Origin of the sequence: Actinoplanes sp. NPDC048967 (assembly GCF_040649415.1) — a bacterium.
Taxonomy (GTDB): domain Bacteria; phylum Actinomycetota; class Actinomycetes; order Mycobacteriales; family Micromonosporaceae; genus Actinoplanes.
On record NZ_JBEZFL010000006.1, the window covers coordinates 1 to 110,741 of the forward strand.

The 110,741-nt window shown below is 72.7% G+C and carries 116 protein-coding genes, 2 pseudogenes and 2 riboswitches (1 of these 120 running past the window's edge); of the genes and pseudogenes, 65 read left to right on the top strand and 53 right to left on the bottom strand.

Annotation, left to right across the window (positions count from 1 at the left end):
* Window positions 1-117: 117 nt before the first annotated feature.
* Window positions 118-1,029, bottom strand: a complete 912-nt coding sequence (locus AB0C12_RS25485) for a 5'-3' exonuclease (protein WP_360551999.1) — start codon at window positions 1,027-1,029, stop codon at window positions 118-120.
* A gap of 92 nt (window positions 1,030-1,121) precedes the next feature.
* Here AB0C12_RS25485 and AB0C12_RS25490 point away from each other — a divergent pair, with 92 nt between their 5' ends.
* Window positions 1,122-2,264, top strand: a complete 1,143-nt coding sequence (locus tag AB0C12_RS25490) for an acyl-CoA dehydrogenase family protein (protein ID WP_360552001.1) — start codon at window positions 1,122-1,124, stop codon at window positions 2,262-2,264.
* Window positions 2,265-2,307: 43 nt separating this feature from the next.
* Window positions 2,308-2,772: an Lrp/AsnC family transcriptional regulator gene (locus AB0C12_RS25495; RefSeq protein WP_360552003.1), complete on the top strand. Its 465-nt coding sequence runs from the start codon at window positions 2,308-2,310 to the stop codon at window positions 2,770-2,772.
* Window positions 2,773-2,800: 28 nt separating this feature from the next.
* Here the strand turns inward: AB0C12_RS25495 and AB0C12_RS25500 are convergent, their stop codons facing one another.
* Genes AB0C12_RS25500 through AB0C12_RS25510 form a run of 3 tightly spaced genes read right to left on the bottom strand, consistent with a single transcriptional unit; the run spans window position 2,801 to window position 4,552 of the window.
* Complete coding sequence (locus AB0C12_RS25500; protein ID WP_360552005.1) at window positions 2,801-3,253, bottom strand: SRPBCC family protein; 453 nt, start codon at window positions 3,251-3,253, stop codon at window positions 2,801-2,803.
* Window positions 3,250-3,753: a hypothetical protein gene (locus AB0C12_RS25505; protein WP_360552007.1), complete on the bottom strand. Its 504-nt coding sequence runs from the start codon at window positions 3,751-3,753 to the stop codon at window positions 3,250-3,252. Before AB0C12_RS25505 ends, AB0C12_RS25500 begins: the two co-directional genes overlap by 4 nt.
* A gap of 4 nt (window positions 3,754-3,757) precedes the next feature.
* The gene (locus AB0C12_RS25510) at window positions 3,758-4,552 is read right to left on the bottom strand and encodes a metalloregulator ArsR/SmtB family transcription factor (RefSeq protein ID WP_360552009.1); all 795 of its coding nucleotides are present in this window, start codon (window positions 4,550-4,552) and stop codon (window positions 3,758-3,760) included.
* 179 nt (window positions 4,553-4,731) lie between these two features.
* Here AB0C12_RS25510 and AB0C12_RS25515 point away from each other — a divergent pair, with 179 nt between their 5' ends.
* Together AB0C12_RS25515 and AB0C12_RS25520 are read left to right on the top strand one after the other, a co-directional pair.
* Entirely contained in the window at window positions 4,732-4,899 is a 168-nt protein-coding gene (locus tag AB0C12_RS25515) for a hypothetical protein (protein WP_360552011.1), read from the top strand.
* Window positions 4,869-5,651 (top strand): phosphotransferase, encoded by a 783-nt coding sequence (locus tag AB0C12_RS25520; RefSeq protein WP_360552013.1) that lies wholly within the window; start codon window positions 4,869-4,871, stop codon window positions 5,649-5,651. The genes AB0C12_RS25515 and AB0C12_RS25520 overlap by 31 nt, the downstream gene beginning before the upstream one ends.
* On the opposite strand, the gene AB0C12_RS25525 is transcribed toward AB0C12_RS25520, so the two are convergent.
* Window positions 5,637-6,362, bottom strand: coding sequence for a class I SAM-dependent methyltransferase (locus tag AB0C12_RS25525; RefSeq protein WP_360552015.1), 726 nt, complete (start codon window positions 6,360-6,362; stop codon window positions 5,637-5,639). The two genes, AB0C12_RS25520 and AB0C12_RS25525, sit on opposite strands and share 15 nt — an antisense overlap.
* A 133-nt stretch (window positions 6,363-6,495) precedes the next feature.
* Here AB0C12_RS25525 and AB0C12_RS25530 point away from each other — a divergent pair, with 133 nt between their 5' ends.
* Window positions 6,496-6,687, top strand: coding sequence for a CsbD family protein (locus tag AB0C12_RS25530; protein ID WP_212990512.1), 192 nt, complete (start codon window positions 6,496-6,498; stop codon window positions 6,685-6,687).
* A 61-nt stretch (window positions 6,688-6,748) separates the two neighbouring features.
* On the opposite strand, the gene AB0C12_RS25535 is transcribed toward AB0C12_RS25530, so the two are convergent.
* Window positions 6,749-8,125, bottom strand: a complete 1,377-nt coding sequence (locus AB0C12_RS25535; protein ID WP_360552017.1) for a lysine 2,3-aminomutase — start codon at window positions 8,123-8,125, stop codon at window positions 6,749-6,751.
* 130 nt (window positions 8,126-8,255) lie between these two features.
* Between AB0C12_RS25535 and AB0C12_RS25540 the strand changes: the two genes are divergently transcribed.
* From AB0C12_RS25540 to AB0C12_RS25580, 9 genes are all read left to right on the top strand, one after another.
* Window positions 8,256-9,293, top strand: coding sequence for an L-erythro-3,5-diaminohexanoate dehydrogenase (locus tag AB0C12_RS25540; RefSeq protein WP_360552019.1), 1,038 nt, complete (start codon window positions 8,256-8,258; stop codon window positions 9,291-9,293).
* Window positions 9,294-9,298: 5 nt separating this feature from the next.
* Window positions 9,299-10,843, top strand: coding sequence for an amidohydrolase family protein (locus AB0C12_RS25545; RefSeq protein ID WP_360552021.1), 1,545 nt, complete (start codon window positions 9,299-9,301; stop codon window positions 10,841-10,843).
* Between the two features lies 1 nt (window position 10,844).
* On the top strand, window positions 10,845-12,404 hold the full coding sequence (locus tag AB0C12_RS25550; protein ID WP_360552023.1) for a lysine 5,6-aminomutase subunit alpha: 1,560 nt from the start codon (window positions 10,845-10,847) through the stop codon (window positions 12,402-12,404).
* A complete protein-coding gene (locus tag AB0C12_RS25555) occupies window positions 12,401-13,135 on the top strand; it encodes an OAM dimerization domain-containing protein (RefSeq protein WP_360552025.1) in 735 nt (244 codons plus the stop codon). The genes AB0C12_RS25550 and AB0C12_RS25555 overlap by 4 nt, the downstream gene beginning before the upstream one ends.
* Entirely contained in the window at window positions 13,132-13,497 is a 366-nt protein-coding gene (locus AB0C12_RS25560) for a hotdog domain-containing protein (RefSeq protein WP_360552027.1), read from the top strand. The genes AB0C12_RS25555 and AB0C12_RS25560 overlap by 4 nt, the downstream gene beginning before the upstream one ends.
* The gene (locus AB0C12_RS25565) at window positions 13,494-14,759 is read left to right on the top strand and encodes a glutamate mutase L (protein WP_360552029.1); all 1,266 of its coding nucleotides are present in this window, start codon (window positions 13,494-13,496) and stop codon (window positions 14,757-14,759) included. The genes AB0C12_RS25560 and AB0C12_RS25565 overlap by 4 nt, the downstream gene beginning before the upstream one ends.
* Before the next feature lie 645 nt (window positions 14,760-15,404).
* A complete protein-coding gene (gene lnt / locus AB0C12_RS25570) occupies window positions 15,405-17,024 on the top strand; it encodes an apolipoprotein N-acyltransferase (protein WP_360552031.1) in 1,620 nt (539 codons plus the stop codon).
* Window positions 17,021-17,830, top strand: coding sequence for a polyprenol monophosphomannose synthase (locus AB0C12_RS25575; RefSeq protein ID WP_360552033.1), 810 nt, complete (start codon window positions 17,021-17,023; stop codon window positions 17,828-17,830). The genes lnt and AB0C12_RS25575 overlap by 4 nt, the downstream gene beginning before the upstream one ends.
* A 61-nt stretch (window positions 17,831-17,891) precedes the next feature.
* Window positions 17,892-18,425 (top strand): FxsA family protein, encoded by a 534-nt coding sequence (locus AB0C12_RS25580; protein ID WP_360552846.1) that lies wholly within the window; start codon window positions 17,892-17,894, stop codon window positions 18,423-18,425.
* Window positions 18,426-18,492: 67 nt separating this feature from the next.
* On the opposite strand, the gene AB0C12_RS25585 is transcribed toward AB0C12_RS25580, so the two are convergent.
* Window positions 18,493-18,831, bottom strand: a complete 339-nt coding sequence (locus tag AB0C12_RS25585; protein ID WP_015622005.1) for an RNA polymerase-binding protein RbpA — start codon at window positions 18,829-18,831, stop codon at window positions 18,493-18,495.
* Between the two features lie 211 nt (window positions 18,832-19,042).
* Window positions 19,043-20,134: a serine/threonine protein kinase gene (locus AB0C12_RS25590; protein WP_360552035.1), complete on the bottom strand. Its 1,092-nt coding sequence runs from the start codon at window positions 20,132-20,134 to the stop codon at window positions 19,043-19,045.
* Window positions 20,135-20,801: 667 nt separating this feature from the next.
* Here AB0C12_RS25590 and AB0C12_RS25595 point away from each other — a divergent pair.
* Window positions 20,802-21,505: pseudogene (locus AB0C12_RS25595) on the top strand (VOC family protein).
* Here AB0C12_RS25595 and AB0C12_RS25600 read toward each other — a convergent pair.
* Genes AB0C12_RS25600 through AB0C12_RS25610 form a run of 3 tightly spaced genes read right to left on the bottom strand, consistent with a single transcriptional unit; the run spans window position 21,502 to window position 23,618 of the window.
* A complete protein-coding gene (locus AB0C12_RS25600) occupies window positions 21,502-22,293 on the bottom strand; it encodes an alpha/beta hydrolase (protein WP_360552037.1) in 792 nt (263 codons plus the stop codon). The pseudogene AB0C12_RS25595 and the gene AB0C12_RS25600 sit on opposite strands and share 4 nt — an antisense overlap.
* Before the next feature lie 12 nt (window positions 22,294-22,305).
* The gene (locus AB0C12_RS25605; RefSeq protein WP_360552039.1) at window positions 22,306-23,031 is read right to left on the bottom strand and encodes an SRPBCC domain-containing protein; all 726 of its coding nucleotides are present in this window, start codon (window positions 23,029-23,031) and stop codon (window positions 22,306-22,308) included.
* Entirely contained in the window at window positions 23,031-23,618 is a 588-nt protein-coding gene (locus tag AB0C12_RS25610) for a helix-turn-helix domain-containing protein (protein ID WP_360552041.1), read from the bottom strand. The genes AB0C12_RS25605 and AB0C12_RS25610 overlap by 1 nt, the downstream gene beginning before the upstream one ends.
* 53 nt (window positions 23,619-23,671) lie before the next feature.
* Here AB0C12_RS25610 and AB0C12_RS25615 point away from each other — a divergent pair, with 53 nt between their 5' ends.
* Window positions 23,672-24,700, top strand: a complete 1,029-nt coding sequence (locus AB0C12_RS25615) for a phosphotransferase (protein WP_360552043.1) — start codon at window positions 23,672-23,674, stop codon at window positions 24,698-24,700.
* 155 nt (window positions 24,701-24,855) lie between these two features.
* On the opposite strand, the gene AB0C12_RS25620 is transcribed toward AB0C12_RS25615, so the two are convergent.
* Genes AB0C12_RS25620 through AB0C12_RS25630 form a run of 3 tightly spaced genes read right to left on the bottom strand, consistent with a single transcriptional unit; the run spans window position 24,856 to window position 26,413 of the window.
* Window positions 24,856-25,434, bottom strand: a complete 579-nt coding sequence (locus AB0C12_RS25620) for a histidine phosphatase family protein (RefSeq protein ID WP_360552045.1) — start codon at window positions 25,432-25,434, stop codon at window positions 24,856-24,858.
* Window positions 25,431-26,216, bottom strand: coding sequence for a CbtA family protein (locus tag AB0C12_RS25625; protein ID WP_360552047.1), 786 nt, complete (start codon window positions 26,214-26,216; stop codon window positions 25,431-25,433). The genes AB0C12_RS25620 and AB0C12_RS25625 overlap by 4 nt, the downstream gene beginning before the upstream one ends.
* Entirely contained in the window at window positions 26,207-26,413 is a 207-nt protein-coding gene (locus AB0C12_RS25630; RefSeq protein WP_360552049.1) for a CbtB domain-containing protein, read from the bottom strand. The genes AB0C12_RS25625 and AB0C12_RS25630 overlap by 10 nt, the downstream gene beginning before the upstream one ends.
* Before the next feature lie 61 nt (window positions 26,414-26,474).
* Window positions 26,475-26,547, bottom strand: a riboswitch (cobalamin riboswitch).
* A gap of 142 nt (window positions 26,548-26,689) precedes the next feature.
* On the opposite strand from AB0C12_RS25630, the gene mycP reads away from it, so the two are divergent.
* The 6 genes from mycP to AB0C12_RS25660 all read left to right on the top strand — a co-directional run bounded on the left by mycP (window position 26,690) and on the right by AB0C12_RS25660 (window position 32,172).
* Window positions 26,690-27,904 (top strand): type VII secretion-associated serine protease mycosin, encoded by a 1,215-nt coding sequence (gene mycP / locus AB0C12_RS25635; RefSeq protein WP_360552051.1) that lies wholly within the window; start codon window positions 26,690-26,692, stop codon window positions 27,902-27,904.
* A 19-nt stretch (window positions 27,905-27,923) separates the two neighbouring features.
* Complete coding sequence (locus tag AB0C12_RS25640; RefSeq protein WP_360552053.1) at window positions 27,924-28,811, top strand: virginiamycin B lyase; 888 nt, start codon at window positions 27,924-27,926, stop codon at window positions 28,809-28,811.
* Window positions 28,808-29,338, top strand: coding sequence for a DUF6817 domain-containing protein (locus AB0C12_RS25645; RefSeq protein ID WP_360552055.1), 531 nt, complete (start codon window positions 28,808-28,810; stop codon window positions 29,336-29,338). Before AB0C12_RS25640 ends, AB0C12_RS25645 begins: the two co-directional genes overlap by 4 nt.
* Before the next feature lie 72 nt (window positions 29,339-29,410).
* Window positions 29,411-30,361 (top strand): DJ-1/PfpI family protein, encoded by a 951-nt coding sequence (locus tag AB0C12_RS25650; RefSeq protein ID WP_360552057.1) that lies wholly within the window; start codon window positions 29,411-29,413, stop codon window positions 30,359-30,361.
* 3 nt (window positions 30,362-30,364) lie between these two features.
* Window positions 30,365-30,982: a DJ-1/PfpI family protein gene (locus AB0C12_RS25655; protein ID WP_360552059.1), complete on the top strand. Its 618-nt coding sequence runs from the start codon at window positions 30,365-30,367 to the stop codon at window positions 30,980-30,982.
* A 53-nt stretch (window positions 30,983-31,035) separates the two neighbouring features.
* Window positions 31,036-32,172 (top strand): serine hydrolase domain-containing protein, encoded by a 1,137-nt coding sequence (locus tag AB0C12_RS25660; protein WP_360552061.1) that lies wholly within the window; start codon window positions 31,036-31,038, stop codon window positions 32,170-32,172.
* Here the strand turns inward: AB0C12_RS25660 and AB0C12_RS25665 are convergent.
* Entirely contained in the window at window positions 32,169-33,023 is an 855-nt protein-coding gene (locus AB0C12_RS25665) for a dihydrodipicolinate synthase family protein (RefSeq protein WP_360552063.1), read from the bottom strand. The genes AB0C12_RS25660 and AB0C12_RS25665 overlap by 4 nt on opposite strands.
* A 71-nt stretch (window positions 33,024-33,094) precedes the next feature.
* Here AB0C12_RS25665 and AB0C12_RS25670 point away from each other — a divergent pair, with 71 nt between their 5' ends.
* The 3 genes from AB0C12_RS25670 to AB0C12_RS25680 all read left to right on the top strand — a co-directional run bounded on the left by AB0C12_RS25670 (window position 33,095) and on the right by AB0C12_RS25680 (window position 35,458).
* A complete protein-coding gene (locus AB0C12_RS25670) occupies window positions 33,095-33,982 on the top strand; it encodes a LysR family transcriptional regulator (protein WP_360552065.1) in 888 nt (295 codons plus the stop codon).
* An 83-nt stretch (window positions 33,983-34,065) separates the two neighbouring features.
* Window positions 34,066-34,581, top strand: a complete 516-nt coding sequence (locus AB0C12_RS25675) for a SigE family RNA polymerase sigma factor (protein WP_360552067.1) — start codon at window positions 34,066-34,068, stop codon at window positions 34,579-34,581.
* Complete coding sequence (locus tag AB0C12_RS25680; protein ID WP_360552069.1) at window positions 34,574-35,458, top strand: hypothetical protein; 885 nt, start codon at window positions 34,574-34,576, stop codon at window positions 35,456-35,458. Before AB0C12_RS25675 ends, AB0C12_RS25680 begins: the two co-directional genes overlap by 8 nt.
* On the opposite strand, the gene AB0C12_RS25685 is transcribed toward AB0C12_RS25680, so the two are convergent.
* From AB0C12_RS25685 to AB0C12_RS25695, 3 genes are read right to left on the bottom strand one after another with little or no spacing between them, the layout of a single operon-like run.
* The gene (locus tag AB0C12_RS25685) at window positions 35,439-36,602 is read right to left on the bottom strand and encodes a DUF6596 domain-containing protein (RefSeq protein WP_360552071.1); all 1,164 of its coding nucleotides are present in this window, start codon (window positions 36,600-36,602) and stop codon (window positions 35,439-35,441) included. The genes AB0C12_RS25680 and AB0C12_RS25685 overlap by 20 nt on opposite strands.
* 3 nt (window positions 36,603-36,605) lie before the next feature.
* On the bottom strand, window positions 36,606-37,013 hold the full coding sequence (locus AB0C12_RS25690; RefSeq protein ID WP_360552073.1) for a YciI family protein: 408 nt from the start codon (window positions 37,011-37,013) through the stop codon (window positions 36,606-36,608).
* Window positions 37,014-37,050: 37 nt separating this feature from the next.
* Window positions 37,051-37,548 (bottom strand): pyridoxamine 5'-phosphate oxidase family protein, encoded by a 498-nt coding sequence (locus tag AB0C12_RS25695; RefSeq protein WP_360552075.1) that lies wholly within the window; start codon window positions 37,546-37,548, stop codon window positions 37,051-37,053.
* 156 nt (window positions 37,549-37,704) lie between these two features.
* Between AB0C12_RS25695 and AB0C12_RS25700 the strand changes: the two genes are divergently transcribed.
* Window positions 37,705-38,127 carry a hypothetical protein gene (locus AB0C12_RS25700; protein ID WP_360552077.1) on the top strand — a complete coding sequence of 141 codons (423 nt, stop codon included), beginning with the start codon at window positions 37,705-37,707 and terminating at the stop codon, window positions 38,125-38,127.
* Here AB0C12_RS25700 and AB0C12_RS25705 read toward each other — a convergent pair.
* Window positions 38,102-39,610, bottom strand: coding sequence for an FAD-dependent monooxygenase (locus tag AB0C12_RS25705; RefSeq protein WP_360552079.1), 1,509 nt, complete (start codon window positions 39,608-39,610; stop codon window positions 38,102-38,104). The two genes, AB0C12_RS25700 and AB0C12_RS25705, sit on opposite strands and share 26 nt — an antisense overlap.
* Window positions 39,611-39,867: 257 nt before the next feature.
* Between AB0C12_RS25705 and rox the strand changes: the two genes are divergently transcribed.
* Both rox and AB0C12_RS25715 read left to right on the top strand, forming a co-directional pair.
* A complete protein-coding gene (rox, locus tag AB0C12_RS25710) occupies window positions 39,868-41,298 on the top strand; it encodes a rifampin monooxygenase (protein ID WP_360552081.1) in 1,431 nt (476 codons plus the stop codon).
* Between the two features lie 290 nt (window positions 41,299-41,588).
* Window positions 41,589-42,170 (top strand): GNAT family N-acetyltransferase, encoded by a 582-nt coding sequence (locus AB0C12_RS25715; protein ID WP_360552083.1) that lies wholly within the window; start codon window positions 41,589-41,591, stop codon window positions 42,168-42,170.
* Between the two features lie 24 nt (window positions 42,171-42,194).
* On the opposite strand, the gene thrS is transcribed toward AB0C12_RS25715, so the two are convergent.
* Window positions 42,195-43,412 (bottom strand): threonine--tRNA ligase, encoded by a 1,218-nt coding sequence (gene thrS / locus AB0C12_RS25720; protein ID WP_360552085.1) that lies wholly within the window; start codon window positions 43,410-43,412, stop codon window positions 42,195-42,197.
* Between the two features lie 311 nt (window positions 43,413-43,723).
* Here thrS and AB0C12_RS25725 point away from each other — a divergent pair, with 311 nt between their 5' ends.
* The 4 genes from AB0C12_RS25725 to AB0C12_RS25740 all read left to right on the top strand — a co-directional run bounded on the left by AB0C12_RS25725 (window position 43,724) and on the right by AB0C12_RS25740 (window position 46,685).
* Complete coding sequence (locus AB0C12_RS25725; protein ID WP_360552087.1) at window positions 43,724-44,149, top strand: Hsp20/alpha crystallin family protein; 426 nt, start codon at window positions 43,724-43,726, stop codon at window positions 44,147-44,149.
* A 5-nt stretch (window positions 44,150-44,154) separates the two neighbouring features.
* The gene (locus tag AB0C12_RS25730; RefSeq protein ID WP_360552089.1) at window positions 44,155-44,475 is read left to right on the top strand and encodes an STAS domain-containing protein; all 321 of its coding nucleotides are present in this window, start codon (window positions 44,155-44,157) and stop codon (window positions 44,473-44,475) included.
* A gap of 124 nt (window positions 44,476-44,599) precedes the next feature.
* Entirely contained in the window at window positions 44,600-46,288 is a 1,689-nt protein-coding gene (locus tag AB0C12_RS25735; protein WP_360552091.1) for a sulfatase, read from the top strand.
* 40 nt (window positions 46,289-46,328) lie between these two features.
* Window positions 46,329-46,685 (top strand): DUF6204 family protein, encoded by a 357-nt coding sequence (locus AB0C12_RS25740; protein WP_360552093.1) that lies wholly within the window; start codon window positions 46,329-46,331, stop codon window positions 46,683-46,685.
* Here AB0C12_RS25740 and AB0C12_RS25745 read toward each other — a convergent pair.
* From AB0C12_RS25745 to AB0C12_RS25765, 5 genes are all read right to left on the bottom strand, one after another.
* A complete protein-coding gene (locus AB0C12_RS25745) occupies window positions 46,682-47,557 on the bottom strand; it encodes an aldo/keto reductase (RefSeq protein ID WP_360552095.1) in 876 nt (291 codons plus the stop codon). The genes AB0C12_RS25740 and AB0C12_RS25745 overlap by 4 nt on opposite strands.
* Before the next feature lie 17 nt (window positions 47,558-47,574).
* Window positions 47,575-48,591, bottom strand: coding sequence for a beta-ketoacyl-ACP synthase 3 (locus AB0C12_RS25750; protein ID WP_360552097.1), 1,017 nt, complete (start codon window positions 48,589-48,591; stop codon window positions 47,575-47,577).
* A 220-nt stretch (window positions 48,592-48,811) separates the two neighbouring features.
* Window positions 48,812-49,351: a GNAT family N-acetyltransferase gene (locus AB0C12_RS25755; RefSeq protein WP_360552099.1), complete on the bottom strand. Its 540-nt coding sequence runs from the start codon at window positions 49,349-49,351 to the stop codon at window positions 48,812-48,814.
* Window positions 49,348-49,737, bottom strand: coding sequence for a VOC family protein (locus tag AB0C12_RS25760; protein WP_360552101.1), 390 nt, complete (start codon window positions 49,735-49,737; stop codon window positions 49,348-49,350). Before AB0C12_RS25760 ends, AB0C12_RS25755 begins: the two co-directional genes overlap by 4 nt.
* A gap of 3 nt (window positions 49,738-49,740) precedes the next feature.
* Entirely contained in the window at window positions 49,741-50,211 is a 471-nt protein-coding gene (locus AB0C12_RS25765; RefSeq protein ID WP_360552103.1) for a heme-degrading domain-containing protein, read from the bottom strand.
* 166 nt (window positions 50,212-50,377) lie between these two features.
* On the opposite strand from AB0C12_RS25765, the gene AB0C12_RS25770 reads away from it, so the two are divergent.
* The 6 genes and pseudogenes from AB0C12_RS25770 to AB0C12_RS25795 all read left to right on the top strand — a co-directional run bounded on the left by AB0C12_RS25770 (window position 50,378) and on the right by AB0C12_RS25795 (window position 54,365).
* Window positions 50,378-51,169, top strand: a complete 792-nt coding sequence (locus tag AB0C12_RS25770) for an endonuclease/exonuclease/phosphatase family protein (protein WP_360552105.1) — start codon at window positions 50,378-50,380, stop codon at window positions 51,167-51,169.
* Between the two features lie 75 nt (window positions 51,170-51,244).
* Window positions 51,245-51,823, top strand: a pseudogene (locus AB0C12_RS25775) (FAD-dependent oxidoreductase); the annotation flags it as partial.
* Window positions 51,824-51,829: 6 nt separating this feature from the next.
* Window positions 51,830-52,642: a sigma-70 family RNA polymerase sigma factor gene (locus tag AB0C12_RS25780; protein ID WP_360552847.1), complete on the top strand. Its 813-nt coding sequence runs from the start codon at window positions 51,830-51,832 to the stop codon at window positions 52,640-52,642.
* A gap of 22 nt (window positions 52,643-52,664) precedes the next feature.
* Window positions 52,665-53,105 (top strand): MarR family transcriptional regulator, encoded by a 441-nt coding sequence (locus AB0C12_RS25785; protein ID WP_360552107.1) that lies wholly within the window; start codon window positions 52,665-52,667, stop codon window positions 53,103-53,105.
* Between the two features lie 17 nt (window positions 53,106-53,122).
* The gene (locus AB0C12_RS25790) at window positions 53,123-53,542 is read left to right on the top strand and encodes an organic hydroperoxide resistance protein (RefSeq protein WP_360552109.1); all 420 of its coding nucleotides are present in this window, start codon (window positions 53,123-53,125) and stop codon (window positions 53,540-53,542) included.
* A 1-nt stretch (window position 53,543) separates the two neighbouring features.
* Window positions 53,544-54,365, top strand: a complete 822-nt coding sequence (locus AB0C12_RS25795; protein WP_360552111.1) for an alpha/beta hydrolase — start codon at window positions 53,544-53,546, stop codon at window positions 54,363-54,365.
* On the opposite strand, the gene AB0C12_RS25800 is transcribed toward AB0C12_RS25795, so the two are convergent.
* Together AB0C12_RS25800 and AB0C12_RS25805 are read right to left on the bottom strand one after the other, a co-directional pair.
* Window positions 54,362-55,318, bottom strand: coding sequence for a tyrosine-type recombinase/integrase (locus AB0C12_RS25800; RefSeq protein ID WP_360552113.1), 957 nt, complete (start codon window positions 55,316-55,318; stop codon window positions 54,362-54,364). The genes AB0C12_RS25795 and AB0C12_RS25800 overlap by 4 nt on opposite strands.
* 44 nt (window positions 55,319-55,362) lie before the next feature.
* On the bottom strand, window positions 55,363-55,506 hold the full coding sequence (locus AB0C12_RS25805; protein ID WP_360552115.1) for a hypothetical protein: 144 nt from the start codon (window positions 55,504-55,506) through the stop codon (window positions 55,363-55,365).
* A 608-nt stretch (window positions 55,507-56,114) separates the two neighbouring features.
* Here AB0C12_RS25805 and AB0C12_RS25810 point away from each other — a divergent pair.
* The gene (locus AB0C12_RS25810) at window positions 56,115-56,450 is read left to right on the top strand and encodes a GNAT family N-acetyltransferase (protein WP_360552117.1); all 336 of its coding nucleotides are present in this window, start codon (window positions 56,115-56,117) and stop codon (window positions 56,448-56,450) included.
* Here AB0C12_RS25810 and AB0C12_RS25815 read toward each other — a convergent pair.
* Genes AB0C12_RS25815 through AB0C12_RS25825 form a run of 3 tightly spaced genes read right to left on the bottom strand, consistent with a single transcriptional unit; the run spans window position 56,406 to window position 59,678 of the window.
* On the bottom strand, window positions 56,406-58,763 hold the full coding sequence (locus AB0C12_RS25815; protein WP_360552119.1) for an excinuclease ABC subunit UvrA: 2,358 nt from the start codon (window positions 58,761-58,763) through the stop codon (window positions 56,406-56,408). The two genes, AB0C12_RS25810 and AB0C12_RS25815, sit on opposite strands and share 45 nt — an antisense overlap.
* A 49-nt stretch (window positions 58,764-58,812) precedes the next feature.
* Window positions 58,813-59,223, bottom strand: coding sequence for a VOC family protein (locus AB0C12_RS25820; RefSeq protein ID WP_360552121.1), 411 nt, complete (start codon window positions 59,221-59,223; stop codon window positions 58,813-58,815).
* 5 nt (window positions 59,224-59,228) lie between these two features.
* On the bottom strand, window positions 59,229-59,678 hold the full coding sequence (locus tag AB0C12_RS25825) for a helix-turn-helix transcriptional regulator (protein WP_360552123.1): 450 nt from the start codon (window positions 59,676-59,678) through the stop codon (window positions 59,229-59,231).
* A 61-nt stretch (window positions 59,679-59,739) separates the two neighbouring features.
* Here AB0C12_RS25825 and AB0C12_RS25830 point away from each other — a divergent pair, with 61 nt between their 5' ends.
* The 4 genes from AB0C12_RS25830 to AB0C12_RS25845 are packed head-to-tail and all read left to right on the top strand — an operon-like array spanning window position 59,740 to window position 63,973.
* Window positions 59,740-60,465 carry a phosphotransferase gene (locus tag AB0C12_RS25830; RefSeq protein WP_360552125.1) on the top strand — a complete coding sequence of 242 codons (726 nt, stop codon included), beginning with the start codon at window positions 59,740-59,742 and terminating at the stop codon, window positions 60,463-60,465.
* A gap of 9 nt (window positions 60,466-60,474) precedes the next feature.
* Entirely contained in the window at window positions 60,475-60,897 is a 423-nt protein-coding gene (locus AB0C12_RS25835; RefSeq protein ID WP_360552127.1) for a MarR family winged helix-turn-helix transcriptional regulator, read from the top strand.
* A 32-nt stretch (window positions 60,898-60,929) separates the two neighbouring features.
* Window positions 60,930-63,278, top strand: coding sequence for an NB-ARC domain-containing protein (locus AB0C12_RS25840; protein WP_360552129.1), 2,349 nt, complete (start codon window positions 60,930-60,932; stop codon window positions 63,276-63,278).
* A gap of 14 nt (window positions 63,279-63,292) precedes the next feature.
* Window positions 63,293-63,973 carry a VOC family protein gene (locus tag AB0C12_RS25845; RefSeq protein WP_360552131.1) on the top strand — a complete coding sequence of 227 codons (681 nt, stop codon included), beginning with the start codon at window positions 63,293-63,295 and terminating at the stop codon, window positions 63,971-63,973.
* Between the two features lie 5 nt (window positions 63,974-63,978).
* On the opposite strand, the gene AB0C12_RS25850 is transcribed toward AB0C12_RS25845, so the two are convergent.
* On the bottom strand, window positions 63,979-64,500 hold the full coding sequence (locus tag AB0C12_RS25850; RefSeq protein ID WP_360552133.1) for a SigE family RNA polymerase sigma factor: 522 nt from the start codon (window positions 64,498-64,500) through the stop codon (window positions 63,979-63,981).
* Complete coding sequence (locus tag AB0C12_RS25855) at window positions 64,497-65,090, bottom strand: permease-like cell division protein FtsX (protein WP_360552135.1); 594 nt, start codon at window positions 65,088-65,090, stop codon at window positions 64,497-64,499. Before AB0C12_RS25855 ends, AB0C12_RS25850 begins: the two co-directional genes overlap by 4 nt.
* 206 nt (window positions 65,091-65,296) lie before the next feature.
* On the opposite strand from AB0C12_RS25855, the gene AB0C12_RS25860 reads away from it, so the two are divergent.
* The gene (locus tag AB0C12_RS25860; RefSeq protein WP_360552137.1) at window positions 65,297-66,010 is read left to right on the top strand and encodes a hypothetical protein; all 714 of its coding nucleotides are present in this window, start codon (window positions 65,297-65,299) and stop codon (window positions 66,008-66,010) included.
* 24 nt (window positions 66,011-66,034) lie between these two features.
* Complete coding sequence (locus AB0C12_RS25865; RefSeq protein WP_360552139.1) at window positions 66,035-66,814, top strand: lysophospholipid acyltransferase family protein; 780 nt, start codon at window positions 66,035-66,037, stop codon at window positions 66,812-66,814.
* A 37-nt stretch (window positions 66,815-66,851) separates the two neighbouring features.
* Here the strand turns inward: AB0C12_RS25865 and AB0C12_RS25870 are convergent, their stop codons facing one another.
* The 3 genes from AB0C12_RS25870 to AB0C12_RS25880 all read right to left on the bottom strand — a co-directional run bounded on the left by AB0C12_RS25870 (window position 66,852) and on the right by AB0C12_RS25880 (window position 71,245).
* Window positions 66,852-67,679 (bottom strand): M55 family metallopeptidase, encoded by an 828-nt coding sequence (locus tag AB0C12_RS25870; protein ID WP_360552141.1) that lies wholly within the window; start codon window positions 67,677-67,679, stop codon window positions 66,852-66,854.
* Window positions 67,680-67,955: 276 nt separating this feature from the next.
* Window positions 67,956-68,501 (bottom strand): LuxR family transcriptional regulator, encoded by a 546-nt coding sequence (locus AB0C12_RS25875; RefSeq protein ID WP_360552143.1) that lies wholly within the window; start codon window positions 68,499-68,501, stop codon window positions 67,956-67,958.
* Window positions 68,498-71,245 (bottom strand): LuxR C-terminal-related transcriptional regulator, encoded by a 2,748-nt coding sequence (locus tag AB0C12_RS25880; RefSeq protein WP_360552145.1) that lies wholly within the window; start codon window positions 71,243-71,245, stop codon window positions 68,498-68,500. The genes AB0C12_RS25875 and AB0C12_RS25880 overlap by 4 nt, the downstream gene beginning before the upstream one ends.
* Window positions 71,246-71,440: 195 nt before the next feature.
* Here AB0C12_RS25880 and AB0C12_RS25885 point away from each other — a divergent pair, with 195 nt between their 5' ends.
* From AB0C12_RS25885 to AB0C12_RS25910, 6 genes are all read left to right on the top strand, one after another.
* Window positions 71,441-73,015 (top strand): dynamin family protein, encoded by a 1,575-nt coding sequence (locus AB0C12_RS25885; protein WP_360552147.1) that lies wholly within the window; start codon window positions 71,441-71,443, stop codon window positions 73,013-73,015.
* Window positions 73,012-74,844 carry a dynamin family protein gene (locus AB0C12_RS25890; protein WP_360552149.1) on the top strand — a complete coding sequence of 611 codons (1,833 nt, stop codon included), beginning with the start codon at window positions 73,012-73,014 and terminating at the stop codon, window positions 74,842-74,844. Before AB0C12_RS25885 ends, AB0C12_RS25890 begins: the two co-directional genes overlap by 4 nt.
* Entirely contained in the window at window positions 74,841-75,464 is a 624-nt protein-coding gene (locus tag AB0C12_RS25895; RefSeq protein ID WP_360552151.1) for a hypothetical protein, read from the top strand. Before AB0C12_RS25890 ends, AB0C12_RS25895 begins: the two co-directional genes overlap by 4 nt.
* Before the next feature lie 84 nt (window positions 75,465-75,548).
* Complete coding sequence (locus tag AB0C12_RS25900) at window positions 75,549-76,913, top strand: MFS transporter (RefSeq protein WP_360552153.1); 1,365 nt, start codon at window positions 75,549-75,551, stop codon at window positions 76,911-76,913.
* Between the two features lie 19 nt (window positions 76,914-76,932).
* A complete protein-coding gene (locus tag AB0C12_RS25905; protein ID WP_360552155.1) occupies window positions 76,933-77,289 on the top strand; it encodes a GntR family transcriptional regulator in 357 nt (118 codons plus the stop codon).
* Between the two features lie 40 nt (window positions 77,290-77,329).
* Window positions 77,330-78,115, top strand: coding sequence for a maleylpyruvate isomerase N-terminal domain-containing protein (locus AB0C12_RS25910; protein WP_360552157.1), 786 nt, complete (start codon window positions 77,330-77,332; stop codon window positions 78,113-78,115).
* A 94-nt stretch (window positions 78,116-78,209) separates the two neighbouring features.
* Here the strand turns inward: AB0C12_RS25910 and AB0C12_RS25915 are convergent, their stop codons facing one another.
* From AB0C12_RS25915 to AB0C12_RS25970, 12 genes are all read right to left on the bottom strand, one after another.
* On the bottom strand, window positions 78,210-78,794 hold the full coding sequence (locus tag AB0C12_RS25915; protein WP_360552159.1) for a transglutaminase family protein: 585 nt from the start codon (window positions 78,792-78,794) through the stop codon (window positions 78,210-78,212).
* Between the two features lie 147 nt (window positions 78,795-78,941).
* Window positions 78,942-79,439, bottom strand: coding sequence for a hypothetical protein (locus AB0C12_RS25920; protein WP_360552161.1), 498 nt, complete (start codon window positions 79,437-79,439; stop codon window positions 78,942-78,944).
* A gap of 116 nt (window positions 79,440-79,555) precedes the next feature.
* On the bottom strand, window positions 79,556-80,329 hold the full coding sequence (locus tag AB0C12_RS25925) for a maleylpyruvate isomerase family mycothiol-dependent enzyme (RefSeq protein WP_360552163.1): 774 nt from the start codon (window positions 80,327-80,329) through the stop codon (window positions 79,556-79,558).
* 45 nt (window positions 80,330-80,374) lie between these two features.
* The gene (locus AB0C12_RS25930) at window positions 80,375-81,298 is read right to left on the bottom strand and encodes a DUF3626 domain-containing protein (protein WP_360552166.1); all 924 of its coding nucleotides are present in this window, start codon (window positions 81,296-81,298) and stop codon (window positions 80,375-80,377) included.
* Window positions 81,295-82,140, bottom strand: coding sequence for an undecaprenyl-diphosphate phosphatase (locus AB0C12_RS25935; protein WP_360552168.1), 846 nt, complete (start codon window positions 82,138-82,140; stop codon window positions 81,295-81,297). The genes AB0C12_RS25930 and AB0C12_RS25935 overlap by 4 nt, the downstream gene beginning before the upstream one ends.
* Window positions 82,141-82,193: 53 nt before the next feature.
* Window positions 82,194-83,174, bottom strand: a complete 981-nt coding sequence (locus AB0C12_RS25940; protein WP_360552170.1) for a tyrosine-type recombinase/integrase — start codon at window positions 83,172-83,174, stop codon at window positions 82,194-82,196.
* Between the two features lie 4 nt (window positions 83,175-83,178).
* Entirely contained in the window at window positions 83,179-84,771 is a 1,593-nt protein-coding gene (locus AB0C12_RS25945; RefSeq protein ID WP_360552172.1) for an ABC-F family ATP-binding cassette domain-containing protein, read from the bottom strand.
* Window positions 84,772-84,946: 175 nt separating this feature from the next.
* Window positions 84,947-85,810 (bottom strand): sigma-70 family RNA polymerase sigma factor, encoded by an 864-nt coding sequence (locus AB0C12_RS25950; RefSeq protein WP_360552174.1) that lies wholly within the window; start codon window positions 85,808-85,810, stop codon window positions 84,947-84,949.
* Between the two features lie 158 nt (window positions 85,811-85,968).
* Entirely contained in the window at window positions 85,969-86,580 is a 612-nt protein-coding gene (locus AB0C12_RS25955) for a response regulator transcription factor (RefSeq protein ID WP_360552176.1), read from the bottom strand.
* Window positions 86,577-87,701, bottom strand: coding sequence for a sensor histidine kinase (locus AB0C12_RS25960; RefSeq protein ID WP_360552178.1), 1,125 nt, complete (start codon window positions 87,699-87,701; stop codon window positions 86,577-86,579). The genes AB0C12_RS25955 and AB0C12_RS25960 overlap by 4 nt, the downstream gene beginning before the upstream one ends.
* Before the next feature lie 21 nt (window positions 87,702-87,722).
* Entirely contained in the window at window positions 87,723-88,499 is a 777-nt protein-coding gene (locus tag AB0C12_RS25965; protein WP_360552180.1) for an ABC transporter permease, read from the bottom strand.
* The gene (locus tag AB0C12_RS25970; RefSeq protein WP_360552182.1) at window positions 88,496-89,443 is read right to left on the bottom strand and encodes an ABC transporter ATP-binding protein; all 948 of its coding nucleotides are present in this window, start codon (window positions 89,441-89,443) and stop codon (window positions 88,496-88,498) included. Before AB0C12_RS25970 ends, AB0C12_RS25965 begins: the two co-directional genes overlap by 4 nt.
* A gap of 158 nt (window positions 89,444-89,601) precedes the next feature.
* Between AB0C12_RS25970 and AB0C12_RS25975 the strand changes: the two genes are divergently transcribed.
* The gene (locus AB0C12_RS25975; RefSeq protein WP_360552184.1) at window positions 89,602-90,561 is read left to right on the top strand and encodes a hypothetical protein; all 960 of its coding nucleotides are present in this window, start codon (window positions 89,602-89,604) and stop codon (window positions 90,559-90,561) included.
* 818 nt (window positions 90,562-91,379) lie between these two features.
* Window positions 91,380-91,907, top strand: a complete 528-nt coding sequence (locus AB0C12_RS25980) for a 2'-5' RNA ligase family protein (protein WP_360552186.1) — start codon at window positions 91,380-91,382, stop codon at window positions 91,905-91,907.
* A 44-nt stretch (window positions 91,908-91,951) separates the two neighbouring features.
* Here AB0C12_RS25980 and AB0C12_RS25985 read toward each other — a convergent pair whose 3' ends face one another.
* A complete protein-coding gene (locus AB0C12_RS25985) occupies window positions 91,952-92,374 on the bottom strand; it encodes a VOC family protein (RefSeq protein ID WP_360552188.1) in 423 nt (140 codons plus the stop codon).
* A 72-nt stretch (window positions 92,375-92,446) separates the two neighbouring features.
* On the opposite strand from AB0C12_RS25985, the gene AB0C12_RS25990 reads away from it, so the two are divergent.
* The 5 genes from AB0C12_RS25990 to AB0C12_RS26010 all read left to right on the top strand — a co-directional run bounded on the left by AB0C12_RS25990 (window position 92,447) and on the right by AB0C12_RS26010 (window position 98,522).
* Window positions 92,447-93,442 (top strand): NAD-dependent epimerase/dehydratase family protein, encoded by a 996-nt coding sequence (locus tag AB0C12_RS25990; RefSeq protein ID WP_360552190.1) that lies wholly within the window; start codon window positions 92,447-92,449, stop codon window positions 93,440-93,442.
* A gap of 264 nt (window positions 93,443-93,706) precedes the next feature.
* The gene (locus AB0C12_RS25995) at window positions 93,707-95,302 is read left to right on the top strand and encodes an IucA/IucC family protein (protein WP_360552192.1); all 1,596 of its coding nucleotides are present in this window, start codon (window positions 93,707-93,709) and stop codon (window positions 95,300-95,302) included.
* Complete coding sequence (locus tag AB0C12_RS26000; RefSeq protein ID WP_360552194.1) at window positions 95,299-96,918, top strand: IucA/IucC family protein; 1,620 nt, start codon at window positions 95,299-95,301, stop codon at window positions 96,916-96,918. The genes AB0C12_RS25995 and AB0C12_RS26000 overlap by 4 nt, the downstream gene beginning before the upstream one ends.
* The gene (locus AB0C12_RS26005) at window positions 96,905-98,062 is read left to right on the top strand and encodes an alanine racemase (protein ID WP_360552196.1); all 1,158 of its coding nucleotides are present in this window, start codon (window positions 96,905-96,907) and stop codon (window positions 98,060-98,062) included. Before AB0C12_RS26000 ends, AB0C12_RS26005 begins: the two co-directional genes overlap by 14 nt.
* Window position 98,063: 1 nt before the next feature.
* Window positions 98,064-98,522 (top strand): NUDIX domain-containing protein, encoded by a 459-nt coding sequence (locus tag AB0C12_RS26010; RefSeq protein WP_360552198.1) that lies wholly within the window; start codon window positions 98,064-98,066, stop codon window positions 98,520-98,522.
* Here the strand turns inward: AB0C12_RS26010 and AB0C12_RS26015 are convergent.
* The 3 genes from AB0C12_RS26015 to AB0C12_RS26025 are packed head-to-tail and all read right to left on the bottom strand — an operon-like array spanning window position 98,485 to window position 100,932.
* Window positions 98,485-99,135, bottom strand: coding sequence for a class I SAM-dependent methyltransferase (locus AB0C12_RS26015; protein ID WP_360552200.1), 651 nt, complete (start codon window positions 99,133-99,135; stop codon window positions 98,485-98,487). The genes AB0C12_RS26010 and AB0C12_RS26015 overlap by 38 nt on opposite strands.
* A gap of 11 nt (window positions 99,136-99,146) precedes the next feature.
* Window positions 99,147-99,644 carry a peptide deformylase gene (locus tag AB0C12_RS26020; RefSeq protein WP_360552202.1) on the bottom strand — a complete coding sequence of 166 codons (498 nt, stop codon included), beginning with the start codon at window positions 99,642-99,644 and terminating at the stop codon, window positions 99,147-99,149.
* Window positions 99,645-99,675: 31 nt separating this feature from the next.
* Window positions 99,676-100,932 carry a chorismate-binding protein gene (locus AB0C12_RS26025; protein WP_360552204.1) on the bottom strand — a complete coding sequence of 419 codons (1,257 nt, stop codon included), beginning with the start codon at window positions 100,930-100,932 and terminating at the stop codon, window positions 99,676-99,678.
* A gap of 121 nt (window positions 100,933-101,053) precedes the next feature.
* Between AB0C12_RS26025 and AB0C12_RS26030 the strand changes: the two genes are divergently transcribed.
* Window positions 101,054-101,254, top strand: coding sequence for a DUF5999 family protein (locus tag AB0C12_RS26030; protein ID WP_212986528.1), 201 nt, complete (start codon window positions 101,054-101,056; stop codon window positions 101,252-101,254).
* A 44-nt stretch (window positions 101,255-101,298) separates the two neighbouring features.
* Here the strand turns inward: AB0C12_RS26030 and gcvP are convergent, their stop codons facing one another.
* On the bottom strand, window positions 101,299-104,106 hold the full coding sequence (gene gcvP, locus AB0C12_RS26035) for an aminomethyl-transferring glycine dehydrogenase (RefSeq protein WP_360552206.1): 2,808 nt from the start codon (window positions 104,104-104,106) through the stop codon (window positions 101,299-101,301).
* 77 nt (window positions 104,107-104,183) lie between these two features.
* Window positions 104,184-104,271: riboswitch (glycine riboswitch) on the bottom strand.
* A gap of 58 nt (window positions 104,272-104,329) precedes the next feature.
* On the opposite strand from gcvP, the gene mgrA reads away from it, so the two are divergent.
* The 5 genes from mgrA to AB0C12_RS26060 all read left to right on the top strand — a co-directional run bounded on the left by mgrA (window position 104,330) and on the right by AB0C12_RS26060 (window position 109,484).
* Entirely contained in the window at window positions 104,330-105,325 is a 996-nt protein-coding gene (gene mgrA / locus AB0C12_RS26040) for an L-glyceraldehyde 3-phosphate reductase (RefSeq protein WP_360552208.1), read from the top strand.
* Window positions 105,322-105,996, top strand: coding sequence for a nucleotidyltransferase domain-containing protein (locus AB0C12_RS26045; RefSeq protein WP_360552210.1), 675 nt, complete (start codon window positions 105,322-105,324; stop codon window positions 105,994-105,996). Before mgrA ends, AB0C12_RS26045 begins: the two co-directional genes overlap by 4 nt.
* On the top strand, window positions 105,993-106,739 hold the full coding sequence (locus AB0C12_RS26050; RefSeq protein WP_360552212.1) for a nucleotidyltransferase domain-containing protein: 747 nt from the start codon (window positions 105,993-105,995) through the stop codon (window positions 106,737-106,739). Before AB0C12_RS26045 ends, AB0C12_RS26050 begins: the two co-directional genes overlap by 4 nt.
* Window positions 106,740-106,862: 123 nt before the next feature.
* Window positions 106,863-107,210 (top strand): hypothetical protein, encoded by a 348-nt coding sequence (locus tag AB0C12_RS26055; protein ID WP_360552214.1) that lies wholly within the window; start codon window positions 106,863-106,865, stop codon window positions 107,208-107,210.
* A 153-nt stretch (window positions 107,211-107,363) separates the two neighbouring features.
* Window positions 107,364-109,484, top strand: coding sequence for an AAA family ATPase (locus AB0C12_RS26060; RefSeq protein ID WP_360552216.1), 2,121 nt, complete (start codon window positions 107,364-107,366; stop codon window positions 109,482-109,484).
* Here the strand turns inward: AB0C12_RS26060 and AB0C12_RS26065 are convergent.
* The gene (locus tag AB0C12_RS26065; protein WP_360552218.1) at window positions 109,472-110,119 is read right to left on the bottom strand and encodes an SDR family NAD(P)-dependent oxidoreductase; all 648 of its coding nucleotides are present in this window, start codon (window positions 110,117-110,119) and stop codon (window positions 109,472-109,474) included. The two genes, AB0C12_RS26060 and AB0C12_RS26065, sit on opposite strands and share 13 nt — an antisense overlap.
* 301 nt (window positions 110,120-110,420) lie before the next feature.
* On the opposite strand from AB0C12_RS26065, the gene AB0C12_RS26070 reads away from it, so the two are divergent.
* Window positions 110,421-110,741, top strand: partial view of an alpha/beta hydrolase gene (locus AB0C12_RS26070; protein WP_360552220.1) — the 5' end (the start) only. It continues 612 nt past the right edge of the window; only the first 321 of its 933 coding nucleotides appear in the window; the start codon lies at window positions 110,421-110,423; its stop codon lies beyond the right edge, outside the window.

The following is a 110,741-nucleotide window of genomic DNA, read 5'->3' on the forward strand; positions in this document are numbered from 1 at the left end:
CGGCCCGGCCACCCGACCCGGCCCGGCCACCCGACCCGGCCCGGCCACCCGACCCGGCCCGGCCACCCGACCCGGCCCGGCCACCCGACCCGGCCCGGCCACCCGACCCGGCCTGGGTCAGCCCGCGAGGGCGTCGACCAGACGCCGTGCCGAACCCGCGAGGTTCCAGCGCTCGGCCAGCGCGAGCAGCGCCTCCGTGTCCTTCGGTGCGGTCGGCAGCGCCGGGTCGAAGGCCGGCAGCTCGACGTCCAGCGCGACCTTGCAGACCGGCAGCGCGGCCGCCAGGTAGTCCCGGGCGGAGTCGAGCTTGGTGCGCAGGCCCGGGGCGAAGCCGGCGTCCTTGTCGTCCAGCGCGGCCAGGATCTGCTCGATGCCGCCGTAGCGGGCGATCAGCCGGGCGGCCGTCTTCTCACCCACGCCGGGCACGCCGGGCAGGCCGTCGCTCGGGTCGCCCCGCATCGCCGCGAAGTCCGCGTACCAGCGGGCCGGGACGCCGTACTTGGCCTCGACCGCGGCGTTGTCGCTGTCCTCCAGCTTGGCGACGCCGCGGCCGCAGTAGAGCAGGCGGGTGCCGCGGGTGTCGTCGACCAGCTGGTACAGGTCGCGGTCGCCGGAGACGACCTCGACCGGGGCGGGCTGGGTGGCGGCGAGGGTGCCCAGGACGTCGTCCGCTTCGTACCCGGCGACGCCGAAGGCCGGGATGCCGACCGCGGCCAGGACCTCGAGCAGGACCGGGACCTGCTTCTCCAGGGCCGCGGGGACCTCCTCGACGGCGCCGTGGGCGACGCGGTGCTTCTTGTACGACGGGACGAGCGAGACCCGCCAGGCCGGGCGCCAGTCGGCGTCCAGCGCGCAGACCAGGCGGTCCGGGTGCCGGGTGCGGATCAGCTGGGCCATCATGTCGAGGAAGCCGCGGATGGCGTTGACCGGCTCACCCGCCTGCGTGCGGGCCGCGGACTCGGGGATGCCGTGGAACGCGCGGAAATACAGGCTGGGGGCGTCGACCGCCAGCAGAGGTCGCTGAGTCACGGGTCCCAACCTAGTGCCAACCACCGACCCTTCCGCGGGCGCGCCGGGGGCTGAGGCTGACGGGAAACCAAACGACCGTTAAGCTGGTTGATGTGACGGTCGAGCGGATGCTGCCAACGGACGAGGCGTACGAGTTGCTGGGCCTGACCCGGGAGATCGCCGACGGCGAGCTGGCTCCCCGGGTCGCCAAGCACGAGCAGGAGGGCCTGTTTCCGCGCGACGTGCTGCGGACGGTCGGCCGTGCCGGGCTGCTGGGCCTGCCCTATCCCGAGGCGGACGGCGGCGCCGGTCAGCCGTACGAGGTCTATCTGCAGGTCCTGGAGATCCTGGCCGGCTCCTGGCTGGCCATCGCCGAAGCCGTCAGCGTGCACACGCTGTCGTGCTACCCGATCGCCGCGTACGGCACCGAGCGCCAGCGCAAGAGTCTGCCGGACCTGCTCGGCGGTGACCTGCTGGGCGCGTACTGTCTCTCCGAGCCGCAGGGCGGCTCCGATGCCGCCGCCTTGACCACCCGGGCGGTGCGCGACGGTGACGACTGGGTCGTCACCGGCACCAAGGCCTGGATCACCCACGGCGGCCAGGCCGACTTCTACAACATCTTCTGCCGCACCGGCGGCCCCGGCCCGGCCGGGATCTCCTGCATCGTCGCCGAGGCCGACACGCCCGGGATCCTGCCGCAGATGCCGGAGAGGACTATGGGCCTGCGCTCGTCACCGCCGGCCCAGATCGTCTTCGACGGCGCCCGGGTGCCGGTCGAGCGCCTGGTCGGCGAGGAGGGCCAGGGCTTCCGGATCGCCATGCAGGCCCTGGACGCGGGCCGGCTGGGCATCGCGGCCTGCGCGGTCGGTCTGGCCCAGGCCGCGGTCGACTACGCCGCCGGGTACGCCCGCGAGCGCATGCAGTTCGGCCGGGCGATCGCCGAGTTCCAGGGCGTCGGCTTCATGCTGGCCGACATGGCCACGCAGGTCTCGGCGGCCCGGGCGCTGCTGCTGAACGCGGCCCGGCTCAAGGACGCCGGCCGCCCGTTCTCGGTGGAGGCGGCCAAGGCCAAGCTCTTCGCCACCGATGTGGCGATGAAGGTGACCACCGACGCGATCCAGGTGCTGGGCGGGGCCGGCTACGTCAGCGACCACCCGGTGGAACGCTGGTTCCGCGAGGCCAAGGTGCTGCAGATCGTCGAGGGCACCAACCAGATCCAGCGCCTGGTCATCAGCCGATCGCTGACCCGCGGCTGAAACGGGTTCGTTACCGGGCGGCCACGACCGGTATCTTGTCGCGGTGGAAGAGATCGACCGGGCGATCGTGGGCGCCCTCACCGTGGACGGCCGGCTGTCCTACACCGATCTCGCGGAGCGGGTCGGCCTGAGCGTGTCGGCGGTGCACCAGCGGGTACGCCGGCTGGAACAGCGCGGCGTGATCAGCGGCTACACGGCGAAGGTGTCGTACGAGGCGCTGGAGCTGCCGCTGACGGCGTTCGTGGCGATCCGCCCGTTCGACCCGTCGCAGCCCGACGACGCGCCGGAACGGCTGGCCCACCTGTCGGAGATCGACTCCTGCTACTCGGTGGCGGGGGAGGACTTCTACCTGCTTCTGGTACGGGTGGCCAGCCCGGCCGACCTGGAACGGCTGCTGCAGGAGATCCGTACGGCGGCGAACGTCACGACGCGCACGACGGTGGTGCTGAGCACGCCGTACGAGAACCGGCCGCCGCGGATCGCTCCCGCCGCCAAGCCGGAGGCATAGTGTCCTAGGACGCCGTAGCCGGAGTGTGCTACGGCATGTCCCACGGCGCCTGCGGCAGCGCGCGTCCGGTCTCCAGCAGCGATTTGAGGTTCGCCATGACCGCGGGCCAGCCGGTGGAGACCTCCGCGAGGTCCTCGTCGCTCAGGTTCCCGTGGGTGACGGTCAGCCGGACGATGTCGTGGTGGGCCTCGATGCGGAAGGTGACGGCGGAGGCGTCGGGTCCCGCCGGGGAGCCGGCTTCGCCGAAGGTCATGGTCAGCCGATGCGGCGGGTCGGCTTCGAGGACGACACCACCGCCGTCGGCGATGCCGGAGCCGTCGGTGCGCCGGTGCTCCCAGGGGGAGCCGGGCTGCCAGTCGGAGATGTTGTGGTGTCCCCAGTAGACGCCGGTCAGATCGGCATCGGTCAACGCTTCCCACACCCGTTGCGGGGTGGCGTGGATGTAGGTCACGTACACGAAGGCGGGCTTGGCGACGGTCATGGGTTGTCCTCGTTCGGGAACAGGGCCAGGAGTTGCCGGGTGTGGCCGGGCAGTTCCACCGCGGCCAGGCCGGTGATGATGTCCCGCAGCGGCACCGGTCCGTTGACCAGGGCGGTGTCGTGGGACAGCAGCAGGGCCGGCACCGACGTGTCCAGCTCGGCCTCGCTCAATGTCGGGCCGACGAGAGTGCACAGAGCCTCTCCCTGGCTGCGGATGCGCTCCCGCAGCCCGGCGGGACCGCCGGCGAGGGAGATGACGTGGTTGATGGTCCAGGTGTCCTGGGCCAGGCGGTTGTCGTAGGTCGTGTGTGCTCCCGCGGCGACAGCGGCGGCGGTCGCGATGGTGGCAGCGGTGACGAGGGCGACGTGCGCCAGGATCTCGTCGGCGTTCCATTCGCCGGGCGGTGGAGATCCGCCGGCGTCGGCGACGGTGGTGGCAGCGACGGTGGTGGCGGCGTCCAGCAGGGCATCGTAGGCAGCGGTGAGCGCGGTGGTGTCCATGGGCTCAGCTGTGCGCGGGGGACATGTCCCAGGGCGCCTGGGGGAGGACGTCGCCGGTTTCGAGCAGGGACTTCAGGTTGGCGAGTACGGCCGGCCAGCCGCGGGAGATGCCGCCGTGCATCTCGAGGTTGGCCAGCTTCTCGTGGGTCACGGTGAGGCGGACGATCTCCTGGTACGGCTCGACCAGGAACGTCACCACCGACGGCTCCCGGGTCAGCTGCTCCTCGGGGACGTCGTCGAAGGTGATGACCAGGGTCGTCGGTGGTTCGGCCTTGAGCACCCGGCCGACGACGTCGACGACGCCCGAACCGTCGGTGCGGCGGTGCTCCCAGGTGGAGCCGGGCTGCCAGTCCGACACGTTGGCGTGCCCCCAGTAGCGGGCGGTCAGGTCCGCGTCGGTCAGGGCCTGCCACACCTGCTCGGCGGTCGCGTGGATGTAGGTGGTGTAGACGTAGGTCGGCACCGGGGCGGGTTCTTCACTCATGGCGTACTCCTCTGCCTTGCTCTTGATCGCGTCGAGGGCCCGCAGCCGGGGCTTGTCGAAGCCGGAGATCCAGCGCTGCTCGATCTCGTGGATGGGCCCCGGGTTGAGGTAGTGCAGCCGCTCCCGCCCGCGTCGCACGACGGTCACGAGATTGGCCGCCTGCAGGAGGTCGAGATGCTGGGTCGCGGACTGGCGGGTCATCGCCAGGTGGTCGCACAGCTCGCGCAGGGTCTGGCCGTTCTGCTCGCGCAGGCGGTCGAGCAGAAGTCGTCGGGTCGGGTCGGCCAGGGCTTTGAAGACCGGGTCGAGGCTCACGCGGACCATTATGCAGGCAATCGCCTGCATGTTGTCAACGGCCCGGCCCGACCTGCGGAAGTAACATCCTAGGACGCTCTACGCGACGTGCGCCGCGCCACACCTGGAACGACGCCTACGGCGACCCACCTCGACAAACAGCGATTGTGGGGAGTGCTCCAGGCGCCTAGCCTTGTCTCGTGGAGAACAAGGAGCGCGCTGTGCACAGCCGCGAGGATTTCCGGCGGCTGCCACCGAGGATCACGCCGGAGCAGATGATTCCGCTGCAGGCCGTGCTGCACCTGGTGCAGGACCCCCGCGAAGGCACTACCGACGAGTGGCGCATCCGGCTGGGCTGGACGGCCTGACCAGCCGCGAGGAGCCCCTGGCCGGTGGCAACGTAGCCGAGGCCGTGGTCCGCTCCGGCTCCACCGTGCGCAAGCCCTGGACGCCCGCCACTCCTTCCGTCCACGCCTTCCTGCGCCACCTGCACGCCAAGGGTGTCGCCGGCGTGCCAGGTGTGCTGGGCCGCGACGACCAGGGCCGCCAGGTGCTCGAGTTCGTGCCCGGCCGGCAGGGCGAGTCGGCGCCACCCATGACCCTGGCCGAGCTGCGCCGGCTGGGCGCCATGGTCCGCGCCATCCATGACGCGTCCGCCGACTTCGTGCCTGCGCCCGACGCCCGGTGGGACGTGGCGATCCCGCCCGACGGCGCCGATCTCGTCTGTCACCAGGATCTGGCCCCGTGGAACCTGATCCGTGACGGCGACACCTGGACCTTCATCGACTGGGACGCCTCGGCCCCGGGCACCCGCCTCTGGGACCTGGCCTACCTCGCGCAGACCTTCGCGCCGTTGGTCGCCGGTGGTGATCCGGAGGCGGATGCGCCGCGACTGCGGGCGGTCGTCGACGGCTACGACCTCGATGACGCGGGACGGGCCGTACTGCCCGGCAAGCTCGTCGTGCGTACCCGGGCGATGTACGACCTGCTGGCCGATGGTTCCCGCACCGGTGCCCTGCCGTGGGCCCGGTTGTGGGCCGAGGGCCACGGCGTGCACTGGGGTGGCGCGGCCGACTACCTCGCGGCGCATCTGCCGGTGTGGCGCTCAGCGCTGCGGTAGGTCCGCCCGGGCGCACTCGGTGACGTAGGGCAGCGCGAACGTGTCGCGCCCGGCGAGGTCGGGGTGGGTGGCGGTGAGCTCGCGGACGGCGTCCAGGACGGCGGCGCGTTCGTGCTCGCTGAGCAGGATGATGTAGCTGCGCGACGCGACCAGGTCGAGGAGCCGGTCGAGGGTGATCTCGTGGGTCCAGGTGAAGTCGCGGGTCTCCACGGGCCCGAACGGCGGTCCGAATTCGGCGCGGCGGTGCTGTTCGGGGGAGTGGATGAGCTCGCCGAGGCGGCGGACCCAGTCCTCGCGTTCGTCGCGCAGGTTCCAGATCAGGCCCAGCCGTCCTCCGGGTCTGAGGACGCGGGCGGCTTCGGGGACGGCCCGTTCGGGGTCGACCCAGTGCCAGGCCTGGGCGCAGAGCACGGCGTCGACGCTGTGGTCGTTCAGGGGGATGGCTTCGGCGGTGCCGGCCAGGGCCGGCACGCCGGGCAGGACGCGGCCGAGTTCGGCGCGCATGCCGTCGGAGGGTTCCACCGCGGTGACGGGCCGGCCGCGGTCGCGGATCTGGCGGGTGAGTTTGCCGGTTCCGGCGCCGAGGTCCACGACCTGGCCGGCTCCGGCCGGCAGGAGCCAGTCAAGAGCTTCGGCGGGGTACGGCGGGCGCCCGCGTTCGTAGACGGCGGCAGCTTGTCCGAAGGAGGCGGCAGCGGCTTGATCACTCATAGCCAAGGATCCTAGGACGCTCTACACGTGGTGCGCCGCCCCACTCGGCATGAGTCGTGTTTTAGAAACGCGCCCTTCGGGCACCTTTTCTCCGACAAGAACCATCAAGTTCGGGTCTCTGGAGAGGTTGACGATGAGCTTCACTGACAAGGTCAAGAACAAGGCCGAAGAGCTGACCGGTAAGGCGAAGCAGGGCATCGGCGACGCCACGGACAACGAGCGGCTCGCCGCCGAGGGGCAGGCGCAGGAGACCTCCGCACACGCCAAGCAGGCCGGCGAGCACGTCAAGGACGCGGGCAAGGACGTCCGCGACGCCTTCAGCTGAGCCGGCCCACAGCGAGGCCCCCGGGACGACGGTCCCGGGGGCCTTTTTCTGTGCGCTGTCGCTACTCGGCGACCTGCTGCTTGAGCCACCATTGCTGGCCGGACTCGGGCAGGGTGTCGATCGGGTCGTAGTAGGCGTGGAGCTTGTTGAGGGCTTCGTCGTCGGTGGCCTCGATGGACGTGCGGTAGTTCTTCGTCCAGTAGGAGATGCCGTGCTCGCGGTCGTACTCGGCGAGCATGTGGACCCAGCGCTTGCCGACGAAGGGGACGTCGCAGACGATCCGCGGGGTGGCGTAGCCGGGCAGGTAGCCCATCATGTCGTGCTGGAGCTGCTGGGCGTACCAGACCGGGACGCGCCAGTGCTCGGCGTTGGGGATCATGTCGCACATGTAGAAGTAGTACGGCAGGATGCCGGCTTCGCCCTGCAACCCGAAGCAGAGGTCGAGCAGGTCGGCGGTGGTGGCGTTGACGCCGCGCATGAGCACGCCCTGGTTGCGGACGTCGCGGACGCCGACTTCGAGCAGCATGCGGGCGGCTCGGGCGACCAGCGGGGTCAGTGAGTTCACGTGGTTGACGTGGGTGTGCACGGCGAGGTTGACGCCGCGGCGTTCGGCGGTGATGGCGACGCGGTTGAGGCCTTCGACGACGTCGCCCTGCAGCCAGTGCTGGGGCAGGCCCATGAGGGCTTTGGTGGCGAGCCGGATGTCGCGGACGGTGGGGACCGAGAGCAGGCCCATCAGGTAGGTCTCGAGTTGTTTCCAGGGCACGTTGGCGACGTCACCGCCGCTGACGACGACGTCGCGGACGCCGGGGTGGGCCTTGAGGTAGGCCAGGTGGGCGTCGTAGCGGTCGACGGGCTTGAGGGTGAGCTTGAGTTTGTCGACGGTGGGGGTGTTGTTGCCGACGAGGTCCATGCGGGTGCAGTGGCCGCAGTACTGGGGGCAGGTGCTGAGCAGTTCGGCGAGGACCTTGGTGGGGTAGCGGTGGGTGAGGCCTTCGGCGACCCACATGTCGTGCTCGTGCAGGGAGTCGCGGGTGGCGTGGGGGTGTGAGGGCCAGTCGAGGTGGCGGTCGGTGGCGACGGGGATCATGTAGCGCCGGATCGGGTCGGCGTAGAACGACTCCGTGTCGGGGGTGCGGTCGGGCACCATGGTGTTGAGCATCTGTGGTGGCACCAGCATGGACATGGTGGCCAGGCGCTGCATGTCGGTTTCGAGGTCGGCGTAGAAGCGTTCGTCGAGCAGGTCGCCCATGACTTTGCGGAGTTGTTTGACGTTCTTGACGCAGTTGACGCGTTGCCACTGGGCGGATTCCCACTGGGCGGTGGTGACGTCGTGCCAGCCGGGGAAGCGGGTCCAGTCGGGTTCGACGAGGGGGCGGCGCTGGTAGTTGTAGGGCTGCCCGGCCGCGGTGGCCGCGTCGTTCTTCAGCTCGGTCACGGGGCCTCCTGGGGTCGGGGAGCGAACTCGATCGACGATACTGGAGAATCTGCGGTCTAGTAACCGCCGCCCCGGAGGATTTACGGTAGGGCGGCCGCGCGGCAGGTTGTTTCTTGTGAGGATGGTGGGCATGTCGTTTCCTGTGGGTCTGTCTCGGGTGGTCGAGCCGGTCGGGGTGCTGCCGCAGGCGGCGTGGCGGCTGGACGCGCGTGCGGAGCTGGGCGCGGACGAGGTGCGGATCCGTCTGGAGCGGCTGAATCTGGACGCGGCGAGCTTCCGGCAGTTGTCGGGCAAGCACGGCGGGGACGGCGCGGCGGTGCGGGCCGAGGTGCTGGAGATCATCGGTACGCGCGGCAAGATGCACAATCCGGTGACGGGTTCGGGCGGCATGCTGATCGGGGTGGTCGACGAGGTCGGGCCGGAGTCGCCGTTGCCGGTGAAGGTGGGTGACCGGGTCGCCACGCTGGTGTCGCTGACCCTGACCCCGCTTGCGGTGACCGACGGGCTGGCCGGCTGGGACGGGCGCAGCGAACAGGTGCCGGCGGCGGGTCATGCGATTCTGTTCGGCCGTTCGGTGGTGGCGGTGCTGCCGGAGGATCTGGCTCCGGAGCTGGCCCTGGCGGTGTTCGACGTGTGCGGGGCGCCGGCGTTGACCGACCGGGTGGTGCGCGGGCATGCGGTGGCCGGTGCGGTGTCGGTGGCGGTGTTCGGTGGGGCCGGTAAGAGCGGGTCGCTGGCGTTGACGGCGGCTCGGCTGGCCGGTGCCCGTACGGTCGGGGTGGTCGTGTCGGACGCCGAGCGCGACGCGCTGCGGGCGGCCGGGCTGGCTGATCACGTCGCGGTCGCCGATGCCCGGGATCCCCTCGCGGTGTCGTCGGCGGTGGTGGCGGCGCTGGGTGAGCCGGCGACGGTGACGGTTGTGTGTGTGGATGTGCCGGGGTGCGAGCACGGGGCGATCCTGGCGACGGCGGCGGGTGGCACGGTGGTGTTCTTCTCGATGGCGACGAGTTTCCCGGCGGCGGCGCTGGGGGCCGAGGGTCTGGCGGCGGACGTGACGATGCTGATCGGCAACGGGTACGTGCCGGGGCATGCGGCGTTCGCGTTGGATGTGGTGCGGCGCACTCCGGCCGTGCGGGCTCTGTTCGAGGCGCGGATCGCGGCACACTGACGGTCATGACTTCCCCCTCAACGGTGTACAGGAACGGTCGGTTCTACTCGGCGGCGGATCCGCGGGCGTCGGCGATGCTGGTGCGCGACGGGCGGATCGCGTGGCTGGGCGCGGCGGCGGATGCCCCGTCGGCGGACGTGACGGTGGACCTGGACGGCGCGCTGGTGACGCCGGCGTTTGTGGACGCGCATCTGCATGCGACGGACACCGGCCTGGCGGCCGACGGGCTGGATCTGTCGGGGGTGCGCTCGGCGGTGGAGCTGCTGGAGGCGGTGTCGGCGTTCGCGCGGACGCGGCCGGTGGACGGGGTGGTGCACGGGCACGGCTGGGACGAGTCGACGTGGGCGGTGCAGGAGCCGCCGTCGGCTGACGTGCTGGAGCGGGCGGCGGAGGGGCGGCGGGTGTATCTGTCGCAGGCGTCGGTGCATTCGGCGCTGGCGTCGCGGTCGTTGCTGGCGGCGTGCCCCGGCATCGAGGGGGTGCCGGGGTACGCCGGGTCGGGCTGGGTGCGGGAGCAGGCGCATCACGCGGTGCGGGCGGTGGCGCTGGGTTCGTTGTCGGCGGCGCAGCGTACGGCGGCGCAGACCTCGGCGTTGCGGCTGGCGGCGTCGCGGGGGGTGGCGGCGGTGCACGAGTGTGCGGGTCCGGGCACGTCGAGTGAGGCGGATTTCGCGTCGGTACTGGCGTTGTCGGGGGTGGGGCTGCCGCAGGTGTTCGGTTACTGGGGTGAGCTCGGTGGTGCGGCGCGGGCCAAGGAGCTGGGTGCGGTCGGTGCGGCCGGTGATCTGTACGCGGACGGGGCGCTGGGGTCGCGGACGGCGTCGGTGCGCGAGCCGTACGCCGACGGTGACGGTGGTTGTGGTGAGGCGTTCGTGTCGGCGGAGCAGGCCGGGGCGCATCTGCTGGAGTGCATCGAGCTGGGTGTGCAGGGTGGTTTCCACGCGATCGGGGACGCGGCGATCGAGGCGGTGCTGGACGGGTTCGCGATCGCGGCCGAGCGGGTCGGGGTGGACCGGTTACGGGAGGGCCGGCACCGCATCGAGCACGTGGAGCTGATCGACAAGGCGATGATCGCCCGGATGGTGGAGTTCGGGGTGGTGGCCAGCGTGCAGCCGGTGTTCGACGCGTTGTGGGGTGGCCCGGACCGGATGTACGCCCAGCGTCTGGGGGTGCAGCGGGCGTTGGCGACCAATCCGGTCGGGGCGATGTACGCGGTCGGGGTGTCGCTGGCGTTCGGGTCGGATTCGCCGGTGACGGCGCTGGATCCGTGGGCGGCGGTGGTGGCCGCGGCGGCGCCGCGGAACCCGGCGTACCGGATGAGTGTGCGGTCGGCGTTCGGGGCGAGCACGCGGGGTGGCTGGCGGGCGGCCGGGGTGGACGACGCCGGCGTGCTGACGCCGGGCCGGTCGGCGACGTTCGCGGTGTGGGAGACGCCGGCGGGGACGGACGGGGGGCTGCCGGTGCTGTTGCCGGGGGTGGACGGGGTGGTGCCGGCGCGGCCGGTGTGCCGGCGCACGGTGCTGCACGGCGAGACGATCTTCGAGGAGTGATGTGAACAAGCTGGGGCTGGATCCGCACGTGGTGCGGCGGGCCAGGGCGCTGGCCGCGCGGGCGGGGCAGCCGGTCGTGGACCTGGCGCGCTCGCACACGACGGTGTCGGTGGAGCGGGCGGTGCTGCGCCTGGCCGGGGTGTCGGGGGCCGATTCCGACGGCATTCCGTGGGTGAACAGGCTGGTCGACGCGGTGCGCGCCGACGTGGGCCTGGGCCGGGGCGTGGCGTTGCCGGTGTTCCATGCCCTGGCCACCCAGGGCGTGGAGGATGTCACGGTGCTGGCGCAGAAGGCCGCGGCGGGGGCGGTGACTTTCGCCGTACCGGAGAAGAAGGCCGAGGTCACCGCGGCCCGGCGGGCCGCGCGGCGGGCGACCGACGCGGGCCTGAAGGTGGTGGACCGGCGCCGGGCCGAGCGGGATCGGCTGATCAAGCGGTACGGCGATCCGAAGCAGCGGCCGTGGATCTATCTGATCGTGGCGACCGGGGACATCTACGAGGACATCCCGCAGGCGCAGGCGGCGGCGCGGGCCGGCGCGGACGTGATCGCGGTGATCCGCTCGACGGGGCAGTCGCTGCTGGACTATGTGCCCGAGGGGGCGACCCGGGAGGGTTTCGCGGGCACGTATGCGACGCAGGAGAACTTCCGGCTGATGCGGGCGGCGCTGGACGAGACGTCGAAGGAGCTGGGCCGGTACGTGCGGCTGACGAATTACGCGTCGGGGTTGTGCATGCCGGAGATCGCGGCGCTGGCCGGGATGGAACGCCTCGACATGATGCTCAACGACAGCATGTACGGGATCCTGTTCCGGGACATCAACCCGATCCGGACGTTCGTGGATCAGCGGTTCTCGCGGCAGGTGCACGCCCGGGCCGGGATCATCATCAACACCGGTGAGGACAACTACCTGACCACGGCGGACGCGGTCGAGGCGGCGCACACGGTGACGGTGTCGCAGCTGCTCAACGAGTTCTTCGCGCACGAGGCGGGGCTGGCGGACTGGCAGCTGGGGCTGGGGCACGCGTTCGAGATCAACCCGGAGCTGCCGGAGTCGTTCCGGCTGGAGCTGGCGCACGCGCTGCTGGCGCGGGAGTTGTTCCCGGACGCGCCGCTGAAGTGGATGCCGCCGACCAAGCACATGACCGGCGACGTGTTCCGGGGGAACCTGCTGGACGGGTTCTTCAACCTGGTGGGTGCGCTGACCGGGCAGGGGATCCTGCTGGTGGGGATGATGACCGAGGCGGTGGTGACGCCGTGGCTGTCGGACCGTGACATCGCGTTGCAGAACGTGCGGTACGTGCTGAACGGGGCCGGCAATCTGCACGAGGATTTCGTGCCGGCGCCGGGCGGGTTCATCCAGTCGCGGGCGCAGGCGGTGCTCGGTGAGGCGATCGAGCTGCTGGAGCGGATCGTCGACGACACGATGCTGACGGCGATCGCCGACGGCACGTTCGGGATCATGAAGCGGCCGGCGGACCGCGGCAAGGGCCTGGACGGGGTCGCGAAGCACGAGGACGGCTACTACAACCCGGTGACTCTTGCTTTGGAGGGTGCCGCGTGAGCATCGTGCGGCCCTACGGGGACACCACCGGCGACGGGATGGTGCAGCTGTCGTTCACGCTGCCGGTCCCGCACGACAAGCGGGCCGAGGGCGCCGCGGTGCAGCTGGCCAACAAGATGGGCATGGACCCGGCGCTGCTGGTGCACGCCAAGCCGATGGGTGACGGGTTCACGTTCTTCGTGGTCTACGGGCGGGTGAGTCATCTCGTCGACACCGACAAGGTGCAGGTCGTCGAGCGGGACTTCCCGTTGCTGAGCGCGAAGGAGGTGAACGCGGTCATCAAGCGCAAGCTGCGGCGGCGGCTGAACGTGGTCGGCGCGTGCATCGGCACCGACGCGCACACGGTGGGCATCGACGCGATCCTCAACGTCAAGGGCATCGCGGGGGAGAAGGGCCTGGAGTACTACCGGGAGCTGGCGGTGACGAACATGGGCGCGCAGGTGTCGGTGCCGGAGCTGGTCGAGGAGGCCCGGGCCCGCAGGGCCGACGCGGTACTGGTGTCGCAGGTGGTGACCCAGCGCGACGCGCACCTGCAGAACACGCGGGCGATGACGGCGGCGTTCCGGGAGGCGATGCCGGCGGGCAAGCGGCCGTTGCTGATCGTGGGCGGGCCGCGGTTCGACGAGCTGATGGCGGGCGAGCTGGGCGTGGACCGGATCTTCGGCCGGGGTACGACACCACGCGAGGTCGCCTCGTACCTGGTCCACGCACTCGTAGGGAGCAACTCGTGATCACGGTGACGCATCGCCGGTACGTGCCGTACGCGCACGCCCATTACGCGGGGAATCTGGTCGACGGGGCGTACTCGCTGGGGTTGTTCGGTGATGTCGCCACCGAGGTGTGCATCCGGCTCGACGGCGACGAGGGGTTGTTCGCGTCGTACTCCGACGTGCAGTTCACCGCACCCGTGCAGGCCGGTGACGTGTTGGAGGTGACCGCGACGGTGACCCGGATGGGCACCCGGTCGCGGACCATCGAGTTCCGGTCGGTGGTGGTGTGCCGGGGCACGGGCGGGTCGGCGGCGGCGGTGCTGGCCGAACCGATCGTCGCGGTGACCGCCACGGGCACCGTGGTCGTGCCGGCCAAGGGATGACTTTCGCGGTCTGTGTCGACGTCGGGTCCACGTACACGAAGGCCTGTCTGGTCGATCTGCGCGACGGCCGGTTGGTGAGGCGCGCCGAGGTGCCGACGACGGCCGCCTCGGATGTGCTGACCGGTCTCGACTCCGCTGTCGCCGATGTGGGCGGCGACGGCGAGCTGTTCGTGTGCTCGTCGGCCGGCGGCGGCCTGCGGCTGGCCGTGATCGGGTACGAGTCGCTGGTCACCGCCGAGGCCGGGCACCGGGTCGGCCTGTCGGCGGGCGCGCAGGTCGTGCACGTGGCGGCGGGCCGGCTCGACGGGCGGGCGGTGGCGGCGCTGCGCGCGGCCCGTCCGGATGTGATCCTGCTGGTCGGTGGCACCGACGGCGGCGACGGTGAGGTGCTGCTGCACAACGCGGGCCGGCTGGGCACCTCGCGGCTGCGGGTGCCGGTGGTGCTGGCCGGCAACGCCGACGTGCGTGAGCAGGCCGCCGCGGTGCTGACCGGACGCGGGATCCCGGTGACCGTGACGGGCAACGTGCTGCCGCGTATCGGGGTGCTGGATCCGGGTCCGGCGCGGCTGGCGATCCGGGAGGTGTTCCTGCGGCATGTGATCGGCGGCAAGCGGCTGTCGCGGGGGTCGCGGTTCGCGTCGCTGGTGCGTGCGGCGACCCCGGACGCGGTGCTGGCCGGCGTGGAGCTGCTGGCGGACCGCAGTGGCGCCGGGGTGCTGGTCGTCGATGTCGGTGGCGCCACCACGGACGTGTACTCGGCGCTGGTGCCCGACGCGGAGGCCGAGACGGGTCCGCGGCGGGACGTGGCCGGGACGTTGTGGCGGTCCCGCACGGTCGAGGGGGATCTGGGTGTCGGGGTCGGGGCGAGCGGGGTGGTCGCGGCCGCGGCGGCGGAGAAGCTGCCGGTGCCGGACATCGCCGGTGGGCCGCCGTACGACGCGGTGACGGACCGGCAGCTGGCGGCGACCGCGGCGATGATCGCTCTGCGGCGTCACGCGCGGGGCTCGTCGGCGGGGCCCGGGCAGCCGCGGACCGGGGGCCGGGATCTGCGTGACGTGCGGCTGGTCGTGGGTTCCGGCGGGGTGCTGCGCCACGGCGGCGGCGACGCGGTCCTGGACGCCGTGCTGGGCGACACGGCCGGCGGCTGGGCGGCCCCGGCGGGTGCCCGGCGGGTCGTCGACAGCCAGTACGTGCTGGCCGCGGCGGGCCTGCTCGTCGCTGAGCACCCGGCGGCCGCCGCGGGTCTTGTTGACGCGCTGTAGTCCTGCGGGTGAACGGCCGGGACACGCCCGGGAAATGCGACACGCCCGGACACGGGGACACCGGTTGACAGACGGCCGGGGGTGCGACGTACCGTCTTCAAGTCCTCCTCCGGGAAGCGGCTGTTGTTCGCTTCGTTCCTTCGCCCACTGGCCACGCCCGCACCCGTTCCCCGGATGCCCGCGTACGCCAGGTCCAGGGGGTGGGGGTCGGCGGGGCGGCGCGGACCGGCCGCGCTGTTCCGGTGTCGGTCAGGGCGACACGTGGCCAGTAGACAACGGCACGTCGGGGGCAGCCAGCCCGCGCCGCGCCGGTCCGAAGGTCACGCGCCGTCGTGCCGCACCGGGCCCGGACGGATCTCTGAGGTGCAGTCGGGGCGCGGCCTGCGGGCCGCGCCCCGACGTATGTCCGGGCCGGCCTTGCCCGGGGCCAGGCCCTGTCTGCCTTGCCCGGGCTTTCGCGCCCGGGCTTTCGCGCCCCGGCTTTGCCGTCCCGGCTTTGCCGCCCCGGCCATCCGTGCGGCGCGGCCGCGGAGGTCTGCGCAGGGCCCGCCGCATCGCGGCAAGCCCATCGCGGTCCGCGCCGAGCAGGTAGCGTGTGCGACGGTTTCGTGACCACCGACAGGTAGCCTTCCGCGGGTGGATTTATTGACGCTTCAGCCAACGCCCGCGCCGGCGCCGGACCCGGTCGTGCCGGTCGCGCCCCGGCCGCTGCGCCTGTGGGTGTCCGTGCTGCTCGCGCCGGCCGCCGGGGCCGCCCTGCTGGTGTCGTTCCCCCCGTACGGGCTGTGGTGGCTGGCGCCGGTGGCGGTGGCGGTGCTGGCCGCGGCGACGCACCGGCGGCGGCTGCGGGGCGGCGCCGGGATCGGCATGATCGCCGGGCTGGTGTTCTTCGTGCCGCTGCTGGACTGGACGCACCTGGCCGCGGGCTGGCTGCCCTGGATGCTGCTGTCGTGCGCCCAGGCCGGCTACCTGGCGCTGCTGGGCCTGGCCGGGGCGTGGCTGTCGCCGCTGCACGACCGGCTGCGCGTGCTGTGGCCGCTGACCGCCGGGCTGCTCTGGGTCGCGCAGGAGGCGTTGCGTGACCGGGCCCCGTTCGGTGGGTTCCCGTGGGGCCGGCTGGCGTTCAGCCAGGCCGACGCCCCGTCGGTGCGCCTGGCTGTGCTCGGCGGCGCGCCGCTGGTGACCTTCGCGGTTGGGGTCGCCGGTGGCGCTCTGGTCGCGCTGGCCTGGCGCCGCTGGGGCCGGCCGCGGACCTGGCTGCCGGCGGCCGGGTTCGCCGCTGTCGCCGCCGTGATGATCGCCGGTCCGGCGCTGGTGCCGGTGGCCGAGCCCGCCGCGACCACCCGCACGGTCGCGATCGTGCAGGGCAACGTGCCCCGGCTGGGGCTGGACTTCAACGCCCAGCGCGCGGCGGTGCTGCTCAACCACGTCCGGGCGACCGAGAAGCTCGCCGAGGACGTCCGCGCCGGCCGGCAGCGGCAGCCCGAGCTGGTGATCTGGCCGGAGAACGCCAGCGACATCGACCCGTTGCGCAACCCCGACGCGGCCCAGCAGATCGCCGGGGCGGCCACCGCCATCGGCGTGCCGATCCTGCTCGGGGCGGTGCTGCGCGGCGACATCGAGGGCGAGATCCGCAACGCCGGCATCCTGTGGCAGCCGGTCACCGGCCCCGACCTGGACCAGGTGTACATCAAGCGGCACCCGGTGCCGTTCGCCGAGTACATGCCGCTGCGCCCGATCGCCCGGGTGGTCAGCGACAAGGTCGATCTGGTGAAGAACATGGTCGCCGGCAGCACCCCGGGCGTCGTGCGGACCCCGGCGGCGACCATCGGCGACGTGATCTGCTTCGAGGTCGCCTACGACTCGGTCGTGCGGGACACCGTCACCGGCGGGGCGCAGATCCTGGCCGTGCAGACCAACAACGCCACCTTCAACGAGGCCGAGGCCCGCCAGCAGCTGGCCATGGTGCAGCTGCGCGCCGTCGAGCACGGCCGGGAGGCGCTGATGGTGTCGACGGTGGGAGTGTCCGCTTTTGTCGGCACGGCCGGTCAGGTGTACTCGTCCACCGGGTTCAACGTGCCGGGTGTGGTCCTGCGTGACATGCGGGTGGACGGACCGCGTACGCTGGCGACTCGTTTGGGGCATTGGCCGGAGCTGGCGGCCGTCGCCCTGGCCGTGCTCGTCCTCGTGGCGGCAGCGCCCTTGCGGCGGCGCCGCCGCGACGACCGGGCGGCGGCCGCAGAGTCGACGACGGAGGAACGGTGAGCGACGCGAACCCGACGGTCTCGGGCGCGGAAGGATACCCGGGGGTCGGACGTGTCCTCGTGGTCATCCCGACCTACAACGAGGCGGACAACGTCCGGCTGATCACGCGGCGCGTCCGCGAGGCCGTGCCGAGCGTCGACATCCTCATCGCCGACGACAACTCACCCGACGGCACCGGTGACATCGCCGACGAGATCTCCGCCGCCGACGACCACATCTTCGTGCTGCACCGCGCGGGCAAGGAAGGCCTCGGCGCCGCCTACGTCGCCGGGTTCGCCTGGGCGAAGAACAAAGGCTACGACGCGGTCGTCGAGATGGACGCCGACGGCTCGCACGCCCCCGAGGAGCTGCACAAGCTGCTCGACGTGCTGCGTGACACCGACGCGGTGCTCGGCACCCGCTACATCCCCGGCGGCAGCGTGCACAACTGGCCGCTGCACCGGCTGCTGCTCTCCCGTGGCGGCAACATCTACATCCGGATGGCGCTGGGCATGCCGTTCAAGGACGCCACCGGTGGCTACCGGGCGTACCGGATGGCCGTGCTCGACGCGATCGACGTGGCGGCGGTCGCCTCGACCGGCTACTCGTTCCAGGTGGAGCTGGCCTGGCGCACCTACCGGCACGGTTTCCGGATGGCCGAGGTGCCGATCACGTTCACCGAACGCGAACACGGCGTCAGCAAGATGAGCGGCAACATCTTCAAGGAACAGCTGCTCAGGGTCACCGTGTGGGGGGTGACGGCCCGTAAGGACGCCGTCCTGGCCAAGCTCGGGCGCAAGCCGCGGCAGGGTTCGACCTGGCCGTGACCGGGCAGGGGCGTGTCATGCTTGCCGTGGGCGTCGAGGCGACGCCGGAAGGTTGGAGATGATGCGCCGAAGTCTGGCTCTGCTCCCGCTGGGGCTGCTCCTGCTCGCGGTGGCCGAGATATCCGTGTTCGTGGCCGTGGTGCACGCCATCGGCGCGCTCTGGGCCCTGCTGATCATCGCCGCGTCGAGTGTGGCCGGGCTGGTGCTGCTGCGCCGCGAGGGCATCCGCGGCTGGCGCGGGTTCCGGGCCGCCGCTGAGGCCGGCCGCCCGCCGGGCCCGCAGGTGAGCAATTCGCTGGTCGGTCTGCTCGGCGCGCTGCTGCTCGCCGTCCCCGGCTTCGTCTCCGCGGTCGCCGGCCTGCTGCTGGTGCTGCCGCCCGGGCGGATCCTGGCCCGCCGCGGCGTGGAACGCGCCACCGAGCGGCGGGTGCCGGCGTCGGTCGCCGGTGACCTGTTCGGCCCCCGCCACGTGCGGGTCCGCCAGTCCGCCCCGGTCGACGAACCGGCCCCGGATTCCCCTTCCGGCCCGGCGACGTTCGGCCCGCCCGGCCAGATCGTGCAGGGCGAGGTCGTCGAGGGCGAGATCGTCCGCTGAGAGCGGGCTCACGACAAAATCGCCGTCCCGCTGGAGTGCGGGACGGCGATGACGTTGCTACCTGCGGTCAGCGCCCCCGACGGGTGCGGACCTCCTGAAGCCGTTCGTTGAGGATGTCCTCCAGCTCCGAGATCGACCGGCGCTCGAGCAGCATGTCCCAGTGCGTACGCGGCGGCTTCGCCTTCTTCTGCTCCGGCTCGTTGCCGTCGACCAGTCGTGCGACGCTGCCGTCGAACTTGCACTCCCAGGTGATCGGCACCTCGGCGTCGACGGCGAACGGCACCTCGAACTGGTGACCCTTCACGCACAGGTATTCGCGGGTCTGCCGGGGCGCCAGCTCCGTGTTGCGGTCGGACTCGTAGCTGACTGCGCCTAGACGGCTGCCGCGCAGCATGCGTTCGCCCATGATCGGCTTTCCCCTCGCTCGTGGTGCTGCTTCCGTTGGTGTAACGAAAGGGGCGGTCGCGAGATTCCTGCCGCGACCGCCGTATGTCGACGGTGTTAACGCTTCGAGCGTAACCGCCCGGGTCCCCTATCGGCCGACTCAGCCCCGTCCTGAAGTGGACCTTGGTCCACTTTACGCGACTTTGCGAGATCTACGGATAGCGCGATGTCGGTCACCGTGCCTGCGGGACGGCCGGTTCGGCCGGTTCACTTCCCGGTCCGCCCGCCTGTCCGGTGCCTGGTCCGCCGGCCGGCGTCTGGGCCGGGACGGCCCGGGCCGGGCCGAGCGACGCCAGCGCCGAGGCCAGGTCACTGACCTGGGCCGAGAGCTGAGCCACCCGGGTGTGCGCGGCATCCGCGTCGCCGCGGGCCGCGGCGAGCGCCGCCCGCTCCTCAGCCACGGTACGCCGCAGCGCCTCCACTTCGCGCGCGGCACGCTCGGCGTTCTCCCGCTCCCGGCCGGCCTCGTGCCGCGCGGCGGTGACATCGCGCACTGCCTGCTGCCCCTCGGACCGGGCGGCGTCCCGCTCACGACCCAGAGCCTCGGCCCGCTCGCCGGCGACCGCACTCTGCTCCCGGGCGGCGGCAAGATCACGGGTCAGCGCCTGCACGTCGACCCGCGCGGCCTCCAGCTCCCGCGTCTTCGCTTCGGTCTCCCGGCGGGCGGCCTCCAGCTCACGAGCCTTCGCTTCGGCCTCCCGGCGGGCGTCATCGAGCTCGCGGGACTTGGCATCGGCCTCGCGGCGGGCGTCATCGAGCTCACGGGATTTGGCTTCGCTCTCCCGGCGGGCGTCATCGAGCTCACGCCGGACAGCCGTGGCCTCCGCGCGGGCCCGGTCCCGTTCGGTCTCGGCCTGCTCCCGCAGCGCGACAGCAGCACTGGCAGCAGCCTGAGCCTCGTCGCGCCCCGCAACGGCCAGCCGAGCGTCCTGCGCAGCGGCCTCAGCCAGACGCCGGGCATGCTGCGCGGCCTGCTGGGCGTCATCGCGTTCGGCCCGCGCCACAGCAGCTTCCTGCGCGGCCGTCCCGGCGGCCTCGGCAGCCCGATCAGCATCACGGCGGGCATCGTCGCGTTCGGTGTGCGCGGCCGCGACCTGCCGGGACGTCTCCGCCCGGACCTCGGCCACCTGCCGCTCCACCCCGGCCGGTGACATCTCGGCGTGCAGGGCTTCGCTGAGCGTGCCGACGAGCTGATCGAGACGGTCGACGGCCTCCCAGGTGCGGGCCACCTGACCGGCGAGCCCGGGCGACGAACGGTGCCGCATCCGCACGTTGCGCGAGGCCCGCTGACACTCACCGTCGTTGTCCCGGCAATAGCGGAACGGGCGACCGGCGGCAGCCCGCTGCGGAACCGGCCGCCCACAGTGGGCACACGGGCGCGTCTCGGGCACCGGATCGCCGGAGTAAACGGCATCGGCAGTGGCCAGATCAGCGGACCCAGACGCGGAACGGGCACCGGTGCCTCCGGCGGATCGGTGCCCGGCGGTCACCGCCCAAGCGGACCCGGACCCGGTGCCGTCTCCGGTAGACCCGTGCCGGGCCGCCACAGCCTCGGCGGTCCCTGCTCGATCTGCCGGGGCGCCGGCTCCTGAAGACCCGACCGTCGCGGCACCGGTCGCCGGACCCGCCAAAGCCGGACTAGTTGAGGCCGGACTAGTCGAAGCCAGATCCGCCAAAGCCGGACTGGTCGAAGCCAGACCCACCGAAGCCGGACTGGTCGAGGTCGGAGCAGTCGAAGTCGGGTCGTTCGTCACGGAAGCGTCGTCATCCACCATCGCGGACCGACCCTAACGCCACCCACCGACACTTTCCCGCCACCGCGCCGCACCACCTCGACGATCCCGCCGCCGGCATCGGTCGTTCAGCGGCACCGGCGCACCGATCGGCCATTTCCATGGGCGCCACCACCCCGGCGACGGCTAGGAAGAGCGCATGAGCAATGAGGTCACCGTTCCCCTGCTGCCCTGTGCCTCCCTCGACGACACCGTCGCCTTCTACGAGGTGCTCGGGTTCCACTCGACCTACCGCCAGCGCAGACCCCACCCGTACGCGGCCATCCGGCGCGAGGACCTCAACCTGCACTTCTTCGAGATGGCGGGCTTCGACCCGGCCCAGTCCTACAGCTCCTGCCTCGTGCTGACCCCCGACCTCGGCGAGCTGCACCGGGCGTTCGCGGCGGGCATGCGGGCCGCGTACGGCAAAGTGCTGGTCGCCGGCACCCCGCGGATGACCCGGCCCCGGCCGCGCAAGATTACGACGGGGTGAGCGGCTTCAGCGTCGTCGACCCCGGCGGCAACTGGATCCGCATCGTGCAGCACACCCCGGCCGTCCCGACCTCGGCCCGGGCGCCGGCGGGGCGACTGGAGAAGGCTCTGGCGAACGCGGTCGTGCTGGCCGACTCCAAAGGAGACCCGCGGCAGGCCGCCCGCATCCTCGACAGTGCTCTGGCCCACCCCGACGACGGCGACCCCGTCACGTACGTCGAAGTGCTGGTCTACCGGGCCGAGGTGGCGCTGGTCCTGGACGACCCGGCCACCGCCGCCGAGCTGCTGACCCGGGCCCGGCAGGTACCGCTGACCGCGGACGAGACCATCCGAGCGGCGGCCGCGTTCGACAACGCCGCGGATCTGCTCTAGGCGAAGAACTCCTTGACCACCGGGGCGAGCGCGGCCGGCTTCACCAGGTGGGTCTGACCCGGCAGAGTGCGGTATTCCGCTTTCGGGAGTGCCTCGCTCAGCGCCCGGGCCGCGTTGCGCATGTACTGCGGGCTCTTGCCGCCGTCTAGCACGAGCGCCGGGGCCGTCACACCGGACCAGCGGGCCGGGTCCAGCGGTTCGCCGCGTCCGGTGTCGCCGAGGATGCGCAGGTCGTAGGGCAGGGTGTGGGCCGCCGCCTTGATCTTGCGGAACGGTGGCAGCAGCGCCAGGATCCGCACCGCGAAGCCGGGCATGTCGACCGAGCGCAGGAACTTCTTGACCGCGCCGCCGGTGTCGCCGGCCGCGATCAGCGCTTCGGTCTCGGCCAGGAACGCCTCCGGGCGCGGCGCGTGGGTGTCGTCGACGATGAACGGCGGCTCGTAGAGGGCGAGCCGGCTGAAGCCGGGCAGGCGGTCGGCGGCGTCGGCGGCCAGGACCGCTCCGGAGGAGGTGCCGAGCAGGTACGCCGTCCCGCCGGCCGCCGCGAGCAGCGCGGCCAAATCCTCGATCTCGCGCTGCGGTGACCAGGGCAGCGTGTTGCCGCTGTCGCCGCGGCCGCGACGGTCGTAGAGGTACACAGTGTGGGTGTCGGCGAGCGCCGCGGCCAGTCCACGCGCGGGGCCCTGGTCGCGGTAACACATGGCGCCGTCGACGAGGATCAGCGCCGGGCCGGTGCCGGTGGTCTCGTACGCGATCGTGGTGCCGTCGGCGGAGGTGACGGTAGGCATGGTGATCGTCCTTCAGTCGAGGTCGGGGCTTTCGAGGGAGGCGAGGAAGGCGGGCCAGATCCCCGGATCCGCCGGGGTGAACAGCGCGTGGGCCACGACCAGCGAGCCGTGGAAGCCGCGCAGAAAGCGGTAGATGGCGTCGGGTGCGCGTACGGCCAGGGTGTGCGGGTTGGTGAAGGACACGACGCCGTCCGGGATCACCGTGCTGTGCACCGGGTCGCCGGCGCGGGGTGCGGCGTCGAGTCCCAGCGCGTGGTGCAGGCGTCGCCAGGTGCGGGGCCAGTCGGTGACCGGCGGGCCGAAGGTGTCGACCGGGATGGCGAAACGGCCGGGGAACCAGTACAGGCATTGCGTCAGCGTGTGGAAGAACAGCTCGGTGCCGTACCGCATCGCCTCGTACTCGTCGGCCCAGTCGTCGCCCGGCAGGAACCCGCTGGTCACCGTCCGCAGGACGGTCGACGCGCCGGCGCGGCCCTCGATCAGATACTCGTACGCCACGAAGCGCCCGTCCTCGCCGGTGTCACTGCGGTAGGCGAACCGGTGCGGCGGCTGCGCGGCGGTGACGTGCCCCTCCGGCATCCAGCCCTCACCGAACGAGGTGCGGACGGTCGCGCCGTCGATCTCGGTGCGCCCGACGAACCAGGAGCTGATCCCGGGCCCGGTGGCGACCGTGTCCCACACCTGCTCGGCGGTGGCCGGCACCTGCGCCTCCAGGTGGGCCTCGAAGTCCTGGCCCATCAGGGCTCCCGGGTCACGGTGGGGTGCACGGCGACGACCAGGCGGTGGCTGCGCCCGCCCGGCGCGTCCTCGTCGTGGAAGCGGCTCACCAGGGCGGTGACGGCCACGGTCAGCTCCTCGGCGAACGCGGCCCGGTCGGCGGCGCTGGCGAAGCGGACCTCGCCGTCGATGGCGAACGTGGCGACCTTCTGCCGGGCCTGGCCCGCGCCGGTGATCAGCTCGCCGACGTCGCGGACCAGCCGCGCCGCGACGGCGAGCAGCCAGCGCGCCGACAGCCGGTCCGGCGCCCGGGACGTGTCGGGGGCGACGGCGGCCATCGCGGTGGGGGAGATGACGTACGAGGCGGCGGTGGCCTGCAGCACCCGTTCGGTGACGTTGCCCTTGCGGCGTTCCTCGACCAGCTCCAGCAGCCCGTGCTGCTCCAGGGTGCGCAGGTGGTAGTTGACCTTCTGCCGGGGCAGGCCGACCTGGGCGGCGAGCATCGTGGCCGAGCCGGGCACGGCCAGCGCGGCCAGCAGCCGGCTGCGGATCGGGTCCAGGCTGACCTCGGCGGCGGCCGGGTCCTCGATCACTGCGACGTCTTCCATGGCGCCCACTCTCCCACCGACAAAAAAGTTTGTCCAGCGGTACGATCGTCGTCGTGCGCAGTCCACCCGAGGACCTGATGACCGAGTCCGGTACCGCTCAGGAGCTGACCCACAACGTCGGCAACGGCGCCACCGGTGGCATCTGGCGGGTGCGCCGCGACGGCGTTCCCGCGGTGCTGAAGCTCTCCACGCCCGGCCGTCCCGACGCGGCGGCGCACCTGCAGGCCTCTGACGAGCCCGGGCACTGGAACTACTGGCGGCGCGAGCTGCTCGTGTACCGCAGCGGCCTCGCCCGCACCGCCTTCGCCGACGCCGGGATCAGCGCGCCCGCCCTGCTCGGCACCGAGGAACGCGCCGACGGCTCCGTCGCCCTGTGGCTCGAGCACGTCGAGGGTGTCCCCGGCCCCGCCTGTGGCAGCGCGGAGTTCGGCGACGTCGCGTACCGGATGGGGATCGCCCAGGCCCGCTGGCTCGGCCGCCCGCCCACCGACGCCTGGCTCTCCCGCGACTTCCTGCGCGACTACACCAGCACCCACCCGGTGGGCGAGCCCGACTGGGAGCACCCGGCCGCGGTCGCCGGCTGGTCCCCGAGGTTGCGGCAGGACCTGCGCACGCTGTGGCACCGGCGCACCCAGCTGCTCGCCGCGGCCGACACCCTGCCGCGCACGCTGTGCCACCACGACCTCTGGCCGATGAACCTGATCATCGGCGCGACCGGGCCGGTCCTGCTGGACTGGGCGTTCACCGGGCCGGGCGCGATCGGCGAGGACGTCGCCAACCTGACCCTGGACGCGTTCTTCGACGGGCTGATCGACATCACCCTGATCGACGACGTGACGGCCGCGGTCGCCGACGGCTACCGGCGCGGGCTGGGCGGGGTGCTGGACGACGCGACGATCAGCCGGGCGATCAAACTGACCGGCGCGGCCAAGTACTACTGGCTGGCGCCGCGGATGCTGCTCGCCGTCGCGCGGGGCAGCGGCCGGGGCGCCTACGACGCCCGCGACACCGCGGAGGTCTTCGCCGGCCGTGCCCCGGTGCTGGCGCAGGTGACCCGCTGGGCCCGCGAAGCCCTCGACTGAGCTCCAGCGGTCGCCCGCTCAAAAGACACCCGGGGTAACCGCTCGGGGGTCGCCCGCTCAAAGGACACCCGAGGCAACCGCCCGGCGGTCGCCCCCGCATAGGGCGCCCGGCGCGGGCCGGGAGACCGGGAAGGCGCCCGCCGCAGCGAGGCCCGCTATCCGGCCGGCGGGAAAGACACGTGCCAACGGCTCGTGCGATGGGTCAGCCGGATCAGCGACAACGGCGCCACGTCCAGCTGCCACACCGCCGCGTCCGGCAGCCCCAGCGCGTGCGTGAGCGCCGCCCGGACCACCACCGGATGCGCGACAGCCACCGTGCGCTGCTCGCTCCGGCTGTCCAGCCACGTGCCGGCCCGCTGCCGTACCGCCGCCAGCGACTCACCGCCGTGCGGGGCCGCACCCGGGTCGGTCAGCCACGCCTGCAGACCCTCGGGGTCACGGCCGGCCACGTCGCCCAGGCCCAGCCCGCTCCACGTGCCGAACGCCGGGTCGGCCAGCGCCTTGTCCACCACCGGGTCGTCGTGGCCCAGCGCCCGCGCCGTCTGCAGCGCCGCCTGCGACGGCGCGCACACCCACACGTCGCCGCGGCCGCCGAGGTCGGCCGGGCCGTCCGGATCACACAGGGCGAGGGCGGCCCGCAGGCCGCCCTCGTCGAGATCGTCGTCGTCGCCGGCGAAGACCGCCCGGCGCAGTGCCGGGGTGGTCGCGGCGGCGAGCAGCCGCACACCGCTCACACGGTCACGGCCCCGGACTGCTCGGCCGGCACCCGCCCGGCCAGCCTGTCCAGCAGCGCGGCGAAAGCCAGCCCGAGCGCTGTCCACAACGTCACCTGGGTGCCGAGCGAGGCCAGCCGGAACGTCCACAGCAGGCTCGCCGGGAACGTGTCGGGCACCTCGTCGAACGTGGGCAACAGCACATACCCGATCGCCACCACCACCAGGAAACCACCCAGCGCCGCCGCCGCCCGCAGCCACTCCGGCGCTCCCGCGCGCAGTGAGCGGGACGCCAGCACCCCGGCCCAGACCGCGACCACCCCGATCACCACGACCGACAGCCAGCCGATGGTGCGCTGGTTGATCGTCGCGGGATCACCGACCGCGGGCGGATTGGCCGGATACTTCACGAACGGCACCAGCACGATGCCGAGCAGGGCCGCCCCGGCCAGCCCGAACGCCGCCCGGGTGTCGCTGGAGGTGCGCAACCGCCGGCGCAGCAATGTGTACGCCGTCGCGAGCAACCCGCCCATCGCCACGCCGTACAGGGCCGTGGCCAGGAACAGGCCGCCCTTCTGGCCGGTGCGTGAGACGAGCTCCTCGTCGTGGTGGCCGTCGTCGGCCGCGCCCGGGGTCTCCGCGTGGGCCGCGGCTTCTTCGATGGCGATGGCCGCGTCGATCCGGCTCTCCCCGGTCGCGTACGCGAACACGCCCGCCAGCAGACCCGCGATGAGGCCGGCCAGCAGACCCCGCAGCAGGATCGCGCCGTAGGTGGGGGTGGTGCGGGCCGAGCTCAGTGACACGGCACGCCGAGCAGGTGACGGCCGTCGTGCATGAGCTCGTGCAGGTACATACCGCCCTGCGAGACCGCGCCCTGGTCGAAGGCCACCAGGTAGGCCAGCAGCAGAAGCATGGTGACCGCACCGACGGCGGTCCAGAGCACCCGCGGTGAGACAGCGGGCGGGTTCAGCGGGCGTACCGACTGAGTGTTGTTCGACATGACTGGGTCAGACCTCCTACCGGGATGACGCGTCCCGTTCAACAGGCCTGCGTACGTGTGAGCGTCCTGACTCACGGATCCCCGCAGGGCTCCGTTCACAGTGGCGCGACCGCACCGGATTCCCACCGGTTTCCCTCACGACGCCGCAGATGGTCCCCACAACCTAGCGGCGAGCGCCGGAACCGGTCAATCGAGCCGGTGCTCACAGCCTCCGGGTCACCGCCGCGGGGCCCGGCTCGGTAACATCCAAGCCGGTCGTGGTGCGGGGGAGTGGCGATGAGGTTGCACAGGGTGACGGCGGCGCTGGGTGCGCTGACCGGGGTGGCCGCCGTGCTGCTGCCGGCCGCGCCCGCCCAGGCCCGGGCCTTCGTCTGCCCCACCCTGCCGGGCCCGGCCAAGGTCAGCGCGGCCAAGCCGTACGAGACGCAGCTGTTCGCCCCGGAACGGCTCGCCCCGTTCGCCACCGGCGCCGGGGTGCGGGTCGCGGTCATCGACTCCGGCGTGGACGCCGACCATCCGCAGCTGCGTGACCGGGTCGCCGCCGGCCGGGACTTCCTGCACGGCGACGCGACCGGGCGCCAGGACTGCGTCGGGCACGGCACGGCCGTGGCCGGCCTCATCGCCGCCGAGCCCGTCGCCGGCGCCGGCCTGCGCGGGCTGGCCCCGGACGCGACCATCGTGCCGGTGCGGGTCAGCGAGCAGACCGACACCGACCAGAGCACCGGCGGGCCGGTCAGCCCGGCCAAGTTCGCCACCGCGATCGACTGGGCCGTCGACGAGGGCGGCGCCGACGTGATCAACATGTCGCTGGTGATGACCACCGACGACGGCCGGGTCCGCGCCGCCGTCGCCCGGGCCGTCGCCGCCGGCGTTGTCGTGGTCGCCGCGGCCGGCAACGACGGGCGCCCCGACGACGGCAACCCACGGCCCTACCCGGCGTCCTATCCCGACGTCATCGGCGTCGGGGCGATCGGCGCCAACGGCGTGGCCGGCGACTTCTCCCAGCACGGCGACTACGTGGACGTGATGGCCCCGGGCGTCGCGGTGACCATCGCCGCGCGCCGCTCCGGGCACACCCAGGGCGACGGCACCAGCTACGCGACGCCGTTCGTGGCGGCCACCGCCGCACTGCTCAAGCAGCGGTTCCCGTCACTGACCCCGGCCCAGGTGGCCCGGCGCATCCTGGCCACCGCCGACCCGGCCCCCGGCGGGCGGCGCAGCGACCTGTACGGCTTCGGCGTGCTGAACCCGTACCGGGCGCTGACCGAGACCCTCGGCCCGGAGTCCCCGCCGCCGCCGGCACCGGCGGTCATGCACACCGAGGACCCCGCGGCGCTGGCCCTGGCCGCCCGCCGCGCCGACGCGCAGGACATGTCACTGCTGGTCGCGGCGATCGGCGCCGGCGTGGTGCTGCTGGTCGTGGTCGTCGCCGCCGCCCTGCGCCGGGGCCGGCGCCGCGGCTGGCGCCCGCCCGACCCGGAAGTGCCCTGAGACAGCGGAGGGGAACGGCATGGACATCCGGGAGATCACGGTCGCCGACCAGGACGCCGGCCCGTACGGCATCACCACCGGCCCCGACGGCGCCCTGTGGCTGACGCTCGTGCACGCCGGGCGGATCGCGCGCCTCACCACCGCCGGTGACCTGCGCACCTTCGACCTGGATGCCCCCGACTGCCAGCCCAGCCTGATCACCGCCGGACCGGACGGGGCGCTGTGGTTCACCCGCACCCAGGACGACCGGATCGGCCGCATCACCACCGACGGGCAGCTCAGCGAGTTCCCGCTGCCCACGCGCGGCTGCGGCCCGTACGGGATCACCGCCGGCCCGGACGGCGCGCTCTGGTTCACCGAGATAAACGCCGACCGGATCGGGCGTCTCACCCCCGACGGTGACCTGCGCGAGTTTCCCCTGCCGGTCTCGCAGGCGTTCGTCTCGACCATCACCGCCGGCCCCGACGACGCCCTGTGGTTCACCCTCAACCAGGCCGATGCCGTCGGCCGGATCACCACCGACGGCACGGTGACCCTGCTGGACCTGCCCACCCCGGCCGCCGCTCCGGTCGGGATCACCGCCGGCGGCGACGCGCTGTGGTGCGTCGAGATCGGTGCCGGCCAGGTCGCCCGGATCACCCCGGACGGCACGGTCACCGAGTTCGCGCTGCCTGACCGCGCGGCCCGGCCGCACGCGATCGTCGCCGGCGGCGACGGCTGCTGGTTCACCGAGTGGGGCGCCAACCGCGTCGCGCACATCAGCGCCGACGGCACCGTCACCGGGCACGACCTGCCGAGCCCGAAGTCCGAACCGCACGGCCTGACCGTCGGTCCGGACGGCAACGTCTGGGTGGCGCTGGAGACCGGCAAGGTCGCCGTGCTGACCGGCGCGGGCCCGGCGCGATGAGCACCGAGCAGACCGTGCGGGCCTGGCTGCGCGAGCGCGGCGCCGAGAGCATCGAGCACCCCGGCGGCACCCTCTACGCCCACCTCGGCCGGGTCCACGACCGGCTCGGCGCGCTGGGCCACGACCCGCAGGTGCAGCTGGCCGGGCTGGCCCACGCCGCCTACGGCACCGACGGCTTCGACCGGACCCTGCTGGCGGTCGCCGACCGGGCGGTCCTGCGCGAGCTGGTCGGTGAGCGCGCCGAGGCACTGATCCACCTGTACGGCGCCTGCGACCGTTCCCGCACCTGGCGGGCACTGCCCGGCACCCGGCAGGTGTGGGACCGCTTCACCGGCGGCGTCCACGAGCTGGCCCCGGAGCAGACCGGCCCGTTCACCGACCTGAGCATCGTCAACGAGCTCGACGTCGCCGAGCAGGACCCGACGTTCGTGGCCCGCCACGGCGCTTACTTCCGCGAGCTGTTCGCGTCCTGGGCGCCGCTGGCCTCGCCCGCCGTGCTCGCGGAGGCCCGCCGCGTCCTGGGCTGAGCCCGCCGATGGCCGAAATCGTCATGGTCGTGGCGTGGACGCCACCGCGCGTACCCCGCGATCATCGACGCCATGGGGGACCGCCGCATCGCCGTCGTCGTCTACGACGGATTCCAACTGCTCGACCTGGCCGGCCCGGCCGACGTGTTCGCCACCGCGGCCCTGATCGCTCGCGGCGGCTACCGCCTCGACGTGGCGGCCGCCGAGGCCGGCCCGGTCCGGGCCCACAACGGCATCACCACCACCGCGGTGGCCTTCGACGACCTCACCGACATCGACACGCTGCTGGTGGCCGGCGGGTTGTCCGCGCCGCGGCACCTGCACCTGGCCGCACCGATCGCCCGGCTCGCCAGCCGCGCCCGGCGGGTCGCGTCGGTGTGCAACGGCGCCCTGCTGCTGGCCGAGGCCGGGCTGCTCGACGGGCGCCGCGCGACCACGCACTGGCTGGTCGCCGAGGACCTCGCCGCCGCCTACCCACGGGTCGAGGTCGACGCCGATCCGATCTACGTGCGCGACGGCACCGTCTGGACCTCCGCCGGGGTCACCGCGGGCATCGACCTGGCGCTGGCGCTGGTCGCCGAGGACCACGGCACCGCCCTGGCCGCCGACGTCGCCCGCGGCCTGGTCGTCTACCTGCACCGGCCCGGCGGGCAGAGCCAGTTCAGCACGCCGATGCGCACCGGCGTCCCGCGCAGCGAACCCCTGCGGGAGCTGCGCGCCTACATCGACGCGAACCCGGCCGCGGACCTGAGCGTGCCGGCCCTGGCCCGGCGCGCGGCGATGAGCGAACGGCACTTCTCCCGCGTCTTCACCCGCCAGGTCGGCATGCCGCCCGGCCGCTACGTCGAGCACAGCCGGGCCGAGGCGGCCCGCCGCCTGCTCGAATCCACCGACGCGCCGCTGGCCCGGGTCGCCCGCGACTGCGGCCTGGGCCTGCCCGAGACCCTGTACCGCACGTTCCGGCGCCGCTGGCGGATCTCACCGGCCGACTACCGCCGCCGCTTCCAGCACAGAGAGGCCTGAGGCATGCACGTCGCCATCCCGCTCTATCCCCGGTTCACCGCCCTGGACGCCGTCGGCCCGTACACCGTGCTCGGCTTCGCCCCGCAGGTCACCGTGACATTCGTGGCCGCGGCGCCCGGCCCGGTGACCGACGACCTCGGCAGCCTGACCCTGTCCGCGACCGCCGGCTACGCCGACCTGCCGCACCCGGAGGTCATCGTCGTGCCCGGCGGCCCCGGCACCGCCGAGGCGATGCACGATCCCGACCTGCGCGCCTGGCTGCTGGCGGCCCGCCCACAGTGGATGACCTCGGTCTGCAGCGGCTCGTTCGTGCTGGCCACGGCCGGGCTGCTGGACGGGCGCCGGGCCACCAGCCACTGGGGCTGGCGCGACGGGCTCGCCGCGTTCGGCGCGCAGCCGGTCGAGCAGCGCGTCGTGACCGACGGCCCGGTGATCACCGCGGCGGGCGTCTCCGCCGGGATCGACATGGCACTGACCCTGCTGGCCCGGCTGCGCGACGACGAGACCGCGCAGGCCGTCCAGCTGGCCGTCGAGTACGACCCGGACCCGCCGTTCAGCGCCGGGTCACCCCGGTCCGCGCCGCCCGGCCTGGCCGCACGGGCCCTGGCCCTGATCCGCTGAGGTCACCACAAATCGGTGGAGCCGGCGCCGCGGGCCGCCTATGGTGTCCCGCTGTGGACATCAGCGGAGAGGCCGACGAGCGTTTCGGCGCGGTGGCCGACGTCTTCACCCGCAACTTCGGCGACTTCCCGGAGCTCGGCGCGGCCGTCACCGTCTACGCCGGCGGCCGCAAGGTGGTCGAGCTGTGCGGGGGCGTCGCCGACGAGCGCACCGGCCGGGCGTGGACCGTCGACACCGCGGTGCCGGTGTTCTCGTGCGCGAAGGCCGTGGTGAGCGTCTGCACGCACCTGCTGGCCCAGCGCGGCGAGCTCGACCTCGACGCGCCGGTGAGCCGGTACTGGCCGGAGTTCGCCGCGCACGGCAAGGAGGGCATCACCCCGCGGATGGTGCTCGGGCACCGGGCCGGGCTGCCGGTGCTCGACCGGAGTCTGTCGTTCGAGGAGGTCACCGCGTGGACGCCGGTCGTGCGGGCCATCGAGGAGCAGGCGCCGCTGTGGGAGCCCGGCACGGCGTACGAGTATCACGGCCATGTCTTCGGTTTTCTGCTCGGTGAGCTGATCCGGCGGATCACCGGGCTGGGCCCGGGCGCCTGGTTCCGCGCGGCCATCGCCGACCGGCTCGGCCTGCGCACCTGGATCGGCGTGCCCCGCGAGGAGCTCGGTGGCCTCGCCCGGCTCACCGAGGCTCCGGGCCGCCCGCCGCTGCCCGGCCCGGAGACGCTGATCATGCGGATGGTCACGATGAACGGCGCGTTCGTCTTTCCCGGCCTGGACCAGCCGCGCGGCTGGAACGATCCCGAGCTGCTCACCGCCGAGATCCCCGGGGCGGGCGCCGTGTCGTCGGCGAGCGGCCTGGCCGGACTGTTCGCCGCCGCCGTGACCGGCGTCGACGGCACCGAGCGCCTGCTCAGCGCGCACACGGTGACGGACCTGGTCCGTGCGCAGTCCGCGGGCGCCAGCTGGTCCGGGATGGACGCGGGACAGCGGTGGGGCTCGGGCTTCCTGCTCGATTCGGCCTTCCGGCCGCTGCCGGGCGCGCGCAGTTTCGGCAACGACGGCGCGGGCGGGCAGTTCGCCTTCGGCGACGACGAGTACGGCGTCGGCTTCGCCTATGTCGCCAACCGCATGGTCGGCTACGGCGATGCCCGGGCCACCCGCCTCATCGCCGCCGTCCGCGACGCCCTCGGCTAGAGCTGCTTCAGCGCCGCCTCGACGCTGTGGGAGGAGGCCGGCAGCAGCGGCAGCCGTACGGCGGCAGTCGGGATCCGGCCCTGCGCGTGCAGCACTCCCTTGAGCACCGTCGGGTTCGGCTCGGCGAACAACGCCAGCGCGAGCCCGGCCAGCGCATGACCGACCGCCCGCGCCCGTACGGCGTCCCCGGCCGCCCACGCCCGCACCAGCTCGGCGAAGCGGTCGGTGGCCACGTGCGCCGACGCCAGGATCCCGCCGTGCGCCCCCAGGGCCAGCAACGGCGACACGAACGCGTCGTCCCCGCCGAGCACCGCGAACCCGGCCGGCGGATCGGCCAGCAGCTCCACGGTCGCCGCGTCGATGCCACCCGCCGCCAGCTTCACCCCCGCCACCTGCGGGATCGCCGCCAGGCGCCGCAGAGCCGCCGCCGACAACGACTGCCCCGTCCGGTACGGCACGTGGTAGACCAGCACCGGCACCGGGCTCACCGCGGCCAGCGCCTCGAAGTACGCGACGACACCGTCCTCCCCGGGCCGCAGGAACGGCGGCACGAGGCACAACGCGGCGTCGACTCCGGGCCGTTCCCGCAGCTCCCGTAACGCTTCGACCGAGTTCGCCCCGACCACCAGCGCGGCGTCGCCGTCCCGGCACACCCGGGTGACCACGTCCAGCACGGCCTGCTGCTCGTCCGGGCTCAGCGACGCCGGCTCCCCGGTCGTGCCCAGCGCCACCAGCCCGGCCGCACCCCCGGCCAGCACCTCCCGGGCCAGCGCTTCCAGCGCGTCCAGGGCCACCGACCCGTCGGCGTCGAACGGGGTGATCAGCGGGACGTACACACCGGAGAAAGTCATGGGCCCAGCCTCTGGCACCAACTGCCATAAGGTCCAGTTCACATTTCTGCGCAGAACCGTAAGCTCAGCTGATGCTGGATGTCCGGCGCCTGCGCCTGCTCTGCGACCTCGCCCGCCTCGACACGATCAACGCTGTCGCGCAGGCGCACATGTACACGCCGTCCGCGGTCTCCCAGCAGCTGTCGGCCCTGGAACGCGAGGTCGGCCTGCCGCTGCTGGAACGCACCGGCCGGCGCGTCGCCCTGACCCCGGCCGGCCGGGTCCTGGTCCAGCACGGCGAGGGCGTGCTGGCCGCGCTCGAGCAGACCACCACCGCGATCGCCGCGCTGGCCACCGGCCTGTCCGGGCCGCTGCGCATCGGCGCGTTCCCCACCGCGGTCCGCACCCTGTTGCCGGCCACCCTGGTCGCCCTGGCCGAACGCCACCCCGGGCTGGAACTCATGGTCACCGAGCTGGACCCGGCGGCCGTCCCGGACGCGCTGCGCGAGCACCGCCTCGACGTCGGCCTGCTGCACGACTACGACGTCGTCCCGGTCAAGCCGGACCCGATGCTCGACGCCGTGCCGCTGCTGGACGAGACCGTGTACCTGGCGCTGCCGTCGACCGGTTCGGGGTCGCTGCGCGACCAGCGTGACGCGGACTGGATCGTGGCCAGCCCCGGGACGCTGTGCCACGACGTGACCCTGCACGTGTGCCGGGCGGCGGGCTTCACGCCCCGGGCCCGGCACCAGGCCGACGACTTCACCACGGTGCTCGCGCTGGTCGCCGCCGGCCAGGGTGTGTCGCTGGTGCCCGAACTGGCCACGGCGAAGCCACCCACCGGCGTCTGGCTGGTGCCGTTGCAGACGCGCCGGCGTACCCGGATCGCGTACCGTCGCGGCGCCGCGACCCACCCGGCGGTGGCCGCCTTCATCACCGAGATCCGCGCCGCCAGCAGCGGATTCGGCGACCCGCGCTGAAAAACCTCCGGTCCGCTGCAACCGGCGGGCCGTCCGGCGGCGTGCCAGGGACAGAAGCACGCACCGAGGGAAGCGGGTTCGGCGTGACGGACGAGGAGTACAGGGCGTTCTACGCATCGGCGTTCGCCCGGCTGGTCGGGCAGGTCTACCTGCTCACCGGTGATGTCGGCGAGGCCCAGGACGCCGTGCAGGAGGCGTTCATCCGGGCCTGGAGCAGACGGCGGCGTTTCGCCGGCGGCGACGAGCCGGAGGCGTGGATCAGGACGGTCGCGCGCCGGATCGCGGTCAGCCGCTGGCGGTCCGCCCGGTCACGGCTGGCGGCGTGGCGGCGGCACGGACCGCTCGCGGACGTGCCCGCGCCCGGGGTGGAGACGCCGCTGATCGTGGCGGCCCTGCAGCGGCTCCCCGAGGAGCAGCGCCGCGCGATCGTGCTGCACCACCTGTGTGACCGTTCCGTCGATCAGGTCGCCGCCGAGACCGGGGCGCCGCCGGGCACCGTCAAGGCCCGGCTCTCGCGCGGCCGCGAAGCCCTGCGCCAGCTCCTCGACGAGGCCGACCGATCCGACACCATCGTGACCCTGGAGAGCCGACATGTCTGACCACGAGAACCCTGTCCTGGACAACCCGCTGCCCGAGCTGGAGACCCTGCTGCGGGACGCCGCCGCCGACGCGCGGAGCCGGACGTTCGTGCCCACGTACGAGACGGTCGAGGGTGCCGCCCGCGGCCGCCGCACGACGCGAGTGGCGGCGAGCAGCTTGTTCGCGGTCATGCTCGGCGTGTCGATCGGCGGGGCGGTCCTCGCCGGGGGCGGGCGCGGCGACAACGACCGACCGGCGGACCGCCCGGCGCCGGCGGCCTCGGCCGTCACGCTGGACCCGTCGCTGCAGCAGTACCGGACCACGATCCCGGTGCTGACCTGGACGCCGGACCCGGGCCGGGAGGCGGATACGATCAGCCGCCAGCGGACCTTCTACAGTGCGGTATTCGCCGGCCTGGGCGAGGGCGACCACGACTACTCCCACATCGAGGACCTCAGGAAAGTCTTCGCCGATGCCCCGGCCGGCGGGCCGGCGATCGCCATCGACCAGTCGACCACCAAGGCGCAGCTGGAACGCGCCGCGACGAACCTGCGCACGATCGACGGGGTGCGCGACGCGAAGGTCGTCGAAGTCACCGGCCTGTGGTTCACAGTGTCGGCCGCCCGGCCCGCCGTCACCACCGACGGCCGGATCGAGGAAGCACCGGTCCTGGACCCGGCCGGGCTGCAGATGCGGGGCACCGCCAGCGGCAGCGGCAAGGACGGCGCCACCGGCAAGCAGACGGTCTGGGTCCGCGGCACGTACGTCGGACCGCCCATCACCCGGGCCCTGTTCGACCAGATGCGCCGCCGGGCCGCCGACGCGGTCCACATCGACATCAGCAAGGTGGTCGTCACCGCGGAGTCCGCCTCCCGCCCTACCCCGACGAAGAGCTGAGGCGGCGCAGCAGGGCGTTGAGCCGGGCCGCCTGCCGGGTGAGGTGCTCACGTTCGGTGAGGCTGGCCGCGGCCTCGGCCGCCACGGTGTAGAGCCGCGCCGCGGTCACCCGGTCACCGTCACGCTCGTGCAGGTACGCCGCGACGGCCGGGTGACGCGGCAGCCCGGGATCCAGCTCCGCGAGGGCGGCGAACCCGGCGCGCGGACCGTCGGCCTCACCGACTGCGACAGCCCGGTTGAGGCGGGCCACCGGACTGCCGGTGAGACGCACGAGTTCGTCGTACCACTCGACGATCTGCACCCAGTCGGTCTCCCCGGCCGTACGGGCGTCGGCATGCAGCGCGGCGATCGCCGCCTGGGCCTGGAACTCACCCAGCCGGTCACGGGCCAGCGCGGCCTGCAGCACGTCGACACCCTCGGCGATCAGCCGGGTGTTCCACCGGCTGCGGTCCTGCTCGGCGAGCGGCACGAGCCGCCCACCGGGCCCGGTACGCGCCTCGCGCCGGGCGTGGTGCAGCAGCATGAGCGCGAGCAGCCCGGCGACCTCCTCGTCCAGGGTCCGGGCGGCCAGCTCGCGGGTGAGCCGGATCGCCTCGCCGGCCAGGTCCACGTTCCCGGAGTAGCCCTCGTTGAAGACCAGGTAGAGCACCCGCAGCACGGTGGCGAGATCGCCGGGCTGGTTGAACCGCACCCCGGCGACGGTCCGCTTGGCCCGGCTGATCCGCTGGGCCATGGTCGCCTCCGGCACGAGGTACGCCTGTGCGATCTGGCGGGTGGTCAGCCCGCCGACCGCCCGCAACGTCAGCGCGACCGCCGACGCCGGGGTCAGCGACGGGTGCGCGCACAGGAAGTACAGCTGGAGCGTGTCGTCGACCACCTCACCCGGGCCGGGCGGCGGTTCGGCCTCGACGCGTACCTCCCGGTGCCGGCGGGACGCTTCCGCGCGGGTGGCGTCGAGGAACTTGCGCCAGGCCACGGTGACCAGCCAGCCCTTGGGGTCGCGGGGCGGGTCACCGGGCCACCCGCGTACGGCTTCCAGCAGGGCGTCCTGCACGGCGTCCTCGGCCGCCGCGAAGTCGGCGCCGCGCCGCACGAGAACGCCGATCACCGTCGGGGTCAGGCTGCGCAGCAGGGCCTCGTCCATTTCTCACTCCGTGATGGTCTCGGGCTCGGTGTAGGCCGGGCGCAGCTCGAGCCACTCGTGGATCGGCTCGCCCCCGGCTCCCGGCGCGGCGGACAGCTCAGCGGCCAGTTCCAGCGCCCGCTCGTAGCTGTCGACGTCGATCATCATCCAGCCGGCGATCAGGTCCTTGGTCTCGGCGAACGGTCCGTCGGTGATCGGCGGGCGCCCCTCGCCGTCGGAACGCACGAACGTGCCCTGCGGGGACAGTGCCTGTTCGCTGACGAACTCTCCGGTGCTCTCGAGCCGGGCGGCGAAGTCGCGCATGTACTGCAGGTGGGCGGACACCTCCTCCGGGGTCCACTGGTCCATGGGGACGTCGTTGGGCGGTGCCGGCGCGCCCCGGTAGTGCTTGAGCAGCAGATACTTGGCCATCACGGTCTCCTGTCGGTACGGGTACGGCTCATTGTGCTCAGGCCCGCTGCCGTTGCTCGCGTTGCCGCACCAGTTCCTCGACGGCGCTGGGCAACGTCGTCTCGAAGTCGATGAGCTTGGCCCAGGTCGGCGTCACCACGATGCGGACCATGCCGTCGTACAGCGAGCGCACCTCCGCCTCCCACTGCACCCGCTGCTCGGCGGTCATCGTGTAGGAGCCGTTCATCTGCAGGTACTCCTGCGGGATGCCGTCGACGACGTCGAGCTCGGCCCGGCCGCGGATGAGCAGGATCTTGGGCGGGTGCACCTCGGTGTCGATGGTCAGCGCGACCATCGGGTTGACCCGCAGGGCCGGCAGCTTCGGGGCGTTCGTCGAGGTGCACATGACGATCTGCGAGCCGTTCCAGGTGAACGCGATCGGCACGTTGCGCGGAGTGCCGTCCTTGGCGACGTACGCCAGCCGGGTCAGGTCCCGGGCCAGCATCTGCTGGCTGAGCGGCCGGTGCAGAACCTCGGTGATCTCATCCTGGTGCACGGTCGTCCCTCATTCCTCGTCCCCGGCGACCGGTGGTGGCCGCTGGTGTCCCCTGGGACGCAGCCACCCTGAGGTTCTCGACACGCGACGCCGACCGAGTTCAGAATTTTCCGGTGACGGACACCCGACCCCACCCTCGCCCGCATCGCCCAAGGCGTGGAACTACACCATCACGAGCACCGGCCGGATGCCGCCCGTGAGGTGTTCGCCCGGATCTGGGACGAGATCGGCGGCGAGCGCGGCGACCCGCTGCACGTCTGCGTCCTCGCGCACGCCCTGGCCGACGTGCAGGACGACGTCCGGCAGGAGCTGCGCTGGGACCAGCGCGCGCTGGTCGCGGCCGATCAGCTCACCGATGCCCGGGTCGCCGAGGCCGGGGTGCCGCTGACCGCGGCCGGCCTGTATCCGTCGCTGCACCTCAACCTGGCCGAGTGCTACCGCAAGCTCGGCGAGTTCGGCCCGGCCCGGGACCACCTGCGGCAGGCGCAGGCGGGGATCGGGGCGCTCGGCGATGACGGGTACGGGCAGCTGATCAGGAGTGGCCTGGACCGGCTCACGCGCCTGCTGTCCGCGGATTAGGGGCGCCGAACCAGGTGGCCAGCGCGTCGAGGAGCCCGTCGGTGCCGTCCGGGCCGAGGGCCCACGCGACGTAGCCGTCCGGGCGGATCAGCAGAGCCTCGGCCGGTGCTGTCCGCGCCTGGACGCTGACCACGTCGACGCGATCACGCCACGCGGCGATCAGGTCGGCCAGTTGCCCGGAACCGGTGAGGTCGGCCAGCAGCGGCCGGCCCGCCCGCATGAGCTCGGCCAGGCGAGTGACCCGGCTGCCGACCCGCAGCTCCTGCTCCGGCGCGAACCGCCCGGTCACCGCATGGGCGCTGCCGGCGTGCATCCGGTACGCCACATCCGAGCCGGCCAGCAGCCCGGCGACATGGTCGGTGACACCGGGCAGGTCGAGCAGCTCGCCGACGACCTGGCGCAACGCGGTGACCGCGGGACCGGGCGACATCAGCGCCAGCTGAGCCTGGGTCTGCATGGTGACCCGCTCGGCGGCCGGCCGACGCTCGGCCTGGTAGCTGTCGAGCAGTCCGGGCGGCGCCCAGCCGTGCACCTGCGCGGCGAGTTTCCAGCCGAGGTTGGCCGCGTCCTGTAACCCGAGGTTGAGTCCGGGCGCACCGACCGAGGGGTGCACGTGGGCGGCGTCACCGGCGAGGAACACCCGGCCCTGACGGTACGAGGTCGCGATCCGGGTGTTGGCGACGTACCCGCGGCGCAGCAGGTGTGGCCCCGGCGTGGTCGGTGCGGACAGCGGCAGGTCCTGCCCGAGGACGCGGTGCAGGCTGTCGCGTACCTCGTCGAGGGTGGCCGGGACGTCGTCGTCCGGCGCGGGACCGTCCCACTCGATCACCGACACCATCAGGACACCGGGCCCGTGCGGCACCATCACGTAGGCGCCGCGTTCGGTGCGGTGCCAGGCGTACAGGCCGATCCGGTCGCCGCTGATCCAGGACGCCGGCACGCTCACGTGGGCGGCCCGCGAGACGACGCCCGGATCGGTGTGGCCGGCGAACGAGATCCCGATCTGCTTGCGGACGCCGCTGCGCGCGCCGTCGCATCCGACCAGATAACCGGTACGCATCTCGTAGGTGCCGTCCGGGCCCCGCACCTGTACGGAGACGCCGACGTCGTCCTGGCCCAGCTCGAGCAACTGGTGCCCGCGTCGCAGGTCCACGCCGAGTTCTCGGGCCCGCTGCTCCAGCATTGCCTCCAGCTGCGCCTGGCGGATCTGCAGGCCGTACAGGGGATTGTCGGCCAGGCCGGACAATTTCAACGGCAGCGCGCCGAACAGGAAAGCCGGAGCGGTCCGCGGCCGGTCTTCGAGAAACCCCCGGTGGTCCAGGAAACGCACCACCTGACCGACCAGAGCATTGGCCTTGTACGCCGTGCTGGGCTCGGGCAACTGCTCCAGCACGACCGGGCGCACACCGGCCAGCACCAGTTCGCCGGCCAGCAGCAGCCCGACCGGGCCGCCACCCACGATGATCACCTCAGCAGCAGACATGCCGGGCACCATAGCGGCGGCTGACCAGGGCAAATGCCACCACCCGGGGGCGCCGGAAACAGCGCTCGTGAGATAATTGGGTGGACGCGGACGGGTGCGACTTGTAGCTTGCAGACGATCGTGACACCGCCCGAGGAGGTGAGACCCATGAACGCTGTATCGCTGTGGGTGCTCCCCCTCCCGTCACGGCCGGGCGACTGACGTAGGTGTCGCCGGGAGCGCCTCACCACCAAGGCCCTCCCGGAAGGCACTCACCTATGCACACCTTCGACGTGATCATCGCCGGCTGTGGTCCGACCGGCGCGATGCTGGCCGCCGAGTTGCGGCTGCACGACGTACGGGTCCTCGTCCTGGAGCAGGAGACCGAGCCCGTGTCGTTCGTCCGCATCGTCGGCCTGCACATCCGCAGCATCGAGCTGATGGCGATGCGCGGACTGCTCGAACGCATCCGCGTACACGCACGACAGCGTCCGGCCGCCGGTTTCTTCGCCGCCATCGCCAAGCCCGTACCGCCGGGCCTGGATTCGGCTCACGCTTACCTGCTGGGCATTCCGCAGCCGGTCATCGTGGACCTCCTCTCGCAACACGCGGAGGCCCTGGGCGCCGAGATCCGCCGTGGCTGCGCCGTGGTCGATCTGGAGCAGGACGACGACGGCGTGACCGTCGAACTGGCCGGCGGTGAACGCCTGCGCTCGCGCTACCTGGTCGGCTGCGACGGCGCCCGCAGCACTGTGCGCAAGCTGCTCGGTGTCGCGTTCCCCGGCGAGCCGTCCCGGCACGACACCCTGATGGGCGAAATGGAAGCCGGGGTACCGCCGGAGGAGATCGCCGCCACGGTGACCTCGGTTCGCGACACCCACAAGTCGTTCACCGTGCAGCCCTTCGGCGACGGTGTCTACCGCGTGGTGGTCCCCGCGGCGAGAGTCAGCGAACGGACGGAACCGCCGACGATCGAGGACTTCCGGCAGGAGCTGCGCACAGTCGCCGGAACCGACTTCGGCGTGCACTCGCCGCGCTGGCTGTCCCGGTTCGGCGACGCGACCCGGCTGGCCGAGCGCTATCGGGTGGGGCGGGTGCTGCTGGCCGGCGACGCGGCGCACATCCATCCGCCGGCGGGTGGGCAGGGCCTCAACCTGGGCGTTCAGGATGCTGTCAATCTCGGCTGGAAGCTGGCCGGTCAGGTGCGCGGGTGGGCGCCGGACGAGTTGCTGGACACGTACGAGACCGAACGTCATCCGGTGGCGGCGGAGGTACTGGACAACACGCGCGCCCAGACGGCGCTGTTCTCGCCCGAGCCGGGGGCGCAGGCGCTGCGCCGGTTGCTCAGCGAGCTGATGGACTTCGACGAGGTGAACCGCCACCTGATCGAGAAGATCACGGCGATCGGCATCCGGTACGACTTCGGGGCGGGGCCTGATCTGCTCGGTCGCCGGCTGCGGGACGTCGAGGTGAAGCAGGGGCGGCTCTACGATCTGCTGCGCCGTGGCCGGGGGCTGCTGCTGGACCGTACCGAACGGCTGAGCGTCGGCGGTTGGGCCGACCGGGTCGACCACCTGGGGGATCCGACTGCGGCGGTGGCTGGTCCGGGGTTGCTGTTGCGGCCTGACGGTCACGTCGCCTGGATCGGGGACGACCAGCGGGAACTGGACGGCCAGCTGTCTCGCTGGTTCGGCAAGCCCGTCCTCTGATCAGGACCGCTTTTCTTTCCGCGATAGCGACGCTGTCTCGATCGGCCCGGCCAGCAAGCCTCGTCTCAAGCCGTCCTACGGAAGACGCCGACGATCCCCTGCGGATTGTCGGCGTCTTCTGTAGCGGTCACGTCGCGCCTGGATTACCGGATTGCCATTATCAATAATCCAGTAATCCAGGTTGCGCCCAGTAAACGGACAAAACGCCAGCACACCATAATGACAGTTATGGTGTAAGGAGGACGCACGGTGAGGCTGCTGGCTCGTCGCGTCGGCCCTACGATCGGCTGATGTTCCAGCCGACCTATCCGATGCGGACGCCGCGCCTCGCTCTGCGGCCCATCACCATGGGCGATCTCGACGACGTCCATGCCTGGCAGAGCCGACCCGACGTCGTCCGGTGGATGGCCGGGGCCGAGCCCCGCACCCGCGAGCAGTCACGGGCCTCGGTGCTGGCCATGGCGAGCGAGGACGCGCTGCGCGCCGAGGGCGACTGCCTGACCCTGGCCGCCACGACCGAGGCCGGCGTTGTCGGCACCGTGGAGCTGGTCTGGCGCAGTGAGCAGGACCGGACTGCCGAGCTCGGCTACGTCTTCCATCCCGACCACGGGGGTCGCGGTCTGGCCACGGAGGCCGCCGCGGTCCTGCTGGACTGGGGGTTCGGCCAGGTCGGTCTGCACCGCGTCTATGCCCGGTGTCACAGCCGCAACGAGGCGTCCGCCCGCCTGATGACGCGGCTCGGCATGCGCCAGGAGGCCCACCACGTGGAGAGTTACCTGTTCCGCGGCACGTGGGCGGGCCAGCTCGTCTTCGCCGTCCTGGCCCGGGAGTGGCGGACAGGGCAGCAGCGGGCGGGCACGACCGGTCCCTGACCCGCTGCCGGCCCGACACCGGCCTCAGCCCTCGGCGGGCAGCAGCTCGTGCGACCGTTCCGCCGCCACCGCCCGCACCAACCCCACCGCCTCGGCCCGGGACATCGCCGGCATCTGCCGCCCATCACGCAGCCGCAGCGCCACCGACCCCTCGGCCTGCTCCCGTGGACCGATCACCGCCACGTACGGGATCTTCCGCCGCGCGGCATCCCGGATCCGCGCCCCCACGGTGCCGTCCCGGTCGACCTGGGCCCGCAGCCCCGCCTCGATCGCCTCCCGGGCGAAGTCGTCGGCCGCCTTGTCCTGCTCCGCCCCGATCGGCACCACGCTGACCTGCACCGGCGAGTACCAGACCGGGAACGCTCCGGCGTGGAGCTCCAGCAGAGCCGCGAACAGCCGTTCCATCGACCCGACCAGGCTGCGGTGCACCATCACCGGCCGGGCCTTCGCGCCGGTCGGGTCGGTGTAGGTCAGGTCGAACCGGGCCGGCTGGTGGAAGTCGATCTGGATGGTCGACAGGGTCGATTCGCGGCCGGCCGGGTCGGCGATCTGGATGTCGATCTTCGGGCCGTAGAACGCGGCTTCGCCCTCGACCGCCTGGTACGGCACCTCGGCCGCGTCCAGCGCCTCGCGTAGCAGCCGTTCGGCCTGGTCCCAGTCGGCGTCGGCGTACTTGCCGCCGGGGCCGCGCAGGGACAGCTGGTACGACGACACGGTCAGGCCCAGCGCCGCGTGGGCCTGGCGGATCAGGTCCAGCACGGCCGAGACCTCCTGGCCGACCTGGGACACCGGGCAGAAGGTGTGCGCGTCGTTGAGCGAGATCGCCCGGACGCGGCTGAGGCCGCCGAGCACCCCGGAGCGTTCGGCGCGGTACATGCCGCCGATCTCGGCCAGACGCAGCGGCAGGTCACGGTACGAGCGGGCCCGCGCCTTGAAGATCAGGGCGTGGTGCGGGCACAGGCTGGGCCGCAGGACCAGTTCGTCGCCCAGGTTCATGGGCGGGAACATGTCGTCGGCGAAGTTGCGCCAGTGCCCGGACAGCTCGTACATCGCGCGTTTGCCCAGCGCCGGCGAGTAGACGTGCTGGTAGCCGGCGCGCCGTTCGAGGTCGTACAGGTAGCTCTCGACCTCGTGGCGGGCGGCGGCGCCGGCCGGTAGCCAGAACGGCAGGCCCGCGCCGATCAGCGGGTCGGAGTCGAAGATGTCGAGTTCACGGCCGAGTTTGCGGTGGTCCACGTGCATCGGTTTCTCCCTGGGTGCGGGCCCGGCGACCGGTCCAGGGACAGCGAACGTGGCCCCGGGCGGATCGCCCGGGGCCACGTCGTCGCAGATCAGATCAGCGCGGTGCTCCGCCGGGACATCCCGGCGTCGTCGTGGCGGACCTGAGGTTCATGCGATCACGGTACGGGCGCAGCCGCGCGTCCGGCAAAGCGTTTTCATCCCCGGCCAGCGCTGAGTGCTTGACAGCACACCGACGGTCGTTGTATCTCAGAAGAAGTTGAGTCTGTGGGACTCAAGAAGCCTGGTGAGGGAGCACCAAGGAGGAGATGACCATGCTCATGCGCACGGATCCGTTCCGCGACATCGACCGCATGTTCGAGCAGCTCGCCGGCACCGCGGCGCGCCCGGCGGTGATGCATGTCGACGCCGAACGCGACGGCGACTGGTTCCACGTCTACTTCGATCTGCCGGGCGTCGATCCCGAGTCCATCGACCTGACCGTCGAGCGCAACGTGCTCTCCGTCCGCGCGCAGCGCCAGCGCGCCCGCCGCGACGGCGTCGAGAGCGTCATCGCCGAACGCCCGATGGGGGTCTTCACTCGCCAGTTGTTCCTGGGCGACACGCTGGACACCGACAAGCTCGAGGCCGAGTACGACAGCGGGGTGCTGCACCTGCGGATCCCCGTCTCGGACAGCGCCAAGCCACGCCGGATCAGCGTCGCCGCCGGCTCGGGGACCCCGCGCCAGATCAAGGGCTGAGCACCATGCGCATCACCACCCACCTGGTCAACGACGGGGTGATCCGGCTGGCTGTGCACGGCGAGCTCGACCTGGGCACCGCCGACCGGCTGACCGACACCGTCGACGAGGTGCTCGCCGCGGCCCGCCCGGCCGAAGTGGTCCTCGACCTGGCCGGGCTCAGCCTGTGCGACTCGGTCGGCGTCGACGCGCTGCTGCGGGCCCGGGCCGCCGCGAACGCCCAGGCGGTGCACCTGACAGTGATCAACCCGCGCGGCATCGTCCGGCGCGTGCTGGACCTGACCGGCACGCTGGACCGGCTCACCGGGGTGCCCGCCCTGATCTGACGAGGACGGCTCTGACCGCGACCTGACACCGCCTGGCACCACGCGCGCCGGGCGGTGTCAGGATCGGTGAGTACAGTTCGCCTCTGACAGGGGGCTCCACCGCAGCTGGTTAAGGATCGTCGGGTTGTCGTTCTTCACGCGCTTGCGCCGGCGCCGCGTCACCGCCGCCGTGCTCACCGTCCTGGCCGCGGTTCTGGTCTTCCTCGCGCTCGTCGTGCCGGACCAGATCACCCGGCTGCCGCCCGGCGCGTCGGTCCCGGCGGCGTTCGTGCGCATCCCGATCGAGGCGCTGGCCGCGTTCGCGCTGCTGCTGGCCCTGCCGGCCCGCGCCCGCCGGGTCACCGCCGCGGTGCTCGGCGCCGCGCTGGGGGTGCTGACCGTCATCAAGGTCATCGACATGGGCTTCTTCACGGTGCTGGCCCGCCAGTTCGACCCGGTGCTGGACTGGCCGCTGCTCGCCGACGGTTACCGCTTCGTCAAGGGTTCGGTCGGCCGGCCCGGGGCCATCGCCGCGGTCGCCGGGGCGATCCTGCTGGCGGTGGCCGTGCTGGTCCTGATGACTTTGGCCGTGCGCCGGCTGGCGGCGGTCGCGGCGGCACACCGTACCGCCAGCACCCGCGGCATCGCCGCGGCCTGCCTCGCCTGGCTGGCCTGCGCCCTGCTCGGCACGTCGTTCGTCCCCGGGGTGTACGTCGCCTCCGACAGCGCTTTCGTGCTGGCCCACGACAACGTCCTCAAGGTGCCGGCCGCCGTGCAGGACCGGCGCGCGTTCACCGCGGAGGCCCGCGACGACGCGTTCCGCGACGTGCCCGCCGAGCAGTTGCTGACCGGGCTGCGCGGCAAGGACGTGGTGTTCACTTTCATCGAGAGCTACGGGCGGTCCGCGATCGAGGATCCGCGGCTCAACCAGCGCGTCGACGCCACTCTGGCCGAGGGCGGCCGGCAGCTCACCGCGGACGGGTTCGCCGCCCGCAGCGGCTTCCTGACCTCGCCGACCACCGGCGGCGGCAGCTGGCTGGCCCATTCGACGTTCCAGTCCGGGGTGTGGATCAACAACGAGCAGCGCTACCGCAGCCTGGTCTCCGGCGACCGGCTGACGCTGACCAGCGCTTTCCGTAAGACCGCGGCCTGGCAGACCGTCGGGGTCGAGCCGGGCGTGACCTACGCGTGGCCGGAGGGGCGGTTCTACGGCTTCGACCGCGTCTACGACTCGCACACCCTGGGCTACCGCGGCCCGGCGTTCAGCTGGGCCACCATGCCCGACCAGTTCACCCTGAAGTCGTTCACCGACCGCGAGTACACCCGGCCCGGCCGTGACCCGCTGATGGCCGAGATCACCTTCGTGTCCAGCCACACCCCGTGGGCGCCGCTGCCGGCCCTGCTGGACTGGGCCGACGTCGGCGACGGGTCGGTCTACGCCGCCCAGCAGCGTGGCGCCCCGTCGGCCGGCGAGGTGTGGAAGGACGCGGCCCGGGTCCGCGAGGCGTACGCGAAATCGATCAAGTACTCGATCGACAGCGTCGTGTCCTGGGTCCGCGAGTACGGCGACGACAACCTGGTCCTGGTCGTGCTCGGCGACCACCAGCCGGCCCCGATCGTCGTCGGCGCCACCGCCGGCCACGACGTGCCGATCACCGTCGTCGCCCGGGACCCGGCCGTGCTGGACCGCATCGCGGACTGGGGCTGGACCGACGGGCTCGAGCCGGCCCCGCAGGCGCCGGTGTGGCCGATGGACGCGTTCCGCGACAAGTTCCTGACCGCGTTCGGCCCGTCCAACGATCCGCCGCGGCCCCTCGCCCCGCCCAAGCGGTAATCCGCTGGAGTGTGGCCCGGGCGCCCTCTACGGTCGGCGCATGAGCACACGCACCATCCGGGTCACCGTCCGCGGCGCCTTCGCCGGCCTCACCGACACCCAACGCGCTGAGCTGCTGGCCGCCGCCGGCGAGCACGACGTGGCGTTCGCGGCGTACACGCCTGAGGGGTCGCTGACCTACGACATCGCGGCGCGGCCGTTCTTCACCTTCCGCTTCGCCGACACCGTCGAGCAGGAGCAGGACATCCCGGCCGCGGTGACCCGCGCCGAGGCCGCCGCCACGGCGTACCTGACCGGCCGTGGCTACGGCTTCAAGGACCTCAGCTCGCAGGCCGTGGACATGTCGCAGATTCCGCTGGGCAAGCGCGGCCGCAAACTCGCCGCCCGCGGCGACTAGAGCGTCGCCATTTGCTCGGCGGTGAGGCGCAGGGCGCCCGCGGCCACGTTCTCCCGCAGGTGGGTCACGCTGCTCGTGCCGGGGATCACCAGCACGTGCGGGCCCTGGTGCAGCGCCCACGCCAGGCGTACCTGTCCGGTGGTGGCCCCGTGCGCGGCCGCGACCGCCCGCACCGCCTCGTTGGTCTCCTCGCCGGCGCCTTTCTCGCGGGCGTCGCCGGCGAGGCTGAAGAACGGCACGAACGCGATGCCGCGTTCGCCGCAGATCCGCACGAGGTCGTCGTGGCCGCGGCGGTAGTCCAGGCCGTAGCTGTTCTGCACGCACGCGACCGGCGCGATCGCCTGCGCCTCGTCGACGTGGGCGAGGGTCGCGGCGGACAGCCCGAGGTGGCGGATCAGGCCCTGCTCGCGCAGGGTGGCCAACGCCGCGAACTCCTCGGCGCAGCTGCCGTGCCCGGGCCCGCGCAGCCGCAGGTTGACCAGGTCGAGGTGGTCGCGGCCGAGCCGGCGCAGGTTCTCCTCGACCTGGGCGCGCAGCTGCGCCGCGCTGCGGGCCCGGCCTTCCTCGCCCGGGCCGACCTTGGTCGCGATGAGCAGATCTTCCGGGTACGGCCACAGCGCCGCCCGGATCAGCTCGGTGGCGTAGCGCCTGTCCCCGGTGCCGACCTGCAGGGTGCCGCCGGGGGAGACGTAGAACGCGGCGGTGTCGAGGTGGTTGACGCCCAGTTCCACCGCGTGCCGCAGGACCCGCACGGCCGGGGCCGGGTCCGGGTCGACGGTCAGGCGCATCGACCCGAATCCCAGCCGGCGCACGGTGTGCCCGGCCAGGGTGAACGTCCCGGCGGCAGCGGCGTCGATCTTGTCGGTGGGCATCGCGCCAACCTAGCGCGTCACTGCTCGGTGGCGATCACATCCACCTGGGGCCAGGTCATCATGGCCGAGGCCCAGGTGAGGCCGCCGCCGAACGAGGTCGCCAGCAGGCGGTGGCCGGACAGCAGGGCCTCGTCGCGGCAGGCGTCGCCCAGGGCGAGCGGGATGGACGCCGCGCCGGTGTTGCCGACGCTGGCCACGTTGCCGATGCAGCGGTCGGCCGGCACGCCGATCTGCTCGGCGACCCGGTCCAGGATGCGCTGGTTGGCCTGGTGGGCGACGAAGCGGTCGACGTCGGCGACGGTGTCCCCGGCGGCGCGCAGCACCTTCAACGCCGAGGCGGTCATGTGCTCGACCGCGCGGCGGTAGACCTCCTGGCCGGAGACGGCCCAGTACGGGTCGCCGGGCTCGGTCGTGGTGCGGGACCGCTGGCGGCAGCCGCCGTTCTCGATGCGGATCAGGTCGGCGGCGGCGCCGTCGCTGCCCAGGTCGAACGGGCCGATCGCGCCGGGCTCGCCGGCCTCACCGGCGCGCAGCACGACCGCGCCGGCTCCGTCGCCGAACAGGATCGCCGGGCCGCGGGCCTCCGGGGTGTGCTCCAGGAAGTACGAGTTGGTCTCCGCGCCGATCAGCAGCACCCGCTCGGCGATGCCCGCCGCGATCAGCCCGGCGCAGGTGGCCAGGCCGTAGACGAAACCGCTGCACACCGCGGCGATGTCGAACGCGGCGGCCGGAGCGACCCCGACCCGCCAGGCGACCTCGGGGGCGGTGGCCGGGCTGAGCCGGTCCGGGGTCGTGGTGGCGACCACGACGGCGTCCACGGCGTCGGTCTGGGCCGACTTGAGTGCGTTGCGGGCGGCGGTGGTGGCCAGGTCAGCCGTGGTGGTGCCGGGGTCCACGACGCGCCGCTGGGCGATGCCCGTGCGCCGGCGGATCCACTCGTCGCTGACGCCGAGGGCCGGCGCCAGTTCGGCGTTGGACACCGTGCGGCCGGGCACCGCGGTGCCCAGCCCTTGCAGTACGGCGACTCTGCTCACATCTCTCCTTCGGCGGGGTGGTCCGGTGCCGGTGACGCGACCACCAGCATCGGCTCCGTCTCGCGATACCCGCACCTCGTCACCGCACACCGCCGGGGGAAATCCGCCGTTCGAGTTGCCAGCCGGGGTCGCGCAGCACCACGCCCACCGTATGTCGGGCGGTCCCGGCGGGCACAAGCTCTACCCGGCGGTAGTTTTTGCTGAGTAACCAGACAGACACTCAGCGTGCCAATTCTGGGTTCTGGAGTTGCCGGTGACACACGTGCAGGTGACCCTCCAGCGGGTACGGGGGACACGCCGGCAGGGTCTGCTCGTACGCGTAGCCGCTCTTGACCGCGACCCGGCAGGAGCCGGTGTTGTCCACCTGATGCAGCAGCCGCAGTCGCCGCACGCCCGGGAACACCGCGAACGCCCACCGGGTCAGCGACCCGAGCGCGCGCGGGGCGATCCCGCGGCCGCGGGCGTACGCGGCGGTCCAGTAGCCGACCTCGGCGTCGTCGGCGACCGGGTCGGGCCGCTTCAGCGCCACGTTGCCGACCAGCTTGCCGGCGTCGTCGAGCACCGCGAAGCTGAACCGGCTCCCGGCCCGCCGCCCGGCGTGCTGCTGCTCCAGCCACTGCCGCGCCTCGCCGGGGTCACCGGCCCGCACACTGGTCCAGCGCTCCAGCAGCGGGTCACCCACCACGGTGATCAACGCGGCTGCGTCGTCGTCGTGCCACGGCCGCAGCGTCAGGCCCGCCACCGGCTCCGGGTCGTTCACGACGGGCTCAGGCCACGCTCGGTGGCGCTGCGCTCGACACAGAACTCGTTGCCCTCCGGATCCCGCATGGTGACCCAGCCCATCCCGTCGGCGGTGCGGTGGTCCTCGTACACGGTCGCGCCCGCCGCCAGCAGCCGCTGCACGGCCTCGTCGCGGGTGCCGACCGGCGGCTGGATGTCCACATGCACCCGGTTCTTACCGGCCTTGTCGTCCGGCACCCGGATGAACAGCAGACCGGGCGCGTCCGGCACCGGCGCGGTGATCAGCACCTCGTCGTCATCGGGCTCCTCGTCCGGCAGGTAGCCGGTGGCCTCGATCCAGAACCGGGCCAGCGCGTGCGGGTCGTGGGCGTCGATCGTGATGTGACGCACCGGATTCAGCGACATCCCTCACGCCCCGCTCAGGTGGGTCTCGATCGCCTCGACCACCAGGGCGTGGTCGTCGGCCTGCGGCAACCCCGACACCGTCACCACGCCGACCACCCCCACGTCCGGCACCCGCACCGGGAACGCCCCGCCGTGCGCGGCATAGTCGGCCGGGTCGACGCCGTACTTGGCGTCCAGCGCGTCGCCCTTGGCCGCCAGCCGCCGTCCGACCAGGAACGACGACGCGGCGAAACGCTCCACCACGCGCACCTTGCGGGCGATCCACACGTCGTTGTCGGCCGTACTGCCCGGCAGCGCCGCGTGGAACAGCTGCTGTGTGCCCCGGCGGATGTCCACCGCCACCGGCAGCTCCCGGGTCGTGGCCAGGTCGACCAGCAGGCTGCCCAGATGCCACGCGTCGGCGTTGTCGAACCGGGCGAACGTCAGGCGCCGCTCCTGCTCCTCGAGCCGGGTGATGAGATCGTCGTCGGTCATGGCGCCCATTGTCCGGCAAAGATCACCACTCCGGCAAAGATCACCCCCGACCACGGCTGCGCCGCAGCCAGATCCCCATCGACCCCAGGATCACGAACACCGTCATGGCGCAGCACACCGCTTTGAACACCGTCCCCACCCCTCATCCCGGCTAAGGTCTTACCCCGTGCGCCTGGCCACCTTCAACCTGCTGCACGGCAGGTCCCTGTCCGACGGCAACGTACACGCCGACCGGGTCGCCGCCGCCGTCGCCGACCTGGACGCCGACGTGCTGGGCCTGCAGGAGGTCGACCGGGCCCAGCCCCGCAGCGGCCTGCTCGACCTGACCGCCATCGCCGCCGAGGCCATGGGCGCACCCGCGCACCGCTTCGCCGCGGCCGTCGTGGGCACGCCGGGGGAGAAGTGGCAGCCCTGGCGCTCCGACGACGACAACGCCCACCCCCTGTACGGCATCGCCCTGGTCAGCCGCTGGCCCGTGCTGCGCTGGCAGATCACCCAGCTGCCCGCCGCGCCGGTGCGTTCCCCGGTGTGGATCCCCGGCCCGGGCGGCGGACTCATGATGCTCAAGGACGAGCCGCGGGTGCTCATCGCCGCCGTCATCGACGCCCCCACCGGCCCGATGACCGTGGCCAACACCCACCTGTCGTTCGTCCCCGGCTGGAACGTGCGCCAGCTGCGCGCCGCCGTCCGCGCCCTGCGCGGCCTGCCGGCACCGCGAATCCTGCTCGGCGACCTCAACATGCCCTCCGGACCGGTACGCGCGTTCTCCGGCTGGCGCCCCCTGGCCCGCAAGGCCACCTACCCCAGCCCGGCCCCACGCGCGCAACTCGACCACATCCTGGCCGACCCGCGCGGCGCCGGCCTGCTCGGGCCCGTGCTGCAGGTCCGCACCCCCGCCGTGGGCGTCTCCGACCACCGGCCCCTGGTCGTGCACCTGGACCCGCCACCGGCCGACTGAGTCCTGTCACAACGAACGCGCCGCCGGTGTCTTGAGGGCTGAACCTGTCCAGACCCGGAGGAACCAGACGGCGGCGCCCTCGGCTACGACTACCTCGTCTACGCGGTGGGCAGCGGCAGCGCCGACCCGCGCGTACCCGGAGCCGCCGAACACGCCCACCCCATCGCCGCCCTCGAAGAAGCCCAGCAGCTGCGGCCACTGCTCGACACCGCACCCGCCGGCGCCCCGGTCACGGTGGTCGGCGCCGGACCCACCGGCATCGAGACCGCCGCCGAACTCGCCGAGACCGGCCACCGCGTCACCCTGGTCTGCGGCGACGTGCTCGGCCCGTACCTGCACCCCCGCGGCCGCCGATCCGTCACCCGTACGCTCGCCGCCCTCGGCGTCACCGTCCTCGCCGGCCCCGGCACGACGGTGACCGCCGTGACCAGCGACAGCGTCCAGCTGCGCGACGGCCGGCACCTGCCCAGCACGGTGACCGTCTGGACCGCCGGCTTCGGCGTGCCCGACCTCGCCACCCGCAGCGGCCTGAGCACCGACACCCTCGGCCGCCTGCGCACCGACGAGACCCTCACCAGCCTCGACGACGACCGCATCGTCGCTGCCGGGGACTCCGCGGCACCCTCGGGCCGGCCGTACCGGATGAGCTGCCAGGCCGCCATGCAGCTGGGCCCGCAGGCCGCGGACGTGCTCCAGGAGACCTGGCTGCGCTGGGTCGATGTCGATCTCGCCCAGGTCCACGACCAGCGTGCCTACTTGGTCCGCATCACCACCCGCCAGGCCCTCAACCGGCTGCGCACCCTGCAACGCCGCAAGGAGGCCTACGTCGGGCCCTGGCTGCCCGAACCGCTGCTCACCACCCCGGACGTGGCCGACGACGTCGAACTCGCCGAGAGCGTGTCGATGGCCCTGATGCTCATCCTGGAAACCCTGTCGCCGACCGAACGCGCCGTGTTCGTGCTGCGTGAGGCCTTCGACGTCAGCTACGACGAGATCGCCGCCGCCGTCGGCAAGAGCCCGGCCGCCGTACGCCAGATGGCCCACCGCGCCCGCCGCCCCCGCCACGCTCTCTCCGCCGAGCGCAGCCGGGCGGCCCTGGCCGCCTTCCAGCGCGCCCTGGAGACCCGCGACCTGCAGTGCCCGCTCGACGTGCTCGCGCCGGACGTCGTGCTGGTGAGCGACGGCGGGGGAGTCAAGCAGGCCGCCATGCGCCCGGTCACCGGCGCCGGCAAGGTGGTGCGGTTCGCCATGGGCGGCCTCGGCAAGGTCAAGGGCTCGCTCACCTGCGCACCGACCGTGGTCAACGGCAGCACCGCGCTGATCGTCCGCCTCGACGGCGAACTCGACGGCATCACGGCCATCCGCGTCGAGGACACCCGCATAGCCGGGCTCTACTACGTGCGCAACCCGCACAAGCTCACCCGGGTATGTGCTGAGACGACGCTCACCCACACCTGGGTTGTGCACAACTGAATCGCGCACTACCGTTCATCGCATGGAAGAGAGCACCGGACTCGAGCAGATGATCTGCTTCGAACTCCACGCCGCCTCCCGCGCCATGACCGGCCTCTACCGCCCCGCCCTCGACGCCCTCGGGCTCACCTACCCCCAATACATCGCCCTACGCGTCATCTGGCACCGCGGCCGCCTCACCGTGCGCGACCTCGGCACCGCCCTGCACCTCGACAGCGGCACCCTCTCGCCGCTGCTCAAACGCCTCGAACACCAAGGCCTCATCCAGCGCGAACGCGGCACCGACGACGAACGCACCGTCTGGATCAGCCCCACCGCAGCCGGCGCCGCCCTCGAACAACGAGCCGCGGACATCCCCGAACGCCTCGCCTGCGCCCTCGACCTCACCATCGAGGAATTCACCCACCTGCACCACCTGCTCAGCCGCATCCGCGACACAGCAGCCGCCACCAGCACCATCTAGGCAAGGAGAGCCCCACCATGAGCGCTGTCTACACCGCCTCAGCCACCGCCACCGGCGACGGACGCGGCGGACACACCCGCTCCAGCGACGGCGTCCTCGACCTCGACCTCGCCGTCCCCAAGGAGATGGGCGGACCCGGCGGCCACCTCACCAACCCCGAACAACTCTTCGCCGCCGGCTACGCCGCCTGCTTCCACAGCGCCCTCAAGATCGTCGCCAGCAAGCAGAAGATCACCCTCACCGACACCGCCATCACCGTCGACGTCGGCATCGGCCCCAACGGCCAGGGCAGCTTCGGCCTCACCATCGCCATCGAAGCCGAACTCCCCGGCATCGACGAAACCACCGCCCGCGGCCTGCTCGACGCCGCCCACCAGGTCTGCCCCTACAGCAACGCCACCCGCGGCAACGTCGACGTCACCCTGACGGTGGCCTGACATGACCCACTTCACCGCAGCCCAGGGCGTCGAACTGCACTACGAGGACTTCGGCACCGGCAACCCCGTCGTCCTCATCCACGGCTGGCCCCTGTCCAGCCGCAGCTGGGAAGCCCAGATCCCCGCCCTGATCGCCGACGGCCACCGCGTCATCACCTACGACCGCCGCGGCTTCGGCGCCAGCACCCAGACCTGGGACGGCTACGACTACGACACCTTCGCCGCCGACCTCGACGCCCTGCTACGCCACCTCGACCTGCACGACGTCACCCTCGTCGGCTTCTCCATGGGCGGCGGCGAAGTAGCCCGCTACCTCGGCACCTACGGCAGCGACCGGATCGCCAAAGCCGTCTTCGCCGGCGCCGTCCCGCCGTACCTCTACAAGAGCGACGACAACCCCGACGGCGCCCTCGACGACGCCACCCTCAAAAGCTTCCAACAAGGCGTCACCACCGACCGCATCGCCTTCGTCGACGGCTTCGCCACCGGCTTCTTCACCGCCGGCACCACCCTGAAAGTCAGCGACTCCCAGGTCCGCTACGCCCAGGAACTCGCCCACATCGCCTCACCCAAGGGCACCCTCGACTGCATCGCCGCCTTCGGCCTCACCGACTTCCGCGGCGACCTCGCCAAGATCGACGTACCGACCCTGGTCATCCACGGCGACAGCGACGCCATCGTCCCCTTCGAACACAGCGGCAAACGCACCCACGAAGCCATCGCGGGCAGCCGCCTGGTCGTCATCAAGGACGGCCCCCACGGCATCAACGCCTCCCACCCCGCCGAGTTCAACGAAGCCCTGCTCAGCTTCCTGAACAGCTAACCGGCCAGCTCACCCAGCGCGCGGTTGGTGCGGTTCGCCCGCACCGCCGCGCGCTGCTGCGCCGCCGTCACCTCGATGTAACCCTGCGACGTCGTCAACGACGCATGCCCCAGCAACCGCATGATCTCCGAAGCATTCGCCCCGTCCTCGGCCAGCCGCGTCGCGAACGTATGCCGCAACGCATGCAACTGCGCACCCCGCGGCACCCGATCCGCGATCCCCGCCCGCCGGTAACAGGACTCCACCAGATACTGCAACCCACCCCGCTTCAACGGCGCACCCCGACGATCCAGCAGCAGCGGATCACCGGGCCGCAACCGCCCGAACCGCACCCGCCGGCTGTCCAGATACCGCTCGACGACAGCATCCAGCTCCGGCTCGATCGGCACCGTCCGCGGCCGGCCACCCTTGCCGGCGACCTCCACCCGCCGCTCACCCGGACGCCCCAGCACCGAACCGGCCTTCAACGCCAGCAGCTCCGACAACCGCAGACCCGCACACAGCGCCAGGGCCAGAACCATGACGTCACGCTCCGGCCACGGATCACGCTGGCGCTCGTCAGGCTGGTGGACCGCCTGCAGGAGCTGCTCCGGGGTGTCCTCACCACGCAGCGGCTTGGGGGAGGGGACCGCCATTCTGGGCTTGCCGACGGCAGGCATCGGATTCCCGGCGACGACGCCGTCCACGACCAGGAAGCCGAAGAACGAGTTCCAGCTCGACCAGCACCGGTAAACCGAGGCGGGAGCCCGGCCAGCCGCGAAGGTTGCGAAAGCCGCCCTCAAGGACTTGGGGGAGAGGTCACCCAGAGTGACATCTTCACCGATGAGCCGCAGGACGGTGGTGAGATCCCGCCGGTAGGCCATCAGGGTGTGCTCGGACGGCTTCCGCACGGCTCTTGCGCCGAGGAAGTCTTCTATGAGAGTTTCTACCTTGATGTCTTGTTCGTCCTGCATAAGGAATATTATGCAGGAAATACCGGTTGAAGGGGAGCCGGATCTCAGCCGAGTCCGGCTTCGGGCGGGATCTTGTTGTAAGGATTCTGGGCGTCGCAGCGACTGCACTGCAGGAACGGCTGGCCGTCCTCGGTGGAGTGCCTGGTCCATTTGTGCCAGCCGAGCCGGCACGTCCACGGCTTGCTCATGGCGGTGACGCTACGCGCGGGGTGAGATCGTCTGCGTCCGCTGGGCGGTCCGCCGCCGGCAGCCTTTCCGGTACGCCGTGAGCGCCCACTCGACCTTTCCAGCCAGCGCTGGATGTTGCGTCTGCGGCGCCCGCTGGCGCCGCGTGCCAGCGGATCGCACCTTGGGAATCGCGCTTCCTGGGCGTCGTTCCACCAGACGGATCCTCCTGACGTTTTGCTTCACGACCAGCCGCCGCTTCGAGCTCTCCCATCCCTCTTTCGCGCTCAGGTTGACATAATGTCAATTATCGACCAGGCGACCGCAAGCGAATCTGGACAATGGACCGCTGGCATCCGGCTCCGCCTGCTAGACCGGTCCACGGCCGTCGGGCACTTCGATGACCCGGACGCTGCTCCCGCGAGACGGCATTCGGCCCGCGTCGATGACCGGACGCCGGCGTCCCGGTCATTGCCGGGCGGCTGCCGACGAGATCTGGAACGGTAAGGGGCCGTGACCGCTTCCGCGTTCGAGGTCTCTCACGACGTCGAGACCATCCCGGTGCGCGTGGTGGGCGGCCGCCCGCACGGAGGCCGAGACCCGCCGCATACTCGCCGGCTCGGATGTCGTAGTGAGCGTGACCGACCGGTTGTCGGGACGGTTGGTCGGTTTCGCCCGGGTGCTGACCGACCGCACGCAGCTGGCGCTGATCCTTGATGTCGTCGCGGCCCCCGACGTTCGAGGCGTCGGCATCGCCGCGATGATCATGGACGCGGTGCTGGCCCATCGGTGGGTCAGCCGCGTCCGGAGCGTCGAACTGGTCTGTCAGTCGGATCTGGTCGGTTTCACCGATGAGGTCGGGCAGTCCGCCTCATGCGCAGGTCTGCTCGACCCTGACCGCTCCCCTGGGCCGGCGCTCGGGTCAGCTTCCGACGTAGGCGGCGAGGTGTTCGCCGGTCAGTGTTGATTGCGCTGCTACCAGGTCGGCCGGGGTGCCTTCGTAGACGATCTGGCCGCCGTCGTGGCCTGCTCCGGGGCCGAGGTCGATGATCCAGTCGGCGTGGGCCATGACCGCTTGGTGGTGTTCGATGACGATGACCGATTTGCCGGAGTCGACGAGGCGGTCGAGGAGCGCGAGGAGCTGTTCGACGTCGGCGAGGTGCAGGCCGGTTGTCGGTTCGTCGAGGACGTAGGTGCCGCCGGTGCCGCCCATGTGGGTGGCGAGCTTGAGGCGTTGCCGTTCGCCGCCGGACAGGGTGGTCAGGGGCTGGCCGAGGCTGAGGTAGCCGAGGCCGACGTCGGTGAGGCGTTGCAGGATGGCGTGGGCGGCGGGGATGCGGGCCTCCCCTGTGCTGAAGAATTCTTCGGCTTCGGTCACTGACATGGTCAGGACCTGGCTGATGTCGCGGCCGCCGAGGTGGTATTCGAGGACGGCGGCCTGGAAGCGTTTGCCTTCGCATTCTTCGCAGGGGGTGGCGACGCCGGCCATCATGGCCAGGTCGGTGTAGATGACGCCGTTGCCGTTGCAGGTGGGGCAGGCGCCTTCGGAGTTGGCGCTGAACAGGGCGGGTTTGACGCCGTTGGCTTTGGCGAAGGCTTTGCGGATGGGTTCGAGCAGGCCGGTGTAGGTGGCGGGGTTGCTGCGGCGGGAGCCGCGGATGGCGCCCTGGTCGACGGAGATGACGCCGGCGCCGGGTGGGATCGAGCCGTGGATCAGGGAGCTCTTGCCGGAGCCGGCGACGCCGGTGACGACGCAGAGGACGCCCAGGGGGATGTCGACGTCGACGTCGCGCAGGTTGTTGGCGGTGGCGCCGCGGATGTCGAGGGTGCCGGTGGGTGTGCGGACGGTTTTCTTGAGGGTGGCGCGGTCTTCGAGGTGCTGGCCGGTGCTGGTGCCGCTGGTGCGCAGGCCGTCGACGGTGCCTTCGTAGCAGATGGTGCCGCCGGCGGTGCCGGCGCCGGGGCCGAGGTCGACGACGTGGTCGGCGATGACGATGGTCTCGGGTTTGTGTTCGACGACCAGGACGGTGTTGCCCTTGTCGCGCAGGCGCAGGAGCAGGTTGTTCATGCGTTGGATGTCGTGGGGGTGCAGGCCGATGGTGGGTTCGTCGAAGACGTAGGTGACGTCGGTGAGGGCGGAGCCGAGGTGGCGGATCATTTTGACGCGTTGGGCCTCGCCGCCGGAGAGGGTGCCGGAGGGGCGGTTGAGGGAGAGGTAGCCGAGGCCGATCTCGACGAAGGAGGTGAGGGTGTGGTGCAGGGAGGTGAGCAGGGGCGCGACGGAGGGTTCGGTGAGGTCGCCGACCCAGGTGGCGAGGTCGCTGATCTGCATGGCGCAGGCGTCGGCGATGCTGATGCCTTTGATCTTGGAGGATCGGGCGGCTTCGCTGAGCCGGGTGCCGTCGCATTCGGGGCAGGCGGTGAAGGTCACGACCCGTTCGACGAAGGCGCGGACGTGGGGTTGCATGGCTTCGACGTCTTTGCTCAGCATCGACTTCTGGATCGATGGGATGAGCCCGGTGAAGGTGAGGTTGATGCCCTCGATCTTGACCTTGGTCGGTTCCTTGTAGAGCAGGTCCTGCAGTTCCTTCTTGGTGTACCGGCGGATGGGTTTGTCGGGGTCGAAGAAGCCGCAGCCGCGGTAGATGCGGCCGGACCAGCCGTCCATGCTGTAGCCGGGTACGGAGATGGCGCCCTCGTTGAGGGATTTGGTGTCGTCGTAGAGGGCGGACAGGTCGAAGTCGGTGACTGAGCCGCGGCCTTCGCAGCGGGGGCACATGCCGCCGGTGATGCTGAAGGTGCGGCGTTCCTTGACGGTCTGTCCGGCGCGTTCCATGGTGACGGCGCCGGCGCCGCTGATGGAGGCGACGTTGAAGGAGAACGCCTGGGGTGAGCCGATGTGGGGCCGGCCGAGGCGGCTGAACAGGATGCGCAGCATGGCGTTGGCGTCGGTGGCGGTGCCGACGGTGGAGCGGGGGTCGGCGCCGATGCGTTCCTGGTTGACGATGATGGCGGTGGTGAGGCCTTCGAGGACGTCGACGTCGGGGCGGGCCAGGGTCGGCATGAAGCCTTGCAGGAAGGCGCTGTAGGTCTCGTTGATGAGGCGCTGGGACTCGGCGGCGATGGTGCCGAAGACCAGGGAGCTCTTGCCGGAGCCGGAGACGCCGGTGAAGACGGTGAGTTCGCGTTTGGGGATCTCGATGCTGACGTCTTTGAGGTTGTTCACCCGGGCGCCCCGCACGCGGATCAGGTCGTGCCGTGTGGTGTTCTGCGGGCTCATGCGGGACTCCATCTGTGCGGGGCGGCCAGGGTGGGGTGACCGGGTGTGGTCAGCGCAGTTGCTGGATGCGGATCATGTTGCCGGCGGGGTCGCGCAGGGCGCAGTCGCGGATCCCGTACGGCTGTTCGGTGGGTTCCTGGACGATGTCGGCGTCGCCGGCCTGGAGGCGTTCGAAGGTGGCGTCGAGGTCCTTGGTGGCGAGGTTGATGCCGCCGTAGGTGCCTTTGGCCATCAAGTCGGTGATGGTGCGGCGTTCGTCGTCGGTGGTGCCGGGGTCGATGGCCGGTGGGTGCAGGACGATGGAGGTGCCGGGTTGTTCCGGGGGGCCGACGGTGATCCAGCGCATCCCGTTGTAGCCGACGTCGTTGCGGACTTCGAAGCCGAGGGTGTCGCGGTAGAACGCCAGGGCGGCGTCGGGGTCGTTGTGGGGCAGGTAGCTGCTGTGGATGACGATGTCCATGCTGATCAGGCTAGGTGGGGTGCGGGGGCCGCGGCTTCTCGATTCCTGATCGGTCTGGTGACCTGTTTGCTCACGCAGGACGGCATTCCGGCGGTGGTGCCGGCCACTTCGCGGCGGTAGACGCTGGGTGGCACGCCGACGAGTTCGGTGAAGCGGGTGCTGAAGGTGCCCAGGGACGAGCAGCCGACGGCGAAGCAGACGTCGGTGACGCTGAGGTCGCCGCGGCGCAGCATGGCCATGGCGCGTTCGATGCGCCGGGTCATCAGGTAGGAGTACGGCGATTCGCCGTAGGCGAGTTTGAAGGCGCGGCTGAGGTGTCCGGCGGACATGGCGGCGCCGCGGGCGAGGGCTTCGACGTCGAGGGGCTGGGCGTAGTCGCGGTCGATGCGGTCGCGGACGCGGCGGAGCCGGGCGAGGTCGCTGAGGTGCTGCGCTGCGGCGGGTCGGCTGGTCACACGCGAAATCGTGCCATGCCGTGCCGTGGTTGCGTAGCCCGTCGGGGGTGAGGATGGGGTGATGGCGGAGGTGTCGTTGCCGGGTGGGTTTGTCGGTGGGGCGGTCCGGGTGGGGGCGACGGTGCGCAAGGCTCCCCCGGCGGATGCCGATTTTGTCCGGGGGTTGCTGGAGTTGTTCGCCGAGCGGGGCTGGGCGGGCGCGCCGCGGTTCCTCGGTGTTGATGATCGTGGGCGGCAGGTGTTGAGTTTTGTGGCCGGTGAGGTGCCGTGGGGTGACGCCGCTCCCCCGGTCGGTGAGGCGGCGCTGGCTGCGGTGGCGGTTCTGGTGCGTGAGTTCCATGATCTTACCGCGTGTTCGGCGGCGGCCGGTGGTCAGGAGGTTGTCTGTCATCACGATCTGTCGCCGAGGAACACGGTGTTCCGGGGTGGGCGGCCGGTGGCGTTCATCGACTGGGACATCGCGGGGCCGGGGTCACGGGTGCAGGACGTGGCTCATGTGTGCTGGCAGTTCGTGCCGTTGGGGCCGGCGGTGGCGGTCGGGGACGCGGTGCGGCGGGTACGGGTGGTCGCGGACGCGTACGGCTGGGGTGACCTGCCGTTGCTGGTGGAGACGGTGTTGTGGTGGCAGGACCGCTGCTGGCGCGGTATCGGGTCGGGGGCCGCGGCGGGGGTGCCGGCGATGGTGCGGTTGCGGGAGGCCGGGGTGGTCGAGGCGGTCCGGGCCGCGTACGCGTGGACCGCGGGGCACGCCGCCGAGCTGGGCGGGGTGGTTCCGGGGCGGCGTTAGGGTGTGGCGGTGACGGATCTCCGGCGGCTTTTCGACGATCTGGTGGGCTTGGAGATCGCGGTGTGGAACGCCGTGGACGCGCGGCTGGGCCGGGAGTGCGCGTTGCCGTTGGGGCAGTTCATGCCGATGCGGGTGGTGGCGGCGACGCCGGGGTGCCGGGTGCTGGACGTGTCGGCGCAGTTGCAGATCACGGTGGGGGCGGCGAGCAAGGTGGTGGACCGGGTCGAGGCGGCCGGTCATTGTGTGCGCCGGCCGAACCCGCAGGACCGGCGCTCGTCGTTGATCGCGTTGACGCCGTCGGGGGCGGCGGCGCTGGCGGCGGCCGATGTGGTGTTCGAGCGGGCGCTGGCGGAGCTGCTGGGCGGGGTGCTGTCGCCGGCGGCGCTGGCCCGGTTCGCGGACACGCTGGGCAAGGTGCGTGCCGCCCTCTGACCCAAAAGTGACGAGCATGTATGTTTCCGGGCATGATGCGGCATCGGGTCGTGCCGTTGCTGGTCGTGACGTCGGGGCTGTTCTCCGTGTTGCTGGCGGTGGCTGTGAACGTGGCCACGGGCGGGGTGCTGCCGGGGGCGCTGCGGCCGTACACGTGGATGGCCTGGCCTTTGGTGGGTCTGCTGGCTGTGGTGGGCGTCGGGCTGGGGTGGTGGCAGCAGCGGCTGGCCGAGCCGCAGCCGGGCCGGGCGGTGGCGGTGCTCCCCCACGTTCCGGCTGAGTTGCCGGCGGCTCCGGCGCTGGTCGGGCGGGGTGCGGAGCTGGCGGCGGTACGGGCGGCGGTCGAGGGCGGCTCGCAGCTGGTGGTGATCGCGGCCGCCCCGGGTACGGGTAAGTCGGCGCTGGCGTTGCGGGCCGCTCACGATGCCCGGGACAGTTATCCCGACGGTCAGCTGTTCGCCGCGTTGCGGGGTGCGTCGGCGGATCCGGTGCCGCCGGAGGCGGTGCTGGTGCGGTTCCTGCGGGCGCTGGGGCGTCCGGATGACGAGCTGCGCGGCGAGGTGGTGGAGCTGGCGGCCCGGTTCCGGTCGGTGGTCGCCGACCGGCGGGTGCTGGTGCTGCTCGACGACGCCCGCGACGCCGCCCAGGTGCGGTATCTGCTGCCCGGTGGGGCGCACAGCGTGGCCCTCGTGACGAGTCGTCGGCTGTTGTCGGATCTGCTGGGCGCTTCGGTGCTGACGATCGGGGCGTTGACGCCGGGGGCGGCGCTGGAGCTGCTGGCGACCGCGGCCGGCCCGGGGCGGGTGTCGGCCGATCCGGAGGGTGCGCGGCGGCTGGTGGAGGCGTGCGGCGGGTTGCCGCTGGCGTTGCGGATCGTCGGTGGCCGGCTGCGGATGCGCGCGCAGTGGTCGGCGTCGGCGCTGGCGGACCGGCTCGCCGACGAGGGCCGGCGCCTGGACGAGATGCGGCTGGCGGACCGGGCGGTGCGGTCGACGCTGCGGGCGGTCTACGACGAGCTGGGTCCGGGTGAGCGGCTGGTGTTCCGGCGGGTGGGCGGCTATCCGGGTACGTCAGTGGGGTTGGCCGCCGCGGCGGCCCGGTGCGCGCTGGACGAGCATGTGGTGGCCGAGGCGCTGGAACGGCTCGTGGACGCGTTCCTGGTGGAGTCGCCGGCGCCGGACCGTTACCGGATGCACGACCTGGTGCGGCTGTGCGCGCGGGAGCTGGCCGACGACGGTGCGGAGGGTGTGGACTGCCTGGACCGGCACCTGGGGTGGCTGACCGCGCGGGCCCGGGCCGGTCAGTGGCTGGCCGCTGAGCGGGAGAACGTGCTGGCGGCGGTGCACGCGGCGGTCGGGGCGGGGCTGGCCGCGCCGGCCCGGGCGTTGATCGAGGCGGTGCATCCGCTGGTGACCGGGGAGGCCGAGCACTCGTACCGGCTGCGGTTGTGGTTGTCGGCGGTGCCGGTGGCCCAGGCGCTGGGTGATGAGCCGTTCCGGATCCGGGCGTTGCGGTGGGTGTCGCACTCGTACGGGATGGCGGGTCTGGTCCGGCTCGAGCTGCCGGCGGCGCAGCAGGCGCTGGAGGCGGCCGAGCTGCTCGGCACCGACGTGCGGGAGATCGCGCTGGCGTTGTGGCGGGTCGGGGACGCGTGGCGGGCGCAGGACCGTTTCGCCGAGGCCCAGGCGGCGCTGCTGCGGGCGCTGGAGCTGCTGATCGGGCTGGGTGCGGTCGCCGACGAGATCGAGGTACGGCTGTCGCTGGGCACCCTGTACAACACGTTCCTGCATCCGGAGCTCAGTGTGCCGGTGCTGAGCCGGGCCGTGGAGCTGCTGCCGGAGCGGGAGTCGCCGGAGCGGGGTTGGGCGCTGCTGGGTCTGGGCCTGGCCGCGGAGCTCGGCGGGCGGATCGAGCGGGGCCGGGAGCTGGTGGCGGAGGCGATGGGTGTCGCCGAGCGCATCGGCGACGAGCTGCTGCGCGGCTACTGCCTTCAGGAACGGGGCTGGTTGTATGTGCGGCACGGGGCGTACGACCACGCCGAGCGCGACTTCCGGGCGATGCTGGCGATCTTCGAGCGGCTGCGCAGCGGGCACGGTATCGGCAGCGCCCACACGGCGCTGGGTGACATCGCCGACATGCGCGGTCAGCATCCGGCGGCGTTGCGGGAGTACGGCACGGCGATGGCGGAGTATGAGCGCCTCGGGCTGCGGGTGCGCCTCGGTCAGGTGCTGCTGCACCGCTCGGCGGTGCTGCGGGCGATGGGCCGTGAGCAGGAGGCGGACGCCGACCGGGTCCGCGGTGAGCAGTTGAGCGGGGACGCGCCGGTGCATCGGGGACCGGCGGTGCAGCGGCGGCCGGGCCGGCCGGGACGGGAGGCGTGATGCGGGTGCGGTGGGTGACGGGGTTCCTGGACACGCCCTCGCGGGTGGCGGAGCCGTTCTGGCAGGCGGTGACCGGCTCCGGGTTGTCGCCGCGGCGCGGGCCGGGCGGGGCGTTCGCGACGCTGGTGCCGCCCGGCGGGGACGCGTACCTGCGGGTGCAGGTCGTCGGGGACGGCCCGGCCCGGGCCCACCTGGATCTGCATGTCGAGGACGTGGCGGAGCAGGCCGCCCGGGCGGTCGCGCTGGGCGCGGCGGTGGTGCTCGACGACGGGGACCTGGTGGTGCTGCGCTCCCCCGCCGGGTTGCTGTTCTGCCTGGTGGCCTGGGCCGGCGAGGCGGTGCGGCCGGCCGGTGGGCGCAGCCTGGTGGATCAGCTGTGCCTGGACGTGCCGGTGGCCGGCTTCGACGCGGAGGCGGATTTCTGGGCCGCCCTGACGGGCTGGCCGCGGCGGGCGGGGTCGCTGCCGGAGTTCGATTTCCTGGTACGCCCGGACGGCATGCCGCTGCGGTTGCTGCTGCAGCGCGTCGGCGGGAGCACGGCCGGTATGCACGTGGACCTGGCCTGTACGGACCGGCCGGCGGAGGTGGCGTGGCATCGGGAGCTCGGCGCCGAGGTGGTGGCGGTGCACGAGCGGTGGACGACGTTGCGGGATCCGGCCGGCCGGGCGTACTGCGTCACCGACCGGCCGGTGTGACCGCGCTACTGCCGGGCGAAGTCCTCGCCGAGCAGCTCACGCAGCCGGCCCAGCGCGCGCATGCTCTGCATCTTCACCACCGACGGCGACACCCCGAGGATCTCGGCGACGGTGTCGACGCTGTGGTCCTCCCAGTGCCGCAGCACCACGATGGCCTGGTCCCGTACCGGCAGGGTGGCCAGCGCCTGCATCAGGGTGATGTGCAGGTCGGTGGCGCAACCGTCCGGCTGACCGGGGCAGTCCGGCAGGTCGGCCAGCACGACCTCGGTGCCGCTGCGGCGTTTGCGCAGGTCGAACACGGCGTTCATCAGCACCCGGCGGCTGTAGGCCGGCAGGTCGGCGGTGCGCCAGATCCTCGGCCAGGCGGCGTACATCTTGGCCAGGGTCAGCTGCGTCAGGTCCTGCGCCAGATGCCAGTCGCGGCACATCAGGTACGCGGTGCGCCGCAGCCGGGGCGTGGCGGCGGCGACGAACGCGGCGAACTCCTGGTCGCGGGCCGCGCGGTCGCGGCGCCACCCAGGGCTCACTTCGACGTTCCCGGGCAGGTCTGGCCGACCAGGTCCTGGACGCCGGGACGGCCGCGGAACCGCGCGGCGAAGTCCCGGTATCCCGACGGCTGGGCCAGATCCACCTGGAAGGACTGCGGCAGGTTGGCCGGTGAGACCGCGGCGACGAAGTCCGGGCTGTCGGCCCACAGCACCTTGAACCTCTGGTACGCCTGGTCGCGGCTCTCGAACTGCGCGTCGCGCACGACCGGGTCCTTCAGGAGCGCCTCCCGCAGCGTGTCGAGCTGCCCGACGGTGATGTCGTCGCGCAGGAACACCGAGACGGTGGCGGCGTTGTCCTGCACCGGCCACGTACAGGTGGCGCTCGCCGGCGGCATCAGCATCGCCGCCGGCGACACGAACGACGGCGGCGCGGCGGCGGGGGCCAGGGCGATGTTGAGGGCGATCAGGGTGCCGGCGACGACGGCGGTGGCGCTGCCCCCGATGAGCAGGCCGCGGCGCCGGCGGATCCGCCGGCCCTGGCTCATCGCCTGCTCTACCGGGTCACCCGGCGGGGGCAGGGGTTCGTCGTCGAGGGCTCGTTCGAACAGGCCTCGCAGGTTCTGCTGCACAGTGCGCGCTCCCGGCTGTGTGGTGGCTACTGCCCTGGATGACTGCCTGGGTGTGCGGATCGGTCACATGATGCCCGCTGCGGCCCCGATGCGGGTCCTGGTGACCGGCCGGCCGGGCGCGCCTGCGTGCTTTGTCGGTGGGGCCTGGTACAACTACGGCATTGAAACACGCGTTCGAATCCACGTTGACCGACGAAAGGACGACCATGGCGACGGCGGCACGCACCGGTGTGCGAGGGCTCAGCACGGAGGAGCTGCAGGTGATCCGCGACGGGCTCGCCGCGGGGCGGCGGCCGCGGGTGATGTTCACCGAGTCCGCGGGGCAGATCGCCGGGCAGGTGGGGCAGGTCGTGGCCCTGACCGACCCGGCCGAGTCCGACGAGTGGGTGGTCGTGCGCTTCGGCCGCGACGAGCTGCCGTTCTCCCCCGGTGACCTGCAGGTGGCCCCCAAGGGCCCGGTGAAGAAGGCCGCCCCCGTGCCGCCGCAGCCGGCCAAGCCGGCCCCTGAGTTCGTGATCGACAAGCCCATCCCCGCGCCCGCACCCCCGCCCGCGGCCACCCCCGCCCCCGCCGCGGCCCCTGAGCCTGCTCCGGCCGCGGCGGCTCCCGCCCCGCGCAAGGCGGCAGCCAAGACAGCCAAACCCAAGCCGCCGCCGAGCCTGACGGTCACCCTCGCCTACACCGACGGCGAGTGGACCATCGCCGCCAACCAGGGCTCCAAAGCCCTGGCCAAGCCGTACGTGGTCAAGCCGTCCGAGGCGATGAAGATCGTGCAGCTGGTCGACGTGCCCGGCGTACAGGAAGCGGTCGAGCACATCGTGTCCGCCGAACGCGCCGAGGTCGAGCAGCAGGCCGAACGGCTGCGCGCCGAGCTGGCCGAGATCGAGGCCCGCCTGGCGGAGCTGCGCGACGCGGGCTGACCGGCATGCGATCATGTCGCCTTGATGGAAGACACCTGGCGGGCGCCGTGGTTGTGGCGGGCATTGCTGCGCACCTCGCGGCTGGTCGTGCCGCTGCTGTGCCGGCTGCGCGTCTCCGGTGAGGTGCCCGCCGGGCTGCGGCACGGCCCGCTGATCCTCGCGGCCAACCACGTCAGCCCGATCGACCCGCTGATACTGATGGCGGCGTGCAGCCGCGCCGGGATCGCACCGCGGTTCATGGCCACCGCCGGGCTGTTCACCGCCCCGGTGGCCGGCGCGATCATGCGGGCGTGCGGGCACCTGCGCGTCGACCGGCACACCGCCCAGGTCGCGCAGGCACTGCCCGCCGCCGCCGAGGCGCTGCGGGCCGGGTCGGTGGTGCTGGTCTACCCGGAGGGCCGCATCGGGCTGGACCCGTGGATGTGGCCCGAGCGCGGCAAGACCGGCGTGGCCAGGATGGCGGCGCTGTCCGGGGCACCGGTCGTCCCGGTCGCGCAGTGGGACGCTCACCGGGTCCTGCCGTACGCGGCCCCGAAAGGACTGGCCGGGTCGCTGCTCCGGACGATCCGGCAGCGGCCGGTGGTGCACGTGCGCTTCGGCGCACCGATCGACCTGTCGGGGATGACCGGCACGGCGGGCGCTCAGGCGATGCGGGCCACCGACCGGATCGTGGAGGGGATCGCGCAGACGCTGGCGCCGCTGCGCGCGGACGAGCTGGAGACACCCCGGCACATCGACCGAACCCGCCCACCGGACCTGAGCCGCGTCCGCCGCAACCGCGCCGCCGGCATCCGCCCCCACTGACGCCGCCTGATCGGCCGGTGCGGGCCGGCAGCGTCGGTCAGTTCGGCTTGATCAGGGCCAGCTGCGTCAGCAACTGCACCAGCCGGTAGGCCTGCGCCACGTCCTCGGCCGTGAACGTGACCGTCCGGCCACCCGGAGCCCGGCTCACCCCGGGAATCAGCGTCGCCAGATCCACCGTGTAGGGCCCGTACAGGTCCACCTCGACCTTCAGCGGACCCGGCATGATCAGCAGCGGCACCTGGTCGTGCCGGCGGATCGCCTTCGCCGCGGTCCGGTGCAGCCGTTCGCGGGCCTCGTCCGGGTGCAGGGCGATCGCCGCCGCCTGGCCCAGCGCCTGCTTGACCGCCACCGTCGCCGCGCCCGGCACCAGCTCGAGCAGTTCCGCACAGGCCACGTCGTCCCCGCTGATCAGGACGACCGGGGCGCCGTGGAAGCCGGCCAGGGCCGCGTTCAGGCCGATCTCGCCGACCGGGCGCCCGTCGAGGCGCACATCGAGCACGGCGTCGCTGATCGTGTGGGCCAGCACGGCCGGCCCGGTACCGGAACGGGCGTGATAGCCGACGAACAGCACCGCGTCGGTGTCGTCGTCGAGCCCGGCCATCATGCCCAGCGGGCGGGGCTTGCCCCGGACCAGGCGGGCGCGCCGGTCGAGTTCCTCCGGCAGCAGGTTGCGGAACGGCCCGTGCGCGTCGGCGACCAGCACGTCGGCGCCGGGCACGGCCTCCAGGACCCCGGCGACGGCCGCGTTGACCTCGGCGGTCATCAGCGCCCGGGACCGCTCGTAGTCGTAGCCGCCGGGATTGGTCTCGCTGGGATGCACGATCCCCGAGACGCCTTCCAGGTCGGCCGAGATCAGAATTCTCATCGCCTGGCACCCTACGCGGCACCCCGATCAGCGGCGGGGTGCGCCGCCGGCGCAGGGACGCCGGCGCACTCAGCCCGGGGATGCGTCGCTGGCGATGGGACGCCGGCGCACTCAGCCCGGGGTTCGTCGCCGGCGCACGGACGCCACAGCGCGCCCAGCCCGCAGCGCGGCGCGGCCGCGGATACGCCGGCACGGCCTCACGGCCGCCAGCGAACTCAGCCCGGAGTGCCGTGCCGGCGCAGGTGCGCCAGCACGGCCTCACGGCCGCCGGCGAACTCAGCCCGGGGTACGGCGCTGCCGCAGGTACGCCAGCACGGCCTCGCGGGTCGTGCGCACCCCGAACAGGGCCCGCGCCTCCGCGATCCGCCGGTTCGCCGTGCGCAGCGACAGGAACTCCGCCGCCGCGGCCGCCGCGATCGTGTCGCCCGCCGCCAGCCGGTCCAGCAGCGCCCGCTGCTCCGGGACCAGGTCCGCGACCGTGTCACCCGTGTCCGCCGGCGCCGGCTGCCCGCCCGGGCCCAGGTGCACCGCGCCGAGCCGGCTCAGATCGTCGATCAGGGCCCGGCCCACCGGGGTGTCCGCGTCGCAGACCGCGACGATGCCCGCTCCCCGCGCCGCCGCCAGGACCGCCAGTTGCAGGTTCTCCCGGTCGGCGACCCGGCCGTGCAGCACCAGCCGCGCGCCGGTGACGTCCCACGCCGGGTCCGGCAGCGCGAAACCCTCGCGGGGGATCCAGCCCTCGCGGGCCAGGCGGCGGACCACGGACTCGGCGTCGGCGCCGGAGGCGACGACGTGGCGGGGAGCGTCGGGCTGTCGGGTCACCGGCCATCCTCACGGTCGGGCAGTACGGCGGAGCGACGGTCACGGTCCGGCGGTCCGGCCGCCTCGATCTGGGTCAGCGCCAGCGCGGCCGCCTCCGTCCGGGTCCGGGCGCCCAGCTTGCGCATACCCGCCCGGATGTGGGTGTCCACGGTCTCCGCCGAAATACCGAGCTGCCCCGCGATCCGCCGGGTCGGCTCACCCGCCGCGACCAGGCGCAACACGTCGGTCTCGCGCCGGGTCAGCTGCGAACCCGAGCGTGGGCTGCGGGTGTCACGGTGCACGTGGTGCCGGCGCAGCCCGCGGCGGGCCCGGCCGGCCAGCACCACCAGCCCGGCGGTGTCGGCCAGGTGCTCGGCCTCCAGCAGCGCGGCCACCGCCCGTTCCGGATCGGTGTCGAGCAGGCCCGCCGCGAGCAGGCAGCGGATCTGCTCCCGCAACGCGACCCCGGCCCAGCTCTGCGCGGCCGCGGCGAACCCGGTGCCGGTCGCCCAGGCGGTCAGCGTGCGCCGCGCCGCGGCCGGCAGCCCGGCGGGGATCGCCGGGGCCGGCGCGTCGATGTCGAACGCGGACGCGAAAGCAGCCCGGGCCGTGGCGCCGGAGTCGTACGCGGCCCACCGGGCGGTGATGTGCCGCAGCCCGGTCAGCAGCCCCGAGACGGCGGCGTCCGGTGGCTGCGCGGCCCGGTCGGGCTGCCCGTCGAGCCAGGCCGCCTCCCGCGCGACCCACGCGGTGGCCGGATGCCCGTCGGGTGTGGCGAGCCGGGCCCGGGCGGCGGCGAGCAGCCCGGTGTCCGCCTCGATCAGTGCGGTCGCGGCGATGGCGTAGCCGCGGGCGTCGGCGGGCAGCGCCCGGTCGGTGAGGTCAGCGGCGCGCCGCAACGCCCGGTCCGCCGCGAACCGGGCATCAGACGACGACCCGCGCTCACCCGAGCTGCCGGAGACGGCCGGGTTCGCGCCCCGCGCGCCGTGAGAGGCATCCGGTCCGGCCGGAGCAGCACCGACGCCGCCCGGCGCCGGCAACGAGCCGGAACCGGCGGCCCGCCCGTAGATGACACCCGCAGGACCATCGGCTGATGCCGGCAGAGGCCCGGCGCTCCTATCGGGCACGTCGGGCTCAGCACTCGAAGCGGCCGAGGCGGCCAGCAGCGTGCCCTGCAGCACGTCGGCCCAGTCCGCCACGGCCAGGAACCGGGTCTGCCAGCTGTAAGCCAGGTCCGCCGCGCACCCGGCCGCCGCGTCCCGGGCCGCGGCCGCCGCCTCACCCAGCCGCCCGTCCGCCGCCAGATGCTCCACCAGCAGCCACGCACTCCACCGTCCGGTCAGCGGATCAGTGCTCCGGGCGACCGCGGCGGCCAGCGCTGTGTCCCATCCCGGGCGGCGATGCGCGGCGCCGACCGCCGCCAGCGCCGCCGCCACCCCGGCCGGTGGCGCCGGATACCGGGCGGCGACCTTGCCGGCCATGTCCAGGGCGCCCGCCGGATCGGTGGCCAGCTCGGCCAGCACCAGGATCCGGTCCCGGGCGGCCACGACCGTGGCCGGCGCCGCGTCGGGCACCGGGCGCACCGCCGCCCGCGCCCCGACCGGGTCGCCGGCCTGCAGCAGCGCCTCCCCGCGCAGCACGTCCGCCTCCACCCCCAGCGGCCCGGTGCTGGTCAGCACCCGCGCCGCCGGATGGGGCCGGCCCGCGGCCAGCAACGCGTCAGCCGCCGCGATCCGCACCCGCGGGTCAACGGTCACCCCGGGCAGTTCACACGCGAACTGCAACAGGTCGGCGCGGTCACCGCCGGCAGCCCGGTCGGCCGCGGTCAGCGCCCGCCGGTACGCCCCCTGATGGTCACCGGCCGCCGCCAGGTGCCGCGCCGCCTCCGCGTCCGGGGTCAGCTCCGCCAGCGCCCGGTGCAGATCCGTCCGGGCGGCCGCGTCGAGCAGCCCGGCCGCGGTCTCCGCGAAGTACGCCGACACCGGCACGAGCCCGGCCGGATCCTCGGTGACCAGACCGGCGGCGCGCAGCTCGTCGGCGCCCGGGCCGAGCAGCGCGGCCGGGGCCGGCCGGCCGAGCAGGCCCAGCGCGGCCAGCGCGGTGCGGGCCGTACGGGGCAGGTCGGCCAGGGCGGTGGCGATCGCGTACGCCACCTGGTCGATGTCGGTCTCCGGGGTGCCCCGGCCCGCCCCGGCCTGCCGGGCCAGTGCCGTGATCGCGAGGGGGTTCCCGCCGGCCCGGTCGACCACCGCGGCCAGGGCGGCGTCGGCGAGCTGACCACCGGCGCGCCGGGCCAGCTCCAGCGCGGCCTCGCGGCTCAGCGGCAGCACCTCCAGCCAGGCCGTGGCTGTCTCGCGCAGCGCCGCGACGCTCTCCTCGCTCAGCCGGTGCGGGGTGCGCAACGCGACCACGACCCGGACGTGTGCGGCCAGGTGCGGCAGGGCTGCGAGCGTCGCCGGGTCGGCGTACTGCAGGTCGTCGAGCACGAGCAGGCCGCCGCGGACCCGGGAGCGGACCGCCTCGGCCAGCAGCGGCACGTCGTGGGCGGGCAAGCGGGCCTTCAGCGCCCGTGACAGTGCCAGCGCCGGCACCGCGGCCAGCATCGCCAGCCCGCCTCCGGCATGCACCGGCCCGGGCGCCGCAGCCGCCACCCGCCGCAACAGGGTGGAGCGGCCGGCTCCGGGGGCGCCGGTGAGCACGACGAGGCCGGGACGGTGCAGATGCGCGGCGGCGAGCCCGGCCAGGTCCTGCTGTGCCACCCGCATCCCCCGTTTCCCCTGCCCTGCCCGGCGTCCGTGCCCGGGTGGCACGAACACGGGATCTGCGTCGCCCCGAGCTTCCGTAGTCTGTGGTGCGGCAGGCGTCCCGCCCTGCCCGCGAACGGGAAGGGTGGCGACTGTGTCTTCGACACCGGCCGCGGTCAGTACATTCTCCCTGACCATGTGCTCGGCTGACGAGTCATGACCGTCGGACCGCTCTCCGCCCGCGTGGCGACGCTGTGTGACGAAATCGTCGCCCGGGTCGGCCCGGAAGCCGGTGGCCAGGCCATTCAGGTCCGCGACCGGCTGTCGGAGCCGTTACGCGTCGCGATCGCCGGGCGGTTGAAAGCCGGAAAGTCGACACTCGTCAACGCGTTGATAGGCCGCCGGGTGGCCCCCACGGCGGTCGGTGAGTGCACCCGGGTGGTCACCCGCTTCCGGTACGGGCCCGCCGACCGCGTCGATGTGGTGCTGCGCGACGGCACCCGCTCGAGCCTGCCGCTGGCCGACGACGGCATGATCCCGCAGCGTCTCGGGGTCGGCCCGGACCGCGTCGCCTATGTGGACGTCTCGCTGACCAGCGACAAACTGCGCGATCTGACCGTCGTCGACACCCCCGGGCTGGCCTCGACCGACACGAGGGTCAGTGCCCGCGCGCAGGCGGAGCTCGGCGCCGGCGCCGCGCCGTTCGACGCCGACATCGACGCTGATTCCGCTTCCGAGGTCGCCGCGGCCGAGGCGGTCGTCTACGTGTTCACCCAGGCGGTCCGCGCCGACGACGTGCGGGCGCTGGAGGCGTTCCGGACGGCGTCGGCGCGGCTGGCCAGCAGCCCGATCAACGCGCTGGGGGTGTTCGGCAAGGTCGACACGCTGGTCGGCGGGGCCGGAGACCCGTGGCCGGTCGCCGGTCCCCTCGCCGAGCAGCAGGCGCTGCTGCTGGCCCGTACGGTGTCCGAGGTGGTGCCCGTGGTCGGTCTGCTGGCCGAGACCGGTGAGGCCGGGCGGCTCACCGCGGCCGACTGCGCCGCGCTCAAGGAGCTGTCCGCGTTGCCGGCCGCCGAGCTGCGGGTGCTGCTGGCCTCCGTCGACCTGTTCCGCAGCCGGCCCGCGCCGGTCGACGTGCACCGCCGCGACCGGCTGCTCGCCCTGCTCGACCTGTACGGCATCGGTTTCGCCCTGGCCGAGCTGGCCGCGGACCCGCGGCTGGGCACCGGTGAGCTGGTGCGCCGGCTGGTCCGCGCGTCCGGCTTCCCGCGGCTGCGCGACACCCTGGAGCAGACGCTGCGCTGGCGGGCCGACGCGATCAAGGCCGGCTGGGCGCTGTCGCGGCTGGAACGCGTCGCCGGGCACACCAGCGACCCCCGCGACCGGGAGGCGCTGCGTGACGCGATCGAGCGGCTGCTGCGCGAGCCCGCCTACCACCGGCTGCGGCTGCTGGAGGTGGCTCAGCGGGTCACGTCCGGGGCGGTGCCACTGCCGGTGGCGTGGGAGCAGGAGCTGATCCGGCTGGCGACCTCCGACGACGCCCGCTGGATCCTGCGGCTGCCGCACGCCGACGGCCCGCAGCTGGCGGCCGCGGCCGTCGAGGCGGCGAACCGGTGGCGGGTGTACGCGGTCGCCGGCGCCGGACCGGCGCAGTCACGGGTGGCGCAGGTCGCGCACCGCGGCTTCCACCTGCTGGCCCAGGCCGTCCGCGAACAGGCCGAACGGGCGCAGGTGGGCGGCGATCAGACGGAGATCGTGCCGGCCCGGCCCGGATCGGAGGGGACGCGGTGAGCCTGGCCAAGGAGCTCGACGTCGCCGTACGCGACGCGCTGGCCGCCGTGCGCGCCGGCGACCCCGACGCCGGCGCCGAGCTGGCCGAGCTGCGCCGGGTGCAGCTGACCCGGCCGTCGGTGGTGCTCGTCGGTGAGACCAAACGCGGCAAGAGTTCGCTGCTCAACGCGCTGCTCGGCGTACCGGATCTGTCGCCGGTGGATGCCGCCGTCGCGACCGCGACCTACCTGCATTTCTCGCCCGGCCCGCTGTCGGCTGCCGCCTACGTGCCCGGCGCGGGCGAGCCGGTCGACCTGGACCCGGCGCAGCTGGCCGCCTGGGCCACCGGCCGGGACCTGCCCGACGGCGCCCGGACCCCGCGCCGCATCGAGATCACCCACCCGGCGCCGCTGCTGCAGTACGTCAGCCTGCTCGACACCCCGGGGGTCGGCGGCCTCGACCCGGCCCACACCACCGTCGCCCTGGACGCCGTCGAACGGGCCACCGCCCTGCTGTTCGTCGCCGACGCGTCCGCGCCGCTGTCGCAGCCGGAGCTGGACTTCCTCGTCGCCGCCAGCGCCCGCGTCGACGCTGTCGTGTTCGCCCTGACCAAGGTCGACGCCTATCCGGGGTGGCGGCGCATCGCCGACGACAACCGGGCGTCGCTGCGGGCCCGCGCACCGCGCTTCGCCGACGCGCCGTGGTTCCCGGTGTCGGCGCGGCTGGCCGAGCTGGCCCGCACGATGCCCGCCGGGGAGCAGGGCGCGTTGGTCGACGCCTCCCGCATCGCCGAGCTGCAGCACGCCCTGGTGGAGCTGGCCGGGCGCGGCCATCAGCTGCAGCTGGCCAACGTGCTGCGCGCCGCGCGCGGGGAGCTGGGCCGCCTGGAGGCGGCCGCGGCGGCCCGGGTGCAGGCCAGCGAGGCCGACCCGGCGCAGGTGGCCCGGGTACGGGCCCAGCGTTCCGCGCTGGCCGCCCGTAAACGCACCGAGTCGCGGCAGTGGTCGCTGCTGCTGAGCACCGAGACCCAGCGGGCCCGGGTCGAGGTCGTCGGCCTGCTGCGCACCCGCATCGCCGGCGTGCAGCACGACTTCAGTGCCCGCATCGACACCGCCCGCGGCGCGGCGCTGGACGCGCTGCCCGATCAGCTCGACACCGAGCTGCAGGCCGTGGCGGTGCAGCTGTCCGACGATTTGCAGGCCACGTTCCGGCAGGTCGGGGAGCGGATCCTGGCCCAGGTGTTCGACGCCGACGAGCTCGCCGGGGTCCTGGACCGGCTCAACGCGACCCTGCGGCACGCCCTGGCGGCCAGCCCACCGCGCGACGGCGCCGGTGACAACCTGCTGGTGGCGTTGTCGGCCGGCGGGATCGCCTTCATGGCCGGCCGCGGGGCGATCTTCGGCGCGTCGCTGTTCGGCGTCGGTTCCGCGGTCGCCGGTGGCCTGCTCGTCCCGGTCGCCGGGCTCGGCCTGGGCCTGGCCGCGGGCGGCTACGTGCTGTACCGGCGGCGGGTGCAGCACGACCGGCAACAGGCCCGGGCCTGGCTGCGCGAGATCCTCGGCGAGGCCCGCGCGGCGCTGTCCGACGAGATCTCCTACCGCTTCACCGACCTGCAGTACGCGCTCAGCGTCGCCGTCGACGACGCGGTCGAGCGGCGGCTGCGTGAGCTCGACGCGCACATCGCCGACATCGACGCCGCCGCGGCCGAGGACGCCGCCGGCCGCGCGAAACGGCGCACCCAGGCCACCGCGGACCTGGCCGCGGTCCGCACCCGGATCAGGCAGGTCGACGAGGTTCTCACGCGGGCGCGTTCCCTGACCCCCGCACCCGCCGATGAGGAGGCGACATGAGCGACGAGCACGGCTGGCCGGATTTCTCGCACGCCGACGGTCACGACGAGCCCGCCGAGGCCCACGACGCCGGCCTGCACGACCCGGGCGGGCACGACGACGCCGGGGCGGACAGCCCGTTCCACGACGACCTGTTCGGTCACGACGACGGCGACCAGGCCGGCTTCGACGCCCACGAACTGGACGCCGGGCACGACCTCGACGACCCGCACGACGCCACCGACGGCGGCTGGGACGACCAGCACGAGCCGGGCACCGGTCACGACGACGACGCCGGGGCCGGGGTCGTCGACGTGACCGACGGGCACGGCATGGGTCCCGTCGGTGCGGATCCCGACGCGGCGCCGGACCTGGATCAGGTCAGCATGTTCCCGCCGGTCGTCGACGTGGGACCGCTGCCGGAGCCGGTCGACGGGTTCCCGTGGATCGACACCGGCAGTCTCGGGCTGTACCACTCCGGGCTGGTCGAGGCGGTGGCCGAGGAGCCGGTGCCGGCGCAGGACCTGGCCGCGTACGCCGGCGAGGACCTGCCGCCCGGCGCCGACCCGTGGGCCGCGCTGGCCGACTCCGACGACCCGGCCACCAGCACCCTGGCCAAGTGGTGGCAGCCGGAGGCCTGACCCGCGAGGCGGCTGTACCCAGGACGGCGCCGAGATGGCATCATCAGCGCGCCGTCCCCCGCTTTTCCGCCTGGAGCCACCCTGATGACCACCACCGTCCCGGTGAGCAACCGGCGTGAACGTACCGGCTGGTACTTCTACGACTGGGCGATGTCCGCCTTCTCCACCACCGTCATCACGGTGTTCCTGGGGCCGTTCCTGACCAGCGTCACCGAGCAGGCCGCCGGGTGCGCGCTGGGCGCCGACGACTGCGACGCGCGGGTGCACCCGCTGGGCATCAGCATCGCCGCCGGCTCCTACTTCCCGTACCTGGTGTCGCTGTCGGTACTGCTCACCGTGTTCGTGCTGCCGGTGATGGGCGCGATCGCCGACCGGGCCGAACGCAAGAAGCCGCTGCTGGCCGGCACGGCGTTCCTGGGCTCCGGCGCGACCATCGCGATGGCGTTCGTGACCGGCGAGCGGTACCTGCTGGGCGGTCTGCTGTTCATCGTCGCCAACATCGCGTTCGGCGCGTCGGTGGTGGTCTACAACTCGTTCCTGCCGCGGCTGGCCGGACCCGACGAACGTGACAAGGTTTCCAGCCGCGGCTGGGCGCTGGGCTACCTCGGCGGCGGTGTCCTGCTGCTGCTCAACCTGGCCGTCGTCACGTGGCTCACCGTCGACGGCGACGACCGGCGCACGCTGGATCTGGCCCGCTGGTGCATCGTGTCGGCCGGGGTCTGGTGGGCGGTGTTCACCCTGGTGCCGCTGCGCCGGCTGCGCGAGCACCCCAGCGCCGAGGCCGGTACGGCGGGCGGCAACGTGCTCACCGACGGCTTCCGCCAGCTCGGCAGCACCATCCGCAGCCTGCGGGCGTACCCGTTGACGTTGTTCTTCCTGCTTGCGTTCCTGATCTACAACGACGGCATCCAGACGGTCATCGCCCTGGCCAGCCAGTTCGGCACCGAGGAGCTGAACCTGCCGCAGAGCGCGCTGATCGTGACGATCCTGATCGTGCAGTTCCTGGCGTTCGGCGGGGCGCTGCTGCTGGGCGCGGTCGCCGAGCGCATCGGTGCCCGCAAGACGGTGCTGATCGCCCTGGTCGGCTGGCTCGGGGTCATCCTGGCCGCGTTCTGGCTGCCCGAGGGTGAGCCGCTGCCGTTCATGCTGCTGGGTGTCGCGATCGGCCTGGTCATGGGCGGCAGTCAGGCGCTGAGCCGCTCCCTGTTCAGCCAGCTGATCCCCGACGGGCGCGAGGGCGAGTACTACGGCTTCTACGAGATCAGCGACAAGGGCACGAGCTGGTTGGGGCCGCTGGCCTTCGGGCTGGTGTTCCAGCTGACCAACAGCTACCGCATCGGGCTCGTGTCGCTGGTGGTGTTCTTCATCGTCGGTGGCATCCTGCTGGCGATGGTGCCGATGCGCCGGGCCATCGTCGCGGCCGGCAACACGCCCCCGCGGCTGCTCTGAGCCGAACCCGGGGGCTGTGGTGGACATCGTGATCGACGCGGACTCGGCGGTGCCGCCGTACGAGCAGGTGCGGTTGCGCATCGCCGAGCTGGCCGCCGCCGGTGCGCTGGCGGCCGGCGCGAAGCTGCCGCCGGTGCGGCAGCTCGCCACCGAGCTGGGCCTGGCCGCGAACACCGTCGCCCGCGCCTACCGCGAGCTGGAGCAGGCCGGGCTGGTCGAGACCCGCGGCCGGGCCGGCACGGTGATCACGGCCCGGGCGGCGCAGACCCCGGCGGCGGCGCAGCAGGCCGCGCAACGCTACGCCGAGCAGGTCACCGCCCTGGGCCTGACGCCGCAGGCGGCGCTGGAGCTGGTCCGGGCCGCGCTGTTGCGATAACCGCTGTCCGATCGTCGCTGCACAGTGGTAGAAAGCCGCGGTGAACACGACCCTCACGTTTCCTGATCATCTGCGGCTGATCAACGAACGGTCGGCCGCCTTCCGCGCCGCGGTCGCCGCGGCACCCAGCCTCGACCTGCCGGTCCCGACGCACCCCGAGCGGACACTGTTCGACCTGGTCCAACACGTGGGCCTGGGCCGCCGCAAATCAGCCGCCATCGTCGCCGCCGGGCCCGCGGACGCGCCCCCGGAGACGTCGGCCTGGGATGACGGCAGGGGTGCGCCCCGGGAACGCGCGGCGCTGCTGGCCTGGTGGACCGAGTCCGTCGAGCACCTGACGAGCGCGCTGCGGGTGGCCGGTCCGGACCGCGGTTGCTGGACGTGGTGGGACGACTCCCCGTCACCGCAGACCTCGGGCGCCTGGGCGCGGCGACAGGTTCCCGAGATCGCGGTCCACACCTACGACGCCCAGCTCACCGTGGGTGCCCCGCAGCCGCTGCCGGAGGAGGTCGCCCTCGACGGTTTCGACGACTGCCAGTTCACCCTCTGCGCGACGACGGTCGCCTGGCCACACGAACCCGCCGTCGTCGACTACCACGCCACCGAGGGCCGTTCCTGGCGTCTGCGGCTCTCCCCTGAAGGAGCACAGGCAGCCCATCTCACGCCCGCTGCCGCCGCGGACCCGGACGCGGCCGACGCCTCCGCGAGGGGCACGGCCAGTGACCTGGTCCTGATGTTCTACGGCCGCATCCCGCTGGAGGCCGTGGAGCTCGACGGCGACCGGCAGGTCTTCGACCAGCTCATCGCCTGGGACCCGTCGGTGTGAGAGCGGACGAGACGCCATCTCCTGCACCCCGAGGCCGAGGCCGCCGTTGTTCACGAACGCCGCCACCCTTTCAGCCGGCGTCCGCTGTCCTGACTCAGGGCGTAGCGGGTAACCGGGTGCGGCACAGTTCAAGAGCGTCTCGAGCACCGCGCAGAGCTGCGATCACGTTGGGCGAGGGTCGCACGTGCACTTCGGGGAAATCGCGACCGGCCGATCCGTCGGTGATGGGGTAGGCCAGTTGCTCACGCCCGAGCCGGAATTGGGCGTCGATGCCGGTGCGGTTGCCGCGCGGGTCCTGGCGATGCCACCGGCCCGCGAGGTATACGGCAACGAGGCCGTGCAGGAAGGGCTCTCCCCCGTCGGTCAACTGTTGGTAGCACAACCCGGCCGGCACGCCGGCGGCCCGGGCCACGGCCACCAGCAGGTGCGACTTGGCATAACAGAGGCCGACGCCGGCGCTGAGCACCTCGCCGGCGGTGACGGTGATCCGCGGATCCTGGGCGTCCACGGAATGCCTGATCCGGTCACGAACCCATCCGAAGGCGGCCCGTGTGAAGTCGACGTCGTCCGGATGCGCCGCGCGCAGTTCATCAGCCAACGCCCGCACTGCCGGATGATCCACCTCGACGACCATGTCACCGCCCAGGTACTCCATCGGCTCGCCCGCGACCAGTCGCACAGCCGTCCCCTTCCCCGCCGCTTGCCGGATCGAGGCTGCTCCATAGCGCCATGACCCGCCGCGTTACGGTAACGGCGCTATCTCACCGCAGCCCCGCTTCGCCTGTCACCCTGATTCCCGGACAGGGCTGCGGCAACGGCCCGATCGTTACCGGACGTATTTCGCTATCGCGTCGAGCTGTCCTTGGACCGCACGGCGGCACACGGGATCCGCCTCCTCGTCCGCCGCCTTTATCCGGCCCGACAGCCGTGACATCAGAATCGATTCGTAACAGGACGAGAGAACCTCCATCGCCCCATCCGGGTCGAAGCGTTTCTCGACGATGCCCTCGGCCAGCCGGACGGTGGCGGTCATGAACGGGCCCACGGCCGGCACGACTGCCGTCGGCGGCAGCTCGTCATAGCGCGCGAGGTATTGCTCGAAGAAGGAACCCCGGTCCGCCCAACCGGCCGGACCGGCATCCCGTGACTGGAGCAGCGAATTCACCAATTGCCGGTGGGCGCCTGGGAAGACCTGCTCGAACACCGGCTCGAAGAGTGTGGCCGTGTCCTTGATGACGTCCAGGGCCAGTCCGACCAGATTCTTGGCAGACAGGGTGGACACGTCGACCTCGTGCGGGTCGACCACACGATCCCAGAGATCCAATGTCCGCTCCGCTCCGCCGGGAGATTCAACAGCGGAGAAAACCTACCCCTCCCTGCCGGCGGCCGGCCGCGCTCGGCCGGTTCGAGCTGGCATACCGGAGCAGACCCGGCGGCCGGTTACTCCGGCTCCCACGCGATCAGCTGGTCGAAGACGCGCCGGTCGCCGTCTAGCTCCAGGCAGTCCATCGCGATCCGGCCGTAGCAGAACATGACCAGCTCATGGGCCGTGCCCCGGGCCGAAGCATAGGCAAACCCCGGGTCCACGTCGGCGGCCGGCGTGCCGAGGCGGGCGGCCCGGGCGCCGTCGGCGGAGAACCAGAGCCGCCAGGAACGGCCCTCGGTGGCGTGGTAGTCGATGACCGCCGGCTTGTGCGGCCACGCGGCCGTGGTCGCGACGCAGGTGGTCACGAACTCGTCGACGCCGTCGAGGGCCACCTCCTCCGGCAGCGGCTGCGGGGCGCCCACGGTGACCTGGGCGTCGTAGGTGTGCACGGCGACCTGCTGGAGCTGGTGCCGGGCGACGGCACCGCTGGTCTGCGGCGACTGCGACGGACCCCACCACGTCCAGCAGCCCCGGTCCGGGCCGGCCTCCCGCAGCGCGTCCAGCAGCTCCTGCGTCGAGGCAGTGAACCAGGCCAGCAGCGCCTCGCGGTCCCGGGGCGCCACCGGTGCCGACATCGTCGGCGGCGCGTCGGCGGGTCCCGCGGCCACGGTGGCGGCCCACCGGCGGCGACCGTCGCCCAGGTGCTGGACCAGGTCGAACAGTGTCCACTCGGGGCAGGTCGGCACCGGCGCGTCGAGGCTGGGTGCCGCGGCGACCGCCGCCTGGAAAGCGGCCGATCGTTCGTCCATCAGCCGTAACAGGTCGGCGAACGCAAGAGTGTTTTCCACCGCGGGTTTGTACCACCCCCGTGCGACATCCGACAGCGGATTTCCTCACCTCGTGGGCGCTGGTGGCCGGCCGAGCAGCACCAGGATGTGCCACAGGTACTTGCACAGCTGCAGCGTCCCGGCGTCTGCCGCCTGCCGGGCCGCGTGCCCGATGACGGCGGCGTCGATCAGCGGCGGGCCCAGGCTGCGGGCCAGCGCGGCCGCCTCCGGCCCCCGCACGTCGTCGGGGAAGTCCGCGGCCGGCAGGACAAAACCGGGGTGGTACCGCAGGGGGCCCAGCTGCGCCAGGTGCGCGGCGGTGGGCGTACCGGTGAAGCTGGGGTCGGCCACGACGGCCTCGACGTCGGCGTCCAGGTCGACGCCGCCGTGGATCTGCGCCTCGACGTAGTCGTCGAGGGCCCGGCCGGCCCTGGTGCGCGGCCGGGTCAGCGCGGCCACCCACGCCCGCGGACCGTCCGCGGCCACACCCAGAGCTGATCCGGTACGGGTGACCTGCTCGAGCAGCGCCGCCCAGATGCCGCCGAAGGTGTCCGCGGTGCCGACCACCGTGGGTTCGGTGACGCTGTCGCCGTGGCTGAACGTGGCCCGCGCGTTCACCTCGGGCCGCAGGACCAGGTGGCAGCTGCCGAACCGCGGTGACGCCCCGTCGAGGTGCCCGGCCAGGTTGAGCCCGCCGTAGACGGGCCGCCCGGCGACCTGCTCGGGCGGGTACGCGCCGGCGAACATCCGCCGTTCCCAGCGTTCCCGGTCCCCGCCGGCGTACGCGGTGAGCCCGCCGTTGGAGATGCCGGTCTCGAACTGGCTGCGGTACACCCGGTCGTGGGCCAGGTGCTCGGCGACCGTACGCCCGTCGGCGAGCAGCCGGTCCGGGTGGAAGCCGACCGTGATCCGCGCGCCGGGCACCGGCAGGTCCCCGGCGGCGCCGAGCCCGCGCACGTACGCGAGGGCCCGGACCGCCGAATCGTTCACTTGGGCTGGATGACGTCCGTGGCGAGCAGCACCATCAGCAGCGAGCCCAGCACCAGCCGGTAGCCGATGAAGATGCTGTACGAGTGCCGGGCGATGAACTTCAGCAGCCAGGACACGGCGAACCAGCCGACGATGAAGCTGACCAGCGTGGCGACGATCGTGGGCAGCCAGCCGACACCACCGTTGTCGGCGGAGATGTTGTCGTACTCGGTGACCGTCTGCAGCACGCTGGCGGCCAGCAGCGCCGGGATCGACAGGAAGAACGACAGTTTGGTGACCGTCACCCGGTCGAAGTCACGCAGCAGGCCGGCCGACATCGTCGCCCCGGACCGCGACACGCCGGGGATCAGCGACAGGCACTGCACCACCCCGATGATCAGGGTGTCCTTCCAGGTCACGTCCTGCTCGTGGCGGACCTGGGTGGCAGCGTGGTCGGCGAAGGCCATCACCCCGCTCCACAGGATCAGCGCCCCGGCGACGAACCACAGGCTGCGCAGGGTGCTCTCGATGGTGTCCTGGAACAGCAGCCCGACGATGCCGATCGGGATCGAGCCCAGGATGACGGCCCAGCCGAAACGGTAGTCGAGGTGCTCGCGATGCTCGCGGTTGAGCACGCCGCGGACCCAGCCGGCGATGATCCGGGCGATGTCCTTACGCAGGAAGATGACCGTGGCGATGACCGCGCCGGACTGGATGATCGCCGTGAACGCGGTGATGTCCGGCGCGTCGATCTGATAGCCGAGCAACTTCTCCACGATGGTCAGATGGCCGGTGCTGGAGATCGGGAGGAACTCGGTGAAGCCCTCCACCGCGCCCAGCAGCACCGCTTCGAAGATGTTCAACCCGACCTCGTCCCTTGATCGTTGCCTGACCGCGGTCGAGAATAGGGGGTCGCTCACCCACCGCTGCGCCTGACCCGCGCCGCGGCGATGGTGTAAGCGGGGTCACGGTCGAGGTTGTGCCGGTCGCGGTCGTAGCGGCGGGTCGTGCGGGGGTCGGCGTGACCCATCGCATCCTGCACGTCCTCCAGGGGCACCCCCTCGGCGCGGGCGGTGGTGGCGAAGGCGTGCCGCAGCGAGTGCGGCGACAGCCGCGCCCAGCCGGCGATGCCCGCGTCGCGGGCCAGGCGCCGCACCAGCCGGAAGACGGCGTGCCGGTCGATGCGGGCGCCGGTGGCGGTGACCAGCAGCGGCCCGTCCAGCCGGTCGGCGGTGGTGGCCTCGGCCGCGGCACGCTGATCGAGGTAGGCGTCCAGCGCGGCCGCCGCGTACGGGGTCAACGCCCGGCGCCTCGGCTTGCCGCCCTTGCCGACGAACCGCACACTGCGATGCCCCCGCTCGACACCGACGTCGGCGACATCCAGGCCGACCAGCTCACCGACGCGCAGACCCAGGTCGGCCAGCAGCGCGACAGCCGCCCGGTGCCGCAGCGCCGCCGGCCCGGTCTCGGCCTCGACCGCGCCCAGCAGCGCGTCGACCTCCTCCGGGGACAGCCCGACAGTGGCGGAGTGGTCCCGTGAGACCGGCGGGCGGTCCGCGCCACCGACCGGGTTCGCGTCGATCGCGCGCAGCTTGACCAGGAAGTCGTACCAGCTGGACAGCCCGGACAGTTTGCGCGCCACCGTGGCCGGGGCCAGCGACTGCGCCTCCAGGCCCCGGGCGTACGCGTTGACGTCCAGGAACGAGGCCCGCAGCGGGTCGACGTCGCGCTGCGCGCACCACGCCAGCCACGCCGCGACGTCACGCCGGTACGCGTCGCGGGTGTGCGCCGACAGCCGCCGGTTGGCCAGCCACGCCTCGGTGACCTGTTCGGCGCTGCCGCCGACGGTGACCGCGCCTGCGCTCTGCCTGGGGATCAGCGTCGACATGGCCACCATCGTGTCAGCTCTGCCGTACCTGACCGTCCGCGACATGCCAGGTGCGGGTGTGCCCGACGGCGCCGGCGAAGTACCGGTCGTGGGTCACGGTCAGAAGCGTCCCCCGGTACGCGCGCAACGCCTGCTCGATGACCTCCAGGGCGTCGAAGTCCAGGAAGTTGGTCGGCTCGTCGAGCAGCAGGATCCGCGCCGGGCTGTTGACCATGACGGCCAGCAGCAGCCGCCGCAGCTCCCCGGCGGACAGGCTGCGCAGGCTCGCCCCCCACTGGTCGGGCCCGAACTGGTGCCCGGCCAGCAGCCGCTCGGCGTCCTCGGCGTAGACCGGCACCCGGGAACGGAAGAAGTCCAGCACCGTCGTGGCGGTGCGCAACCCGTCGGAGGTCTGCGGCAGCACCGCCAGCTCCACCTCGGCGTGCTCGGCGATCGCCCGCAGCAGGGTCGTCTTGCCGGCGCCGTTGCGGCCGGTGATCAGGATCCGGTCGCCGCGCCGCACGTCCAGATCGACACCGTCGAGCAGGGTCCGGTCACCGAGCTTGACGGTCAGGTCGTGCACGGCCAGCACGGTGTCGCGGTCAGCGCGCTCGTCGGCCGGGAACGCCAGGGTCAGCGGCGGCCGGGTCCGCGGCTCGGCGATCCACCGGGCCGACTCCATCTGCCGGCGCAGCCGCCGCTCGCGGGCCTTGGCCTTCTGCGCCACCTTCTTGGCGATGCGGCGCAGGTGCGGCGCCTCGACCCCGGACCGGACGGTCGTCTCGACGAACCGGGCCTGCTGCTTGGTGCGTTCGATGTCCTGTTCCCAGCGGATCCGGTCCTTCTCCTGCGCCTCGTGGGCCAGCAGCAGCCGCTGCCAGCGGCGGGCCTTCTCCTGCCGGTAGGCGGTGTAGCCGCAGCCGGGATAGTCCTGGGGCTGGTCCTGGATGCCGTCGAGCTCGACGACGTGGGTGACCACGGCGTCCAGGAACGCCCGGTCGTGGCTGACCGCCAGGACCCCGCCGGGGAAGTCGCGCAGCCAGTCCGCGAGCCAGGCGGCGCCCTCGGCGTCCAGGTGGTTGGTGGGTTCGTCGAGCAGCAGCAGCCCGGGGGCGTCCAGCAGGGCCCGGGCCAGCAGCAGCCGGGCCTGCTCACCGCCGCTGACCTCGCTCAGGCGCAGGTCGGCCGGCAGGTGGTCGATGTCGAGACGCTGGCGGATCTCGGTCAGCCGGGTCTCGCCGGTCCAGCCTTCCAGGGCCGTCCAGCGTTCCTGGGCCTGGCCGTACTCGTCGAGGACGTCGGCGCCACCCTCGAGCGCGGTCTCCAGCTGCCGCAGCCGTTCGGTGACGGCGGCGAGCTCACCGAGCCCGGCGGTGAGGAACTCCCCGACGGTGCCCTGCGGGTCGGCGACCTGCTGCGGCACGTACCCGACCCGGGTGCCGGGGGCGCGGGTGACGCTGCCGGAGGCCGGGGCGAGCTCGCCGGCGAGCACGCGCAGCAGCGTCGTCTTGCCGGCCCCGTTGGGGCCGACGACACCGATGCGGTCGCCGGGACCGACGATCAGGTCGAGGTCGGAGAAGAGCAGATCACCGTCGTGGGCGCGGCTGATCGAAGCGGCTTTCAACAAGGAGTCCTCCACGGACCGATACCGACAGGGGTACGGCGACCCGCGCGCGACCAGCGAAGGGCGGCGCGTGCACGGGTCGGGTCGGTATCACACGGAGGTGACGACTCCTCGGGCTCGGCGGCAGGTGCTCAGGAACCACTCTGACGCGGTCCCGGCGGTGCCGCAACTCCAATACTCAGGCGGCGTAGGCCACCGACGTGTGCATGCCCTGCACGTCGGTCACGGCCAGCCGCGACGCCATCGTGCTGCGCGCCGCGATCTGCGCCGCGTACGCCGCCCGGCGCCGCGCCACGCAACCGTCGCCCTTGGCCGGGCCGGCGTCCTGCTGCTCCATGTGCGTGCTCAGCCCGTCCTTGAGCAGCGCCAGAGCCTCGGTCCGCAGCTGCGACACCCGCGACTCGGTGACGCCCAGCTCCGCGGCGACCTCGGCCAGCGGCCGCTCCTGCAGGTACGACGCCTCGACCACGAACCGCAGCCGCTCCGGCAGCACCGCCACCGCGTCGTGCAGGTAACCGATCCGCTCGCGGTGCAGCAGCGTCTCCTCCGGGTTCATCGAGTCCTCGGTGACCATGTCCTCGGCCGCCCCGGCGGTGAAACCCTGCAACGACAGCACCGCCGCGCGCTGCACGTCGTCGTCGACCGTGGCCAGCTCGCTGACCCCCACCCCGAGCAGCTCGGCCAGCTCCGCCGGGCTCGGCGTGCGGCCCAGCTGCGCCGTCAGCTCCTGCCGCGCCACGTCCGCGCGGCGGGCCCGGGCCCGCACCGACCGGCTCGCCCAGTCCATGCTGCGCAGCTCGTCCAGCAGCGCCCCGCGGACCCGCACGGCGGCGAAGCGCCCGAACGGGATGCCCCGGCCGGCGTCGAACGCCTGCGCGGCCGTGACCAGCGCCGCGTACCCGGCCGAGGCCAGGTCGTCGCGGTGCACGTGCGCGGGAACCTTGAACAACATCTCCCGGACCAGGTGACCCACCAGCGGCATGTTCTCGCGGATCAGCTGCTCCAGCTCGCGGCTGACGGTCTTCGTCGTGGCTGCCGACATCGTGTGTTCCCCCTCGTGTGTGTCGCCCGGTGACGGCTCACCGGCTGACAGGGGGAACTTTTCGTGGCGCTGGGTGCAGACTCCGGTCGCGTTCGGTTGCCGGACGGTTGCACTGCGAAAAAGCCTAAAGTCCGCCCGAGGGCGGCGACGAGCTGCGGCTACGCCAGCAGCCAGCCGTTGTCGACGGCCAGGCGGACCGCCTCGGCCCGGGTACGCGCCCCGGTCTTGCCGATCACCGACGACAGATGATTACGCACCGTGCCCTCCGACAGGCGCAGCTCCCGGGCGATGTCAGCCACCGTGCCGCCGTCACGGGCCGCCCGCAGCACATCACTCTCCCGCTCGGTCAGCGGCGAGTCCCCGTGCGCCAGCGACTGCGCCGCCAGGGCCGGATCGACCACCCGCAGCCCCTCGTGCACCCGGCGCACCATGTCGGCCAGCTGCCGCGCCGGAGTGTCCTTGACCACGAAACCGCTGGCGCCGGCAGCCATCGCCTGCCGCAGATACCCGGCCCGGCCGAACGTGGTCACCATCAGCACCCGGCAACCCGGCACCGCCGCCCGCAACGCCCGCGCCGCCGCGACCCCGTCCAGCCCCGGCATCTCCACATCCAGCAGCGCCACGTCCACGTCATGACCCCGGACCGCGTCGACGACCTCGTCACCCCGGCCCACCTCGGCCACCACCTGCAGATCCGGCTCCATGTCGAGCAGGGCCGCCATCGCCCCGCGGACCAGCGCCTGGTCGTCGGCCAGCAACAACCGGATCATGCCGGCACCTCCACCCGTACCCGGAAACCCGGCCCGTCGCCCCGGCGACCGACCGTCAGCGTCGCCCCCGCCGCGTCGGCGCGGCGCCGCAGCCCGACCAGACCCTGACCGTCGCCGGCCGGCGCACCGTCACCCGGCCCGTCGTCGACGATCTCCACACTCCGCGGCGCCAGCCGCACCGCGCAATGCCCCGCCCGGCTGTGCCGCACCACGTTGGTGACCGCCTCCCGGATCGTCCACGCGAACAACTCCCGGTTGCGCGTGGGCACCGCATCGGTGGCCCCCGGCAGCTCCGCGCACACATGCGCCGCCGCCAGCGCCTCCCGCGCCGCCGCGATCTCCCCCGGCAGCGAGATCCCCCGCACCCCCAGCGCCGTCGCCCGCACATCCGACAACGCGTCCCGGGCCAGCGCCTCCAGCTCCCGCAGCTCCGAACGCGCCCGGCCCAGATCCACGTCCAGCAGCCGCTGCGCCAGCTCCGCCTTCACCGTCACCACCGTCAGCGAATGCCCCAGAATGTCGTGCAGATCAGCGGCGATCCGGGCCCGCTCGTCGTCCACCGCCCGCTCGGCGGTCTCCCGCCGGGTGATCTCCGCCAGCTCCTGCTGCGCCACCTGCAACCGCCACTGACGCTCCGCCGCCAGCCGGAACCCGCCGCTGGCCGCCGACCCCAGCAGCACCGCCAGGCCGTAGCCCTGGTCGTCCCAGCCCGGCACCCGCCACGCCAGCACCTCGGCCACCGCCAGCAGCACCCCCGCGAACGGCAGCGCCTGCCACAACGGCAAGCCGACCATCCCCGACGCCGCGACGTACACCAGACAGGTCAGCGCATGCACCCCCGCACCGGGCACCTGCAACGCCGTCAGGATCAGCAACGCCAGCAGGACCAGCCAGAGCCGCACCACGACCCGCAGCGGCCGCCCGCCCCGGCGCACCGAACTCATCCAGGCCACCAGAATTAGATACGACGCCGCGAAGCCGGCCAGTGCGGCCAGCCCCACGTCGCGCTCCCACCCCGCCGGATGGTCCAGCAGCGCGGTCAGGTTCTCCTTCAGGTAGAACAACCACAACCCGGCGAAAACCCACCCGAAGCGCCGGCCCCGCCGCTCCGCCTCGCTCATGGTCGTGACGCTACCGCTCACTCAGACCCGCGCCGTGTCCCGGCGGAACCGCCACATCGCGCCCGCGGCGAACACCGCCGTCCACACCACCACACCCGCCGCGGCGACCCACAGGTTCCCGTCGTGGGTCAGCGGATACCGGGCGATCTCCCCCACCCCGTACACCGGGGTGAACTTCGCAATCGTCGCGAACGTGTGGCCCATCAGATCGAGGGGCACGAACAACCCACCGGCGAACGACAGCACCGCCAGCACCGGGCCCAGGATCTGCATCACGTTCTCACTCGGCAGCAGATAACCCATGAACAGCCCGAACGCGGCGAACACCAGCGCACACACCCAGGCCAGCAACCCGCAGGCCACCCACGCCGACGCCGGCAACTGCGCCCCCGCCAGCGCCCCGACCACGAACGTCACACCCACGGACACCGCGCCGATCACCATCGCCAGGACCAGCTTCACCGCCACGTACGCCTCCGGCCGCAACGGCGTCAGCCGCAACTGCCGGCTCCACCCCGCCGCCCGCTCGATCGACACCATCGCCCCGCCGCTGGTCGTGGCCAGCATCGCCCCGTACACCGCCATGCTCACCAGGATGTAACCGGTCACGTTCCCGCCACCGACCCGCTCCGAGCGCGACGAGGCATTCGTGCCGAACAACAGGAAGAACGCCGGCGGCATCACCACCGTGAAAATCACCGTGCGCTTGTTACGGACCATCCGCCGCAGCTCAAGCCCGATCATCGCGAAACTGAAACCGCCGAAGCGCGGCAGGCTACGGGCAACGGGCATGCTCATCGGGCACTCTCCGGAATCGTGTCGTCGGCGGTCAGCGCCAGGAACGCCTGCTCCAAATTCCGGGAAGTGATCTCCAGATCCCGGGCGGTGGTCTCCGCCAGCAGATAACGCGCCACCTGATCGGTGTCGCTCGCATGCACATAAACGGTGTCACCACGCAGCTCCACCGACTCGACCCCCGGCAACGCCCGCAGCTCGGCCTCACTGGCCCCCGGCAACGTCGCCCGCACCGTACGGCCCGACGCCAGCGCCTTCACCTCGGCCGCCGTACCGTCGGCCACCACCCGCCCCCGCCGCACGAAGACCACCCGGTCGGCGTACGCGTCGGCCTCCTCCAGGTAATGCGTGGCGAAAATGACCGTACGGCCACCCCGCGCGTCCTGGCGGATCGACGTCCAGAAGTCATGCCGGCCCCCGACATCCATCCCCGTGGTCGGCTCGTCCAGGATCAGCAGCTCCGGATCCGGCAGCAACGCCATCGCGAACCGCAGCCGCTGCTGCTGACCCCCCGAGCACTTACCGACCAGCCGCTGACCGATGTCCGCGATCCCGGCCCGCTCCAGCGCCCGCGTCACCTCCGCGCGGCCCCGCCCGAACAGGACCGCGGTCAGCCGTACGGTCTCCTCGACCGTGTAGTCCTTCAACAGGCCACCGGTCTGCATCACCGCCGACACCAGCCCCAGCGCCACCGCCTCACGCGGCGGGCGGCCGTACACCCTGGCCGTGCCCTCGGTCGGCGCCGACAGGCCCAACAACATGTCCACCGTGCTGGTCTTGCCCGCACCATTGGGCCCCAGCAGGGCCACCACCTCCCCCGGACGGATCCGCAAGCTGATCCCGTCGACGGCGGTGACCGCCCCGAAACGCTTCACCACCGCCTCCAGGTCGACGGCGAACTGGCCGGACCCGCGGATCCCGGCCTCAGGCAACGCGGTAACTGTCATACCCCGATCCTCAGCGCCGCCACCGACGACCGAGGGGGGCAACCGTCACGACCATCCCATGACATCTGTCAGGGCACTCCTGGATGATCGGCTCTCCCCCGGTCGGGCACTCGCGATCCACACTGGAACAACTCGCTGTCATCCCACGGGGGGAAAGCATGAGAACACTGCTCGCTGCCGTGCTCACCGCCACCATCGCCACCACCGCATCGGCCACCCCGGCCACCGCAGCACCCCGGCAATACACCGTCACCGACCTCGGCACCCTCGGCGGCCTCTCCACCGAGGTCTACGACCTCAACGACAAAGGCGTCGCCGTCGGCCGCAGCCTCACCGCCGACGGCGAGCTGCACGCCTTCTCCTGGCGCAACGGCAAACTCACCGACCTCCCCACCCTGCCCGGCGGCCACTACGCCGAAGCCCACGGCATCAACGAAAACGGCACCATCGCCGGCACCGCCCTGAACGCGGCCGGCGAATACCGCGCCGTCACCTGGCACCGCGGCCGCATCACCGACCTCGGCCAGGGCCGCAGCATCGGCTGGGACATCAACGACAAAGGCCAGGTCCTGGTCTCCCGGGTCGACGAAACCGGCGCCCAGACCAGCCGCCTGATCTGGCACAACGGCACCGTCACCGAACTCGGCCCGGAAAACAACACCGCCCGCACCACCGGAAAGATCAACAACCAGGCCAAGGTCCTCATGATGTTCGACAACACCTACCTCGGCTTCCAGCAGTACGGCTCCACCAGCGGCTTCGGCCCCATCGCCACCCCGGGCAGCAACTACCCCAACGACATCAACAACAGCGGCATCATCGCCGGATACTCGACCGACGAGCTCGGACGCACCCGGCCGGTGACCTACCCGCTCGGGCCGGTGGAGCTGGGGACGCTCGGCGGGCCGGACGGCAACGCCACCGCCGTCAACGACAAAGGTGTGTTCGCGGGGGTCGCCCAGACCGCGGACGGCACCAGCCGGCCGGTGCTGTGGCGCAACCGGCAGATCATCGACCTGACCACCCGGGGGCTCACCGGCAACGAGATGCCGGTCGGCATCAACAACCGCGGCCAGATGATCGCCACCATCGACTTCCGGGCAGCGTTCATCAGCTGAGCCGGGCGCGGAAGGGCCCGGCCGCAGCGAACACTCACGATCGCGGGAGGAGGCAAGCGAAGCCGGGCCGAGCCCGGAGCAACCTGGTGCGTGCGTCACTCCGCCAAGCCTCTCGTCCAAGCCTCTCGTCCAAGCCTCTCGTCCGACCGGTAGCCCGGTAGCGCGCGGTAGGTGGGGAGCGGGCAGCCCGCAGTGGCGTGACGGGTAGGCAGCGGGCCGCGCGAGCAGCGGAGGTTGGTCGTAAGCACCCCAGGCACCCCGGAGCAACCCCTGGAAACGGTCAGCGGGCTGACGCGCGCCCGCATCCACGTCCGCGTCCGCGCGGCCTGCCTCCGAACGGCAGGGTTGGCCGGCTTGCCGGGCCGGACGGTTCTGCGTCTCGCGCAACTTGTGCCGGGCTGGCCCGGTTCAGGCGGGCTGGCCGGTCTGAGCTGGCCGGTCGGTCCGGGCTGGCCGGTCGGTCCGGGCTGGCCGGTCGGTCCGGGCTGGCCGGCTCAGGCGGGCTGGCTGGCCGGCCCGCCTGGACCGACCGGCCCTGCCGGGCTGGCCCGGCCCTGACGGGCCCGTCGGTCCTGACGGGCCGGTCGGTCCAGGTGAGCCGGTCGGTCCGAGCGGTCCGGGCGGGCCGGTCGGTCCAGGCGGGCCGGCCATCCTGGGCGAGCCGGCCGGTATCCCACAGAGGCGCGGCTGGTGGAACCGGACCAGGTGCGCATGGTCGAGCCGGACCTTCTGCCGAGGGAAGAGTGTCGAGATACCGACCCGCCCGACCGGATCGGACAGCAGCCAAAACCGATAGCTCCCCCCGCGAGAATCAACCCATGGAAGCCACCCACACCGCCCTCATCATCGAGGTCCCCGCAGCCGAACCGGCCGTCAGCGCCCGCCGCATCGCCCTCGACCGTGCCGCCTCCTGGGGCGTCCCCGCCCACATCACCCTCGTCTTCCCGTTCCTGCCCCCCGACAAGATCAACGACAGGATCCTGGCCGCCATCCAGCAGATCGCCGCCGCGGAAACCCCCTTCGACGTGACCCTCGACCGCATCGGCTGGTTCGGCGACACCGTGGTCTGGCTCGCCCCCGACCCGGCCCAACCCTTCATCGCCCTCACCGCCGCCCTCACCGCGCGATTCCCCCAGGCCCAGCCCTACGGCGGCGCCTTCGACGAGACGATCCCCCACCTCACCATCGGCCACGACCACCCCCGGCCCACCCTCGAAGCAGCCGCCACCGCAGTCACCCACCACCTGCCGATCACCACCACCGTCACCTCGATCCGCCTGATCGCCGGTGCCCGCGAACCCGGTGACAACTGGCACGCCGTCGCCGACTTCCCCCTCGGCGCCTGACCCCCGTGCACAAAGGACCCCTGACCCCCGGACGAAACCGCGCCTCAGCCCGCCACGCAGAACTCGTTGCCCTCCGGATCAGCCAGCACCACGTGATGCGTGCCGTCCACCGCCAACACCGACGCACCTGCGGCCACCAGCTGCGCCACCTTCGCCTCGACCCGCTCCCAGACCTGCTCCGGCGAGCCGTACCGGCCCACCCGTACGTCGATGTGCAGCCTGTTCTTCGCCACCTTCGGCTCCGGCACCTCCAGGAACACCAGCCGCGGACCGATCCCCTCCGGATCGTGCAGCCACGCCCCGCCACCCTCGTCGTCCTCCGGCGGACCGAACGACGCCGCCCACTCCTCCCGGGTCCGGAACGGCGCCGGCGGCGGCTCGTCCACATAGCCCAGCGCCAGCTTCCAGAACCGGGCCAGCTCCACCGCCCGCCCACAGTCGAACGTCAGATCCACCCGCAACGCCATCTCGCACCCCCGGTTCCGCTGTCAGCGATCACATCTTCCGCTCGGGGTACGACAAAAGGCATCGTCGACGCCATGAAGCTGCTCGTGCTCGGCGGCACAGGGTTCGTCGGTCCCGCCCTCATCGACCAGGCCCAGAAGCGCGGGCACCACGTCACCGTCCTCAACCGCGGCCACCAGCCACCCCCACCCGGCACCACCGGCCTCACCGGCGACCGCCTCAGCCCCGCCGGCCTGACCGCACTGACCGGCGGCACCTGGGACCTGGTCATCGACACCTGGTCCGGACGCCCCAGCGCCGTCCGCGACGCCGCCCGCACCCTCGACGGCCGCGCCGGCCACTACACATACCTCTCGAGCCGCAGCGTGCACGCCGACACCGACACCCCCGCCCGCACCGAGGACGACCCGCTCGTCGACGCCTCCCCCGACTCCGACGACGACAGCGACTACTCGGCGGCCAAACGCGGCGCCGAACTCGCCGCCGAGCAGAACTTCACCGGCCCGGTCCTGCACGCCCGCGCCGGACTGATCCTGGGCCCCGGGGAGAACATCGGCCGCCTCCCCTGGTGGCTCAACCGCCTGGCCCGCGGCGGACCCACCCTCGCGCCCGGCCCGAAAGACCTCAAACTGCAGTACATCGACGCCCGCGACCTGGCCACCTGGATGCTCGACGCCGCGGAGCAGGGCGCCGCCGGCCCCTACAACGTGGTCAGTCCACCCGGCCACACCACGATGGCCGAATTGCTGGAGACAGCGAACGAGGTCACCGGCAACCACGCGAACCTGCACTGGGCCGACCCCCAGGCAATCCTCGACGCCGGCATCGAACCCTGGATGGACCTCCCCATCTGGCTCACCGGCCACGACTACGCGTTCATGCACGGCGCCGACGTCACCAAGGCCCAGGCCATCGGCCTGAAGATCCGCCCGGTGGGCGAGACGATCGTCGACACGTGGACCTGGCTGCAACAAATCGGCGGTACGGCGCCACAACGCCCCGACCGCACACCGGTAGGCCTGGACGAAGCGCGAGAAGCGGACTTCCTGCAGGCATTGACCAAGGAGTAGGGGCCGACCACGCACGGGCTTTCGAAGCAAGCGACGACGAGCCCACGAAGACCGCGCCGCCCTCAAGACAGTCCGCTCCCCCGGATGAACCCTGCGCCGAGATCCCCTGAGGCTGAATTCAAATCAGGCGTAGTCGTTGATTCCTTTTTGGTTGGGAACGACCGTGAGCGAGCGACTGGGCGCACACCCTGTAAGGCATCCTAGGATGTTAGCTGGGCAGGCCCGGCCCGACCCGCGCAAGCCGACTGCCGGAGAATATGACCCGTGCCCCTGCCACCGACCACCTCAGCACCATCCGACGGGCACACCGCCGACCCCGCCCGAACCCGCACCGAGCTGCACAAACATCGCCCGGACCTGGTAGCCGCCTACGACGCGGCCCTCCCGGCGGCCCGAGCCCAGATCATGGCCCGCCTCCTCAACGCCGTGCACCACGAACCACTCCCCGGCGTAACCCACCGTGCACACCACGTCGAACTCGCCGACGGCGGCACCCTGACCGCCCCCACCGCGGCCACCCTCCCCTTCGCCACCCCCGAACCCGGCCTCACCGCCTGGCTCACTCGGGACCGAAGCCGCCCCGGCGATTCCCGCCCGGACGAGGCCTACGACGACCCCGCCACCCTGCTGCGCTCGCTGGATCTCGGCCCCCACACCGAACGCCTCGCCCAGGAGCTCGACAACAGCGTCGCCAACCTGGCCCTCGCCTACGCCGATCCCCCACCCACCCCCGCCTCGCGAGACCTCACGAGAGCCCAAGGCGACCCCGGCGGCCTCGGCCGCCTCGAGCAGCGGGTCCTCGAAGGCCACCCGCTGCACCCCTGCACCCGTACGCGCGGCGGCATGACCGTCGCCGACGTCCTGGCCTACGCCCCCGAGCACCGCCCGGTCATCCGCCTGCGCCGTCTCGCCGTTCCGCCCGACCGCTGGTACGGCGACACGCCACCACTGCTCTACGCGCACCCCTGGCAGGCCGCACGCCTCACCGCCCGCTACCCGTGGCTGACCGACGCCGGCGAGACCGAGCCGGTCCGCCCCCTCATGTCCCTGCGCACCGTCGCTCCCCTGTCCGGCGCCGACCATCTCAAGACCGCCGTCGACATCCAGATGACCTCCGCCGTGCGTACGGTCTCACCGGCCGCGGTCCACAACGGCCCGCGACTGTCCGACCTGCTCGCCACCCTCACCGCCGATCTGCCCCTGACCGTCCTGCGGGAGACCGCGGCCGGCGCGGTCCTGATCGACGGCCGGCCCCAGCGTCACCTCGCCCACCTGCGCCGCCGGGCCCCGCGGATCGCCGCGACCGAGACCGTGCTGCCGCTGGGCGCCCTGCCGGAGCTGCTGCCCGGGCTGGCCACCGACCCGTACGCGTGGTGGCACGACCTCGTGCACCTGCTGCTGCCGCCGCTGCTGACCGTGCTGGACCGCGGCGTCGCGCTGGAGGCCCACGGGCAGAACACGCTGCTGGTGCTCGACGGCGGCCGGCCGGCCCGGATCGTCTACCGCGACCTCGGTGGTGTCCGGGTCAGCGCCCGCCGGCTGCGCGCCCACGGCGTCGAGGCCCCGCCAGTCGAGGGTGATCTGCCCAGCGACGACCCGGACGTGCTGCGCACCAAGCTGGCCGCCGCCGTTCTCGGCACGGTCGCCGGGCAGCTGATCGCCGTGCTGGCCCGGGCCGGCGCCGACCCGGGACGGCTGTGGGCGGCCACCGCCGCCGCGATCCGGGGCACCGCGACCAGCGACGCGGCCCGGCTGCTCAGTGATCCGCTGCCGGTCAAGGCGACCACGGCGATGCGGCTGGCCGCGGACCCGCTCGACGACCTCTGGACCACCCACGACAATCCGATGGCGGGGGCATGACACGCAGCCTGGCGACCCGGCGGCTCGCCATGACCGCCGCCCACACCGGCGCGGCCCTGGCCGTGCACGCACCCCAGCTCAGTGACGGTTTCACCGCCGCGCTGCCCGAGGCGGCCGACGTCGTCGGGCGGCGGCTGCGGGGCGCGCTGGTCCGGGAGGGGATCGTGCCGGCCGCGCCCGGCGACCGGCTGCACGCTTTCCACCGGGTGGAGTACGCCACCGCGGGCGCCGATGATCCCGCCGACCTGCTGCCGGAGCGGCTGCCGGGCAACGCCGCCGGCTTCGCCGCCGAGCTGCGCAACGCCGTGGTCAACCTGGCCGTCGCCCTGGCCCGGCGCGCGCATGTGCCGGCCACCGATCCGGACCACGCCGCGGTCGCCGGGGAACGGCTGGCCGTCGCCGGGCACAACCTGCACCCGTGCGGGCGGACCCGGCTGGGCTGGGACACCAGCGACGTGCTGGCCCACGACCTGGAGGCCGGGCACACCCGGCTCGGGTTCATCGCGGTCCGCGACGACCTGCACCTTGGTGATGACGTCGGCGCTGCCCTGCGGGAGGTGTATCCGCAGCTGCCGCCGGCGCCGGCGGGGTACCGGCTGCAGCCGGTGCACGCCTGGCAGCGCGACGCCGTGCTGCCGTCGCGCTACCGCGACCTGCTCGACAGCGGGGCGCTGCGGATCCTGGACGACGAGCTCGACGCGATCCCGACCGCCGCGCTGCGGACGCTGCTGCTGCCGGTCGCCGCGGACGGCACCCGCCGGTACGTGAAGGTGTCGCTGGACATCCAGGTCACCTCGACGCGGCGCAGCATCAGCGTGGCCAGCACGCGCAACGGCCCGGCCGTGTCCGTGCTGCTGCACCGCCTCGTCGCCGACGACCCGGCCGCGGACCGGCTGCTGCTCATGGCCGAGACCGCCGGGGCGGCCGTACCGGCCGGGTCGGGGCGCGACATGGCCGCGATCATGCGCGACGGTCTCACCGGGCGGCTGCGCCCCGGTGAGCGGGCGGTGCCGGGTGGGGCGCTGCCGTTCGTCGCCGCCGCGCTGGTGGCCGAGTTCGCCACGAGCACGGGACGACGCGACGACGCGGGCGCGGCGGCGGCGTTCCTGGACGCGTACACCCGGCTGGTCGTGCCGCCGCTACTGCGGCTGACGCTGCACGGGGTGGCGCTGGAGGCGCACCTGCAGAACTGCCTGCCCACGTTCACCGGTGGGGTGCCGCAGCGGCTCGCCGTCCGGGACTTCGCCGGGCTGCGGCTGCACCCGGGCCGGCTGGCCGCCGCCGGGCACGACGTGAGCCTGTGGCCCGGTTCCGTGGTCGGCACGGACGACGCCGCCGTGCTGCGCGCCAAGATCGGCTACACGGCGTTCCAGGCGCATCTGGGTGAGCTGGTGATCCGGCTCGGTGAATCGCACTCCCTCGACGAGGACGCCGCGTGGCGGATCGTGCGGGCCGTCGTCGACGAGACCTACGCCGGGGCGGGTGAGCTCGCGGCGCAGGACCACGCCGCGTTCACCGCGCCGACCGTGCCGCACAAGGCGCTGGTGCGGATGCGCCTGGCCGGGGCCGGCGACGAATACCTGCCGGTGGAGAATCCCCTGCATGCCGGCGCCTGAGCACGTCGCCGCCGCGCTGCGGGCCCTGCCGCGGCCGGTGTGCGCGTACGTCTACGACACGGCCGCGTTGCGGGAGCGGGCCGCCGAGGTGCGGGCCGCGCTGCCGCCGGGCACGACCCTGCTGTACGCGGTGAAGGCCAACGGGCACCCGGCGGTCGTGCGTACCCTCGGCGCGGCCTGCGACGGCCTGGAGGTCGCCTCCGGCGGTGAGCTCGAGCTGGCGCTGGCCGCCGGCGCTCGCCGGATCGTCTTCGGCGGGCCGGGCAAGACCGACGCCGAGCTGGCCGCGGCCGTGGCCGCGGGCGCGCAGGTCAACGTGGAGAGCGGCCACGAACTGCGGCGCCTGGACCGGGTCGCCCGGGCGGCCGGGACGGTCGTGGACGCGGCGGTACGGGTCAACCGGGCGCAGGCCGCGCTGCCCGGCAGCCACGCCATGACGGGTACGCCCACCCCGTTCGGTGTCGACGAGCAGGACCTGGCCCGGGTGCTGGCCCTGCCGCTGACCTCGGTCCGGATCACCGGCTTCCACCTGCACGCCGTGTCGAACAACCTGGACGCCGCAACCCACGCCCGGTTCGTCGCCGGGGCGCTGGACTGGTCGGTGACCACCGCCGCCCGGCACGGGCTGGACCTGCGGCTGGTCAACGTCGGCGGCGGGCTGGGCGTCGACTACCTCGGCGACGCCACCATCGACCTGGATGAGCTGCGGTCCGGGCTGGCCGGGCTGACGGTTCCGGCGGGCGTGGAGCTGATCGTCGAGCCGGGCCGGATCCTGGCCGCCGACGCCGGCTGGTACGCCGCCGAGGTCCTCGACCTCAAGCACACCCACGGCCGCTGGTTCGCGGTGCTGCGCGGCGGCACCCACCACTTCCGGCTGCCCGCCGCCTGGGGTTACAGCCACCCGTTCACCGTGCTGCCCGTCGCCGACTGGCCCTACGACTGGCCCCGCCCGCAGGTCACCGACGTCACCGTGGACGCTGTCGGCGAGCTGTGCACCCCGCGCGACGTCCTCGCCCGCGACCAGCCCGTGGACCGGCTGCGCATCGGAGACGTGCTGGTCTTCGCCCGCACCGGCGCGTACGGCTGGGACATCTCCCACCACGGCTTCCTGCGCCACCCACCGCCACGATTCGAGGTGCTCTGACATGGAACCGGTCCACCGCCGCGCCGCCCGGGTCGTCTGCGTCGACGCGGACGGCCGCATCCTGCTGCTGCACTGGCGGGACCCGGTGGACGGCCACGACGTGTGGGAGCCGCCCGGCGGTGGTGTCGAGCCCGGCGAGGACTTCCTGGCCGCGGCCCGCCGGGAGCTGGCCGAGGAGACCGGGCTCGACCCGGCCGCCGTGACCGGGCCGTCGGTGACCGTCCTGCGGGACTTCCGGTGGAAGGGACAGGACTTCGCCGGGCCCGAGGAGTTCTTCCTGGCCCGCTACGACACCGCCCGGCCGCCCCTGGCCCGCGACGGCCTCATGCCCGACGAGCAGCTCAGCCTGGCCGGGCACGCCTGGCTGAGCCCGGCCGAGCTCGGCGGCCTGGCCGGGCTGGACCCGCCGGACCTGGCCGAGGTCATCCGCCGGCTCGGAACTCCGCCCGCCACCGCCTGATCAACGGGTCGTCGGGGTCAGCGATCTCGTCGATCCGGACCGGCGTCAGACCGGGGACGGCGAACGCGTCGATCTCCGCGCGGGTCAGCGGCCACGGCGGGCCGTCGGTGTCCGTACCGGTCGCGGCGGCCGCCAGAACCAGCAGCGTGCCGCCGGGCGCGACCAGCGGGCCCACGTTGGCGATCGCCCGGTCCCGGACCGGCTCGGGCAGGGCCTGCACGTTGTTGCTCTCCAAGACCAGGTCGAAGCCGCCGCGCCACTGCGGCGGCGGGTCCAGCAGGTCGGCCACGCCGTACTCGACCGGGGAGCCCGGGTGCCGCTCGCGGGCCGTGCGCACCGCGGTGGCGGAGATGTCGAACGCCGTGGTGGTGAAGCCCAGCCCGGCCAGGAACTCGGCGTCACGGCCCAGCCCGCAGCCGACGACCAGGGCGCGACGGCCGGCGCCGGTGACCGAGCCGTCGCGGACCCACTCGGCGAGCAGCTTGCTGGGCCGGGGCACGTCCCACGGCACCTCGGCGGTGCCCGCGCCGGCTTCGGCGTACAGCTGCTCGAACCAGCCGGTGGGATCACCGGCCGCCAGCGACGCGGCGGCCAGGCGGGTCGTGTCGGGCACCGCCGGCTCGCTCATCGGCGGGCCGCCCGCGGGCCGCGGCGCAGCTCACGCAGAGCCTGTCGGCGGACGTCCCCGGTCAGCGTGTCGATGTAGAGCCGGCCGTCGAGGTGGTCGGTCTCGTGCTGCAACGCCCGGGCCAGCAGGCCGGTGCCCTTGATCGTCAGCGGCTCACCGAACTGGTCGACGCCGGTGGCGGTCACCGACCAGGCGCGCCCGGTCGGATACTCCATGCCCGGCAGCGACAGGCAGCCCTCCTCGTCGTCCTGCTCACCGTCGAGCTCCGACAGCACCGGGTTGATCAGGTGAGCGACCACGCCGTCGACGTTGTAGGAGAACGCGCGCAGGCCGACGCCGATCTGCGGGGCGGCGACCCCGGCCCGGCCGGGCTCGCGCACGGTGTCCTCCAGGTCGGTGATCAGCGCCCGCAGGTCGTCGTCGAACGTGACGACCTCGGCCGCGGGGGTCCGCAGCACCGGGTCGCCGTAGAAACGGATGGGTCGCACAGTCATGGCCCCAACCTAGGCGAAGAGGGCGCGCGGCTCAGGGACCGGCCAGCGCGGCGCGCATCGGGGCCGCCTTGGCCGCCGCCTCGCCGACCTCCGCCCACGGGTCACTGTCGATGGTGATGCCGCCGCCCGCCCACAGGTGCACCCGCTCACCGTCGACGGCCGCCGTACGGATGCTCAGGCCCAGATCGACGTGGTCGGTGCCGACCCAGCCCAGCGCGCCCATGGCGACGCCGCGGCCGACCGGCTCCAGCCGGGCGATCTCGTGCAGCGCCGCGTGCTTGGGCGCGCCGGTCACCGAGCCGCCCGGGCACAACGCCCGCAGCAGCCCGGGCAGGCCCACCGGCTGCTCGATCGGGGCGGACACCACCGACTCGGCCTGCCACAGCTCGCACCAGCGGCGCACCGCGAACAGCTCGTCCACCCGGACCGCGCCCACGCCCAGCCGGGCCAGGTCGTTGCGTTCCAGGTCGACGATCATCACGTGCTCGGCGCGTTCCTTGGCCGAGGCGAGCAGCTCGCGGCGGCCCTGCTCGGTGGCCGGCCGGGTGCCCTTGATCGGCCGGGTGATCACCCGGCCGCCGCGGACCTCGACCAGCGTCTCCGGCGTGGCCGTCGCCACGGCCCAGCCTTCACCGGTCAGAACGCCGCCGTAGCGCGCGCCGGGCAGGGCGGCCACCCGGGCCAGGGCCGGACCCGGATCACCCGTGTACGGCGCTGAGGCGTGCCCCACGACGTTGACCTGATAGACGTCGCCACGCCCGATCGCGGCCCGGACGGCGGTGACCGCGGCGGCGTGCTCGGCGCGGCTCCAACTGTCGTGCCACGGACCCAGCCGCCACTCGTCCGGGCTTGCACCGGCCGCGGAACCTCCCGAATCGCCGGAGCCGATCGCACACGCTCCCATCACCGACGGTGACGACTCGGTGGGGTCGCGGTGGGTGTGCACCACGGCCACCACATCCGGGATCCCGGGGACGGGAGAGGGCGCCCCGGGAGGCCCGCCGATGATCACCGAACCGGCCGACGCGGACACGTACAGTGCTGCGCCACAAGGGGTTCCGACGCCGGTCGGCTGGAATTGGTTGGCCGTTCGGCCGATGTCTCGCACCGGCAGTCCGTTGTCTTCGAGGAACCTCGCGACAAGCTCTGCGGGGTCACCGTCATCACCCACCGACCACTCGAAACGGCATGACTCACCGTGACGGCCCTGGCAGGACGCCGGAGAACCCGGTTGAGGACCCCGCCCGGGTGTCGGAAAGTGGTCGGCGGCGGCTCTGCCGTGGAACATCAGAACAGTGGATTCTCTCAATGGGGCGCCGTCACTCACGAGATCCGGATTCGTTCGGATGGGAGTAGTGTTCCGCCCCGTTGATGTGAAGCACGACACAACCCCCTACCGGAGACACCCGATGTGCCAGCACCAGAAGTCCTGCCCCTCTGCCGAAGCCGTCGACCGCGAAGCGGCCCGGATCGTGGCGACCTTCCCCGAGCAGGGATGGAGCCTGCTCTGCAACGGTGTCATCGTCTTCGAGGACACCGGTGAGCTGCTGCCCGACGGCAGGACGATCGCACCACACCGCGGCCCGGCCGTGCACGCCCTCGCGGCCTGACAACACCGGCGGGGCCTCGCCACGAAACCCCGCCGCGCTACGGCTCAGTCCTCGAACGCCTCCGGCGACGGGCACGAGCAGACCAGGTTCCGGTCCCCGTACGCCCCGTCGATGCGCCGCACCGGCGGCCAGTACTTCGAGGTCCGGTCCACCCCGGCCGGGAAACCGGCCAGCGACCGCGGGTACGCGTGCTGCCACTCGTCCGCCGTCACCGCCGCCGCCGTGTGCGGGGCGTGGTGCAGCGGATTGTCGTCCCGCGGCCACTCCCCCGCCGCCACCCGGTCGATCTCCGCCTTGATCGCGATCATCGCGTCGCAGAACCGGTCCAGCTCGGCCAGGTCCTCGCTCTCGGTCGGCTCCACCATCAGCGTCCCGGCCACCGGGAACGACATCGTCGGCGCGTGGAAGCCGTAGTCGATCAGCCGCTTGGCCACATCGTCGACCGACACGCCCGTCGCCTTGGTCAGCGGCCGCAGATCCAGGATGCACTCGTGCGCCACCAGGCCCTCGTTGCCGGCGTACAGCACCGGGTAGTGCTCCCGCAGCCGCGCCGCCACGTAGTTCGCCGCCAGCACCGCCACCCCGGTCGCCGCGGCCAGCCCCTCCGGACCCATCATCCGCAGGTACGCCCACGAGATCGGCAGGATCCCGGCCGAACCGTGCGCCGCCGCCGACACCGCGTGGTGCTCCCCCGGCTCCAGCGGGTCACCCGGCAGGAACTCCGCCAGATGCGCGCGCACCGCGACCGGACCCACCCCAGGGCCACCGCCGCCGTGCGGGATGCAGAACGTCTTGTGCAGGTTCAGGTGCGACACGTCCGCGCCGAACTTGCCGGGCTTGGCGAAACCGACCAGCGCGTTCAGGTTCGCCCCGTCGACGTACACCTGACCGCCCGCGTCGTGCACCGCACCGCACAGCTCCGCGATGCCCTTCTCGTAGACCCCGTGGGTCGACGGGTAGGTCACCATGATCGCCGCCAGCGCGTCCGCGTGCTTCTCGATCTTGGCGGCCAGGTCGCCCAGGTCGACGTTGCCGTTGTCGTCGCAGGCCACCACGACCACCCGCATGCCCGCCATCACCGCGCTGGCCGCGTTCGTGCCGTGCGCACTCGACGGGATCAGGCACACGTCCCGATGGGTCTCACCCCGCGACCGGTGATAACCCCGGATCGCCAGCAGACCCGCCAGCTCACCCTGCGAACCCGCGTTCGGCTGCACACTCACCGCGTCGTACCCGGTGACCTCGGCCAGCCAGCCCTCCAGCTGCGCCACCAGGGCCTCGTAACCCGCCGTCTGCGACGCCGGCGCGTACGGGTGGATGTTCGCGAACTCGGCCCAGCTGACCGGCTCCATCTCGGTGGTCGCGTTCAGCTTCATCGTGCACGAACCCAGCGGGATCATGCCCCGGTCCAGCGCGTAGTCCCGGTCCGACAGCTTGCGCAGATACCGCAGCATCGCCGTCTCCGAGTGGTGCGCCGAGAACACCGGGTGGGTCAGATAGTCGGTGGTGCGCTCCAGACCGGCCGGCACCGCCACCTCGGCCGCCCCCGCGGGAGCCGCCCCGAACGCCGCCAGCACCGCCTCGACGTGCGCCGGCGTCGTCGTCTCGTCACACGCGACCGACACCCGGTCGGCGTCCACCAGCCGCAGATTGATGCCCGCGCCCTCGGCCGCGGCGACCACCCCGGCCGCCCGGCCCGGCACCACCGCGGTCACCGTGTCGAAGAACGCGGCGTGCGCGACCTGCACCCCGGCCGCGGCCAGCCCGGCCGCGACCGCACCGGCCCGCTCATGGGTACGCCGGGCGATCTCCCGCAGCCCCGCCGGACCGTGATACACCGCGTACATGCTCGCCATGACCGCCAGCAGGACCTGGGCGGTGCAGATGTTGCTCGTCGCCCGCTCCCGGCGGATGTGCTGCTCACGCGTCTGCAACGCCAGCCGGTACGCCGGCGCGCCGTCCGCGTCCCGCGACACCCCGACCAGCCGGCCCGGCAACGAGCGCTCCAGCCCGGCCCGCACGGCCAGGTAACCGGCGTGCGGGCCACCGAAGCCCAGCGGTACGCCGAACCGCTGCGTCGTCCCCGCCGCGATGTCCGCCCCGATCTCACCCGGCGCCCGCAGCAGCGTCAACGCCAGCAGATCCGCCGCCACCGTCACCAGCGCACCCACCGCGTGCGCCGCCTCGACCAGCGCCGCGTGATCACGCACCGCACCCGAAGCACCCGGATACTGCAGGTGCAGCCCGAAGAACTCCGCCGGCAGCTCACCACCGGCGTCCAGGTCGGCCAGGACGATCTCGATACCCAGCGGCTCGGCCCGGGTCCGCAGGATCGCCAGCGTCTGCGGCAGCGTGTCCGCGTCGACCACGTACACCGGGCTCTTGCTCTTGCTCGACCGGCGGGCCAGCGTCATCGCCTCGGCCACCGCCGTGCCCTCGTCCAGCATCGACGCGTTCGCCGTGGTCAACCCGGTCAGATCGGTCACCATCGTCTGGAAGTTCAGCAACGCCTCCAGCCGGCCCTGACTGATCTCCGGCTGATACGGCGTGTACGCCGTGTACCACGCCGGATTCTCCAGCACGTTGCGCCGGATCACCGCCGGGGTGACCGTGCCGTAGTAACCGAGGCCGATCATCGAGGTCGCCACCGTGTTACGGCCCGCGATCTCCCGCAGCTCCGCGATCGCCTCCTCCTCGGAAGCGGCAGCCGGCAGCTCCAGCGACCCGTGCCAGCGGATCACCTCCGGAATCGCGGCATCCATCAGCGCCTCGAGAGAGGCATACCCGATCGCCTTGAGCATCTGGGTCTGCGCATCGGCATCCGGGCCGATGTGGCGGTCAGCGAACGTCATAGCGGCTCCTGCGGGGAGAAAGAGGTCGACGGCAGCAACCTCCCCCTCTGTCATACCCACCGGGCACTTCAGAGTCGCCTACCTGCGCGGTCCTTTTGCCTGAGAGGTTCCGGGGAGGATTTGCCCCTTCGGCGCCACCGAGATGGTCTCTCCCGCGCGGTGTACGGCTACCACGAACCTACCAGCGCGCACGTTTCGATCATGTGTCCCTAGGGTGTGGTGTGTGACCTACTCCGCGGCGCCAGACCGCTACGACACCATGACCTACCGCCGCGCCGGGCGCAGCGGGCTCCAACTGCCCGCCATCAGCCTCGGCCTGTGGCACAACTTCGGCGACGCCCGCCCCATCGAACGCCAGCGCGACATCACCCGCCGCGCCTTCGACCTCGGCGTCACCCACTTCGACCTGGCCAACAACTACGGCCCGCCGCCCGGCAGCGCCGAGGAGAACTTCGGCCGCATCCTGGCCACCGACTTCCGCCACCACCGCGACGAGCTCGTCGTCTCCACCAAGGCCGGCTACCACATGTGGAACGGCCCCTACGGTGAGTGGGGCTCCCGCAAATACCTGGTCTCGTCGCTCGACCAGTCCCTGCGCCGCCTCGGCCTCGACTACGTCGACATCTTCTACCACCACCGCCCCGACCCGGACACCCCGCTGGAAGAGACCATGGGCGCCCTCGACGCCGTCGTCCGGTCCGGCAAGGCCCTCTACGTCGGCATCAGCAACTACAACGCCGAACAGACCGCCCGCGCCGCCGCCATCCTGCAGGAACTCGGCACACCCCTGCTGATCCACCAGCCGTCCTACTCCATCCTCAACCGCTGGATCGAGAAGGACCACCTGCTCGACACGCTCGAAGCCGTCGGCGCCGGGTGCATCGCCTTCAGCCCCCTGCAGCAGGGCCTGCTCACCGACCGCTACCTCGGCGGCATCCCCGACGACTCCCGCGTCCGCACCAGCGTCTTCCTCAACGAGAGCGACCTGGACAAGCCCACCATGGGCCGCATCCACAACCTCAACGACATCGCGCGGCGGCGCGGGCAGTCCCTGGCCCAGATGGCCCTCGCCTGGGCCCTGCGCGACCAGCGGATGACCAGCCTGATCATCGGAGCCAGCAGCGTCGAGCAGCTCGAGACCAACGTCGCCGCCCTGGACCAGCTCGACCTCGGCGACGACGAGCTGCAGGCGATCGACGGCACCAGCCTGGACCTGTGACCACCCTCGTCACCGAACACACGATCCTCGCGGTCGTGGTCGGCTCCCGCGCGTACGGCCTGGCCGGCCCGGGCTCCGACCACGACCGCCGAGGCGTGTACGCCGCCCCCACCGCGATGTTCTGGCACCTCGACAAGCCACCGACCCACCTCGACGGCCCGGCCGAGGAACAGTTCTCCTGGGAGCTCGAACGCTTCTGCACCCTGGCCCTGCAGGGCAACCCGACCGTGCTCGAAGTCCTCTGGTCACCCCTGATCACCGCGGTCACCGCCGACGGCGAACACCTGCTGGCCACCCGGCAGGCGTTCCTGTCCCGGCGCGTCGCCGACACCTACGGCGCGTACGCCCGTGACCAGCTCAAACGCGTCGACTCCCGGCGCCGGCGGACCGGCGAGACCAACCACAAACAGGCCATGCACATGATCCGGCTGCTGCTGGCCGGCGCCCACGTCCTGCGGACCGGCGAGGTGCTCGTCGACGTGTCACCGCTGCGGGAACGCCTGCTGGCCGTCAAGAGCGGCGACGTGCCGTGGGAATCGGTGACCGCCTGGGCCGGCGAACTGCTGGCCGACCTGGACGAGGCGGCCGCGCGGACCGCCCTGCCCGAGACGCCGGACCGGGCCGCCGTCGACGCGCTGCTCCACGCCGTACGGGAAAGGGGTCTGCCATGACCATCGACGTGCCGAACTGGGCCGGCCAGGTCGCTGCCGACCTGCCCTACCCCCTGATCTTCGCGACCGTGAGCGGCGCCCACCTGTACGGCTTCGCGTCGGCCGACTCGGACCTGGATCTGCGAGCCGCCCACCTGCTGCCGGCGGCCGAGGTCGTCGGCCTGCGCACCGGCCCGGAGACCCTGCAGTCCGACGGCTGGCGCGACGGCGTCGAACTCGACGTGGTCAGCCACGACCTGCTCAAGTTCGCCCGCCTGCTCACCGGCCGCAACGGCTACGTGCTGGAACAACTGCTGTCCCCGCTGGTGGTCACCACCTCCCCGGTGCACGACGAGCTGAAGGCGCTGGCCCCGGCGCTGATCACCCGCCATCACGCCCACCACTACCTGGGCTTCGCGGCGACCCAGGAACGGCTCTTCGACCGCACCGGCGAGCTCAAGCCGGCGCTGTACACGCTGCGGGTGCTGCTCACCGGCGTGCACCTCATGCGGACCGGCGAGCTCGAGACGGATCTGGGCCTGCTGGGCACCGGCCTGGCGTACGTGCCGGAGCTGATCGGCCGCAAGCGCGAGGCGGAGCACGGCCCGTTCCCCTCGGCGGTCCGGGCCGATCTGGCGCGGGACATCCCCCGGCTGCGAGGCGAGCTCGAGGCGGCACGGGACGCGTCCGCGTTGCCGGAGCAGGCCGACCGGGATGCCGTTGAGGCGTTGCACCAGCTGGTCGTCCGTACCCGCCTTTCTTGATGGTGTTCTGCCCGCCGTAGGCGGTCGTTTCCGGGTTCGGGTGCGGCGTGCCGCACTGCGCCTAAGGCATCCTAGGACTCTAGGAGTTATCCTTCGGCCGGGTCGGCGGTCTACCCTGGTCCCATGCCCACCACCGCGCCCGACGCCCCGGCGGTCCATCTCGCCCGGCCCCACCGGCCGGTGCTCGTGGCAGGCACCCTCGGCGAGCTGACCGGCCCGGCCCACGGACCGGTCGAGCTACCGCTGCGGCTGTGGTGGAATCCGGTGCGCACGTTCGACCTGGACCAGCCGACCATGCTGCTCTGGATGTACGAGAACGTGCTGCGTGAGGCGGTGCGGGTGGACGAGCTGCGCAGCTATCTGCACGGGCCGACGCTGGTGCGGATCTGGGCGGAGCTCAACCTGCCGCGCGGCGTCCGGGCCGCGTGGGAGGCCCGCCACCCGATGCTGCGCCGGGTCACCGCCGCCTGATCCGGCTCCCCGCCCCGGTGGAAGCCGGCCGGCCCGGACCGATCGGGCCGGCATCCACTTCGGAGAAGGCCCGGGTACGGCCCCTGGCCGGTCGGAGGGTTACCCGCCCCCGCCCCCGGCGTTAGGGTCGGCCGGGGGGTCTTGATGCTGCCGATGACGGACCGGCACAACGAACGTCAACTGCTCAACCGGCTCGTCGACGCGGTCCGGGCCGGTGAGAGCCAGGCCCTGGTGGTACGCGGTGCCCCGGGCGTCGGCAAGACCGTCCTGCTGGACCACCTTGCCGGCCTGGCGTCGGCTTCCGGGTGCCGGCTGGTGCGGGTGTCCGGCATGCAGTCCGAGATGGAGCTGCCCTTCGCGGGGCTGCATCAGCTGTGCGCGCCGATGCTGAGTCGCACCGACCGGCTGCCGGCGCCGCAGCGGGACGCGTTGCGCACGGCGTTCGGCCTCGCCGCGGGCCCGCCGCCGGACCGTCTGATGGTCGGTCTGGCCGCGCTGAGCCTCCTGGCCGGTGTGGCCACCGAACGGCCGCTGATCTGCGTGATCGACGACGTGCAGTGGCTCGACCAGGCGTCCGCGCAGGCGCTGGGGTTCGCCGCCCGGCGGCTCGCGGCCGACCCGGTCGGCCTGGTGCTGGCGGTCCGCGACCCGAGCGTCCACCTGGCCGGGTTGCCCGAGCTGGAGGTCACCGGCCTGCGGCCCGAGGACGCTCGTGCGCTGCTGGACTCGGCCCTGAGCGGCCCGCTGGACACGCGGGTCCGTGACCTGATCGTGGCGGAGACCCGGGGCAACCCGCTGGCGCTGCTGGAGCTGCCGCGCGGGCTGACCCCCGCCGAGCTGGCCGGTGGCTTCGGGCTGCCCGGTGCCGCTGCCCTGACGAGCCGGATCGAGGACAGCTTCCGGCGCCAGCTGGACGCCCTGCCGGAGCCGACGCGGCGCCTGCTGCAACTCGCGGCGGCCGATCCGTCCGGTGACAGGGCTCTGGTGTGGCGGGCGGCCGGGCAGCACGCCGGATCGGACGTCCTGCTGGAGATCAGCCACGCCGTCCGGGCCCTGCCCGCGCCCGGAGGTGATCCGCGGCCGCAGGACCTGCTGCTCGACGGCCTCGCCCGGCTGGCCGTCGACGGGCACACCGCCGCGAACCCGATCCTGCGGCGAGCGGCGGCAGCAGTGGCCGAACTCCCCGTCGAGGACGTCCTGCGGTGGGGCTGGATGGCGGCGAGCGCCACCGCACTGCTGTGGGACTTCGACGGCATGCACGCCATGGCCGGGCGACAGGTCGAGCTGGTCCGCTCGGCCGGAGCGCTGGCCCGGCTGCCGCTGCACCTGGCTCAGCTGGGGATCACCCGGCCCTGGATGGGCGATCTCGCCGGCACCGCCTCGCTCATCGCCGAGATCGACAGCGTGGCCGCGGCGACCGGAAGCCCCACGCCGCCCTACACGCAGCTGAGGCTGCTGGCGTTCGAGGGCGATGAGGCGAAGGCCTCCGCGTCGATAGGGGAGGCCGTCGAGCAAGCCACGGAAGCCGGGCAGGGACTGGCCGCGGCCTGGGCCCACTGGTCGGCCGCGGTCCTGTACAACGGCCTGGCCCGGTACCCCGAGGCCGTGTCGGCCGCCCGGCAGGCCACCGCGTTCAGCCTGAACCCCTGGATGGCGATGTGGGCGATGCCCGAGCTGGTCGAGGCGGCAGCGCGCTGCGACGAACCCGAGCTCGCCCGCCGCGCGTTGGAACGGCTCACGGCGACGACGCAGCCCAGCGGGCTCGACACCGCGCTGGGCATCGAGGCCCGCTGTCGGGCGCTGGTCAGCGACGGGCCGGTCGCCGAGACTCTGTACTGCGAGGCGATCGACCGGCTGAGCCGGACCCGGCTGCGCCCCGACCTCGCCCGCGCGCACCTGCTCTTCGGTGAGTGGTTGCGGCGGCAGGCGCGGCGTCTCGAAGCCCGCGCGCAGTTACGCACGGCCCGGGAGATGTTCGCCGGGATCGGCATGCAGGCGTTCGCCGAGCGCGCCCGGCACGAACTGGTCGCCACCGGCGAAGCGGTACGCCGGAGCACCGTCAACAGCCATCTCGCGCTGACGCCGCAGGAGGCCCATATCGCCCGGCTGGCTCGCGACGGCCGTACCAATCCGGAGATCGGCAGCCAGCTGTTTCTCAGCGCCCGCACGGTGGAATGGCATCTGCGCAAGGTCTTCACCAAGCTCGGCATCAAGTCCCGCCGTGAACTGCACCCCGCGCTGGCCCGGCTGGGCCGTGACATTCAGCCGATCTGAGTGATCCGGCCGGCGCCGGCGTCGAGGAGCGCGCCGGTGATGCCGGGCGACGCCTCGAAGAACAGCACGCCGGCCACGACCTCGCTGATCGAACCGGCGGACACGACGTTCGCCCGGATGCCGTGGGCGGCATACTCGGCGGCCAGCGCCCCGGTGGCCGCCACCAGAGCCCCGCCCGTCATCGCGGCCAGCACCGCGGGCGCACTGTGCTGCCTGACCCGGGCCGGGACGGGCGACACGGTGACCACGTGGCCGCCGTACCGCCGGGCCATATCGGCGACGACGCACCGCGTCAGGCCGAAGAACCCGCCCAGACCGACCCCGGCGGCCGTCGCGTAGTCGGCCGCCGTGTACTCGGTGAACGGCTTGGCGGGAACCTCCCCGGCGTTGTTGACCAGCGTGTCGACCCGGCCGAACCGTTCCAGCGCGGCGCCGAGAACCCGCTCGGCGGTCGCCGGCTCGCAGACGTCCCCGGCCACCGTGAGCAGCTGGGAATCGCCGGAGGGTTCGGCCGGGCCGACGCTGACCACCACGGCCCAGCCCAGCCGGACGTACCCGGCGACCAGGGCCGCGCCGACGCCCCGCGAGCCGGCCGTGATGACGGCGACCCGGACCCGTCGCCCGTGGTACGGCATGACAGACGCTCCTCGCTCAGCGGAAAGGACGGCGTGCCGTCAGGGTCGCGCCGCGGGACGCCCGGCCGCGACGGTCGGTGACCCTGGCCGCCCACCCTGGTCCGGGATCCGGTGGGCGCTGTCCCGCGACCAGGGCGCCGGCCAGGGTCACCGGCCCGGGAGGTGACCGGCGCGCCGCGCGGTCCGGGCGGGACATCGTCAGAGCCATGCCGCTCGTGTTCCACGCCCATCCACCTCGGAAGACTCCGCTCTCTCGACGCGGGGTCCGGCGGCCACGGGAATCCGAACCAAGGAAGTCCTGATGACCTTCTCCACTCCACGGGGCCCCGGCTCCGCCGCACAGGCCCCCGACCTTCCGGCCGGGTTCACCGACACCTTCACGAGCCGGTACGTCGACACCGGTGACGTGCGCCTGCACGCGGTCGTCGGCGGCGACGGACCGCCGCTGCTGCTCGTGCACGGCTGGCCCCAGACGTGGTACGCCTGGCGCCTGCTGATGCCGGCCCTGGCCCGCGACTTCCAGGTGATCGCGGTCGACCAGCGCGGCATCGGCCTGTCCGACAAGCCGAAGAGCGGCTACGACACCGGTACGCTGGCCGGCGACCTGATCGGCCTGATGGAC

Coding starts and splice junctions, on each gene's coding strand:
- AB0C12_RS25500 (WP_360552005.1), bottom strand. CDS start 3,253: ATGACCGTCGCCAAGCCCGCCTTCGTGTACGTGACCTACATCCACGCC.
- AB0C12_RS25505 (WP_360552007.1), bottom strand. CDS start 3,753: ATGGACACCACCGCGCTCACCGCTGCCTACGATGCCCTGCTGGACGCC.
- AB0C12_RS25525 (WP_360552015.1), bottom strand. CDS start 6,362: ATGAGTGATCAAGCCGCTGCCGCCTCCTTCGGACAAGCTGCCGCCGTC.
- AB0C12_RS25530 (WP_212990512.1), top strand. CDS start 6,496: ATGAGCTTCACTGACAAGGTCAAGAACAAGGCCGAAGAGCTGACCGGT.
- AB0C12_RS25540 (WP_360552019.1), top strand. CDS start 8,256: ATGTCGTTTCCTGTGGGTCTGTCTCGGGTGGTCGAGCCGGTCGGGGTG.
- AB0C12_RS25545 (WP_360552021.1), top strand. CDS start 9,299: ATGACTTCCCCCTCAACGGTGTACAGGAACGGTCGGTTCTACTCGGCG.
- AB0C12_RS25565 (WP_360552029.1), top strand. CDS start 13,494: ATGACTTTCGCGGTCTGTGTCGACGTCGGGTCCACGTACACGAAGGCC.
- AB0C12_RS25580 (WP_360552846.1), top strand. CDS start 17,892: ATGCGCCGAAGTCTGGCTCTGCTCCCGCTGGGGCTGCTCCTGCTCGCG.
- AB0C12_RS25585 (WP_015622005.1), bottom strand. CDS start 18,831: ATGGGCGAACGCATGCTGCGCGGCAGCCGTCTAGGCGCAGTCAGCTAC.
- AB0C12_RS25590 (WP_360552035.1), bottom strand. CDS start 20,134: ATGCGGCACCGTTCGTCGCCCGGGCTCGCCGGTCAGGTGGCCCGCACC.
- AB0C12_RS25600 (WP_360552037.1), bottom strand. CDS start 22,293: ATGCCTACCGTCACCTCCGCCGACGGCACCACGATCGCGTACGAGACC.
- AB0C12_RS25605 (WP_360552039.1), bottom strand. CDS start 23,031: ATGGGCCAGGACTTCGAGGCCCACCTGGAGGCGCAGGTGCCGGCCACC.
- AB0C12_RS25610 (WP_360552041.1), bottom strand. CDS start 23,618: ATGGAAGACGTCGCAGTGATCGAGGACCCGGCCGCCGCCGAGGTCAGC.
- AB0C12_RS25630 (WP_360552049.1), bottom strand. CDS start 26,413: ATGTCGAACAACACTCAGTCGGTACGCCCGCTGAACCCGCCCGCTGTC.
- mycP (WP_360552051.1), top strand. CDS start 26,690: ATGAGGTTGCACAGGGTGACGGCGGCGCTGGGTGCGCTGACCGGGGTG.
- AB0C12_RS25640 (WP_360552053.1), top strand. CDS start 27,924: ATGGACATCCGGGAGATCACGGTCGCCGACCAGGACGCCGGCCCGTAC.
- AB0C12_RS25645 (WP_360552055.1), top strand. CDS start 28,808: ATGAGCACCGAGCAGACCGTGCGGGCCTGGCTGCGCGAGCGCGGCGCC.
- AB0C12_RS25650 (WP_360552057.1), top strand. CDS start 29,411: ATGGGGGACCGCCGCATCGCCGTCGTCGTCTACGACGGATTCCAACTG.
- AB0C12_RS25655 (WP_360552059.1), top strand. CDS start 30,365: ATGCACGTCGCCATCCCGCTCTATCCCCGGTTCACCGCCCTGGACGCC.
- AB0C12_RS25665 (WP_360552063.1), bottom strand. CDS start 33,023: ATGACTTTCTCCGGTGTGTACGTCCCGCTGATCACCCCGTTCGACGCC.
- AB0C12_RS25670 (WP_360552065.1), top strand. CDS start 33,095: ATGCTGGATGTCCGGCGCCTGCGCCTGCTCTGCGACCTCGCCCGCCTC.
- AB0C12_RS25680 (WP_360552069.1), top strand. CDS start 34,574: ATGTCTGACCACGAGAACCCTGTCCTGGACAACCCGCTGCCCGAGCTG.
- AB0C12_RS25685 (WP_360552071.1), bottom strand. CDS start 36,602: ATGGACGAGGCCCTGCTGCGCAGCCTGACCCCGACGGTGATCGGCGTT.
- AB0C12_RS25690 (WP_360552073.1), bottom strand. CDS start 37,013: ATGGCCAAGTATCTGCTGCTCAAGCACTACCGGGGCGCGCCGGCACCG.
- AB0C12_RS25705 (WP_360552079.1), bottom strand. CDS start 39,610: ATGTCTGCTGCTGAGGTGATCATCGTGGGTGGCGGCCCGGTCGGGCTG.
- rox (WP_360552081.1), top strand. CDS start 39,868: ATGCACACCTTCGACGTGATCATCGCCGGCTGTGGTCCGACCGGCGCG.
- AB0C12_RS25715 (WP_360552083.1), top strand. CDS start 41,589: ATGTTCCAGCCGACCTATCCGATGCGGACGCCGCGCCTCGCTCTGCGG.
- thrS (WP_360552085.1), bottom strand. CDS start 43,412: ATGCACGTGGACCACCGCAAACTCGGCCGTGAACTCGACATCTTCGAC.
- AB0C12_RS25725 (WP_360552087.1), top strand. CDS start 43,724: ATGCTCATGCGCACGGATCCGTTCCGCGACATCGACCGCATGTTCGAG.
- AB0C12_RS25730 (WP_360552089.1), top strand. CDS start 44,155: ATGCGCATCACCACCCACCTGGTCAACGACGGGGTGATCCGGCTGGCT.
- AB0C12_RS25740 (WP_360552093.1), top strand. CDS start 46,329: ATGAGCACACGCACCATCCGGGTCACCGTCCGCGGCGCCTTCGCCGGC.
- AB0C12_RS25745 (WP_360552095.1), bottom strand. CDS start 47,557: ATGCCCACCGACAAGATCGACGCCGCTGCCGCCGGGACGTTCACCCTG.
- AB0C12_RS25760 (WP_360552101.1), bottom strand. CDS start 49,737: ATGTCGCTGAATCCGGTGCGTCACATCACGATCGACGCCCACGACCCG.
- AB0C12_RS25765 (WP_360552103.1), bottom strand. CDS start 50,211: ATGACCGACGACGATCTCATCACCCGGCTCGAGGAGCAGGAGCGGCGC.
- AB0C12_RS25780 (WP_360552847.1), top strand. CDS start 51,830: ATGCAGCTGGGCCCGCAGGCCGCGGACGTGCTCCAGGAGACCTGGCTG.
- AB0C12_RS25785 (WP_360552107.1), top strand. CDS start 52,665: ATGGAAGAGAGCACCGGACTCGAGCAGATGATCTGCTTCGAACTCCAC.
- AB0C12_RS25790 (WP_360552109.1), top strand. CDS start 53,123: ATGAGCGCTGTCTACACCGCCTCAGCCACCGCCACCGGCGACGGACGC.
- AB0C12_RS25795 (WP_360552111.1), top strand. CDS start 53,544: ATGACCCACTTCACCGCAGCCCAGGGCGTCGAACTGCACTACGAGGAC.
- AB0C12_RS25800 (WP_360552113.1), bottom strand. CDS start 55,318: ATGCAGGACGAACAAGACATCAAGGTAGAAACTCTCATAGAAGACTTC.
- AB0C12_RS25805 (WP_360552115.1), bottom strand. CDS start 55,506: ATGAGCAAGCCGTGGACGTGCCGGCTCGGCTGGCACAAATGGACCAGG.
- AB0C12_RS25815 (WP_360552119.1), bottom strand. CDS start 58,763: ATGAGCCCGCAGAACACCACACGGCACGACCTGATCCGCGTGCGGGGC.
- AB0C12_RS25820 (WP_360552121.1), bottom strand. CDS start 59,223: ATGGACATCGTCATCCACAGCAGCTACCTGCCCCACAACGACCCCGAC.
- AB0C12_RS25830 (WP_360552125.1), top strand. CDS start 59,740: ATGGCGGAGGTGTCGTTGCCGGGTGGGTTTGTCGGTGGGGCGGTCCGG.
- AB0C12_RS25840 (WP_360552129.1), top strand. CDS start 60,930: ATGATGCGGCATCGGGTCGTGCCGTTGCTGGTCGTGACGTCGGGGCTG.
- AB0C12_RS25860 (WP_360552137.1), top strand. CDS start 65,297: ATGGCGACGGCGGCACGCACCGGTGTGCGAGGGCTCAGCACGGAGGAG.
- AB0C12_RS25865 (WP_360552139.1), top strand. CDS start 66,035: ATGGAAGACACCTGGCGGGCGCCGTGGTTGTGGCGGGCATTGCTGCGC.
- AB0C12_RS25870 (WP_360552141.1), bottom strand. CDS start 67,679: ATGAGAATTCTGATCTCGGCCGACCTGGAAGGCGTCTCGGGGATCGTG.
- AB0C12_RS25880 (WP_360552145.1), bottom strand. CDS start 71,245: ATGCGGGTGGCACAGCAGGACCTGGCCGGGCTCGCCGCCGCGCATCTG.
- AB0C12_RS25885 (WP_360552147.1), top strand. CDS start 71,441: ATGACCGTCGGACCGCTCTCCGCCCGCGTGGCGACGCTGTGTGACGAA.
- AB0C12_RS25895 (WP_360552151.1), top strand. CDS start 74,841: ATGAGCGACGAGCACGGCTGGCCGGATTTCTCGCACGCCGACGGTCAC.
- AB0C12_RS25900 (WP_360552153.1), top strand. CDS start 75,549: ATGACCACCACCGTCCCGGTGAGCAACCGGCGTGAACGTACCGGCTGG.
- AB0C12_RS25940 (WP_360552170.1), bottom strand. CDS start 83,174: ATGGTGGCCATGTCGACGCTGATCCCCAGGCAGAGCGCAGGCGCGGTC.
- AB0C12_RS25950 (WP_360552174.1), bottom strand. CDS start 85,810: ATGTCGGCAGCCACGACGAAGACCGTCAGCCGCGAGCTGGAGCAGCTG.
- AB0C12_RS25955 (WP_360552176.1), bottom strand. CDS start 86,580: ATGATCCGGTTGTTGCTGGCCGACGACCAGGCGCTGGTCCGCGGGGCG.
- AB0C12_RS25960 (WP_360552178.1), bottom strand. CDS start 87,701: ATGAGCGAGGCGGAGCGGCGGGGCCGGCGCTTCGGGTGGGTTTTCGCC.
- AB0C12_RS25965 (WP_360552180.1), bottom strand. CDS start 88,499: ATGAGCATGCCCGTTGCCCGTAGCCTGCCGCGCTTCGGCGGTTTCAGT.
- AB0C12_RS25970 (WP_360552182.1), bottom strand. CDS start 89,443: ATGACAGTTACCGCGTTGCCTGAGGCCGGGATCCGCGGGTCCGGCCAG.
- AB0C12_RS25975 (WP_360552184.1), top strand. CDS start 89,602: ATGAGAACACTGCTCGCTGCCGTGCTCACCGCCACCATCGCCACCACC.
- AB0C12_RS25980 (WP_360552186.1), top strand. CDS start 91,380: ATGGAAGCCACCCACACCGCCCTCATCATCGAGGTCCCCGCAGCCGAA.
- AB0C12_RS25985 (WP_360552188.1), bottom strand. CDS start 92,374: ATGGCGTTGCGGGTGGATCTGACGTTCGACTGTGGGCGGGCGGTGGAG.
- AB0C12_RS25990 (WP_360552190.1), top strand. CDS start 92,447: ATGAAGCTGCTCGTGCTCGGCGGCACAGGGTTCGTCGGTCCCGCCCTC.
- AB0C12_RS26000 (WP_360552194.1), top strand. CDS start 95,299: ATGACACGCAGCCTGGCGACCCGGCGGCTCGCCATGACCGCCGCCCAC.
- AB0C12_RS26005 (WP_360552196.1), top strand. CDS start 96,905: ATGCCGGCGCCTGAGCACGTCGCCGCCGCGCTGCGGGCCCTGCCGCGG.
- AB0C12_RS26010 (WP_360552198.1), top strand. CDS start 98,064: ATGGAACCGGTCCACCGCCGCGCCGCCCGGGTCGTCTGCGTCGACGCG.
- AB0C12_RS26020 (WP_360552202.1), bottom strand. CDS start 99,644: ATGACTGTGCGACCCATCCGTTTCTACGGCGACCCGGTGCTGCGGACC.
- AB0C12_RS26025 (WP_360552204.1), bottom strand. CDS start 100,932: ATGTTCCACGGCAGAGCCGCCGCCGACCACTTTCCGACACCCGGGCGG.
- AB0C12_RS26030 (WP_212986528.1), top strand. CDS start 101,054: ATGTGCCAGCACCAGAAGTCCTGCCCCTCTGCCGAAGCCGTCGACCGC.
- gcvP (WP_360552206.1), bottom strand. CDS start 104,106: ATGACGTTCGCTGACCGCCACATCGGCCCGGATGCCGATGCGCAGACC.
- AB0C12_RS26050 (WP_360552212.1), top strand. CDS start 105,993: ATGACCATCGACGTGCCGAACTGGGCCGGCCAGGTCGCTGCCGACCTG.
- AB0C12_RS26055 (WP_360552214.1), top strand. CDS start 106,863: ATGCCCACCACCGCGCCCGACGCCCCGGCGGTCCATCTCGCCCGGCCC.
- AB0C12_RS26060 (WP_360552216.1), top strand. CDS start 107,364: ATGACGGACCGGCACAACGAACGTCAACTGCTCAACCGGCTCGTCGAC.
- AB0C12_RS26065 (WP_360552218.1), bottom strand. CDS start 110,119: ATGCCGTACCACGGGCGACGGGTCCGGGTCGCCGTCATCACGGCCGGC.